Origin of the sequence: Granulicella sibirica (genome assembly GCF_004115155.1) — a bacterium.
GTDB lineage: Bacteria > Acidobacteriota > Terriglobia > Terriglobales > Acidobacteriaceae > Edaphobacter > Edaphobacter sibiricus.
Genome location: NZ_RDSM01000003.1, coordinates 632421 through 746524 on the forward strand (window position 1 = coordinate 632421; position 114104 = coordinate 746524).

A 114104-nucleotide genomic window follows, 5' to 3' on the forward strand; every position below is an offset into this window, starting at 1 on the left:
CGGTGCCGGTGCAGGCGATGGCTCCGCGCCAGAAGGGGGAGACCTCGACGTGGAGGTCGATGGCCTTCAAGTCTTCGACGAGTTCGCGGACGTGCTCATTCTTGATGTTCACGAGCAGGATGTTCTGCATGATGGTCGCGCGAAGGCTTCCGTCGCCGTACTTCTCGGAGAGCTCGGCGAGGCGCTCAAGCTGGTCGCCGGAGAGGCGTCCACGCAGGACACTCGCGCCGACGGCGGAGAGGCCGGGCTGCTTCTGCGGGGTGATGCCGATGTGGTCGCGATAGACGTCGTCAGGGATGATGTCTTCGGTGACGGGTGAAGGGTCGAGCTTGTAGCCGAGTTTCGCTTCAATGGCCTCGAGCATGGTCTCCGCGGTCCAGCCGTGGCGCATAAAGAGGTACTTGATGCGGGCGCGGGTGCGGTTCTCGCGGAGGACGTCCTGCTCGCGGAAGATGCGGACCACGGCTTCGACGACGTCGTAGGCCTTGTCCTGCGGGATGAACGCGGGGATGCGAACGGAGATGTGCGGCTCGGTCGAGAGGCCGCCGCCGACGCGGAGGGTGTAGCCGATCTCTTCGAGGCCGTTCACCTCGCGTTTGATGGCGGTGAGCGCGACATCGTTGATCTCGGGGTAGGCGCACCACAGGGGGCAGCCGGTGACGCAGATCTTGAACTTGCGCGGCAGGTTATAGAACTCGGGGTTCGCGGTGAGCTTGTGGGCGATCTCGAGGGCGAGCGGGCTGCCGTCGAGCAACTCGTGATGGTCGATGCCGGCGATGGGGCAGCCGGTGACGTTGCGGACGACGTCGCCGCAGGCTCCCTTGGGCGAGAGACCGACGGCGGTGAGGGCGTCGGTGACGTCGACGAGCGCGCCGATCGTGAGCCAGTGAAGCTGGATGTTCTGGCGGGTGGTGATGTCGGAGAGGTTGCGGGCGTACTTCTTGGTCAGATGGGCGATGACGCGAAGCTGCTCGCTGGTAAGGATGCCGTTGGGCAGGCCGATGCGCATCATGAAGTACTCGGTCGCCTTGCCCTCGCCGGCTGTGCCGCCGGTGACGCCGAGGCCGTCGCCCTGGGTGTAGACGCCCCACCACTTGAAGTAGAGGCCGGTCCACTCGGGAAGAACGGAGTCACGTCCCTGCTTGGCGAACTCGCGTACCTCGTCCCACGCGTCCCAGGGGTTCTTGGCGAGCTTCAGCCGCTCGGACTTCTGGGCCTTGGTTTCCTTGACGGGGGCTGCGGGGACGGGGGTGGTTGCGTCGGGCATCGGGTGCGAATCCTTTTTGGATATTGCAAGAAAGAAGCCCACTCTGAAGAGTGGGCGCGGAGGCTTTTGCCGTTGGTCGCGAACTCGGTCGCGGAGGGCTCAGGCTTGCGCGAGGCAGCGGCGACAACAGAGCGGCGCGTTTGAGACCTGTGGCATATCTTCAAGGCTAATTTGACGGGCGGGAGGCGTCAAGAATCGGGTAGGCCTTCCGCCCCATGCCCGTCCTGTTTAATCGGCTTCGACGAGCGAGAGCTTGTGGCGAACATCCGATCCCCGGACCCAGAAGATAACGTCTTCGGCGATGTTGGTGGCGTGGTCGGCGGCGCGTTCGAGGTTGCGCGAGATGATGATGGCGCTGAGCGCCTGCTCGGAGCAGGAGGGGGTCTGCTGCATGACGTCAATCAACTCGGTCTGGACGGCGCGGTTCATGCGGTCGATCTCGTCGTCCATGGCGAGGACGGATTCGCCGAGCTTGGCGTCGGCTTCCAGGAGAGCCTGGACGGCGCGGCGGATCATGACGCCGACCTTTTCGCCCATGTCCTTGATGTCGATGGGGAGGTGGATGCGCGGTTTGACGTCGAGGTTGATGGCGCGGCGGGCGATGCCGGTGGCCTGGTCGCCGATGCGTTCGAGGTCTCCGTTGATCTTGATGACGGAGAGGATGAACCGGAGGTCGACCGCCATCGGTTGTTCTTTGGCAAGGAGCTCGTAGGCCATCTCGTCGACCGTGGTCTCGGCGGCGTTGATGGCCTTCTCGATTTCGAGGACGTGGCTCGCAAGTGCAACATCGCGCGTGACATAGGCCTCGACCGAGAGTTCAAGGGCCTGCTGCGAGAGAGCGGCCATGGCGAGGAGCTTGTCTTTCAGTGCGGCGAGTTGCTGGTGGAAATTGATGCGCGGCATACAGGTATTCTGACGGATTTGTGTGTCTGGCGGGTGAAAATCAGTGGATAGCTTGTGGGGCGTTGTCTGGATAGAGCAGGTACGGGGCGCGCTTTTTGCGGAACTCGTCGAGGGAGGGCGTCCAGGAGGCGGCGATGGCCTTCGGATCGTCGCCGCGCTGGAGGGCGGCGAGGGTGTCGGCGTTGGCGATGATGCGCATGCTGCGGTCGAGGTTGAACTGCGTGGGGTAGAGCTTGTGGACGCAGGTCATGATCTCCATCGCCATCTCGGCGACATCGAGGACGGATCGGTCGGTGAGGTTGATGTGGAGGCCGGGGATGGTCTGGCCGTGGTAGGGGTAATGGTCGGGTGTTTCGATGATGGAAAGGGTGGTGGGGGTGAAGGTTATGCCGGGGATGTTGCGCGGGGTGAGGCAGGCGAGGACGTCTTCCGGCTTGAGGTAGGGTGCGCCGAAGTGCTCGAAGGGGGTGTCCGTCCCACGACCAACCGAAAGGTTGGTCGTTTCAAAAAGCCCGACGCCAGGGTAGAGGGTGGCGGCGGTCAGTGAGCGGAGGTTCGGGCTTGGCGGCGTCCACGGGATGCCGGTGGTGTCGAGGTATTGCGGGCGCGTCCAGTTCTCAAGAGGGACGACGGTGAGGTGAGCTCCGAGGCCCTTGCCGGTCGTTTGTGCTGGCTTCGGCGTTGATGTGCTTTCGACGAAGATCCCGGTGGGATGGGCGGTCGCGGTGGCTTCACCGTTGTAGAAGCGGGCGAGTTCGCCGATGGTCATGCCGTGACGCGCCGGGAGAGGCGTGTAGTCGACGTACGACTGGCGACCGGTGTCCGAGATTGGTCCCTGGATGGCGAAGTCGGTGCCGCTGCTTGGGTTTGGATGGTCGAGGACGATGATCTCGAGCTCGTGCTTATAGTCGCGGCGTTCGTCGGCGGAGGCTTCCAGGAAGTAAGCCATCGCGGTGTCGAAGGTCCAGAAGCGATTGCCGACGTCCTGAAGATCGATGAGGACGGCGTCGAGGTCCTTGAGTTGGGCGTGAGTGGGACGGCGGTCGCCGGGTTTGGGGCCGTAGAGGCTGGTGATGGGGAGGTTGGTGGCGGAGTCGAACTCGGCCTTGATGGCGGTCGTCTCCTGCTTGGCGGAGAGGCCGTGCTCGGCGGCGAAGAGCGTCGTGAGGTGAAGCGTGGGAAGGGCTTTCGTGGCTTCCTTGGAGATGACATCGATGGTGCGTTGGCCCATCGAGTCGAGTCCGGCGACGTTGGTGAGGATGCCGAGATTGAGGCGGTTGTTGTGACGCTTCGCGGCTTCGGCGAGAGCTGTGTAGTGGGTCTTTTCGAGGACGTCGATACCGGTGAGGGTGGGCTGTGAAGAGGCATCCGAGAGCGTGCTTCTAAGCTGGCGGCTCTGGTAGAGGCCAACTTTGCTGTTATCCGCGCAGAGCGTGATGATTCCTCGGGATGGGTCGCAAGCGGTGTTCGGGGTGTTGGCCTCCTTAACCATCTCTTCATGCAGACCGAGCGCCAGCGCGGCGGCGGTAGCGACCTGCCCGCGCAGGACGGAGACCGAGCCATGCTGGCGGGGGTGTACGGCGTTCGTGAGCAGGACGACGTAGGTGTCGGAGCCAGGATCCATCCAGAGCGTGGTTCCGGTGAAGCCGGTGTGGCCAAAGCTGCCGATGGGGAAGATCTCACCGCGCGGGCGGGAGAAGGCGGTGTTGATGTCCCAACCGAAGCCTCGCGTCGCGACGCCCTTCGTCGTCTTGAGGTCCTGGGTAAAGATGGTTGCGCCGGAGAGCGCGGTCTTCGGCTGCTGCGGCGTGGTCATCAATTCCAGCGTGGATTGCCTGAGGGGGAAGTTGCTTGGGCGTCCGGCGAGGCGGTCGAGAAGGGCCTGGGCGTAGAGGGCGACGTCCCCGGCGGTTGAGAAGACCCCGGCGTGCCCGGCGACTCCACCCATGCGGCGCGTTGTAGGGTCGTGGACCATGCCGCGGAGGAGGTGGTCGAAGTCGGGATTCTGTTCGGCGTTCCACTCATCGTCATGCGCGGTTGGGGCGGTGGTGGGGTCGAGCGAGTAAGGCGACCATGTGCCCGCGAGGCACTTGACGAGGATGCGGCCGATTGGCTTGGGGCCGACTTCGACGTTGGCACCGACCTTTTTGGCCAGGCCGCAGGTCTTTTCGAAGGGGTGGTAGCCGGTGTGGATCATGCCAAGGGGAAGAAAGATGTGCTCGGTCGCGTACGCGTCGAGGGTCTGGCCGGAGACGGCTTCGACGATGGCGCCTAGCGTGATGAAATTGATGTCGGAGTAGACGAAGGTCTCGCCGGGCGCGGACTTGAGCGGGGTGGCCATGGCGCGGCGGATGCCTTCGGCTTTATCCGGCGCGGAGAGACCCCAGGGGACGTCCTTCAGGTCTACGTCGGGGGCTTCGCCGGAGTAATGCGTGAGCATCATGCGGATGGTCACCTTGGCGCGCTGGGCGTCGCCGTCGGGGTTGAAGGCGGGGAGATACTTCTGGATGGGATCGTCGAGGCCAATCTTGCCCTGCTCGTAGAGCTGCATGATGGAGGTCGCGGTCGAGAGGCACTTCGACAGTGAGGCCATGTCGAAGAGGGTGTCTTCGGTCATGGGCTCACCGGGTGAGGGGAGGCCGTCGAGGCCAGGTTCGTTGTCCAGCTTCCGCTGTCCGTAGGCGTGTTCGAAGACGTTCTTGCCGGAGTGCCCGACGATGACGACCGCTCCGGGAAGCTTCTTCGCCGCCACGGCATCATTGACGAGTGCGGTGATTGGAGTGAAGTCCGGGGTGAAGCTTGGGTCGGGAGCCTTCGCCTGTGCGATGGCCTGTACCGCGACAAGGGCGATCAGGCCGGTGACTGCGGCCTTGGTGAGGGACTGCTTGCGGAAGACGAGGCTGGCGAGGGAGCCGACGGCGAAGGTCACGAGGGCTCCGAGAAAGACAAACCACGTGAAGGCGACATGGGGGACGGTGAGGTAGCGAGTGGCTTGCGGTGTGGTGGCCGTCAAGCCGAACAGAGGCGCTCCCGGGGCGAGCCAGAGGATGAGGTTGAAGGCGAATCCGACGATCATGCCGAGGATGGCTCCTGTCTGCGTTGCGTAGCGAGTGAGGGTGCCGAGAAGGAACACGCCGAGGAGCGCTCCATAAGCGACCGAGGCGATCGAAAGGGCGATCTCGACGACATGGCCCTTGCCTCCGTTAGCAACCGAATAGGCGGCGACGGCAAAGAGGACGACGGCCCAGAAAACGGTCGAGAGCTTGGCGACGAGGTTGCGTTCCTTATCCGACGGGTTGCGCCAGTGGAGATAGAAGTCGACCACGGTGGTGGAGGAGAGGGAGTTGAGCGCGGCGGAGAGGTTCGACATGGCGGCTGCGAGAATGGCGGCGATGAGGAGGCCGGCGACGCCGGTGGGCATCTCGTGGACGATGAAGCTCGGGAAGATGCGGTCGGCTGAGGAGAAGTGCTCGGGGTGGAGGCCGTAGAAGACGTAAAGGCCCGCCCCGATGAGCAGGAAGAAGGCGAACTGGATGAAGATGACGACGCCGGACGACAGAAGCGCGAGGCGCGACTCGCGCAGGCTGCGCGCGGCGAGCATGCGCTGGACCATGAGTTGGTCGGTGCCGTGCGAGGCCATCGTGAGGAAGGTTCCTCCGACGACCCCGGCCCAGAAGGTATAGGACTGCGTGAGGTTGAACGAGAAGTTGAGCCAGTGGAACTTGCCTGCGGCTCCGGCAACCTGGTGGATGGTCGACCAGCCTCCGGGGATGTGGGAGCCGAGCGTGGCTATGGCGACGGCGGTTCCCGCGATGTAGATGGCCATCTGAACGACGTCGGTCCAGATGACGGCGGCCATGCCTCCCTCGAACGTATAGAGCAGCGTGAGCAGGGAGATGATGCCGATGGAGAGGATGTCTCCCGTGCCGATGGCAATGCCGACGACGATCGAGACGGCGAAGACGCGCACGCCTTCAGCGGCAGCCCGCGTGAGGAGGAAGAGTCCGGCGGTGACCTTATGCAGCGTCGACCCGAAGCGCTGATCGATGAGTTGATAAGCCGTCAGCATCTGGCCGCGAAAGTACTTCGGCAGGAAGAGCATGGCGACGACGATGCGCCCGATCATGTAGCCGAGGACGACCTGCAGAAAGCCCATGTCGCCTGCGAAGGCCACGCCGGGGATGGAGATGATGGTGAGGGTGCTGGTCTCGGCCGAGACGATCGACAGCGCGATGGCCCACCAGGGAATCGTGTTGTCGGCGAGGAAGTAGGACTTGAGGCTCTTCGCCGGCGCGCCCGACTTGCCCTTGTCACGGAAGCGCAGGCCGAAGAGCGTGATCCCCAACAGATACGCGACGATGAGGGCGAGATCGAGGGGATGCAGGCGGGCGGGGCTTACGGGCATGTCTGGAAGTTTACAAGGCAGGGAGTAGGGAAGAGAGAGTAGGCAGTACAAGACGCGCCGCTGCTTTGTACACCCCGGTCCCTGCCGGCTACTCCCTGCCCTGTAGCATTGTTGGCTATGAGTCTGTTTCTGGCGATTGATGCGGGTTGGACGAAGACGGTGTGTTGCATTGCGGATGAGACGCGCGAACTTGCGCGGGCGACCACGGGGACGGTGCGGTTGATGGTCGCGACCGAGGACGAGGCGACCGAACGGCTCGTGTCCGTGGTGACCGATGCGGCCAAGGCGGCGGGCATCTCGCTCGAGGACGTGACGCGGACGTGCATGGCAGTCGGTGGCCTGTCGATCGAGCCGGTGCGGCAGTGGGCGACGAACACGCTTGCCTCTCTCGTGAGCGGCGAGGTCATCCTTGCCGGTGAAGAAGAGATCGGAATCGACGCGGCATTTCAGGGCGGCGCGGGCATCCTGGTGATCGCGGGGGCGGGATCGCATGTGGTTGCGCGGGCCGCCGATGGAGAGCTCTACAGCGCTGGCGGCTGGGGACCGGCGCTTGGGGATGAGGGTTCGGCGTACTGGATCGGGCAGGAAGCGGTGAAGACCGCGCTCTGGGGGCTTGACCGGGGGATTTCGAGCAAGCTGCTTGGGGCGATTCAGGAGGCGTGGGGGGCGGATACGGTCGGTGATGTCGTGACGCTCGGCAACGTCAGGCCGGGTCCGGACTTCGCGGCGCTTGCTCCGGTCGTAGCATGGTGTGCGGAGGAAGAGGACGACTTGGCCCTTGCGCTCCTGGTGCGCGCCGGGGAGGAGCTGGCTTCGCTGGTCGGACTGGTTCGGCTGAAGATGGAGGAGTCCGGCGCGGCGGGCGTTGTCGAGGTGGCGATCACCGGGAGCGTGCTGGAGCAGATTCGGATGGTGCGCGAGTCGATGGTCGAGACGCTCGAGGAAGACGGGATCGAGGTAAAGGTGCAGGAGCGCGCGGTGGATTCGCTCGAGGGAGCGCTCTGGAGGGCTCGGGGCGGCGAGAGGGCCTAGGTGGAGCGGAGCGCCAAGCCTCGTGCGACCGAGGTGAACTCGTTGCCGGTGACGACGCGAGCCGGGCTGAAGCGCGTCTCGAAGATGCGGCGGACGGCGGGGACGAAGCTTGTGCCTCCCGTCAGGAAGACGCGGTCGACTTTTTCTTTTGTGGTGTTGGTGGTGGCCAATAGGCCATCGACGCAGTTCTCGATCGATTCGAGATCGGCGGCGATCCATTGCTCGAAGTCGGCGCGGGTGACTTCTTTGGAGAGCTGACCGGCGGGGTCGAGTTCGGGGAAACGGAAGGTCGCGGTCTCGGCGCGGGAGAGGTCGATCTTCAGGCGTTGCACGGCCTGGTGGAGCTGGTAGCCAAGGTCCTCTTCGATCAGCGCGATCAGGGCTTCGACCTTTTCGGGCTCCTCGGCACGGGCGCGGGCGGCGCGTAGGATCTCGGTCACGTTGCGCGTCTTGAGGAACGAGAGATAGTGCCAGCGTTCGAGGTTCGCGTAGATCCACGCGGGAACGGCGGGGATGATCTTGAGTTCGCGCTGCGGTGGCAGGACGGCGGCGCGACCGGGGAAGCGCTTCGGCATGGGTGCGGCGAAGGGATTGGCATAGGTCTTTTCGAGCGTGTCGGCGCCGAGCGCGGGTGAGACGAGCTTGCGGACGATGCGGGCGTCGAAGGCGTCGCCGGCGAGGCCGAGGCCGGAGTTGCCTAGGATCTCGCGCGACGGCTGGCTCGCGTACGACGGGCCGACGTGCAGGAGGGAGAAGTCGCTCGTGCCTCCACCGAAGTCGCCGATCAGGATGAGCTCGTCGTGGTCGAGCGTGGCTTCGTACGCGTAGGCAGCGGCGATGGGTTCGAGCTCGAAGGCGACGTCCGGGTATCCGGCCTGGGTAAAGGCGGAGCGGAGTCGCTCGGTGGCGTAGGCGTCGTCCTCTTCCGTCTCGGCTGAGACGAAGCGGACGGGGCGGCCGACCGTGATCGGCGTCTCGGGGGTGAGGGGTGTGGCGAGAGTCTGCTCGGTGCGCAGGCGCAGGTCGGTGAGGATGCGGCTGATGAGGTCTTCGAGGGTGTAACGGCGGCCGAAGACCTCGGTCCCGGTCAGCGAACGCGAGGGCAGGTACGACTTTAGCGACTGGATGAGGCGTCCCGGGTGCTCAGCTTCGAGGTACTGCTGGATCGCCGAGGGGCCGGTGAAGCTGGCGATGCCGGACTTGCTCTGCTCGAGGTAAAGGACCGAACGAAAGCTTTCGGTCGGCGTCGTCGCAGTGGGGAAGTGAACGAGTTCGACCGCGCCATCCGGACGTGCGAGGGCGACGGAGCTATTGGTCGTGCCGAAGTCGATGCCGATCTTGATGGTGTCAGCCATGGGTTCTGGGGAGGGTTAGCGGGCTACCGTCTGGCCGTGGAGGATCGTCTGCTGCAGTGTTCCATCGGCAGAGAAGAGGTTGAAGTTCGCCGGGCTTCCGGGGAGGATCGCGAGGTCGAGGCCGAGCATGCGGGAGGGGTTGGTCGAGGCGAGGCGCAGGGCGGTGGCGAGGGATGCTCCGGTCATGGCCTGGACGTTGGCGACAGCGCGGTCCATGGTGAGGATCGACCCGGCAAGCGTCTCGCGGCCCTCGTCGAGATCGCACTGGAGAAGGCAGCGTCCGTTGGCGACGCGCACGCCGAGGCCGGCGAGGGTGTAGTCGCCGTCGGGCATTCCGGCGGCGGACATGGAATCGGTGATGAGGATGCCGAGGTCTTCGCCCTTGGCCTTGAGCCACAGGCGCACGATCTCTGGCGCGACATGAACTCCGTCGCAGATGAGTTCGGCGAAGAGTTGCTGCGAATCAAGCACGATAGCTGCGACGCCCGGTTCGCGATGATCGATGGGCCGCATGGCATTGAAGGTGTGGGTGGCGGAGACGGCTCCGGCCGCAATCCCGGCGAGCGCCTCGGCAGTCGTGGCGTTGCTGTGGCCGATGCTGACCTTTACCCCCGCCTTGGTCGCGTGCGCGATCAGGTCGAGCGCACTTGGGTTCCCGACGAAGCCGGGTGTCTCGGGAGCGATGGTGATGAGGGAGATATGCCCCCGCGCGGCTTCCTGGAAACGGTCGAAGAGCTCGATCGACGGCGCGAGGATGTTGGCCACCGGATGAACGCCGCGCTTGGCGTGCGAGATGAATGGCCCTTCGAGATGAATGCCGATGGGTGTTGCCAGGGGGCCGCTATGAGAGGTCTCGATCTCGTCGGCGATGCGCGAGAGCGCCTGCAGGGTGTGGTCGATCGGCGCAGTTACCGTCGTCGCTAGGTACTGGCCGACGCCGCGGCTCGCGAGGAATGTGTTGAGGGCGACAAAGTCGGAGGGCGACGCTGTCATGACGTCGTGCGAGGCCGCGCCATGGGAGTGGACGTCGAGGAATGGAGCGGTGAGCGTCTCGCCCGCGTTCCGGACGTTAGGGTCGGATTCGATCTCGGCGATGAGGCCGTCTGCTGTGAGGGTGATGACCGGGTACTCGATGGAGCCGGTGTGGGTCAGGAGACGGCGGGCGGTCAGCGTTTGCATGGATCTTCAGTTTACCGGTTTAGCCGCCGGAGGTCCTACCTGTAGCAGCCGCCGCTTGTTATCCTCAACCTGCCGCTCCCATAAAGGACTTGCCATGCTCCGCGTTCCGTACGCCGACCTCGAAGCCGCACTCCACCGCGCCGTGCTTCACCTCGGCCTCGAAGACCCGCGCGCTGCCTTCTGTGCGCAACTCTTTGCCGAGACCACGCGCGACGGCGTCTACACGCATGGACTCGCACGCTTTCCTCGCTTCTCCGCCATGGTGAAGAACGGCGCCATCGACCCGCACGCCTTCCCCACGCGCACCGGCGGCTTTGGGGCCATCGAGCGCTGGGACGGCCATCGCGGTCCCGGCAACCTGAACGCCCACGCCGCCATGGCCCGCGCCATCGAACTTGCGCGTGAACACGGCATCGGCGCGGTCGCCCTCGCCAATACCAACCACTGGATGCGAGGTGGGAGCTACGGCTGGCAGGCCGCGACGCAGGGCTGCTTCGGCGTCTGCTGGACGAACACGCTCGCCAACACCCCCGCCTGGGGGACGGCGAAACCGACCGTCGGCAACAACCCGATCATCCTTGCGATCCCACGCGCCTTCGCCTCCCAGCCCGAACCGCACGCCGCGCCGGTCGTGCTCGATATGGCGATGACGCAGTTTTCGATGGGCTCGCTCTCGGCCTACGCGAAGCGCGGAGCGCAGCTTCCGGTGCCCGGCGGCTACGACCGCGACGGTGTGCTCACACGCGATCCCGTGGCCATCGAGCAGTCGCAGCGCACCCTGCCGGTCGGCTACTGGAAGGGCTATGGCCTGTCGCTCACGCTTGACCTATTTGCGGCGATGCTCTCGGGAGGTCTCGCCACGCACCAGCTTCCGCTCGATCCTTTGAAAGAAGCCGGCCTGTCGCAGTTCTTCCTTGCCATTGACCCAACCACCTTCGCCGACCCGGACCAGCTTTCGGCCATCGCCGAAGGCGTCCTCGCCGACCTGAAGCTCGCGCCGCCTGAAGATCCCACGAGCCCAGTTCGTTACCCCGGCGAGGAGACGCTACGTGTGCGCCAGGTCAACATGGAGCAGGGTGTTCCCGTCGATCCGGAGCTATGGGCGAAACTGAGCGACCTGACCATCTAGCGATTTGAAGCGAGGACAACCTCGCCGGGTCGTCCGAACCGCCGCCTCCAGCCCGCCCGGATCTTCCTCGCACCCCACCACGCCACGCCCACACCCGCCGCCAGCATCGCCACCACCGCTCCCGCAGCCGTAAGTGGATGGTGCGTCGCGAACCACATCAGCCCGACCACAAGCCCATCCTCCGCCGTACTCAGCGCTATGTTCGAGACCGGTTCCGGACTTGGCGTCACCGCCACGCGCGCCGCCGTCTTCGTCCCGTGCGAGATCGCCGCGATCACCGCGCCAAGACATGTCACCACCAACTGCATGCCGATCGAAAGGTGCGACGTGGCCGCATAGGCCATCAGCGCCGCCAGCGGAATCCGCACGAACGTATGCAGCGCGTTCCAGATCACGTCGAACCCCGGAATCTTATCCGCGACAAACTCCCCGGCGAAGAGGATGCCGCTTGCAACGACGATCCACGTGTCTCCCAGCGACTCCAGACCGGACGGCAAAACCACCCAGTGCATCCGCGCCATTACTCCAAGCGAGAGTATCGTGGCGTACACGTTAAGCCCCGCCGCGAAGCTGACCGCGACGACCAGGGCAGTGATCGTGCTCGGCGTGACGGCGAGGGCATTCATGCAGCGAAGCCTACCACGGCATCAATCCTGCCCGGCAAGGCAAGCAGGACATGGCATCGAGCGTCCTCGCCATCGACCCTATAATCTTCGCTGATCCAGCCCAGCTTTCGGCATCGCCAGGGCGTCCTCGCCGACCTCAAACCTGCCGCGCACGTTGCGCTCTAATTGCTTACCTCGCGGCCTTCATCTCGGCGACAGCTTCCTGGATAGCCTGCTCTGGAACTCCATGAGCGATGAGTCTCTGGCTGAATTCCTCGACCGTGCTGTCGTTTGCCCGCTGTGCTTCCCTCTCGGCCAGGTGCTTGCGGAGCCCATTCGAGATGTAGGCCCGGATGAGCGCCTGGTACCCACCGAAGCCGAGCGATGGGGCGACCTCCTTGAGATCCTCGATGACGTGATCGGGTAGACGAAGCGAGATCAGGGTCATGGGTTTGTCCGGCTGCATGTTTCGCTTGATGCGGTCAGTCATTTTCATAGCGTCTCCTCTCCGCCGGTTCCGCAAGACGCGCGGAGATGAGGCGGAGCACATCCCGTTCCCTGATCACATGCACGACATACAAAAGCCTGTATTCGGTCGTGAGGCCAATGCATGCCTGTCGAGCCTCTTGCTCTGGGCTGGCGTCCTCGTAACGGGCTAACTGGTCAAGAAATACCTCTCGGGCCTGCTCGAACCGAACGCCGTGCCTTAGGACGTTGCTGGCTGCCTTATCGCTGTCCCAGACGAAGCCCTGCCCATCCAGTGTCGAGTACACGTCCATATAGCCATTGTATATACACTGCTCGTGGAGGAACCACAGACTTCGCGGACCAGTTGGTTAAAATCTTCAGTGTTCGCCTAATCGGCTCCGGCAACGCAAGCCGGACACGGCATCGACCGTCCGATCCACGCCGCCCGGCCCTCGGGCGTCAGCACCCACTCCCGCACCGTCCACGGCGGATCGTGCCGGACATGCCGCTCGTGCCCGCAGGCCAGCCGCATGATCCAGTCACCCGCTTCATCCTGCCGGAAATCGACGACTACGCTCTCCATCCTTCGCTCCCCTACAATCATCTCAGCAGGAAGGTGACCCCGATGCATCCCGACGTAGCCCTCGCGGCGAAATCCGTCCACCTCCACGAGACCCTGCTCGGCCTCGGCTCGGTCCTCGTCGCATATTCCGGCGGAACGGACTCTGCTTTCCTGGCGTACGCCGCGCATCGTGCGCTCGGGCCGAAGATGCTTGCCGTCATCGCCGACTCTGCCTCTCTTCCCCGCGCGGAACTTGCCGCCGCCCTCGCCTTCACCGCCGAGCATGGCATCCCCACGCAGATCCTCCAGACCGACGAGCTTTCGCGCGAGGACTACGCCCGCAACGACAGCCAGCGCTGCTTTCACTGCAAGGACACCCTCTTCGCCGCCATGGAGATCGAGCGCGCCCGCCTCGGCTTCGCGCACCTCGCCTATGGCATGAACCTCGACGACAAGGGCGAGTTCCGCCCCGGCCAGAAGGCCGCCGCAATGCATCACGCCGTCGCCCCGCTCGTGACGGCAGAGTTGACCAAGCCCGAGATCCGCGACCTCGCCCGCGCCACCGGCCTTTCACTCGCCGACAAGCCCGCAAGCGCATGCCTCTCCTCGCGCATCGAGTACGGCCGCCCAGTCACACGCGAGAACCTCGCCCAGGTCGAACAGGCCGAGGCCGCTCTGCACGCCATGGGCTTCCCGCAGGTACGCGTCCGCCACCACGGCGACCTCGCCCGCGTCGAGATCGCCCGCACCGACCTCGCCCGCGTCCTCTCGCTCGACACCCTCGACCGCATCACCGCCGTGCTCAAGCCGCTGGGCTTCACCTACGTCACGCTCGATACGCAGGGCTATCGCTCCGGCTCCATGAACGACATCCTCACCACCATCGCCCCCGCCCGCGCCTAGACCGGCCCCTTGAGGAAGTCATTCGTCGCGCGGATATGTTGCGGCTGCAATCCCATCCCGACAAACCTTCCGACAAGCCCCTGAAAGCCAGGCACACGCGTCAGGATGCGCAGGATCAGCGGAGGCCCGCTTGGCCCGTTGCTCCGCAGCACGCGATCGAGCACGCGATGCGCGAGCATCTGCACCCTCTGCGTATTGCGGATGGCTCGCTCGCGGTAGTGCTGGACCCGCGCCAGATCGTGCTCGGTGAGCGAATCGGTCCGCAGGGCGTCGGTGAGCATATTGGCCGTCGCGACCGCATCCTGCAGCGCGAGATTGATCCCGATGCCTCCCACCGGTGACATCGCATGCGCCGCGTCGCCGATGCACAGAAGCCCCGGCGACGACCAGCGTTCGAGGTGGTTCACCTGGATCGTCAGCAGCTTGATCTTGTCCCAGTTATCCAATTCTCCGGCGCGTCCCGCGAGGAACGGCACAATGCGTTCGAGACTCTGGTGAAAGCGCTCAAGCCCATCCTGCTGGATCGCGCGATAGCTCCCCTTGGCGATGAGGTAGCCGACCTGGAAGTAGTCGTTGCGATTGATGAGGATGACGAACCGCCCAAACCGCATGTAGCCGAGAGCGTTCTCGGGATCGGACGACTGCCGCGCGATGTGGAACCAGAGAACGTCGATGGGCACACCATCCTCGATGAGCGGGAGATGTGCCGCGACGCGCGAGGTGGCGTGTCGCCCGTCGCACCCCACGGTAAGGGTTGCCGCGAGCTCGATCGGCCCATCCGGCGTCTTCACCTGGACGCCGGTCGTGAGGCCGTCGCGCATGATCAACCCGGTCGCCTCCCAGCCCATCTTCAGCTTGAACTGTGGATAGCGTTCAGCCTCTTTGGCTAGAAAGGAAAGGAAGTCCCACTGCGGCATCAGCGCAATGTACTTCGCCGTGGTCGGCAGATGCGAGAAGTCCGCCATCGCCATCTTCCGTTCGCCGATGATCGCGGACATCCGGCTGACCTGCGAATGCGGGACCTTCAGAAAGCGCTCCAGCAAACCAAGCTCGTGCAGCAGTTCGAGCGTCGAGGGGTGGATGGTGTCGCCGCGAAAGTCGCGGAAGAAGTCGGTGTGCTTTTCGAGCACGGTGACGTCGATGCCGGCGCGCGCAAGCAGGTACCCGAGCATGATCCCCGCAGGGCCGCCGCCGATGACGCAGACCGTTTCCACGCGATCAATCTAACAAGCGCCCCGCCACTCGGCAACACGGGCCAGGAGCGTGCGCCGCATGAAAGAATGGCCGCATGCGAATCGCTTACCTCGATTGCTTCGCCGGTATCTCTGGCGACATGTTTCTCGGAGCCCTCCTCGAAGCCGGTGTGGCCCCCAAGGTCCTGCACGATGCGACCTCCGCCATGAAGCTTGGCGCCTCGCTGAAGATCGAGACCGTCGACCGCAGCGGCATCTCCTGCACCAAGGTTCACGTGCTCGAAGGCGAAAAGCTTGCCGAGGCTGTCAGCGGGCTCCCGGAACAAGCCCATCGCGAGCCGCATCAGCACCAGCCGAAGACCCAGCATCTGCATAAGGGTGGCCACGCCCATACGCATGACCATCCTGTTTCCACCACTTTCTCAGACGATTCCCACAACCATGTCCACACTCACGAGCATGCCCACGGACGCTCTCTCGGGGTGATCACAAGGCTCATACAGGAGAGCGGCTTGCACGCCGAAGTGAAGGCGACGGCTTCAGCAATCTTTTCGTTACTCGGGAGTTCGGAGGCCAAAATCCACAACGTACCCGTTGAGGAAATCCATTTCCACGAGGTCGGCGCGGTGGATGCCATCGTCGACATCGTCTGCGCCGCCGCCGGTATCCACGCGCTCGGGGTAGGGAAGTGGTTTGCTTCGCCGGTGAACGTCGGCGGAGGAATGGTCGACTGCGCTCACGGACGCTTCCCCGTTCCCGCGCCCGCGACCGCAGACCTCCTGCGCGGCCTGCCGACCTACTCGGCCCATATCCAGAAGGAACTCGTCACGCCCACCGGCGCGGCCATCCTGCGCTACCTCAACCCCACGTTCGGACCACAGCCGCCTATGCGCGTGGGCTCGATCGGGTATGGCGCCGGCACACGCAATCCCGAAGGCTTTCCCAACGTTCTTCGGCTTTCCGTCGGCGAGCAGGAGGAAGGGGCCAAGCAGACCGATCAGGTCACGGTGCTCGAGACCGCCATCGACGATCTCTCACCCCAGATCCTCGCCTATGTCACCGAAGCGGCGCTCGCCCAGGGTGCGCTCGACGTCATGACAACCGCCGTCCAGATGAAGAAGGGCCGCATGGGCACCCTCATCACCATCCTCGCCGACGAGGCTCACGCTCCCGCGCTCGAACGCCTCCTTCTGCGCGAGACCAGCACTCTCGGCGTCCGTATCCGGCAGGATCGCCGCTCGTGCCTCGACCGCGCCCACACGAGTGTGACCACGGCTTACGGCGACATCCGCATCAAGGTCGGCTCGCGTGACGGCGAGGAGTTCAACGCCGCGCCCGAGTTCGAGGATTGCCGCGCCACCGCCGCCCGCCACAACGTGCCCGTGAAGCAGGTCATGCAGGCTGCAACCGCCGCGTACCTCAACAGCAAGGCCTGAGCAGCATGACGCCTACCTCTATCCTCGATCTTCTCGCCGACGTCCAGCGCGGCGACGTCACCCCGGAGCAGGCGTCCGCGCGCCTCGCAAGCCTGCCCTTCGAAGATATCGGCCACGCCCGCATCGACCACCACCGCGCCCTCCGCACCGGCCTTCCGGAGGTCATCTACGCGGCTGGAAAGACCCCGCAACAGGTCGCCGAGATCTTCTCCCGCATGGCCGCCGCTGGGTCGGATGTCCTCGCCACCCGAGCCGATGCGGATGCCGCCTCCGCTGTCCTCTCGCTGCATCCGGACGCCGCCTACGATCCCCAGGCCCGCACCATCACCCTGCGCCAGACCACGCCGCCCGAGCCGCGCGGCCACGTCGCCGTCCTCTGCGCCGGAACGAGCGACCTTCCTGTTGCCGAAGAAGCCGCCATTACCGCCGAACTCTTCAACGCCCGGGTCACGCGCCTGTATGACGTCGGTGTCGCCGGCCTCCATCGGTTGTTAGCCGTTCGAGATCAGCTCGCCTCCGCGCACGTCGTCATCGTGTGTGCCGGAATGGAAGGCGCGCTACCCTCGGTCGTGGGAGGCCTGGTCGGCGTTCCGGTCATCGCCGTCCCCACGTCGGTCGGTTACGGGGCATCCTTCGCCGGGGCCGCCGCGCTGCTCGGCATGTTGAACTCCTGCTCGCCCAATGTGTCTGTCGTCAACATCGACAACGGCTTTGGTGCGGCCTACACCGCCACCCTCATCGCCCGCGCCTCACATCGCGATCCCGCGTAGCCTCAGCCCCCGCGCCTCGCATCCAACCCTCCATACGGCACGACACCCCACTCCCACACGGGAGCCCATGGAGCCACGATGGAACGCAGAGACTTTCTCAAGACAGCCACCGCCGCCGGAGTTGCCGCGGCCGCCGCTGGATCCAGCCTTCCCGCCGCCGCAGAAACTCCCGCCGTCACACGCCCACAGTCGCCCGACATGATCTACCGCCAGCTCGGCACCACCGGCGAGACCGTCTCCGCCATCGGCATGGGAGGCTTCCACATCGGGCAGCAGCCCGACCCCGCCGAGAGCATCAAGCTCATCCGCACCGCCATCGACGGCGGCATTACCTTCATGGATAACTGCTGGGACTACAACGACGGCATCAGCGAGGTCCGCATGGGACAGGCCCTGCGCGACGGCTACCGCTCCAAGGTCTTCCTCATGACCAAGATGGATGGCCGCACGAAGAGCGAGTACAACAAGCAGCTCGAACAATCGATGGGCCGACTTCAGACCGACGTCATTGACCTCGTACAGTTTCACGAGATCATCCGTATGGAAGACCCTGACCGCGTCTTCGCGTCAGGCGGCGCGCTCGAAGCCGCGATGGCCGCCAAGCAGGCCGGGAAGATCCGCTACATCGGCTTCACCGGCCACAAGGATCCCGCCGTCCACCTGCGCATGTTCGAGACCGCTCAGAAGCACGGCTTCAAGTTCGATACCGTGCAGATGCCCGTCAATGTCATGGACGCGCACTTCCGTTCGTTCACCCACGAGGTGATGCCGGTCGCGCTCAAGCAGGGAACCGGTGTTCTCGCGATGAAGACCTTCGGCGACAAGATCCTGCTGCAGAGCAATACCTTCCAGCCGATGGAAGCGCTGCATTACGGCCTATCGCAGCCCGTCTCGGTCGTGATCACCGGCATAGATCGCATGGAGATTCTGGAACAGGCGCTCACAGCCGCGAAGACCTTCAAGCCCATGTCGCAGACCGAGATGGCAAGCCTTCTTGTACGCACCAAGGACGCAGCCAGCGAAGGCAAGTACGAACTCTTCAAGACGACGCCGCACTTCGACGGGACGGCTGCAAATCCCAAGTGGCTCGGGTAACTCCATCGCAAAAGAAAAGGCGGGCCGACTATCTCAGTCGACCCGCCTCTTTCCATGGAACTTACTGATTCACGCCGCTAGCCAGGAACCCGCCATCGACAACAAGTATCTCGCCCGTAACAAAAGCCGAAGCATCGCTTGCAAGATAGATCGCCGAGCCGACTAACTCGTCCGTCTTACCAAACCGCCCCATCGGCGTACGCATGCGAAGCTCCTTGCCGCGTTCGCTCTTATCGAGAAGCTCCGCGTTCAACGCCGTCCGGAACACACCCGGCGCAATCGCATTCACAGTCACGCCCTTCGCACTCCACTCCACCGCGAGCGACTTTGTCAGCGCGCCAACCGCCGCCTTCGAGCAGGCATACGCGGTAACCTCTTTGAGGCTCACGAAGGTATTCAGCGAAGCGATATTGATGATGCGTCCATAGCCGCGCTCGAGCATGTGACGTCCGAAGATCTGGCATGCGCGCAGCGTACCCGTGACGTTCGTGTCCATGATGTCGTCCCAGAGGTCCTCGGGAAAGTCGACGGTCGGCGCACGCTTGATCTTGCCCGCGCAGTTGATCAGGATATCGACCTGCTTGAACTCCTTGAGCGTGCCTTCGAGCAGAGCCTCCAGCGAAGCCCTGTCGCCCACATCGGAGGTCAAACGCAGTGCCCTGCGCCCCTTCGCCTCGATGGCCGCGGCGGCTTCATCGACCTGTTCCTGCCGCCTCGAGGTCGCGACCACATCCGCGCCCGCATCCGCGAGCCCAAGCGCCATCGCGAGCCCGATGCCTGACGTTCCACCAACCACCACCGCAACCTTACCGTTCAAATCGAACAACGAACTTCCCATCGATCTCTCCCGTCCTTCTTAACTCGTTTGCAGTTGCCCGAGGATGCCGTCCACCACCTCATCCGGCGTCCTGTCGTTTACCGCGTGGATCGCGTCCTTGGGGTTCTCAAGCGTCGCGAACTGGCTATCGAGCAGCTTCGGGTTCATGAACTCGTGGTGCCGGTGCGCCAGCCTCTCCGCGAACAGCTCCTTTGAACCCTCGAGGATGACGAACTTCACCGACCCCTCCGGCATGCCCGCGGCAAGCGTCTTGCGATAGCTTTCCTTGAGAGCCGAGCAAGCCAGCACACCCTTGCCCGCGCCACCAAACCAGCCCTTCAGCACTCCGTTCAGCGTTTCGAGCCAGGGCTGTCGATCTTCGTCCGTCAGGGGCTGTCCCGAGGCCATCTTCTGCTTGTTGGCAGCCGAGTGGTAGTCGTCCCCGTCCGCGAACGCGGCGTCCATCTTCTTGGCGAGCAACGTCCCGATCGTCGACTTTCCCGAACCCTGCACGCCCATCATCACAACGATCATCGCAGCCTCTTTGCCTCTACAGCCCGAGAAACACCGGCTTGATATGCCGCTCGAAGAGGTTCGTCGTCACATTGCGCGCGACGCTCTCCTCGTTCTGTTCGAGCGCCGTCAGATACCGGTCGCCCATCTTCGCCGCGACCTTGAAGCCAACGTGCAGCAACTGCCGGAAGCTCTGGTTGTAAGCCTTGTTCGATTGATCGTGGCGGAGCGCCGACGTGAACTGCTCGCTCGTCCAGCCGTTCACCTCGTCAGGCTTGGGAAGCGCCGCCGAGTCGATGTTGATCACGCTGGCATATGGTGCGCACAGCTCGTCGGCATGTGCGAACGCCTCGGAGTACACCTCTTTGGCGATCTCGAGTCCGGACCCGCCGGCTTCGGCCAGTCCAATCAACTCCTCGAGCCAGGTCGTTCCCGCTGTCTTCAGGTGAACGCCCGCTCCGAACTTCTTCACGCCATCGTGAATCGCCTTATAGATGGAGAACTTATCCGAGCCCGAATGGACACTGAGCTTGAGGTTCGCCGGCAGGCCGTACTGCTTGATCGCATACGCAATCGCCGCCAGGTCCTCTTCGAACTCCTTGGTGAATTGCGCCACATCCCCTACATAGTCGACGCCCTTGTTGAAGCGGCCGGTAAACTTCGGCGCGATCGTCTGGATCGGAATCTTTTCGTCCGCGATCGCCGCGAGGATAATCAGAAGCTCCACGGGAGTCTGCGGGTAGTCGGTCTCATCCATCGAAACCTCAGGCACGAACCGGCCCGCGCCCTTGAACTCCAGCAGATGCCGGTAGATCCTGCCCGCATCCTGCACCGCCGCCAGAAACTTGTTCGCGACGCACCGGACGAACTCCATATCCGTCTTGAACGGCTCGTCGATCCCCGGAATGATGACCTCGCCCACAAGCTCGCGATGCCGGTGGACGAACGCCGTCACCTCCTCCACATCGGCCGCTTCGCCGATCTTGTCCGCGACATCCAGCGTGAAGAAGTCGCACGGCTCCATGAAGCGCTCGACCGTCTTCAGGTTGATGTGGTCGGCGTCGAGGAAGTACGGTTTGGTCCAGCCAAGCTCCTTCACCGCCTCGTCCGCCGCAATTCTGGTGTCCTTTGGCTCCGAGCCGATGATCGTGTGCTCCCGGTTGGACTTGTTCCACACCGGCACCACCTCGACTCCTGCATCCTGCGCCAAAATGCAGGCGGCCAACTGCGCCTTCGCCTGGTGCGCAAACCGGTCGCCGACGCCGACCGAAAACTTGGGAAGCTGCAATGCGTCACTCATGTGCCGTCTCCATGACCCTGGCGCTGTCCGCGCCGCTTAATGGTTCTACCACTTTAGGCCGACCCCAAGCATACCGCTCAAAAGCGCTCCCGGCAAATGTCCTATATTCCTGCCCTAGTCAAGAAACCGTCCCCGGTAGGCCCACAGCCCAAGACCCGGGTTCGAGATGAAGAAGATCTCCTCGCCGTCGACCATGTTCCACCCGTCCACGAGCTTGGTTACGTCATATTTCGCGGAATATTCGGCCAGGTCGCCGTACTCGAAGTGCGCCGCTTCGATCTCCTCGCGCGTCAGGTGACCCGGACAGTAGCGGATGGTGAACCGCCCCTCGCTCGACCCGTGAATCAGGTGCGCCGCCGCGCTCAGGTTCCCCGCGAGTGCCGGATCTTCCTTAACCGCGGCAAGCGTCGCCGGCGTGCCGCAGTAGCCGTACTTGCGGATCAGCGCATCGATCGCCGCATCCTCGCCAAACTCATGCACCCCCAGCGCAAGCACGATCAACTCCGCGTCATCCGCCAACGCCATCCGCGTCCGGTAGACGCTCTTGTTGCCGAGCCACGTCGAGCGGAACTCGTGCGGATCGAGAAAGACGACCGCCTTCTTGATCTCGCGATCCATCATGAGGAAGTTGCATTCGAGGCTCAGCTTCGCGGCAAGCTCGAAGCACTCGTTGTCGTCCCCGATATACATCCCGCGAATGACGAGCTTGCCCTCGGCGTTCTTGTTCACGACAGTCTGCACATAGACAATCTGCGGCAATCCACCCGTGAAGTGTTCGCTGGCATAGTTCAGCACACGCCGCACCGGGGTATCCGCGCGGCCCATCATCCGCTCCATGCCGTACACGGCGCCAAGGAAGTGCGAGCGATGAATTCCCATCACGCCGCCCGTCCCGACGAAGATGTTCTTCGACCCGTTCGCCATACCGACGACTTCGTGCGGAACGACCTGCCCGATCGACAGGATGAGATCATGCCCGCCATCCCGCAGAAGCTTGTTCACCTGCGCCGGCCACGTGTAGTCGAGCTTGCCCTCGCTCACCTCGTGCATGAACTCGCCCGGCACCTCGCCCAGCGTCACGATGTCGTTGCGCCAGTCATGCACGCGAAACAGCCCGCGCGGAGTAGCCCCGAACATTGTGGCGATCTCGACATCCGTCATCGGCTTATGCGTGCCGAGCGCGGGCAGCACGTCGACGAGCCTGTCGCCGAAGTACTCCCACGCATACTCCGTCAGGACGCCGCTCTGCGAGTGCATCCGGGTAAAGTCCGGAGGAACTGCAAGCACGCGTTTGCGATCGCCAAGCTGCTGCAGCGCGCTGAACAGCCCTGCCTTCACCTCGGCGGCAGATAACTCCGTCGTCGCCGAACCGGCGCTGAAAAACAGACTCATACCTTCAAACCTCATGCTTTTTGAAGCTGATAACGATGCTACGCCTGCGCTCAGGCTTCCTTCAGAAACTCCGTCCTGTACTTCGGAGCGAGTTCCTGAGCCTTCTTCCCGAATGCAGCCTGCTCTTCCTTGCTGAGCGGTGGCGGAGGCGTGGTGCGAGTGGGAACCCGCACGCCAACCTCCAGGAAGAATTCCTCCTGGCCTGCTGGAGCGCAGAGACACAGAAGCCGCACAGGCTTGTCCGACGCGTTATGGAACTGGTGCGGAGCATTGGCCGGAATATGGATCGTCTCGCCCGCATGCACCGTCGTCTTCTTCCCCCGGAAGGTCGCAACCATCTCGCCTTCGAGCAGCGTAAAGGTCTCCTCGAAGTCGTGCCGATGCGGCGGTGGCCCACCTCCCGGCGGGATATGCATGTCGATGAGGCAGAAGCTCCCCGCCGTGTCTTTACCCGTCAGCAGAAGCGTGTACGTGTCGCCAACGAGGCCGATATGCGGCAGATCGCCGTCTGCCTGGGCAAGCACGAGAGAACGGCTTAGATCGTCGGGCGGAAGCGGTGTCGTATCCATGGAAGTCTCCTCAGTCGTCTGATGCGAACGCTCGGCCTACAGCTTGTACGCCTTCCGCACCAGCCCAACCGTCAGATCATTCGCCACGGCAAATGCCTCATCCTCATCCAGCCGATGCTCCGCCACCAGCCGCCCAAGGAAAGCGCAATCAATCCGCCGCGCGACGTCATGCCGTGAGGGAATCGACAGCAGTGCACGCGTGTCGTCGTTGAATCCGACCGTGTTGTAGAAGCCGGCAGTCTCCGTCACCTGCTCACGAAAACGCATCATGCCTTCAGGCGAATCATGGAACCACCAGCTCGGCCCAAGTCGCAGCGCAGGATAGTGTCCCGCCAGCGGTGCAAGCTCGCGCGAGTAGCTCGTCTCATCCAGCGTGAACAGGATGAACGTAAAATTCGGCTCGTTGCCGTACTTGCTCAGCAGAGGGCGCAGGCTACGGACGTACTCGGTCGGCGCAGGAATATCCGCGCCTTTATCCCGCCCGAACTTCTCATAGACAAGCGAATTATGGTTCCGCACGCTACCCGGATGAAGCTGCATCACAAGCCCGTCCTCGACGCTCATCCCGGCCATCTCGGTCAGCATCTGCGCCTGGAAAAGCTCGACGTCACGCGCCTCGGGCCTCCCGCTGTAGATCCTTTGGTACAGCCGCGTCGCCTCGTTCAGCGGCAGGTCCGCTGTCATCGCCGTCAGGTGCCCGGAGTCGGTCGCCGTAGCACCCTGCGCGATGAAGTATTCGCGGCGCTTCCGCAAGGCGTTCAGGTATCCCTTCCAGTGCGTCACATCCTCACCCGTCATCTCGCCCAGCGTCTCGATGTTCTCCTTGAATCCCGCAAACTCCGCATCGATGACCGAGTCCGGACGGAACGTCGGCACCACCCGCCCCTTCCACCCCGAAGCCTTGATTGCTTTGTGGGAGTCCAGCGGATCGATCGCAGGATCGGTCGTCGCCAGCACCTCGAGGTTGAACCTCTCGTACAGCGCGCGCGGCAGAAACTCCGGCGTCTGGATCGCCTTCGCGATCACGTCGTAGTAGTGATCGGCATTATCCGGCCCAAGCCTGTCGGTAAACCCGAAGAGCGTTGAAAACGAGTAGTCCAGCCAGAGCCGCGTCGGCGTCCCGCGAAACAGGTAGTAGTGCTTCGCAAAAATCCGCCACACCTCGCGCGGGTCGATGTTGTCGGCGGCATGCGGATCACCCTTCGCTCCCTGCTGCGGGACCCCAAGTGACTCCAGCGGCACGCCCTGCGAGTACAGCATGCGGAAGACATAGTGGTCGGGCTGAATAAACAACGCTGTCGGGTTGGCGAACGGCTTGTTCTCGGCAAACCACTTCGGGTCCGTGTGCCCGTGGGGCGAGATGATCGGCAGGTCCTTCACCGCCTCGTACAGCTTCACCGCAACGGCCCGTGCCGAGCCATCGGCCGGGAACAAACGATTCGCATCCAGCATTTTCTTCACCTCTCCAACTTTTTCAGGCGCGAAGGGCAATCCTCCGCGTCAGCCATAGAAGCCTATCAAAGTTGTCGGACCTCTGGTAGATTCCTCCAACCAATTTCACGGTACCCTCACGCCGGGACGCCCACCTCGATCATGTACCGTTATCTCCATGGTCTTCTCCCGCCTCGGCGCCTGCCTGCTTGCTCTTTCCGCCGCCTCCGCTCTAGCCCAAAGCGCCTCCCTCCATCTCATCCCGATGCCCCGCGAGGCTTCCGCCGCAGCCGTCCAGCCCATCCCCAGCGGCGTCAAGATCACCTGCCCCGGATGCGATGCCAACTCCGAAGACCAGTTCGCCGCTGACGACCTCGCCCAGACCCTCCAGTCGCGTGGCATCCCCACCACCGGCTCCAGCGTCACCATCCAGATCACCCGCAAGGGCTCGTCCGACTTCAGCCCCGCCATGAAGCCCGAAGGCTACACCATCGGCGTCAACGGCCACACCCTCACCGTCACCGGGGCCACCGCATCGGGCGTCTTCTACGGCGTCCAGACGGTCAAGCAGCTCATCGAAGGCAGCGGAGCCTCCGCCGTACTGCATGAGGCGACCATCCGCGACTGGCCCGCCATGAAGTATCGCGGCCTATCCGACGATCTCTCCCGCGGCCCCGTCCCTACACTCGCCTTCCAGAAGAAGCAGATCCGCACTCTCGCCGCCTACAAGGTAAACCTCTTCTCCACCTACTTCGAAAACACCTTCACCTACGCCTCGAACCCCCTGCCCGCCGCACCCAACGGAGCCATGACTGCCGCCGACGCCCGCGAGCTCTCGGCGTACGCGGCGAAGTATCACATCGACGTCGTCCCCGAGCAGGAGGCCTTCGGCCATCTCCACCACACACTCGCGTGGGAGCAGTACCACGAGCTCGCCGAGACCCCCCACGGCGCGCTCCTCGCCCCCGGCCAGCCTGGCTCTCTCGTCCTCATCAAGCAGTGGTTCGCCGAGCTCGCCGCCGCCTTCCCCAGCCCCTTCCTGCATCTTGGTGCTGACGAGACCGTCGACCTAGGGGTCGGACAGACCAAGCCCGATGTCGACGCCCGCGGGCTCGGCGCCGTCTACCTCGACTACATGCAGCAGATCGTGACTGCGCTCAAGCCGCTCAATCGCCGCCTGCTCTTCTGGGGCGACATCGCGCAGGATTCGCCCGCTCTCGTCAAAGCCCTTCCGCAGTCCTTCAAGGACGCCACCATCGCCATCGCCTGGACCTACAACCCCGACCCCCGAGGCTTCGCCCGCTACATCACGCCCTACACCAACGCTGGCATGGAGACCTGGGTCGCCCCCGGCGTCAACAACTGGTCGCGCCCCTACCCCAACTGGAACTATGCCTTCTCGAACATCCAGCAGTTCACCAGGGATGGCCAGAAGCTCGGCGCGGACGGCCAGCTCAACACCATCTGGAACGACGACGGCGAGGGCCTCGAGGACAACGACTGGTACGGCGTCCTCTTCGGAGCCGCCGCCGCCTGGCAGTCCGGCGAATCCTCCATTCCCGCCTTCCAGCAGAGCTATGCGCAGGTCTTCCACGGCGAGGCCGGCGGCCTGCTCAACCAGGCCCAGATCGAACTCATGGCTGTCCACGCCCTCCTCAAGGAGCAGGCCAAGGTCGGCGACGGCTCCAACGGCCTCTACTGGCTCGACCCCTTCTCGAAGGACGGCATGACCTACGCCGCCAAGCTCCGCCCCTACAACCGAGACCTCCGCCTCCACGCCGAAAAGGCCCTCACCCTGATCGCCCAGGCCCGCGCTTCCGCTCCCTGCCCCGACGTCATCCCCTCCTGCCACGCCCGCGCAGTTCGCGCCGAAAGCGGCGTCGACGACAGCCTCGCGCCCAACCCTGCCCAGGCTTACCCCTCGGCCCCGACATCCCTGCGCGAAACCGACGCCATAGATGCCCTCGAACTCGGCGCACGCCGCTTCGACATGATCGGCATGAAGTTCCAGCTCGCCGACGAGATCGCCCAGGGCTACCAGCGCGCGCAAACCGCTCTCGCCAGCACCGACCCCAAGATCCACAAGACCGTCAGCCGCGAACTTGGCGATATTAACGGAGTGGACGGCCGCATCCAGGACATCAAGGACGCCTACGCCCTGCAACGCGATCTCTACGCTCAGACCTGGCTCCGGACCAACCGCCCGTTCGCGTTGCGCCCCGTACTCGCGCACTACGACTCCGCGATCGCCCTCTGGATCAGCCGCATGGACAAGGTTCGCAGCGTCCAGCGCCAGTACGCCGACTCGAAGACGCTCCCACCCGCCTCCGACCTCGGCATCCCACCAGCCACGTTCTAAGCCGGATTCATCTTCCGGTCCACAACAAGCACGCAGTCATTCACCAGCAGAAGCTCCGGCTCAGTGAGCTCTTCCCGAGCAAACGCGCGCACATCCTTCAGCGCGATCAAAAGAACGGCAAGCCCCTCAATACCCGGCTCCTGCATAGGGTAAGCCGGAAGAAGGTACCGCAGCGCGGTCAGTGCGCGGCGATCGCACCATGCTTCGGTAAGCCACTGGAGAGCGGCAAAAAGTTCCTGGTCAGTCTTGGTCGTGTCTTTCGGTGCGGCTGCGGTGGTCGTCATCGGTCGGTCAAAATGCTCGTTTCTAGCCTGGTCGCGGTCACCCGCGATATGTCTCGCTTAAGGGTAAGGGCCAAGCCGAACGGATGCAACCCGCCTTGACGCGAGCCCTACAAGCTTCCCGCATGCATGTCCTTCATGTCGTGGCACATCGGAGCCGCGTCGGCAGTATTCTTTGCCTGACCCTTGCTCGAGTTCGCCGGCGCACCGAGCTTCGCCATGGGCATCGTGCTCACCTGCTTCAGCACGGAGAGCATCTTGGCCAGCGCCTGCTCACGGGCCTTCTTATTCGCATCCGTTGCAGCCGGATCCTCACCCGCCCGCATGAATCCGTGTCCCGCCCCGTCATACGTGGCGACCTCATACTTCTTTCCCGCCGCCTTCATCTCGGTGATCGTGCTCGGCACGGTCGCCCCGATGCGCGCGTCGTTGCCGGCATAGAAGCCATACACCGGCGCCGTGATCGACGTCACATCCGGCGGAGGAGGCCCGTAGAAGACAAACGCCGCCGAAAGATCGTGCCGATGCGTCGCGAAGGCAAAGCTCTTGCCCCCGCCCCAGCAGAACCCCGCCACCGCCGTCTTGCCGTTTGCAGCCGGAAGCTTCTTCCCATAGTCTGCGGCGGCATCAAGATCGGCCGTCACCTGGGCCGGATCGAGCCCGGAAACTGCCTTCACCACCGCATCCTGGTCCGGATAGCTCGGAGTCCCCGAGGCGTTCGGTCCAGAGCCGCCTGAAAGCAGATCCGGCGCGATCACGATGTAGCCTTCGCCCGCGAGTTCGTCCGCCATCTCCTTCGCCCAATCCGAGAGGCCGAAGATCTCGTGAATCAGCACCACCACCGTAGCCTTTTGTTTCACTTCCGGGTACACCACGAACGCCTGAAGCGTCCGGTCGCCATGTTTCAGGGTGGCGTACTCATGATGGCGCGGCGAGGCTTCGAGGCGGGTCTTCGCCCAATCCTGTGCGTGGGCGCTCGCGCACAGCAAAGGCAGGGCAAACGCGGTAGCAAGAAGCTTCAGGACAGAGCGGCGGGCGGGCGTTGACATGGGGGGAGTGTAGCCGACCTGCAAGCTGCTCACAAGATTCTCCCGGTGAACATTTTTGATGGCGTGACGTCTATCCGAATGCTTAGACTCATCTTCATGTCGATCCCGTCGATCCACGTCAAAGTCATCGTCCCCGAAGAGATCCCAGCGGTCGCTCAGCTCATCGGTGCCTCGGTGCGCGGCCTGCAGACCGGCGACTACACCGAGGAGCAGCGCGAGGCAGCACTGGCCACCGTCTTCACCGTCGACAGCCGCCTCGTCCAGGACGGAACTTACTTCGGCGTCGTCACCGACGACGGCACCCTCGTGGGCTGCGGCGGCTGGAGCGCCCGCAAGACGCTGTACGGCGGCGACCACCAGGTGGAAGAGGTCTCCGAAGACTTTCTCGACCCAGCCACCGATCCCGCGAAAATCCGTGCGATCTTCGTCCATCCCGACTATGCCCGGCAGGGAATCGGCGGACTGCTCCTCCGTGTTGCTGAAGACGCCGCGGCAGCCGAGGGCTTCCACCGTTTCGAGATGGCGAGCACCCTCACAGGACTCCAGTTCTACTGCCAGTCGGGCTACCGGCCTCTCGAGCAGATTCGCGTCCCGGTCGCCGACGGACAGGCAATCGAAGTCGTCCGCATGCGCCGCCGCGTCGGCTGAGCCCCGGCATTGAGGGCACCTTTCCGCCATCGCGGGCATCTGATATTGTGTTGCTGCTTTTCAGAGCTCGCGGCAGCCGGAATCGCAACTTTTTGGGGCGATTCGAGTTTCTATAAGCAGGCTGAATGCCACTCCGACAAAGGGTGGGGCGGCGCGGAGCGGGCAGGATGCCACGGCTTCGAAGGGAGATCGAAATGCGTTATTTACGTTACATCGCGTTACTTGGAATTCTTCTGGTCCCGGCGGCTTTTTCGCATGCGCAAATCGGCGTTGGGATCGGAGTCGGTGGACCCGCCTACGGTGGTTACGGCGACTACGGCCCGGCGCCAGCCTGCGAATACGGCTATTACAACTCGGCACCTTACGCCTGCGCACCGTACGGCTATTACGGCCCTGAGTGGTTTAGCGGCGGCCTCTTCATCGGCGTAGGCCCCTGGTATCGCGGCTACGGCTTCCGCGGCGGCTATGGATATCGTGGCGGGTTCGGCTATCGCGGCGGCTACGGTTACCGTGGTGGCTACGGCGGCGGATACCGTGGTGGCTACGTCGCAGGGCGTGGTGGCTACGGCGGAGTTGGCGGACGCGGCTTTGCCGGTGGCGGTGGTGCACGTGGCTTCTCTGGCGGCGGCGGCTTTCATGGCGGTGGTGGTGGCGGATTCCACGGCGGTGGTGGCGGAGGCTTCCACGGTGGTGGCGGTGGCGGACACCGCTAAGCTTTATCGAGAATGCAAATGAGGCCGTCAGCCCCCGCTGGCGGCCTTTCTCTTTCCAGATACGGCATTCCACCTCAGTGCCGATGACACTTGCCCTCGCAGCTCCAAGCCTTTACCCTCAACCAACCATGCCGAATCTTCTGCCGCAGGTCCATCCGAGCGGTTTGACCACCGATCAGATCGACCAATTGCTCGCCCTTGCCGCCGCCGTTGCGCACAAATCGTATTCCCCCTACAGCCGATTTCGCGTCGGAGCCGCTCTGCTCCTGGAAGACGGGACCTACATCACCGGCTGCAACGTAGAAAACGCCTCGTACCGCCTGACCACGTGCGCCGAGCAGTCCGCGATCGCCGCTGCCGTCAGCACCCATGGCCCCGCCATCCGCATCCGCGCCGTTGCCGTGGCGAACCTCAACGGCTCCCCCTGTATGCCTTGCGGAGCCTGCCGCCAGACCATCATGGAGTTCGCCGACCCCGCGACCTACGTCTTCTACCCCGGCCCCGACGGCCAGCCTGCCGAAGCCACTATCGCCGCTCTCCTCCCGGCAGCCTTCCAACTCGAGCACCTGGCCCCACAAAAATGAACGATCTGAATCACCCAGCCCCCCACCCCATCGACATGATCCGTGCCAAGCGCGATGGCAAGGTCCTGACTGACAACGAGATCCAGGCCTTCGTCGACGCCGTGGTCCAGGTTCCGCCGCGCATCACCGACGCCCAGATCGCCAGCTTCCTCATGGCCGTCTTCCAGCGTGGCCTCAACCCCGAAGAACTCGCCGCCCTCACCCGCGCGATGCGCTTCTCCGGCGAGACCTTCCAGCGCACCCGGCCCACGCCCTTCCGTGTCGACAAGCACTCGACTGGCGGTGTCGGCGACAAGACCAGCCTCCTCATCGCCCCCATCGTCGCCGCAGCCGGCCTCGCCGACCCCATGATCAGCGGCCGTTCCCTCGGCCACACCGGCGGAACCCTCGACAAGCTCGAATCCATCCCCAGCTTCAGCACACAGTTCTCCGTCGCCGACTTCACCCGCATCGTCGACCAGTGCGGCTTCGCCATGGCCGGCCAGACTCCCACCCTCGTTCCCGCCGACCGCATCCTCTACGGCCTCCGCGACCATACCGGAACCATCGAGTCTCCCGCCCTCATCACCGCAAGCATCATGAGTAAAAAGCTCGCCGAGGACCTCGACGGCCTCGTCCTCGACGTCAAGACCGGCTCCGGCGCCTTCATGAAGACGGACGAAGACTCCCGCCACCTCGCCCGGCTCATGGTTCAGACCGGCGAAGCCTCTGGAACACGCACCGTCGCCATCCTCTCCACCATGGACCAGCCTCTCGGTCGCTTCGCCGGCAACTGGCTCGAGGTCTGGGAGTGCGTCGACATCCTCAAGGCCGGCACCGGCCCACGCCCGCCCTTCTCCGCCGATCTCATCGACCTGTCGCTCACCCTCGCCGGGTGGATGCTCTTCCTCGGCGGCAAAGCTGACAGCCCCGAAGCCGGATATGAGCTAGCCGACCATCTTCTCGTCTCGAGAGCCGCCTACCAATCCTGGCTCGCGATGGTGCGCGCCCAACACGGCGACACCAACGTCTTCGATCAACCCGCCGACTTCCACCAACCCGTGGCGATGCACACTCTTCGTGCCCCGCACTCCGGCTACTTTGCCGCCATCGACTGCACCGCCGCCGGCTGGGCCGTGCAGCGCCTCGGAGCCGGACGCCTTATTCCCGGCGGCCCCGTCAGCGCCCACGCGGGTATCGAGATGCACGCCAAACTCGGCGACCATCTCACGGCAGATCAGCCCCTCATCACCCTCTACTCCGAAGACGAAGCCTTGCTCAGCGAACCCTTCCACATGCTGCGCGAAGCCATTCACCTCACCCACACCCCACCGACCCTCGCGCCTCTCATTGGAGACGTCATCACCCATACGGAAATCAAATGATGAGCCTCCACCCGATCCACACCCTCCTCTTCAGCGCCTCGCTCCTCGCGCAGACGCCCGCGCCCACCAAACCCGCTCTATCTACAGAAAGCCCGGTAGGCCATTGGGTCGCCGAGCACACCTCAAAGCAGGAACTCGGCCTCTGGTGGGACTTCCGCGCAGACGGGACTGTGACGGCTACGGTCGGCGGGATCGTCAACGGGACCTATAAGCTGGACGGCAAACAACTTTCTATCTCTTCGCCCGACACCGTTCAGACCAGCGCCACCTTCGACGTCCGCTTCGCCGATGGCAAGCTCTTTTCGACCGCCCATGCCGAAGGCCATCCACCGACGATGGAGTTCTCCCGCGTCGGCCCGCTCCGGCGACTGGTTCATCCCTCGTCGGGACCTGGAAGATGACCGGTGCGCCCCCAGCCGAAGATGCCGAACACGAAGCCGTCCGCGCCCGCATGATGAAGATGCTCGTAGCCTACGGAGCCGACGGAAGCTACCACGTCCGCATGCCCGCCCAGTCCATCCAGGGCAAGTGGGATGCTGAATCCCACACCTACAGCATGAAAGACGGCGTTCCCCTCCACTTCGAACGCACCCCGACCGGCCTAACGCTCGCCCTGCCCCCCGACGGCAAGGAATCACACCTCTACCTCAAGGACACGATGATGGAAGCCGCAAAACCCTGACAGTCAGGCTGTTGTGGCTCAGACGTGCTGCGGTGGATTCGCCTTCTCTTCAAGACGAGCCAGACGCTTGTCGATCTCCAACGCGTTGAGGAGCACTGCATGGTTGGCTGCCATCTGCGCGGCAAGAGCGTCGAGCCGAACGCTTCCGGCCTGGATTTTTGTTTCGATCGTGTCGAAGCGCGCATTCATCGTCTTCTCTGATTGCTCGAACTTGACGTCAACACCCTTGAACCTGCTGTCGACACTCTCAAACCGCGCGGTTGCGGTCTTCTCAACCGCATCGAAGCGCGCGTTCACCGTCTTCTCGAGACCGTCAATGCGGGCTGAAAGCGCCTTCAGGTCAGGCGCAACCAGGTCCTGTATCACCTTGCGGACATCATCGATCGTGCCCATGCCCAGCCTCCACCCAAACGCTGCTGACTCGAGTGTAGTCCGTCCCGGTCCGCTGGACCACAACGGACTACCACCTATCCTTTCGGCTTATCCAGATTGAACATCCAGTTGATCCCGAACTGATCCGTCAGCATGCCAAACCGCGCGCCCCAGAAGGTATCCTGCAGCGGCATCGTCACCTTCCCGCCCTCGCCCAGCGCCGCGAAGAACTTATCCTGCTCCTCCACACTCTCGTTCTGGATCGCCAGCGAGAAGTTATTCCCCACCTGCACCGGCATCCCACCCATTGCATCCGACGCCATCAGCAGCCCGCCGCCGCCGCTGAGCTTCGCATGCATGATCCGTTCCTTGCCGTCTTCCGTGAGCTTCGGCTTCCCCTGCTCATCCATCACCGGCATGATCTCAAGCTCGGCCTCTAGGCTCTTCTTGTAAAACTCCATCGCTTCACGACAGTTCCCGTCGAAGGTCAAATACCCGTTGATCCACTGCATCGCACATCCTCCACGCCCTTGATTGGACATCCGGAAAGGTCGGCCTCCAATCCGCGCAGCAATCATACCGTTCCTGTCCGCGTTCTCTCCGTTACACTCCAATGAAACCCAAACTTTTGTAGCGCGAACGACTGTCTAGAAACGGAGCAAACTTTGGCTCGATTCACCGGTCTCCTCGGTCTCATCACCTTTCTCGGAATCGCCTACGCCTGCTCCACGAACCGCCGCGCCATCAAGCTCCGCACCGTCGCCTGGGGACTCGGTCTCCAGATCGTCTTTGCCTTCCTCGTCATCAAGTGGTCCTACGGCCAGGTCATCCTGCACAACATCTCCCAGGTCATCACGGGACTCCTCGCCCACTCCGCCGACGGCTCCGCCATGGTCTTCGGCCCCCTCGGCGCCCCCGGCAACGCCCTCGCCGTCTTCGCCTTCGCCGTCCTGCCCACCATCATCTTCGTCAGCGCCTTCTTCGCGATCCTCTATCACCTCGGCATCATGCAGCAGATCATCAGGGTCGTCGCCTGGATCATGCAGCGCACCATGGGCACAAGCGGAGCCGAGAGCACCAACGTCGCCGCCAGCATCTTCATGGGCCAGACCGAAGCCCCCCTCACCATCCGCCCGTTCCTCGCCGGAGCCACCCGCTCCGAACTCATGACCATCATGACCTCCGGCATGGCGCACGTCTCCGGCGGCATCATGGCCGCCTACATCAGCTTCGGCATCAACGCCCAGGACCTCCTCTCCGCCGTTATCATGACCGCCCCCGGCACCATCCTCGTGGCAAAAATGCTCGTCCCCGAAACCGAAGTCCCCGCCACCGCCGGCACCGTCAAGATGCCTCCCAACGAAGAGCACGCCAACGAAAACTTCATCGCCGCCATCGCCCGAGGCACCATCGACGGAGGCCAGTTAGCCTTCAACGTTGCCATCATGCTCATCAGCTTCCTCGCTCTCGTTGGCCTCCTCAACGCGACGCTACTCGGCATCTCGAACATGGCCTGGGCCCACGGCATCCGCACCCCGCACTCGCTCAATGCCATCCTCGGCTTCTTCTGCGCGCCCGTAGCCTGGCTCATCGGTATCCCCTGGCACGAAGCCCCCGCCATCGGCAACCTCCTCGGAACCCGCGCCGTCCTCAACGAGTTCGTCGCCTACACCTCTCTCGGGCTGCAGAAGTCCACCCTCACCCCGCGTACCTTTTCGATAGCCACCTTCGCCCTCTGCGGCTTCGCGAACCTCGGCTCCATCGGCATGCAGATCGGTGGCATCGGAGCCCTCGTCCCCAACCGCCGCAACGACCTCGCCGCTTTGGGCTTCCGCGCCATGCTTGCCGGGACGATGGCTAACCTCATGTCCGCCAGCATTGTCTCGATGCTGATCAAGTAAGTGCATTGAAACTCTGAGCTACCTTTGCCGATAGAGACGGCCAGCCTTTTTCGCCCGAGGTAGCTCATGTCTCTTTCGATCTCCGCCGCAAACCTCAGCAACGCTTCGTACGACCCGGCCGAGGACGCCGCCAGGAAGGCGCCCGCCATCAAGCCGACAACCACGCAGGAGATCCACACCCTGGCCTCTTCCGGCCAGCCTGCCGCGCTCATCGCCTCCTCTCTCGGAGTCCCCGTCTCCCAGGTCGATGCGGACCTGGGCATCACGACAAGCTCCACCAGTCAGGCCAGCGCCCTGGTAGCTCTCTCCGGCCGCCTCTCCGTCCAAGCCTAGGTTGCCAGCATCTGGGCTCGCTCGCCAGAATATTGCGGCGCCCTTCGCTCGTGCGCATCGTGGCGATTCGGATCAAGTAGAATCGCAACTATGCGAGCCACCGAAGAGCAGGACCAACTCGAGAAAGCCAAGGCTGAGCAACTCATCGCCGAAGCACCCCTGATGGAAGGAGTAGCAAGCATCACCGTCGAACTTGGTGATGACTTCAGCGGTGATCCTGCTATGTGGGTTAACTTCAATCTGATTCCAGGATTCGACGCCAGCCGTGAGTGGATCAGGCGGTTTGTCCGGTACGAAACCGATCTTGCATTACGAATCGTTCATAGCGGAGTGAGCCGTTTTCCTTATACGCGGTTTGGACGCGTTGCTTGAGTCTTCCGGATGATCTGCTCGATCATGCGGCGGAACTTGCGATTCAGGCGGTCGACAAACCTAAGATTCGGGATGTGAACCGTCGTCGGGCGGTCTCCGCTTGCTACTACGCGCTCTTCCATCAGATCAATCGGGATGCCGCCCGGCTCATCGCTCCCAACGTCACTGAAGAGACGAATCACCGCATCCAGCGATGGTTTGACCACGCCGAGATGAAGCGAGTGTGCAGACGTTTTCTGCCGAAACTACTCGATCAACCGTTGCGTGATCTGCTCGGCGAAGCGGCTTCTCAAGACCTCCAGATGGTAGCGCTTCACTTCGTCAAGCTTCAGGACGCCCGTCATAGCGCCGACTACGACCTGAGTTACGAGCTCTCTGAGGACGATACCTGGGAGTTATTCGAAGCAGCATCCGACGCGGTAAAGGCGTGGAAGCGCATCGCCCACACCGCCGAAGCCAACATCTTCATCCTCTCCCTCCTCCTCTGGAAGAACTGGGACCGCGACCGCCTCTAGCCCGCTTCCCACTCACTCCCCGCCTGGCGTACTCTGGCATCCACGCCCGCCCAGTCCAGGAGCACCCTTGATCTTTCAAATCACCCGCCTCCTCCTAGCAGCAACCATCCTCTCCGCCGCCGCCGCTCAGACCGCCCCCGCCCCATACAACGAGCCCTTCCGCCCGCAGGTCCACTTCTCCCCCCGCGAGCGCTGGATGAACGACCCCAACGGCCTCGTCTTCTTCGAGGGCGAGTATCACCTCTTCTTCCAGCACAACCCCCTCGGCGACACCCCCGGCCACATCTCCTGGGGCCACGCCGTCAGCACCGACCTCCTCCACTGGCACGAGCTTCCCGTAGCCATCCCCGCCACCGACAAGGAGCTCGTCTTCACCGGCTCCGTCGTCGTCGACGAGAAGAACTCCAGCCACCAGTGCGAGAACCACCAGCCCTGCCTCGTCGCCATCTACACCGCCCACAACGACACCCCGCACCACGAAGCCCAGGCCCTCGCCGTCAGCCAGGACCGCGGCCGCACCTGGAAGCGCTTCTCCGGCAACCCCGTCCTCGACCGCAACGTCCCCGAGTTCCGCGACCCAGGCGTCACCTGGAACGACGAAACCAAGAGCTGGCTCATGGTCGTCTCCCTCCCCAACGACCACAAGGTCGTCTTCTACACCTCACCTGACCTCATCGAGTGGACCGAACTCAGCACCTTCGGCCCCGCCGCAACCGTGTCTGGCCAGTGGGAGTGCCCGAACCTCCTCAAGATCCCCACCGCCGACGGCAAGCAGTCTCTCTACGCCCTCAAAATCGGCGTCAATCCAGGCAGCCTCCAGGGCGGCTCCGGAGAGCAGTATTTCCTCGGCACCTTCGACGGCCACCACTTCACCCAGAGCTCCGACCCCGGCTCTCACGGCTGGACCGACTACGGCAAGGACAGCTACTGCGCCATCAGCTTCAACCATCTGCCCGCCGGCGAACCACCCACCCTCATCGGCTGGATGGACGACTGGCAATATGCGGACAAGCTCCCCACCGTCCCATGGCGCGGCCAGATGACCATCCCCCGCCATCTCGCCCTCCTCAAAGACGCCGACGGATTAGCTCTCCAGCAAACCCCCGTCACCGCCCCCATCCGCGCCAAATCCACATCTTTGGTGGCGTCCATCACCCAGCCCACCACAACGCTCTTCACCACCGATCAACCCACCGAACTCACCCTGACGATCGACCCCGCCGACGCCCAGACCTTCGGCCTCCGCCTCTACTCCGACCCTGCGCATTGGACTGAAGTAGCCATCGATCGCACCACCATGAAGCTCTCCACCGACCGCACGCACGCGACGAACATCACGGCCCCGGACTTTCCAGCCCGCACCGAAGCCCCGCTATCCCCCAACCGCCCCTTGGACCTCCACCTCATCCTCGACCGCTCCTCCGTCGAAGTCTTCGCCCAGAACGGCACGACAGCCATGACCAACCTGACCATGCCCACCACCCAGAACCTTCGCGTAGAACTCTTCCGCACCCAGGGCACCCACCCCCTCAAAGTGATCGGCCAACGCTGGACCCTCCGGTCCGTCTGGTCCTCAGCGCAAGCCAAATAACGCTGGTGCCCCACCTTCGGCACAGCATCATCGTGCCTAAGGTGGGAGCCACGGAATCCGATCTACCCCTCAAACCCCTTGGGCCTCTCCCCCACCACCCCAAACACCCGCTCCATCGCCAACCCCACCCTGGCCACCGTCCCCTCATCGAACAGCCGCCCGATCAGCGTCACCCCATGCGGCACCCGCCGCGCCGGAGAAAACTTCGGCAAGGGATGCGCCGGATCAGGAGCCCAGTCACTCCGAGCCTCGCTCACCTCCACAAACCCAGCCCGCATCGTCAGCGAAGGATGTCCCGTCGCATTCGAGATCACCAGCATCTCGTCCCGCAGGCTAGGCACCAGCAACACGTCCACCTCCCGCATCACCCGCGCCATCTCCATCGCGGTCTTCCGCCTCAGCCGGTCCGCCTGCACCATATCGACCGCCGAAAGAAACCGCGACTGCCGAAACGTATTTGGCCAAGCATCCGGAACCTGCGCAGCGAGCTGATCCACCCGGTGATCGAGCGTCTCTTCCTCGAACGCCGCCGCAGCCTCGGCGAACAAAATAATCTGCAGAGAGTCATAGGGCCAATCCGGCAGCGACACCGGAACCGCCGTCATCCCGAGCTTCGTCACGACCTCAAGCGCATGTCGATCCACATCGGTCGCGGGAGCCTCCTTCATCCACCCCGGAACGTACCCAACCTTCAGCCCGTGCACCGGGAGGGAAGCATCGAACGCCAGCGAACTCCCCACGTTCGAGAGATCCCCCGCATCCGCTTCCCCACAGAGCGCCGCCAGAACAAGCGCAGCATCCTCCACCGACCGCGTCATCGGTCCCAGCTTGTCGAGCGACCAGCACAGCGTCATCGCTCCCGTCCTCGGCACCCTCCCAAAAGTCGGCCGCAGTCCCGTCACCCCACACCGCATCGACGGGCTCACAATCGACCCACCCGTCTCCGACCCGATCGAGAACCCCACCAGCCCCGCCGCGGTGGCCGCTCCAGGCCCCGCCGACGACCCGCTCGCACCCTCCTCCAGCAGCCACGGATTGACCGTCTGCCCTCCAAACCACACATCGTTCAGCGCCAGCGCTCCAAGCGAGAGCTTCGCAACCATCACCGCTCCAGCCGCCTCCAGCCGTGCGACGACAGCCGCATCCTTCTCCGGCACCCGGTCCTTATAAAACTCGGCTCCCCATGTCGTCCGTACCCCCGCCGTATCCAGCAGGTCCTTCCCGCCCCAGGGAATTCCATGCAGCGGCCCGCGATACCTCCCGGCGCCAATCTCCGCATCCACCGTCCGCGCCTGCCGCATCGCGACCTCGGGCGTAGCCGTGATCACGCACTTCAGCGTCCCGTTGTACTTCGCGATCCGGTCGAGATAAATCCTCGTCAGCCGCTCGGAGGAAATCTTCTTCGTCTCCACCCAGCGCGAGAGCTTCGTCACCGGCGCAAACGCAATCTCCGCATCCGTCTTCGGCAACTCCCCGGCGTCCGCCGCCGACCGCACCACTGCTCCATGCATCGCCCCCACCGGAGCCCCCGGCACCAGCGGATCCCACCGCGAATATGGAGCATCCCCATCCACGATCGCAACCTTCCGCGGCCCTACCCGGCGCTCGTACAGCGCCGCCATCGACTGCCGCCAGTTGCCCGCCGCCTGCGCGCGATCCTTCGGTGTCAGCGGATACTGCACCAGCTTCTCCGCCTCCGCGAACGTCTCAACCGTAACGACGGGCCCCACCGCCGGAGCCGTCCCAAACGCCGGTGGAGCCCCCGGTGTCGCCGCCCCCGGCACCTGCGCCCCGGCACCCACCCCGGCCGCACCAAGCATCATCAACGAAGCTTCCTGCACAAACGTTCTCCGCGTCTTCTTTGTGGACATACGCAGATTCTAGAGCGTAATCCCGCGGAGCGAGACCGCATTCCTCTCGCGCTATCGGCCTCTCGATCTGGCCTTTCGCTATCATTTGCCCCCCCGTAGGAACGAGGCCCCCGGAAACCCTGTCAAGTGCCTTAACCGTAAACAAGCCTCCTTCCGCCCCTTCCTCTTCCCTTGTAAGGTAAAGATTTTGTTAGCTTTAGCAGGCGGGGATAAATTGGAAATATAGTCCGCGAAGGTGACCTTTTAGTTTCGGGTGGTTCGATAGAATAGAAGAAGAGATTAAAGAACAAAGGAAAGCATGGAAGGGGTTGTTCACTCACCCTAAGTCCTTTGTTTGCTAATTTTTGCAGCTAAGTCCTTTCGAATGAGCAGCCTGCGTCGGATTGTCCGTCGTAAACCATTCATTCGATTGAGGTTGCACCCCGCGTATGGGGAGGGGGGTACCCCCCGGAACGGTGAAAAGGGAAGTCCGATGACAGGTATGTACGAGAAGGCACAACTCGCGGTCGCCAGCATTCGGGTCCGCACCCCTCTTGCGCCAACCCTCGGCATTATCCTCGGCTCTGGCCTCGGCAACTTCGCCAGCCAGGTCGAGAACGCTGCCATCATCCCTTACTCTGAAATCCCCCACTTTCCCCAGTCGACTGTCGTAGGCCACTCCGGCAAGCTCGTTCTCGGCCACATCGGCGGAGTCTCGGTAGCGGTCATGCAGGGCCGCGTCCACGCTTACGAGGGATACCCGATGTCCGAGGTGACCTTCCCCACCCGTGTACTCAGTCTCCTCGGCTGCAAGACCCTCATCGTCACCAACGCGGCAGGAGGCATCCGTACCGATCTCCCCCAGGGCGGCCTCGTCGCAATCTCCGACCACATCAACCTCACCGGGACCAATGCCGCTCTCGGCCCGAACGAACCCCGCTTCGCGGTCACGCCAAACGCCGGCCAGCGCTTCTTCGATATGAGCGGAGCCTACTCGCCCAAACTCCGCGCCCTCGCTCACGCCGAAGCCGCGAAGCAGGGAATCGCCCTTCCCGAAGGCGTTTACCTCGCCGTACTAGGACCGTCGTACGAAACCCCCGCCGAGATCCGTGCCTTCCGTACCCTCGGCGCCGATCTCGTCGGCATGTCTACCGTCCACGAGGTCATCATCGCCCGCCACATGGGTCTTGAAGTCCTCGGCATCTCGCTCGTCACCAACATGGCCGCCGGGGTCCTCGACCAGGCGATCAACCACGAAGAGGTCATGGAGACCGGCCAGCGCGTCGAGGCCCAGTTCACCTCGCTCCTCACCGCCCTCATCCCTCAAATCGCGGCGAGCGCATAGCTCATGCCCGACCCCACCCAGCTCTCTCTCCCAACCCGGCCCGTGATTTTAGGAATAGCCGGCTGCTCCGGCTCCGGAAAAACCACCCTCGCCCGCGAGCTCACCAGCCAACTCGACGCCACGCTTCTTCCCCTCGACTTCTATTACCAAGACCTTTCCCACCTTGCCCCCGCCGACCGCGCCGCCTTCAACGTCGATCATCCCGACTCGATCGAGCACGATCTTCTCGTCGAGCACGTCAAAACCCTCGCCAGCGGCAAGCCCATCGACCGCCCCGTCTACGACTTCGCTACCCACACCCGCGTTCCAAATCAATTCGAGCGCATCGAGCCAACCCGCGTCCTCATCGTCGAAGGGATTCTCGCCCTCCACTACGAATCGCTCCGTGCACTCTACGACCTCAGCATCTTCGTCAACGCCCCGCACGATCTCTGCCTCACCCGCCGCATCCACCGCGACCTCCGCGAGCGCGGACGCACTGAGCAGTCCGTCCGCGATCAGTTCGACGCCACCGTCCGCCCCATGGCCGATCTCTTCGTCCTCCCCTCGGGAGCCCACGCCACCCTCACCGTCGAAGGCACGCAGGCGCTGGACTGGTCTGTCGAACAGGCTCTTCGCAGGCTGCATGAGCTCAAGTTGATTCCCTGAACCTTCTACCGGAGTATCAGCCTCTAAGAGGAGAGGCAGCACATGAAGAATCCATTCCAGGGAATCGCAGAAAGCTTCATCCTCACCGTCGGCATTACCCCGCCGACACCCGAAAAAGAACGCGCCGCAACCATCTTCATCTCGGCAATGCTCTTCGGAACAATCCTCTTTGCCCTCGCCGTTGGAGTGTTCATTCTTCGCCGCATCATCTGATCTGCCGATAGCAGGCTGCTCAAGCTTTCACATTCCGCTCCGATAACAAGGATGTGGAATATCTAAGGAAAGAGTTCATCGCGGAGAGCCGGGAAGGACTCGACCGCATGGAAGAGTGCCTGACGAAGCTGGAACAGCGTCACACCGATCCTGAACTCGTCGACGAGCTCTTCCGCATCATCCACACCCTCAAAGGAACCACAGGCTTCCTGGGCTTTACCCGCCTTGAGGCGCTCGCGCACGCTGGAGAGCATCTCTTCGGCGCCCTGCGCGGCGGACATCTCGACGTCACGGCGCAGCTCGTTACGCTCCTGCTGAACCTCCTCGACAGGATCAGAAAGATCGTCCTCCTCATTGAGAAGACCGGCGCGGAAGGCAGCCGCAGCGACGATCGCGACGACTTCCTCATCGAGACCTTTCGCAGGCTCTCTCAGCGCGCCTTGAAGGCGAGCCAGGACGAGCGGGCCAGAGCCGGTCAGTCCAGCGCCCAATCCGCTCCATCCGACAAGGACATCTTCGATCCGTTGAGTGCTTCATCCGATAGGTCGGAGAAGACCATCCGCATCGACGTGGACGTGCTCAACCGCATGATGAACCTCGTCAGCGAGCTTGTCCTGACCCGCAATCAGATCCTCCAAAGTCGTCCCAACGCACGGGACTTCGTCTCCCTCGGACGTCGCCTCGACACCGTCACTTCGGACCTCCGCGAGACGGTCATGCAGGCTCGCATGCAGCCTCTCGGCAACCTCTTCCACATCTACCCCAGAATGGTTCGGGACCTCGCGAAGGCCTGCGAACGCACCGTGCGGATCGAGTTCTCCGGACAGGAAGTCTGCCTCGACAAGAGCCTCCTCGAAGCGATCAAGGATCCCATCACCCACGCCGTCCGCAATGCCGTCGATCACGGCATCGAGCCTCCCGGAACACGCATCCGCATCGGCAAACCCGTCGTCGGCGTCATCCGCCTGCGCGCCTCGCAGCAAGCCGGATCGGTGCTCATCGAGATCTCGGACGACGGAGCCGGAATCCCACTCGACAAGGTCCGGGACAGGGCCGTAGACCAAAAGCTCCTCACCCCGGAGCAGGCGAACGCCATGACCGACCGCGACATTCTGCAGATGGCCTTCCGCCCCGGCTTTTCCACCGCCGAATCCGTCACCCACGTCTCCGGCCGCGGAGTCGGCATGGACGTCGTCCGCTCAAACGTGGAGAAAATCGGTGGCAGCGTCGAACTCGAGTCGCACGCAGGCAAGGGAACCATCCTGCGCCTCCGAGTTCCGCTCACCCTCGCCATTATCCCTGCGCTCGTGGTCCTGAGCGCAGGCCAGACCTTCGCTATCCCGCAGGGATCGCTCGTCGAGCTCGTCTATATCTCCCACGCGGAGGCCTGCGGCACCATCCAAATCATCGACGGCACCGGGCGCTTCCGCATTCGCGAACATCTCGCCCCCATCGTCCGGCTCGACCACCTCCTCGATCTTGAAGCACGCGCATCGACGCAGACCGAAGCCTTCTACCTCGCGCTTCTCGACGTCGACGGCCGCCGCTTCGCCTTGATGCTCGACGACCTCGTCGCCCCGGAAGAGATCGTCGTAAAACCCCTCTCTCCGGTGCTCCGCGAGCTTGGAGTCTTCTCCGGCGCGGCGATCCTCGGAGATGCAACCCTCACCCTGATCCTCGACCCACACGCCATCGCCGCGCGAGCCGGCATCGACGTCAGCGAACCGGAGACTGCCGCGCCTGACCCATTCCACGGTGTCTTGCTCTGGTCACCGCCGGCACTCATCGAAGCAAATCCTGTGGAGGTCGCATGAACGGCGAAGAACCGGAGACCCCCGAAGAGGTATCGCTCTTCTCGATCAGCATCGGAGAAGACCTGTTCGCCATCGAGACCGCGAAGGTACGCGAGGTCGTCGAACATCCACAGATGCGAAGAGTTCCTCTCGCACCGAGCCACATCGTGGGTGTGATGCCCTACCGTGGCGAGATCCTCTCCGCCGTCAGCTTCCGCGCTCTCCTCGGCTACAGCGAGACTCGACCAACCGGATGCATCATCGTGCTCGAAGACGAGCAAACCTGCGAACTGTGGGGCCTCTCGGTGGACGCGGCCCGAGGCGTGCTCACCGCGCAAACCAGCACGCTCCAGCCAAACCGCGACGCCCGCAATGGCCTCTTCGACGGAACGTACGAGACGTCATCCGGCCCGATCATCCGCCTCGATCCCAACCGCCTCAAGCCGGCGAGCCGTGGAGACAGCCCATGCGCGCACTAATCGTCGACGACTCCTCCTTCGTTCGCGACCACCTGAAGCAGCTTCTCGAGACCATGAACGTTGGCTGCGAAGAGGCAGTGGACGGCCGCGACGCGCTCTACGTCCTGGAGCGCGCCGAGCCCTTCGACTTTATGCTCTGCGATGTCAACATGCCCGTGATGAGCGGGCTTGAGTGCGTCAAGGCTCTCCGTGAGGCCGGCCTGCATCCACCGATGCGCGTCATGATGGTGACCACCGAAACCGACTACGCCTTCATCGAACAGGCGCTCGCCTACGGAGCCGACGAGTTCCTCATGAAGCCTTTCACCACCGAGAGCCTCCGCGAGAAGCTTCTCCTGCTTGGAATCCATCAGACTCACTGAGCACGCCCGGCATAGAAAGGACCACCGAAGCGCCGTGACCTCCGACACCGACTACGCCTACCTGCGCAAGCTTGTGCTCTCTGAGTCCTCAAACCAGATTGACCCATCGCGCAACAAGCTCTTCGATACGCGCCTCGCCCCCATCGCCATGATGGCCGGCGTCTCGAACCTCGAAGACCTCGTCGGCGTACTCAAGCGCGAACAGCCCACGCATCTGCATCGCGCCGTGGCCGAGGCCATGACCATCAACGAGACCAGCTTCTTCCGCGATGTGAAGCCCTTCGAAGCGATCCGGAAAACGATCCTCCCAAGGCTGATCGACCTGCGCAGCCAAACGAAAATCCTTCGCATCTGGAGCGCCGCGTCCTCAAGCGGGCAGGAGGCCTACAGCCTCGCCATGATGCTCTGCGAACACTTCCCGGTGCTCGCCGAATGGGACGTCAGGATCATCGGCACCGACCTCTCGCACGAGATGACCCACTACGCCCAACTCGCCCGCTACCGCCGCATCGAGGTCAACCGCGGCCTGCCCGCGCGCATGCTCGTGAAGTATTTCACCCGAGTCGACGACGAGTGGGAACTCAAACCGCACGTCCGCTCCATGTGCCAGTTCCTCCACGCGAACCTCTGCGCTGATCTGCCGGTTCTCCCCACCTTCGACCTCGTCCTCCTGCGCAACGTCCTCCTCTACTTCCCCCGGCAGGAGCGAGCCGCCGTCCTCAAGAAGATCCATCGCCGCCTGGATCCACAGGGATTCTTAGTCCTCGGCAGCGCTGAGCAGGCCGAAGACTCCACTGACCTTTTCCGCGTTGAGTTCGCCGAAGGAAGCTACTTCTATCGTTCAGCCGCCGAACGCTGATTCGACGCAACCTCGTCTCGTCGTGCATCGTATACCTGACGCCGCAAAACACCGCCGCGACCCGGGAACGCGATGGCAGGAAAGAAGTCGGCAGCAAAGAAAATCTCGGCTAAGAAGATCACGGCAGAGGCGTCAGCGCCCGCACTCGTAGCCTCGCCACCTCAAGAGACCTTCTCCGCCGAACAAGCCCTCTGCCTCTTCCACCCCATCACCGCGCAGTGGTTCCGCGCCGTCTTCGACCAACCCACAGCCCCGCAGCGCGAAGGCTGGCCAGCAATCGCGCGTGGTGAATCGACGCTCATCCTCGCCCCCACCGGCACCGGCAAGACCCTCACCGCCTTCCTGTGGTGCCTCGACAAGCTCATGCTCCGCAGCCCCGTCACCGGCCCCGAACCCGGCTGCCGCGTCGTCTACATATCCCCCCTGAAGGCCCTTGCGGTCGACGTAGAACGCAACCTCCGCTCGCCTCTCGCAGGCATCGCCAACATGGCGAAGCGCGAAGGTGTCCCCTTCCACACCCCCGAGATCGCCGTCCGCACCGGCGACACTCCCCAGAAGGAACGCGCCCGCTTCGCCCGCCACCCCGGCGAGATCCTCATCACCACGCCCGAGTCCCTCTACCTCATGCTCACCTCGCAGGCCGGCGAGGCTCTGCGCACCGTCGAGACCGTCATCATCGACGAGATTCACGCCCTCGTCCCCACCAAGCGCGGAGCCCACATGGCGCTCTCGCTCGAACGCCTCGAGGCCCTCGTCGCCCAGACCCCCGGCCGCCGCCTCCAGCGCATCGGCCTCTCCGCCACACAACGCCCTCTCGAAGAGGTAGCCCGCTTCCTCGCTGGAGCCGAAGGTGCCACCACCGAGCCCCTCGCTCTCCCTGTAACCGAATCGATTACAAATACGCCTTTGACCCCGGATTCCGAGGGCGAAGTCTCCGGCGTCCTCATGGAGGTAGCCGGACAAGCCCGCACCGAAGCCGATGACGCCCGTGTCGAAACCGGCGGAGCCCGCTACCGTCCCGTCACCATCGTCAACGCCGGAGCCCGCAAGCTCCTCGACCTCCGCGTCGAGGTCCCCGTCGAAGACATGGCCCGCCTCGGCGAGATCCAGGAGCAGCCCAGCGGCCCAGCCTCGCAGGGCCCAAAGCGCACGAGCATCTGGCAATCCATCCACCCGCGCCTCCTCGAGATCATCCGCGAGCGCACCTCCACCCTTATCTTCGTCAACGCCCGCCGCGTCGCAGAGCGCCTCGCCGGAGCCATCAACGACCTCGCTGGCGAACCCATCGCCCGCGCCCACCATGGCTCTCTCGCAGCCTCGCAACGCACCGAGATCGAAGAACTCCTCAAAGCCGGAAAGATCAAAGCCCTCGTCGCGACGTCCTCGCTCGAGCTCGGCATCGACATGGGAGCCATTGACCTCGTCATCCAGATCGAAGCCCCGCCCTCCGTCGCCAGCGGCATGCAGCGCATCGGACGAGCCGGCCATCAGGTCGGAGCCGCCTCCTCCGGCATCATCTTCCCCAAGTACCGTGCCGACCTCGTCGCCTGCGCCGCCGTCACCCGTGCCATGCACGAGGGCCACGTCGAATCCACCCGCTTCCTCCGCAACCCGCTCGACATCCTCGCCCAGCAGATCGTCGCCATCATCGCCCAGCCCCCGCTCGACGTCGAAGCCGCCGAACGCCGCGAAAAGCCGAAATCAGACGAAGACGCCGCCCCGGGTATCAGCTACGCCGGGCTCTACGGCATCGTCCGCAGTGCAGCCCCCTTCGCCGCCCTCAGCCAGGGAGTCTTCGACGGCGTCCTCGACATGCTCGCAGGCCGCTACCCTTCGGACGAGTTCGCCGAACTCCGCCCCCGCATCACCTGGGACCGCCAGACCAACTGGCTCACCCCGCGCAAGGGCGTCAAGATGATCGCCATCCTCAACGGCGGCACCATCCCCGACCGCGGCCTCTACGGCGTCTTCCTCGCAGGCTCGCACTCGAAGCCCATCCGCGTCGGCGAACTCGACGAGGAGATGGTCTTCGAGTCCCGCACCGGCGACACCTTCATCCTCGGAGCCTCCACCTGGCGCATCGACGAGATCACCCACGATCGCGTCCTCGTCACCCCCGCACCCGGCGACCCTGGCAAGATGCCCTTCTGGCACGGCGACCGCGCCGGACGCCCGCTTGAGTTCGGCCGCCGCATAGGCGCCCTCATGCGCGAACTCCGCGACATGCCCCGCAGCGTCGCCATCACCACCCTCATCCAGGAGCACGACCTCGACACCCTCGCCGCCGAGAACCTGATGCGCTACCTCGCCGATCAGGAACACGCCACCCAGGTCGTTCCCGACGACCGCAACATCGTCATCGAGCGCGTCCGCGACGAACTCGGCGACTGGCGCATGTGCTGCCTCACCCCCTTCGGCTCCCGCATCCACGCCCCCTGGGCCATGGCCGTCACCGCCCGCATCCGCGCCAATGGCGGCCCCGAAGTCGAAACCATGTGGTCTGAAGACGGCTTCGTCGTTCGCTTTCCCGAGACCGACGAAGCCCCCGGCATCGACCAGATGCTTCTAGAGCCCGAAGAAGCCGCCGAACTCGTCCTCCGCCAGCTCGGCTCGACCGCCCTCTTCGCCGCCAAGTTCCGCGAAAGCGCTTCCCGCGCCCTTCTTCTCCCACGTCGCCGTGGCGACGGGCGCACCCCCCTCTGGCAGCAACGCAAGCGTGCCTACGATCTCCTCTCCGTCGCCTCCCGCTACGCGTCCTTCCCGATTCTCCTCGAGGCCTATCGCGAGTGCCTCCGCGACGTATTCGACATGCCCGCCCTCATGGAGACGCTGCGCCTCATCGCCACTCGCACCCTCCGCGTCCACACGGTCGACTCCCGCACTCCGTCCCCCTTCGCCTCCGCCCTTCTCTTCAGCTACGTCGCCAACTACATCTACGACGGCGACGCCCCCCTCGCAGAACGCCGCGCCCAGGCCCTCTCCATCGACCAGGACCAGCTTCGCGAGCTCATGGGCGACGCCGACCTCCGCGAACTCCTCGACCTTAGCGCCATCGAAGAGACCGAAGAGCAGGCCCAGTCCACCGCCAACGGCTACCAGGCAAAGTCCACCGACGGCGTCCACGACCTTCTTCTCCGCCTCGGTGACCTCACCCGCGCCGAACTTCGCGCCCGCACCGTAGACGAAGCCACCGCCGAGAGCGTAGCAAAACTCATTCGCGCCCGCCGCGTCATCGAGGTCACCGTCGCAGGCGAGAAGCGCTTCATCGCGGTCGAAGACGCAGGCCGCTACCGCGATGCCGTTGGCGTCCCCCTGCCGCCCGGCCTGCCAACCGCCTTCCTGCAGGACGTTCCTGACGCCCTCTTCGATCTCATCCGCCGCTATGGCCGCACCCACGGCCCCTTCACCACACCCGAGTGCGCCACGCGCTTCGGCCTTCCGCTCGAAAGCGTCGAAGCCACCATGAACCGACTCGTGCAGGTAGGCCGCGTCGTCGAGGGAGGCTTCCGCCCCGGCGGAGTCCACCGCGAGTGGTGCGATCACGAGATCCTCCGGACGATTCGGCGCAAATCCCTCGCCCGTCTGCGCAAGGAGGTCGAGCCTGTCGAGCAGCAGACGCTCGCCCGCCTCTTCACCCGCTGGCAGGGAGTCGTCCAGCCACGCCGTGGTCTCGACGCCCTCCTCGACGTCATCGAAAACCTTCAGGGCGCACCCATCCCCGCCTCCATCCTCGAAACCGAGATCCTCCCCGCGCGCATCACCGCCTACAAACCCGCCGACCTCGACACCCTCATCGCCGCTGGTGAGGTCACATGGGTCGGACTCGAACCCATCGGCGAGCGCGACGGGCGTATCGGCCTCTACCTCACCGAACGCCTCTCGCAACTCTGGCCCCCAACCTCCACCTCCAAACTCGAAGAAGGCAGTCGCGAATCGCAGATCGTCGCCTACCTGCGCAGCCACGGAGCCTCTTTCTTTCAGCAGGTTCACGAGGGCGTTGGCGGCGGCTACCCCGGCGAGACCCTCGAAGCCCTCTGGAACCTCGTCTGGAAGGGCATGCTCACCAACGACGCGATGCACGCTCTCCGCGCCTACTGCGAGCGCCCCGCCACCACAAAGCAGCCAAAGCGCGTTCACCAGCAAACCGGCTTCCGCTCCCGCCGCACCACACCGCCAACGGCCCAAGGCCGCTGGGCGCTCCAGGAAGCGGCCTTCGCGGAAGCTCGTTCGGGCACGGACCAGAGCGACACAAAATGGAGCCACGCCATCGCCCAGCAACTCCTCACCCGCTACGGCGTCGTCTTCCGTGAGACTGCCCACGCCGAAAACCTCCCTGGCGGCTTCTCCGCCATCTACGACGTCATGAAAGCCCTCGAGGAAAGCGGCAAAGTCCGTCGCGGTTACTTCGCCGCCGACCTCGGAGCAACCCAGTTCGCCATGCCTGCCGCCGTCGACCTCCTCCGCTCCCTCCGCACCACGGGGGACCCGGGCAAGTCCGAGATGGTCCAGCTAGCCGCCACCGACCCCGCAAACCCGTACGGTGCCCTCCTCAAGTGGCCCGCAGCCCCGGACGCAAGCAGTTCGCTCACCCGAAGCGTGGGAGCAAAGGTCATCCTGTGCGACGGAGCGCTGGTCGCCTACCTTCGCCGCACCAATCCAAACATTCAGCTCTTCCTCCCCGAGGAGGAGCCCGCCCGGTCAAACGTAACGAAGAACGTCGCCGAATTCCTCGTCAGCCGAAGCCAGTACGAAGGCGGCATGCTCGTCACCTCGATCAACGGGACCGCCATCGCCGAACACTGGACGGCCAAACCCTTTCTCGAAGCAGGCTTTGTAGCCGGAGCCATGGGCTTCAACGTGCGCCGAACCCTGCCCGCACTGCCCGGTCGCTAAGACGCTCTTGCCTTTGCTTTTCTTGTTGTCATTCCCGAAGGGAATCTGCGTTTGCTTCACCCATTTCGTCCCCCATCCATGATGAGATCATCTCCCCTGAATGCAATACTTTGCGGCTACTGAAGCACGAAGTCCAACCCTAACCCTAATCATTCTAAGACTTTGCATGCCTTTACCCAAGGTGGGGGGGACCACCGGAAAGGAAAATATGCCCGAAGGCGACACAATCTACCGCGCCGCTCGCGCGATGCAACGAGTCCTCGAAGGAAAGATCGTAACCGCCTTCGACACCGGCCTCGCCCTCCTCGCCCGCCAGAACGACGAAGCCCCTCTCGCAGGCCGCACCATCGAGAAGGTCGAAGCAAGAGGGAAGTGGTGCCTCATCCACTTCTCCGGCGACCTCATCCTCATCACCCACATGCTCATGAGTGGAAGCTGGCACCTCTATCGCACCGGCGAGAAGTGGTGGATGGGCAAAGACCGTATGCGCGTTGCGATCTCCGTCGAAGGCTGGCAAGCCATCGGCTTCAACATCCCGGTCGCCGAGTTCCACACCGCCCGCTCCCTTGAGCGCCACTCCCAGATCCCCAAACTAGGCATCGACATCCTCTCGGACGACTACACCGTCGAATCCGGAGTAGCGGCGCTCACCCGCCACGCCACCGAGCACCCCGAAGCCGAGATCGCCGTAGCCCTCCTGAACCAGCGCGTGATGGCCGGCCTCGGCAACGTCTACAAGAGCGAGGTAGCCTTCGCCGCTGGAGTCAACCCCTTCCGTGCCATGCGCACCATCACGCCAAAGGAGATGGAGGTGATGGCCGAAGTCTCCCAGCGCTACATGAAGGCCAACGTGATGGACGGCTCCGGCGACGGCATCGTCACCTACTCCGGCAACCGCCGCACCACCCACGCCATGGACCGCGAGGAGCGCCTCTGGGTCTACGGACGCCATGGCCAGGAGTGCCGCCGCTGCGGCGCCACCATCATGACCCGCAAGCAGGGCGAACAGGCCCGCAGCACCTGGTGGTGCCCCGACTGCCAGCCTTGGATAGGATCGGCCGGCTCGCACGAGCCTCCGCCGGTCGGCAAAGTCGAAAAGCCCTTCGGCGGCAAGCGGCGAAAGAGCAGTTGCTAGTAGCCCTGCGTATGCAGGTAAAAGACAACGCCGGACGCAACCAGGCAGTAGATCCCGAACAGATACCACTTGCCCGACTCCAGCCAGCTTGAAAGCCACTTCAGCGCCACAAGGCCCGCTAGAAACGCGAACACCGCACCAAGCAGGCTCATCATCAGCGTGGCATGCAGATCGATCGGCGTACCCGCCGCTGCCGCTTCCTTCGTAGCCTTCAGCAGCCGATGCACTTCGACGAAGACAACGGGGGGTGTCAGCACAACGGCAAGAGCAAACGAAAAACGTTCGGCCTTCTCGCGCGCGGCACCCGCAAGCATTCCGGTCGAAATCGTCGCACCCGACCGCGAAAACCCGCGAAAGGGAATGCAGATGCCCTGGATCGCCCCGATCCAAAGCGACTGTGGCATGGTCAGCGTCGCACCCTCATCCTCGGCAGCCGCTTCGGAGATCTGCCGCCGCTCCCGCAGACCAGCGATCAGGATAAGCACGCCCGCAGCAAACAGTGCCGGAGCAATGATGTCTAGCCGCTTGAAGAGCTCCTCAATCTCTGCCTTTTCCGCGCCGGGCATAGCCACCTTCGCGACGACCTTCTGCAGCGGATAACCGATGATTACGGTAAGCGCTGTCGCCGCAACCAGAGGAACGAGGAACCCCTTGAACGCCGCCGCGCTCGAAAAGTACGTCTTCTGCCACCGCTTCCAGAAATACACAATCACGGCAAACATCGTGCCGGTATGCAGCATCACCAGCAGGAGCGTCATCTCCGGCGTGCTCGGATCGAGGTGCATCAGCTTCTCGGCGACGACGACGTGGGCGGAGCTCGAAACGGGCAGAAGTTCGGCGAGTCCTTGAACGATCGCAAGGAGGATGACCTGGATAAGCTGAATTGGCATATTACCCATGGTAACGGCTTCGGTCGGAGCGGCGAAGTGTTTTGTGTGGCGCTGGGATTAATCCCAGTCGTTCCCCTAATCGCGGTCGTTGCCGTAAATCGGAATATTCTGGGCCACCCGGTACGCGATGGACTCCGCCCTGGGCGTAAAGTCTGACTGCGGATACTGCGCCTGAAGCTGCTGCGCCAGCGCCTGTGTATGCGCGGCCGCCGCCTCCGACTTCTTATGGTTCTCCTCGACCTCGTACATCGAGACCAGCGTCCCCTGCCGGAACGTCGCCTCGTACAGCGCCTCTGCCGTCCTTGGTCCGCCCTGGAACCTCGCTGCGTACTTCTCGTACAGCCCCGACTCGATCTCCGGACACTTCGGCAAGCCTTGCCAGTCCCCGCACAGCTTGTTATCGAGCATCTCGTAAGCCGCCTTAGCCGCTTGCGGAGAGTTCGGGAACTTCTTGATGACGTACTTCAACTCACCCTCAAAGAGTCCCGGACGCAAACTCGCATCCTGCTCCTTGGCCGAAGGGAGCGACGATTGGTCGCGCTTATCGATCTGCCACCGGATATCCGCCGACCGCCAGGCCGCCTCGGCAGCGAGCGGCGATTGCGGAAAGTAAGTGGCCACACGGCGATACAGCAAATGCGCCGACGTTGCCGCATCGACTGGGGCATGTGGCTCAGCGGCCGCAGCCTCATAGTTGGCCGCCGAGCCGTAGAGGATCGCATCCCCATTTGGCGTCGTCGGTGTGATGATGCCCTTGTCCCGAATCCACCCCGACTGCGGGGTCGGATCGTCATCCGCGAACTCCGGCTTCTCGTCGTCGTTGATGTCGTCCTGGATGTCGGTATTGGCGAACACCCTCACCCATCCACCCGAGTGCTCCGAGATCACGACCTCGTGTCCGGGGTTCACGAGCGCGGACTTCTGCGCGTTCTCATCTGCCGCAACGTAGACGTTAGCCGGATGCAGAAGCGTAGCCCGCGCCGAGCGGTCATAGCCAGAGCGGGCATCCTTCTTCGAAGGCTTCTGCGCCACGAGCGCGCAAGGAATCAGCAGGGCAAGCGTAAGAGTCGAAATGGATGCGAGGCGCATAGCGTTTTAGACGCGGCCTGCGGCTGTTTCGGACTCAAACGACTCGCGAAGCGCCGGATCAAGATTGCCGCCGCTCAGAATCACGACCACGTTCCTCGCTTTCGGAAGCCCGTCGCCCCGATGCATCGCCGCCGCCAGCGTCACCGCGCCCGATGGCTCCGGAACCAGCGTCGTGGTCGCCAGGTAAAACCGCATCGCCTGGAAGATCTGGTCCTCGGACACAGTCACGATCCCATCGACATACTTCAGAATGTGCTCGAAGTTCGTCAGCCCAAGCGATTGCGTCCGCAGCCCGTCAGCGATCGTGCGGGTCGTACTCGCTGCCGGCCACTCGACCAGCGTCCCCGACTGAAACGACTCCGTCGCATCAGCCGCAAGTTCCGGCTCAGCACCCCAAACCTGTGTCGTCGGCGAAAGCAGCTTCACTCCGGTAGCCGTCCCGCTCAGCAATCCTCCCCCACTTACCGGCGACAGAATCAGTAGATCCGATGGATCCTCCCCGGCCTCGGCAACCTGCTCCAGAATCTCGACCCCGCACGTAGCCTGCCCCGCGATGACCGCCGGATCGTCATACGGCGGAACGATCGTATATCCATGCGCTTCGGCGAGTTCCTCCGCCTTCAGCTTCCGCGCCGAACTCGCCGAGCCGACGAAGACGACCTCCGCCCCAAGCTCGCGCGTAGCCTCGATCTTCACCGTAGGAGCATTCTCCGGCATTACGATCACAGCCTTTGTCCCCAGCGCCCGCGCAGCATAAGCCACCCCTTGCGCGTGGTTTCCGCTCGAATACGTAATCACTCCGCGACGAAGCGCATCTGGATCCTCCTCCGCCAGAAGCGCAATCCGGTTGTAAGCTCCGCGCAGCTTGAACGAGCCGATCGGTTGCGCCGACTCATCCTTGACGAAGATGCCGTTCGAAAGCTGAACCAGCGGCGTGCGTACTGCCGCGGGAGCGATGCGTATCTGAGCGGAGCGGATGTCGCCGAGCGTGACAAGAGCCATGCGGATATTGTAGCGAGACGCCAGCCATGGCTCGCGCTATTCTCTTGAAGCCGCGTCGATTTGCGCCACCCGCGCAGCCCGTGCCGCCGCTTGCTCGCGAACCTCCATCCACCCCCGCAGGATCACTACCGCCGCTACCTGATCGATAATGTCTTTGCGATCCCGCTTGTCATGGCCCGCCTCATCCAGGATCTCGTGAGCTGCCACAGAGCTAAGCCGCTCGTCCCACATCTCCACTGGCACCGCCGCCCGCCGCCCAAGCTCGTCCGCGAACTCCTGCACCTTCTTCGCCCACGGGCTTACGTCGCCCGACATGTGCAGTGGATTCCCCACCACAATTCGCACGATCTCATGCTTGCGAACCAGGCGAAGGAGGCTGCGCATATCCTCGCCACGCCCTTTCCGCCACAGTGTTAGCAGAGGCTGCGCCGTATACCCGAGTGGATCGGTCAACGCCACGCCGACTCGCGCCGTTCCCACATCCAACGCCATCACCCGCCCGTCCTTCATGGCAGAAGTGTACGTCCGCCACCCAATCTCGGCCATTCTTGGCACCGCTCTGCCCATCTGCACCCTTTGTGTGATTGTTGATCTCCAATCCAAGCCGATATCGTTTGAAGCAGACAACATCCGGCCCCTGGAGGCGATCGGCACTGACAGGACGGATTTCGCAACCACTCAGGCTCCTCTGTTCTCCTTCCAGGCGCAAGTTGTTGCGAAGAGAGATTCCCTCATGAGCCGTATTCACTCATCACGGGATTGGATTCTCCGGCGGCCCCCTCACTACGATCGAGCCCCACGGCGAGCGGCTGTCTCCTCGAGACTTGCCTTCGCCTTTCTGTCTCTGTTTTTCCTCTCGGTCGGATTTCAAGGACAAAGCTTCGCCGCACCCACCTCCGCGTCTGCGGACACCATCACGAGTGCCGGACGGCTTCACGAACTCCCCGCATCGGAAGCTGTCAACCGCAAGGTCCACCTCATCGGAACGGTGAGCTACTACGACCCCAATGAAGCCGTAATGTTCTTCCAGGACAGCACAGGCGGCGTCTTCGTCAACAGCGATCACATCTATCCCGTCCGGACGGGCGATCTGGTCGAGGTGGATGGTTTTGCGAACCCGAGCTTCCGGTCTGAGGTCGCCAGCGGCGCAACCATTCGTCTGCTCGGTCACGGACAGACCTTTCGAGCACCCGAATCCCAGTACGCCGACCTCGCCATGGGACGCGGCGATTGCAGGCTGGTTACGGTCCACGGGATTGTCCGCGCCCAGGATATCGAACAGCATCAGAACGCACTGTCAGCTCACCTCGATGTCATGATGAGCGGTGGCGAAATCCAGGTCTATCTGGATCCGTCGTTTGGCTATCAGTTTAAGTCGCTCCTGGATGCCACCGTAGAAATCACCGGTGTTGCCGGCGGTACCTTCGATGCCAAGAACCAGCTCACCGGCATTGTCCTCTATGTACCTGGACCCTCATCGCTTCGGGTGCTTCAGAAGCCAGGCGTCAATCTTGAAAATCTTCCGCTCACCGATATCGACGAGGTCTTCCGCTTCCGCAGCGTGGAAGATCGGTCCGTGCGCGTGCGCGTCCGGGGAGCCCTTACCTTCTATAAAAAAGGCGACTCCGCAGTGCTTGAGCAGGGCGGAAAGAGCATCTACATCCAGACCCGCCAGACCGACGACTTCAACCTTGGGGACGTGGTCGACGCCTTCGGCTTCGCGAGCGATCGCGAGTATGCCCCGAGCCTTCGTGAGGGATCGCTCGTCCGGGTCGGGCAGACCGAGGAAATCAAGCCGCGCGCGGTCACGTACGAGCAGGCGGCCAGCGGAGACTACAGCGACAATCTCATCTCGGTGGAAGGAACCGTCATCTCGCAGCTTCGCGGACCATTCTCAGAGACGCTTGTCGTCGATGTGGACGGACATCTCGTCAACGCCAAGGTGGAAGGCAGGGATACACTTCCGGGATTTCAGCAGCAGAGCCGCGTCCGACTGACTGGAATATGCCGCATCCTGCCTCTGGGACCATGGCGGAAGGCCTCGCTCTTTCACCTCGATCTACGCCGTCCCTCGGACGTGGTCCTCATTGCGAGCCCTCCCTGGTGGACCGTCCGGCATCTACTCGAAACCGTCATGGCCCTCCTCGCCCTGGCCGTCATCATCGCCACCTGGGCTATCCTCCTGAGGCGCCGCCTCGTCGTGCAGACCTCCCGCATCAAGCGCTCCATGATCGTAGCCCGTGAGCGAAGCCGCATTCTCGAAAAGATCAGCTCCAATCAGCCACCGGACGCCGTGCTCTCCGCTATCTGTAATTCCATCAAGACACTTCTACCAGGCGTTGAGTGCTCGTATCTCCTCGACGGCATGAACGTTTCGGAAGGCGACCTGCGCCAGACGAGTCGGCAGAGCAATCCGAGCCGGCTCTTCGAGATCGCGCTTACGGGAGACGGAAAGGATACCGTCGGAAACATAACCGTCGAGGCCCGTCCAGGCTACGTCCCTTCCGAGGATCGGCACGAGGTCTACGAGATGCTCTCGGAGACGGCAACGCTCGCCATTCGCCAGTCGCTTCTTCACCAGGCGCTCGTCCATCACTCCACCCACGACGCCCTCACCGAACTTCCCAACCGCCGCCTCTGCGAGATGCGCCTCAGCGCCGCCTTCGACGACGTAGCGCTCCACGGCAGCGGCCTCGCCCTCATCTACATCGACGTCGACGAGTTCAAGGAAGTGAATGATCAATACGGCCACAGGATGGGCGACCTCTACCTGAAGCAGATCAGCCAGCGCCTGCTCGCCGCCAAGCGTTCGAGCGACATGCTCGCCCGCATCGGTGGTGATGAGTTCCTCGTTATCGTGCCGCTCGAAGCCTCCTCCGAGGACGCTGAAGGTGTCTGCGAGAGGCTCAAAACCTGCTTCGAGGAAGCATTCTCCATCGAGGGCAGAATCATCACCGGCTCCGCCAGCTTCGGCCTCGCCAAGTATCCCGAAGACGGTTTCAGCGCCGAGGCCCTGAAACGTAGCGCCGACCACGCGATGTACGGCGCAAAGCGCAGCCGGTCCGGTCCAACCCTCGTCCGAGGTTGACCGGCGGACTCAATGGCTCGTCAGAGCCTTGAGATAGAGATACTCGAACTGGACACCCGTGTAGTAATCAACGACGCGGATCCGCTCGTCGCGTCCATGCGCCCGGTCATCGTCGTGGTCGATCCCCATGCCGGAAAATCCGTAACTGGGAATCCCCGCATTCATCGTGTAGATGCTATCCGAAGCCCCAGTCTCCATGCGCGGGATAATCGGAATCTCCGGCCACATCGCCTTCACCGTAGCCTCGAGTGGCCCAAATACCTCGGGATTCAACGGTGGCGGAGCCATCGACTTGCGATCCGAACCCTGATCCAGGACCTCACCGCCGTCCGTCATGTACTGCACCTTCAGCGACGGATCGGCAAAGATACGAATCAATTCCTTGCGAATCTCTTCCTGTGAATGCCCCGGAAAGATGCGGCAGTTGACATTCGCGATCGCCGACCCCGGAAGCGCATTCGGAGCATGCCCCGCCGTCATCATGGTCGCCACGCAGGTTGTGTGCAGAAGCGAGTTATACGTGATGTCCTTCGAGAGTCGCGCCGCGCCTGCGGGATCCGGCGTGGCCCCCGAGACAGCCTTCAGATCCGCCGCCAACGCCCCTGTCTTTAGTTTCGCTATGCTGGCGAAGTAGGCCCGCGTCACCTCGTTCGTCTCCAGCGGAAACGGCGTATGCTCCAGCCGGATCAGTGCCTCGGCTACGTGGTAGATCGCATTATCCGGCCGTGGCAGCGAGCTATGCCCGCCCGGGTTGGTCGACGTCACGCGATAGTCGGCGTACAGCTTCTCCGTCGCCTCGACGCCCATGCTCGTCGCCTTGCCCGCGTCGAGCTCCGGTCCACCCGCATCAGGATTGATCGCGAACGTAGCGTCCACAAGGTCACGATGATTCTTCAGCAGCCAGTCAACCCCATTCGACTTGCCGCCTTCCTCATCCGCGGTCAGGGCAAGGATCAGGTCACGATCCGGAACGAATCCCTCGCGCTTCAGGCGAAGAAACGCGTCAATCATCGCCGCACCGGAGTCCTTCATATCCTGCGTGCCGCGCCCGTAGAAGTACCCATCCTTCTCGACAAGCTGAAAGGGATCGGTCGTCCAGTCACTGCGCTTCGCCTCGACAACGTCCAAATGCCCGATCAGCAGAATCGGCTTCAGTGCCGACCCCGTACGCCCCCGGTACCGAGCCACCATGTTGTCCTTGCGCCCCTTATTCTCAGCCGGAGTATCCGGGCCAAGGACGACAACATCGGCCGCCGGGAAACCCGCGTCGAGAAGCCTCTTCTGCATTGCCTTCGCCGACGTCGACACGTTCCCCACCGAATCCGTCGTGTTGATCTCGATAAGCTGTTGAAGCAACTCACGCGCCAGCGGCTTCTCCGAGGCAGGAAGCGTAGCCTGCGCACGCAGCACGACAGGGCTCAACAAGGTAGGCAGAAGCAGGGAAGCCAGTCTCAGTCTCATGCGTTCAAAATCCTTTGGTCGGTCGATTCTAGTTATCCTCGCACGAACGCCAAAAGAGAAAGGACGCGCAACTCGTAAGAGTCACGCGTCCTCGATTGCTTCAGTTGGATGGAAGCCTTAGCGCCGGTATCCTCCGCCGCCGCCATGGCCTCCGCCTTCCCCGCCACGAGAGCCTCCACCGCTGGGAGCGCTCTGTGCACTTGGAGCCGAGAAGCTCCGCGTTTGCGGTTGAGCCTGCGGAGCCGGGCTGCTGGCAGGCCGGCTGTAGTTCTGCGCTGGCTGGCTCTGCGTCGGACGGCTATAGTTCTGCTGTCCGCTAGGCTGCGGATACCCGCCCTGCCTCTGACCAAAGCTTTGCTGTCCGCCCTGCTGGCGTCCATTGTTCTGCTCTCCGAAGTTCTGCGGAGTCGCAGGCCTCTGGTAGCCGTTCTGCACAGCAAACCCACGCTGCGTCGAATCGCCACCACCATAAGCAGGCCGGTTTACATTCTGATTCCCGCCTTGATCCCCGCCCTGACCGAACCCGTTCTGCTGGGCTGTCCGGTTCTGGAAGTTGCCTCCGTTGTTGCTCGGCTGCGCCACGCGGTTCTGAAAATTCCCGTTATCGCGATTCGGCTGCGCGACCCGGTTCTGGAAGTTCCCACGATCGAACTCGCGTCCATTCACAGCCGCTCCACGATTCCCGGCAAACCCCCGACCTGCACCCGGATGATCGTCGAACGCCCGTCCACCGGGGTGATCATTCCCACCACGGTACGGCGTGTTGTAGACGTTGTGAATCCGGTTGAAGTCCAGGTGGTTGTAGCCCCGGTTATAGAAGAAGCGGCCGCTATTCCAGTAACCGCCATAGAAACCCGCCCCGAAGTAGCCGAAGCCGTAGTTGATCCCGCCGTAGTAGCCAACGGTTGGTCCCCAGTACCCGGCGTTCCACACGTAGGCGTTGTTGTCATAACCCCAATATCCGGGAGTCCAGAGGGCGTTCTCGTAAGGAGCCTCGACCCACGCGCCATCGACCCAGAAGTAGCCGTCGTCGCCATAGGCCCAGTATCCCGGCGTCCAGATGTACCCGTCGCCAGGGCAAAGCGGCTGTTCGTAGACAGGGATCACCGGGGGCGCGATGCCGACGGAGAGGAAGATGCGGGCATGAGCTGCTGCGGGGGCGATGAGCGCGGCAGCGAGAACTGCGGCGCCGAGTGTTCTTTTGACCAGGTTCGTGATGTTTTTCATGCTTCCCCTAACCGGGCGTTGCGGTAAAACCGCGACTGCGCGCCGAACGGATTTCCGGCCCGGTCTATCGTCTACCGGGTCCAGTGATCCTGTCCATAGAAACACGATGTCGTTCGATATGTTGCGGATAGCCCCGGCGCACTTTGTCCGCGCCTAGAAATCCGCGTCGTCGAAATCTTCCGGCTTGAACGGCTCATACGGCACCACCGATGTGTCCGCCTCCGGAATATCGAGGCTGCTCTCCGAGATCACCACCGTCTTCGCGTTCAAAAACTCTCGCATCCCCGCCGCCGACAACTCCCGCCCATATCCCGACCGCTTGATCCCCCCGAACGGCAGCGCCGGGTCGCTCACCACCATCGAGTTCACGTACACCATCCCGCATTCCAGCTCCGCGATCAGCCTCTGCTGCTCCATCGCCTCTCGCGTCCACACCGAAGCCCCAAGCCCAAACGGCGTATCGTTCGCAAGCGCAATCGCCTCATCCATGTTCTTCACCCGGAAGAGCATCGCCACGGGCCCAAAGATCTCCTCGCGAAACACCGAAGCCGTCCTCGGCACATCCGCCAGAACCGTCGGCTCGAAGTAGTTGCCCTTGCCCAGCATCTTGGCCCCACCCGTCAGCAGCCGCGCTCCCGCGTCCACCGCCGCCTTCACCTGCGACTCGACGCCCGCAAGTATCCCCGCCGTTGCCAGCGGTCCAAGGTCCGTAGCCTCCTGCATCGGATCGCCCACCCGGATCGACTCCATTCCGTCCACGAACCGTGCCGTGAACTCCTCGTACACCTCGTCCACCACGATGAATCGCTTCGCCGCAATGCACGACTGCCCTGAATTGATGCACCGCGCCTGCACCGCCGTCTCGGCCGCCAGCTTGATATCGGCCGATCCCATCACCACAAACGGATCGCTGCCGCCAAGCTCGAGCACAGACTTCTTGATCAGCCAACTCGCCAGCGCGCCCACTGCCTTCCCCGCCTGCGGACTCCCCGTGACGGTCACGGCGACGATGCGCTTGTCGCTCAGGATGCCTTCCACCTGTGGCACCTCTACCAGCATCGCCTGCAGGGTCCCGCGCGGAAAGCCCGCGCGCCGCACCAGCGATTCGATCGCCAGCGCGCACTGCGGGACATTCGGAGCATGCTTCAACACCCCCACATTCCCAGCCATCAGCGCCGGAGCCAGGAAGCGAAACACCTGCCAGAACGGGAAGTTCCATGGCATCACCGCAAGCACTGGCCCAAGCGGCTCCCATCGCACATAGCTGTGGTTCTGCGGAGTAGCGATAACCTCCGGCGCAAGCATCAACGCTGCGTGATCGGCATAGTATCGGCACACTGCCGCGCACTTCGCGATCTCGGCCCGTGCTGCCTTGATCGGCTTGCCCATCTCGGTCGTGATCAGCGCAGCAAGATCATCGACCTCCTGGTCGAGGATTGCCGCCAGCTTGCGCATGCACAGCGTCCGATGAGCCAGCGGCACCCGCCGATAGGCCGCGAACGCCTCCGCTGCGAGCGCAAGCCTCTGCTGAATGGCCTCATCGGTCAGTGCGGGAAAACTGCGAATCAGTGCGCCGGTCGCCGGATTGATCGATTCGATTGCCATAGGTGGTGCGTTTACCCGGTCTTTCTACTCTGTGGCCGGCTAGGTCGATCGCACGTGCGAAGCGCTGCCGGTCACGCTGAAGCTAGCTTAGCAAGCGTAAGCGCCAAAATACGCGTGCCCAGCGCGATGGACTCAGGAGAGGAATACTCATCGGGACGATGGCTCACTCCATTCCGGGAAGGAATGAAGATCATCGCAACCGGAGCAATCCGCGCCATGAACGACGAGTCGTGATAAGCCCGGCTCACCATCTTCTTCGCAACGATCTTCTCCGCCGCGCAAGCCTCTTCAATCGCCTGCACGATCCCCGCACCCGAAGTCGCAGGTGCATCGGCATTCACGAACTCTTCCTTGATCGTCACCGCCCGCCGTTCCGAGATCCCGTCAATATCCGCCCGGACCGACTGCATCACAGACTCCCGCCGCTCGGGATCGGTATCGCGAATATCAAGCTGCAGCGTCACCCGGCTCGGCACGCTGTTCACCGCGCCTGGATGAACATCGCATGTCCCGACAGTTGCAACCGTATCGTTCGTCCCCGACGCCGCATTGGCCGCAAGCGTATGCCGCTCGATTGACAGGATCACCTCCGAGGCCGCGCAAAGCGCATCCCGCCGATCCGGCATCAGCAAAGCCCCCGCATGCCCGCCGACACCCTCAATCGTGAAGCGATAACCAGCCGGAGCCGCGATGCTCGTCACAATCCCCAGCGGCATACCTTCCCGCTCGAGCAGCGGCCCCTGCTCGATATGCAACTCCACCCACCCCGCATAGTGCCCCGCCTCCAGCCGACACGACTCCAGCGGACCACAAAATCCTGCCTCCGCCCGCACCGTGGCGAGCGTCGCTCCAACCTCTGCCTTCGGCATCAGGTCAGGCAGGGAATCGGCCCGCGCCGCATCCAGCACACCCGCGATCAACCGGCTCCCCAGGCATCCAATCCCAAACCGCGTCGGCTCCTCCGACGTCAGCAGCACAAGCTCGATCGACCGCAGCGGCTTGAGCCCCGCAGCCTTCAAAGCCCGCATCGCCTCCAGCCCACCCAGAACCCCGACCGTCCCGTCATACATGCCCGCATGCGGAATCGCATCCACGTGCGATCCGCTAGCAATCGCCGCCAACTTCGGATCCGCACCCTCCCACCGGAAAAACGTATTCCCCACCGCATCCGCCCGAACCGAGAATCCTTCTTCGTCAGCAAGCCCCTTGAGCCACGCCCGGGCCGTGTGGTCGTCAGACGTAAACACAACCCGCGTCACTGCCGTCCCCACTGCGGAAGGCTCGACCGACGTCATCGTCGCCAGTTCCGCGAGCTCCCGCGAGAGCCTCGCTTCATCAATCTCGAATGCCGGCAGCACCGGCGCAGTCGTTGCCATACCGAACTCCCGTTCCTACGCCAGAGGGTGGCGATTGAAATCCTTGTAGATAAGATACTTTGCCGGCGTCTTTCCAAGCGCGCCGAACCACTGCGGACAGTACGGTCCCATCCAGATAAAGTCCCCAGCCGTCACCGGATACCAATGCTCCCCAAGCCGATAGATCCCGCCCCCCGCAAGCATCATCAGCCCATGCTCCATCACATGCACCTCAACCAAGCTGAGCGCCGCCCCCGGCGCATACGTCATCGTGTTCACCGCGAAGTCCTGGGCAAAATCCGCAGGCAACAACGCCCGCACCTCGAGGCCCTCATCCCCCGCAAGAGGAACCCCTGCAACCGCCCTCTCATTCCCCGTAAACAAACGCGGCGGCACGACATCGCCAACCCCGGTAAAAGGCTTTTCGATCACCTGTAATACGGCATCTGCGTTGGCGGTTATTGTGTGAGCGGTATCGGGTGGAATATAAGCAAACCCATCTGCCGTTAGCTGCCGAAACGTAGCGTCGGAGGCAAGATCCACCGCACCATACACAACATAAACAAACCGCTGCACCCCGGCGAGCCCGCTCTCAGCGAGCACCCCACCTGCTTCCAACTCCACCGTGTACTGCGTAAACCCCGCCCCACCCGCCGGAGAAGCATGCACGATCGCCATCCCCTTCTCCAGTCCAGGCAAAGGAGTCCGGATAAACGCATCCGGCGTATGCAGAAGATGGTCCCGATGATGCGCACTGCGCGTATGTCCAAGATGATGCATAGTCCCTCGTTCCCGAAACAGTCCCTCGTTCCCTAATAAGCCGCAGCCACCAGCCTCACAAACTCGACCCCCACCGCAAGCGCCGCGTCAACATCCTCCAGCAGAACATCCTCATCCGGATGATGACTAATCCCCCCCGGACTCCGCACAAACAGCATCACCGAAGCAACATGTGGAGCCACGATCATCGCATCATGGCCCGCCCCACTGGCAAGCAGCACCGGCGCTTCCCCGATGTTGCGCATCGCCTCCTCCAGCATCCCCGTCAACCCCACATCCAAACCAACCGCAGCCTGCTCCATCAGCACCCGATGCGACACCGCAACCCCACGCTTAGCACCCGCCGAAGCAGCCGCATCCATCAACCGCCCAACTGCTTCGCCACGAACCCAATCCTCCGCATGCCGCACATCCAGCAGCGCCGTCACCTTACCCGGAACAACATTCCCAGCCCCCGGAAACGCCTCGATCCGTCCAACGGTCGCCACCAGCCCATCCGTCCCGCGAGCTAACTCTTCCACCGCAACCACCCACGCCGAAGCTGCGGCCAGAGCATCCCGGCGAAGATGCATCGGCGTAGTCCCCGCATGATTGCTGTGTCCGGCGAACGTAAACTCCAGCCGAGTCTGCCCCACCAGGGCCGTCACCACGCCAAGCGCCCGCCCTAGACTCTCGAGCACTGGACCCTGCTCGATATGAAACTCCAGGTAGCCCTTTGTCACCGGAGATAGGCGCGCTTCCCCCATCCGTGACGGGTCAAGCCCGAATCCCCGCACCGCATCCGAAACTGTAACTGCGTTTGTATCTTTTACCCCAAGCGTCATTTCATCCAGAGTCCCCACAAGAGCCATACTCCCCAGGAAAGGCCTCCGAAACCGAACCCCTTCCTCTTCCGAGAACCCAATCACCTCGATCGCAATGGGCAAGCCTGCGCCCGCGAAAGCCTCAACGACAGCAATTCCAAGCATTACCCCAAGAATCCCATCGAACGCCCCCGCATTCGGAACCGTATCGAGATGTGAAGCGATGATCAGCCGAGGCGCCCCAGCACCCCCAAACACCCCACGCACATTCCCAATCGCATCGACGGTCACCGCCATCCCCGCGCTCGTCATCCATCCCGCAACCAGCCTGTGAACCTCACGCATCGGCTCCGACAGAAAAGTCCGCGTAGTCTCCCCAGCAACCTCGGAGTAAGCCGCCAACTCGCGGCACCGCGCCACCACCCGCGCCGCCATCTCCCGCCTATCGCTCAGCTTGATCATCTACTCGCGCCGCAGCCGAGCCTCGATCGTCCCATGCGGCTCATCCGTCGGCACGAAGATCTCGTTCGGATTATCCTGCCCGAACCGGCTCAGGTCGACCAGAAGGCAATGCTTGTTCGGCATCACCATGTGTATCTCCTCGATCGCGTCGAACCCGTTCAGCGCCGCCTCCGCCATGGCAAACAGCGTATGTTGCACCGACAGGCTCTCATGATCCGCGAACGCCTTCAGCATTGTCTCGCGCACATCATGGTGCAGCGCCTTGAAGTCGATGTCGGTGCCACACGTTACCGCCTCGATGTAGTTCCAGTCCGCCGAAACCGCCGTCCCAAACAGCCGGTCGTTCGTCTCCTTCAGCGTCGTCAGCGAGTCCTTGATATACCCCTCGAAGCCCGACTTGGCTGTCTTCATCACCACTAACTCTTCGAAGCCCGAGTTGATCGTGCAGTCCCTCGACCGCTCCAGTCGAAGCCGCGTCACCTGGCGCTCGTTGCTCCCACGCAGGAACGAATCCGGATGCGGCTGACCATCGACGGTAAGCCTCTTCCAAAGCACGCTTTCCACCTTGACGAGCACAGCCGACACCTGCGAATTCCGCTCCAGCAGAAACGAAGCCAACTCCCCCGCGAACTTCTCAATACTCGTCGCCGATGACGACCGCGCCAGCGAGTACACAGTGTTCTTCATCGTGTCCGTCGGCAGCAGGTTGCTGTTATCCCCAACGCGGTGCGCCGAGTCGAAGTCCCCTTCGAGCAGCACCTCGACCGTCCACTCATACAAATCATGGTGCCCGTTATGCCGCGTCACCTTCACCAGCCGAACGCGCGACTTGCCGTAGCGATTCTCAATCAGCTCAATCAAGTTAGGTCCCCCGATAAGTCGTATATCCATTAGCCGTCAGCAGGAGAGGGATATGGTAGTGCGCCTGTCCCGCCTCGACCGTAAACACGATCTGCACATACGGATAAAGTCCCGGCACTTCTTGCGCCTCATAATACGAAGCCGTATCGAAGTGAACGATATACACTCCCGGCGTCAGTGCCTCATCCTCCGGCAGCAAAGACCTGCACCGGCCATCTGCATCGGTCACCATCTGGTTCAACGGAACCCACCGTTTGTTTTCTCCCGCACGCGCCAGCGACACGGGAACATTGGCGGCGGGACGGCCGAGCGAGGTATCGAGGATATGTGTCGAAATGCCCATCGTGGTTCCTTCAGTCCTGTTCCAGCCACTTCCGCAGGCGGAGTTGGGTAATCTGTCGTTGCTGTTCCGCGGCCTCGAGCAGTTCCGTCTCGGGGTCGTTCTTCATGCGTTGGTGCAAAATCGCAAGCATCTCCGTGGCCGACCTGCCGGTAGCACAGACGATAAAGATACGCTGAAACCGATCCTCATAAGCCCTGTTGCCTTCAGCCAGAGCAGCCTTGGCAAGCTCATCCGGGTTAGCCGCACTCTGCTCCCCATCCGACCACGCAAGCGACTGCGCCGTCGCCACGGCATGCTTCTGCCCAATCCGCGGATGGCTCGCAAAAGCCTCCAGCCAAGCCTCGCGCGGTAACTCCCTCCACACCACGTCCGATAACTCGTACAAAGCGTCAGCCGTCTCTACCGGACGAGCAGCAGCTACCCCCGCAGCCCAGGCAGTCGACCCGCAGCAGGGAAGGATCGCCGCAGCGGCAGCATCGGGAGCAAGCGCGTTCCATCGATTGAGCATCGGCGGCATAGGCTCGACTAGGATACGTCAGCTTTCACCGCAAGCGTGATCTCCACTCCACGTGGCGCAGACGGGAAGGCCCCAAATGCGAACACCGGCATCCCTCGCAGCCAGGTCTCAACCACCTTGCCCCGCAGCGTCTCACCCACATAGGGCGAGATCGCATGCCGAAAGTGCAGGTCTTCCGGTGTCACCGCAAAAGCAGCCTCCGGATCGAAGACCGTAAAGTTAGCCTCACGTCCCGCAGCCAACGCACCCGCCCGCTCACTCATCCCCGCAAGCTTCGCTGGCTCATAACTCATCCACCGCACCACGTCCGCAAGCCCGAACCCACGCTGGGAAGCCTCCTTCCAAACCACCGGCAGCGCAACTGACAAACTTGCAATCCCACCCCACGCCCGATCGAACCGCCCTTCGTTCAGCCGCTTCATCTCCGGCGGACAAGGCGAGTGATCCGTGGCAATCAGATCGATCGTCCCATCCCGCAGCCCCTCCCAAAGTGCCTCACGGTTCGCCTCATCCCGAATCGGAGGCGCACACTTCAGCAGCGTATTCCCATCCGCGACATGCTCCGCCGCGAAGTAAAGATAGTGTGGACACGTCTCGACCGTAATCGGCAATCCCTCAGCCTTGGCATCCCGCAGTTCAGCCAGTGCAAGCGCCGTCGAAAGATGTACGATATGCAGCCGAAACCCATACTCCCGGCAAAGCCCGATCAGCATGCGAATAGCCTCAAGCTCCGCATCATCCGGTCTTGATGCTAAGTAAGTCTCATACTTCCGCCAGTCCGCTGCCTCAAGCGAAGCAGCCGCACGATCGATCGGTCCAGCCAGTTCTGCATGCACCAACAGAGGAAGTCCACTTTCCGCAATCGCCGGTAGCGCCGCTTCAAGCTGCTCGCGGTCGATCATCGTGAACCCATCACACCCCGGGTAAATCAGGAAGCACTTGAACCCCGGAACTCCCGCCCGCGCCAAGGGAAGGATATCTCCCTGGTTGTCCGCCACCGCCCCGCCCCACGGAGACCAGTCCACCATGCACTGCCCTTCCGCAGCTTTCCGTTTGATCTCAAGCGCCGCCACGGTCGTCGTCTCCGGCAGGCAGTTCAACGGCATGTCGATAAGCGTCGTAAACCCTCCAGCCGCAGCCGCGCGCGTAGCTGTCCTGAACCCTTCCCACTCCGTCCGCCCCGGCTCATTGATATGTACATGGGTATCGACTAGCCCCGGAAGGATCGCCAGATCCCCAAGCTCCCGCACTGGACATCCCGCCGGAAGCTCCTCCACCGGACCCACCGAAACGATCGTCCCGTCCTCCACCAGCAAGGCCGCCGCTTGGATTCCGCCCGGGGTCACCACCCGTTTCGACACATACGCGTATGCCATAATCGACATGATCCCACGACTCGGCGCACTCCGCGAACTACGAGGTAAGGCACGGATGCAAGGCAACGCGCACTACATGCAGATGGCCATCGACCTGGCGACTGAGAACGTCGTCTCCGGTCGTGGCGGACCCTTCGGAGCCGTCATCGTTCGCGCCGAAGAGATCATCGCCACCGCCGTCAATCGGGTCACTGAAAACAACGACCCAACCGCACACGCCGAGGTCCTCGCGATCCGCGCCGCCTGCCAGAAGCTCGGCGACTTCCAGCTCGAGGGCTGCGCCATCTACACAAGCTGCGAGCCCTGCCCCATGTGCCTCGCCGCTATCTACTGGTCGCGCTGCGAGCAAATCTTCTTCGGTGGCACCAAGACCGACGCCGCCGACGCAGGCTTCGATGACTCCTTCCTCTACGACGAGGTCATCAAGCCCATCGCCGACCGCGCCATCCCCACCCAGCAACTCCTTGGCACCGAAGCCGTGGCAAGCTTCGACGCATGGCGCAGACTCTCCGACAGAATCGATTACTGATGACGACGACGAAACGCCCCGCAAAGATGGTCAACAAAAAGTCTTCTGGCAGGCCAATCAAGGTAGCCATCCTCGGCTTCGGAACAGTAGGCAGCTCGGTCGCCCGCGTATTAGCGGCAGGGAAATACCCCGGCCTCCGACTCACCCATATCTATAATCGCGACGTCGAACGCAAGCGCCTCTCGACCGCCGCAAGGTACGTCCCCGCCGACGCCATCTGGACCGAGAACATCAACGATGTCCTCACCTCCAAGGTCGACATCATCGTCGAGCTCATGGGCGGCCTCAAGCCCACCGAAGCCTGGATCCGCGCCGCCCTCACCTTGGGTAAGTCCGTCGTCACCGCGAACAAGCAGCTCATCGCCTATCGCGGAGCAAGTCTCCTGCGCCTCGCCAAGGCACACTCCGTCCAACTCATCCACGGAGCCGCCGTAGCCGGTGGCGTACCCGTCATTCCCGGCCTCCTGCACGGCCAGTCCGCCGACCACATCACCCGCATCCGCGGCATCCTCAACGGCACATGCAACTACATGCTGACCCGCATGGAAGCAGGAGCCGGCTACGCCGAAGTCCTCTCCGACGCCCAGGCTCTCGGCTACGCCGAAGCCGACCCAAGCGCCGACGTCGACGGCTTCGACGCCCGCGCCAAGCTCTGCATCCTCTCCCGCATCGCCCTCCAGGCCGAGCTCGACCCCGACCAGGTCCCCGCTCAGACCATCTCCACCATCGAAAAAATCGACTTCATGTACGCCAAGGAACTTGGCTGCACCATCCGCCAGGTCTCCACCGCCCAGCTCGACAGCACGCGCGCCGGAGCCATGGTCCAGGCCCGCGTCGGCCCCATGCTCATCCCCCACACCTCGCCCATGGCGTGGTCGCACGGCACCCAGAACATGGTCGTGGCCAGCGGTCGCTTCGGCGGAGACGTCGTCTTCTCGGGCCGAGGAGCAGGCGGCGAACCCACCGCCGTAGCCGTAGTCTCGGACCTCCTCGCCATAGCCCAGGGCGGAGTCTCGGTCGAACTCCCCGTTCACCGCCGCCGAGTCACCGGAGACTTCATCTCCCCCCACTATCTCCGCTTCGTCGTCAACGACCGCCCCGGCATCGTCTCGTCCATCGCCGGAGCCCTCGCCAAGGTCGGAGCCAACATCGACTCCATCCTCCAGCGCCCCGGCCACGACAAGCACGCGCTCCCCTTCGTCGTCACCACCGAGCCCTGCCTCAACTCCACCATCGACAAGGCCGTCGAAGCGATGGCGAAGATGAACTGCATGCTGGAGCGCCCCCTCTGCCTCCAGATGCTCGAACCCGAACCTCCAACCGCCTAAAACGCGGTCCTGCTCTTGTCTCTCTGGTTGTCATTCCCGCAGGGAATCTGCGTCTTGTTTTGCTCTTGCCTCTGCACCCACAAAGGCAAGAGCAACCCTACAGTCCCATATGCATAAACACATCCGCCCGTGAGTAAGGCGCCTCCGGCAGCGTCTTCGGATCCACATGCCGGAACCCCAGCGCCTCATAGAGATGCACCGCGTTCTTCAGCTTCTTGCTGCTGCCGAGATAGAGCGCCGTGGCCCCAATCTCCCTTGCCCGCGCAATCGTGTACTCCAGCAGCTTCCGCCCAATCCCAAGTCCCCGCAGCGTCGGCGAAACCGCCATCTTCGAGACCTCGTACAGCCCATGCCCCTCCTCCGGGATCAGCGCCACGCACCCTACCGCCTCGCCGTCCTTCTCGACCAGGTAGATATGCCCACCCTTGCTCAGGATGTGCGTCTCCGGATCACCCAGGACCTCGCGATCCCGAGCCTCCAGCGTGAACAGCTTCGTGATCCACTCCTCGTTCAAAACCCGAAAAGCCGTCCCATCCTCACCGCGCCCAAGCTCCCGTATCGTGATCCCCATCGTTTCAGTCGTCGCGTCCATTACCTGTTCCTGCTGCATCGCTTGTTCCTCCAACCTGAAACAAGTCTCCTCCGGTCCAAGCGAGACGTCCAATATATTGTTCCTTGCGATTAGTATCGAATAAGTATGGATCAGGATGTAGAACTCCGCCATCTCCGCTACTTCGTCGCCGTCGCCGAAGAGTTGCACTTCGGCCGCGCCGCCCTGCGCCTTCACCTCGCCCAACCCCCGCTCTCCCAGCAGATCCGCAAGCTCGAAGAGATCCTCGGCTACGCCCTCTTCACTCGCACCTCCCGCTCCGTCGCACTGACGACCGCAGGCGAAGCCTTCCTGCAATCCGCCCGCCGCACCCTCCGCAACGTCCAGCGTGACCTCGAAGAAGCCCGCAGCATCGGTCGCGGCGAGGTCGGATCGCTCCACGTAGGCTTCATCGGCTCGGGCATGCTCGCCACCCTCCCCGCCATCTTCCGCGCCTATATCGAGGCATATCCGCTCGTGACCCTCCGCCTCCACGAGTCCTTCACCGCGAAAGTCATCGACGGCCTCAAAGAAGGAACCCTCGACGCCGGCATCCTCCGCGACGGCGACCCCGTTGACGCCTTCGACGTCATCACCCTCTTCTCCGAGCCCTTCGTCGCCGTCCTTCCCGCCAACCATCCCCGCGCCCGCCAGAAGACCATCTCCCCCGCCCACCTCCGCGACGAGCCCTTCGTCTACTACCCTCGCAGCGCCGGCACCCGGGCCTTCGAGAAGCCCCTCACCATCTTCGAAGCCCACGGCTTCCGCCCCCACATCGTCCAGGAAGCCTCGCACTGGCTGACGATTCTCCGCCTCGTCGGGGCCGGCCTCGGCGTCACCGTGGCCCCTGCCTGCGTCGCAGGGATATCATCTCCCGACGTCGTCTGCCTGCCTTTACGCGACGTCAAGGTCGTCAGCAACATCGAACTGGCATGTCTCGCCGGAGAGTCGCGCCCGATCGTCCAGCGCTTCGCTCAGATCGCTCGCAGCGCCCGGAACATCGCCGAGCTTGTGATCTCTTGAGTCATCTCCACCGAAAGTTGGTGAATGATGATTCATTTGTAATAGTTTTGTATCCTGATTGAGTCGTGTGAGGTGAAGCATTGAAGTTGACGTTGAAGCCCAGGGTGCAGGTCAGAGCCAAAATCAGCGCAGTCGGAGCCTACGTTCCACCCAAATTACTGACCAACGCAGACCTGGAAAAGATGGTCGCGACCAACGACCAGTGGATCACCGAGCGCACCGGCATCCGTGAGCGTCACCTCGTCGAACCCGGCGTCGCCACCAGCGATCTCGCCGTCGAAGCCGCCAGATGCTGCCTCGCCCGGCGCGGAATCCCCGCCACCGACCTCGAAGTCATCATCGTCGCCACCGTCACGCCCGACATGCTCTTTCCCGCCACCGCCTGCCTCGTGCAGGACAAGCTCGGCGCCAAGGGAGCCTGGGGCTTCGACCTCTCCGCAGCCTGCTCCGGCTTCCCCTACGCCCTCCAGGTGGGCGCCAAGCTCATCGAAAGCGGCGTCCACAAGAAGGTCATGGTCATCGGCGCCGACGTCATGAGCTCCATCATCGACTACACCGACCGCTCCACCTGCGTCATCTTCGGCGACGGAGCCGGTGCCGTCCTCCTCGAGCCCTGCGCTGACGATGAAGTAGGCCTCATCGACTTCTTCCACGAGATCGACGGCTCTGGAGCCGCTTCGCTGAATATGCCCGGCGGCGGCAGCCTCCACCCCGCCACGCAGGAAACCGTCGCCCACAAGATGCACTTCGTCCACCAGGACGGCCAGGCCGTCTACAAGTTCGCCGTCCGCAAGATGGCCGAAGCCGCCGAAACCGTCCTCACCCGCAACGGCGTCACCGGAGCTGACCTCGGCTGCTTCATCCCTCACCAGGCCAACAAGCGCATCATCCTCTCGACCGCCGAGCGTCTCGGCATGCCCGAGTCCTCCGTCGTCATCAACATCGACCGCTTCGGCAACACCACCGCTGCCACCATCCCTCTCGCCATGAACACCGCCATCGGCGAGGGCCGTATCAAGAAAGGCGACTTGGTTCTCCTAGCCAGCGTAGGCGCCGGCTTCACCGTAGGAGCCACCCTGCTCCAGTGGGAGATCTAGTCTAGAACTTGATCCCATGCTCGCCCACCCGGGCGAACACCGACCAGATATTTGTCAGCTCCAGAAGATCCTGAATTCGCTTTCCGATGTTGATTAGCTCGAGCGAACACCCATGCGCCCGTGCCGAAACATACAGCCGCATGAGCGTCCCGAGACCCATGCTGTCCATGTATGAGAGATCGGTCAGATCAAGAATGATCCGCTTCGACTCCGGAATGAACTTCGAGACGTTCGCGTAAAGCCCCTCGTTCACGCCTGATACAAGCCTGCCGTGGCACTTAACGATTGTTGTAGTGCCCCTGTGTTCGAAGTCCAGCGTAAGGAACGGTGCAGCGGTCGAAGTCGGCATTGGGCATCTCCAGTTCGGGTCAACCCATTGTCCCCACGGATCAGCGGAATTGCAATCGAAAGGACCCGCTCCGTTCATCAGAGCTTCAGCGTCACCATGGCACTATCTACGAGATTCGACCATTTCCTGTCTTCCTTGCCGTAAACGTCATGCCACCGCCACCACTTATACCGCGGCGTCTTCGGATACCCCTCCGGCGAGTCCTCCCAATCTTCCTGCCGTCCAAGCGCGGTGATGTCCAGGTAACTCCACAAGCTGCCCATGGCCTCGTCGCCGCGATTGTTGATGAAGTAAGTGCGGAAGATCCTGTCGTTCTCATCCCGGAAGAACACATTATGCCCGTGCCACTCGTCGACACCGAAGTCCTTATCGAACTCATCCGTGATCGTGTACCACGGAATCTTGTCCCATCCCATCCGCCGTTTCAGACTCGCAATGTTCTCCTGTGATCCCCGCGAAGCATAAGCCAGCGTGGTATCGCGCGCATGCAGATGCGAGAGATGCGACACCTGGTCTGCGCCCAGTGAGCAGCCAACGCACGCGTGATCGGGCCATCCATAAACATTCGAGTCATAGAACGCCCGATAGAGCACAAGCTGCCGCCGTCCTTCGAACAGATCCAGCAGCAAGACCTTACCCTGCGGCCCCTCGAAGACATAATCCTTCTCGACTTCCAGCCACGGCATGCGCCGCCTCGCCGCCGCCAGGGCATCCCGCGCCCGGGTATGCTCCTTCTCCTTGACCAGCATCTGCTGCCAGGCCGTCTGCCATTCCTCCGGCGATACCACCGCAGGCTTCGTCATCTGTGCGATCTGCTCATTGCTCGTCATCGCGTGCTCCTTCTTCGCGCTCCCGCGCTCTCCTCTTTCTGAAGTTCTCGACTGCGAACAGGGAAACGCCGCCGGTCGAAACAGCACCGACGGCGATCCACACGGAAGTCGCTATGCAAAAGGGACACATAACTTACGCCTTCGGCCCTTGCGTCAGGGCGAAGTGCCCGCCTTGGTCGTCGATGCCCTGCAGAATGCGTGAGCCGCCCGGAACATCCATCGGAGGCACCGTGACTGTTCCGCCCGCATCAATGACTCGCTTCTGCGCCGCCTCGATATCGTCGACGTTGAAGTAGAACTGCCAGTGCGGAGGGATGCCTTCGGGCATGCCCGGCCCCTTGCGGTTCATCATGCCACCCGAGGGGAACGGCTGTTCCATGCGGAACGTCTGGTAGGCGCCCATCGCACCCATGTCGTGCGCAAAGTCCTTCTCCCATCCGTAGTGCTTGGAGTAGTACTCGAAAGCCTTCGCCGCATCATCGGTTAGCATTTCGTGCCAGCCCACATTCCCCGCGTCCCCTTGACCCAGGCGTGATGGAGGCGCCCCGGCCCCGCCAGGCTCAAAGAGCAGGTACTTCACCTCCTGCGGGTCCGAGACGACAGCGAAGCGACCGACACCCGGAATATCCTGCGCCGGCTTGACGATGGTCCCACCGTCCGCTGTGACACTTTTCAGCTCTTCGTCGAGCTTCGCGGTATGAATGTGGCCCATCCACACAGGCGGCATCCCGGTCTCACCGGCGCCCGCCCACGTCATCATGCCGCCAACATCCTTCGAGTCTTTGCCGAAGAGCATATAAGTCATGCCGGGCATGCCCGAATCGCGGACATCCCACTCGACAACCTTCTTGTAGAAATCCACTGCCTTGTCCATATCGTTGGTAATGAGCTCGTACCAGATAAAACCATCCGCCATCATGCACCTTCCTTGTCCGTGATTTTTCTGCGGCAAATCGAGTCAGAGGAAACTCTGTGCACACAAGCTACTACCGTATGTAAACACTGTCCACAATTCTTTTTTCTCGAGCTACACTTCAAGAACAGACGATGAAAAAGAACGACTCAAGCCAGGGACGCGAGACCTTTCGCCACGGCGATCTGCGAAACGCGCTGGTAGCGGCCGGGCTCGAAATGGCCAGAGTCGGCGGACCCAACGCGGTCATTCTGCGCGAAGCGACCCGTCAGGCGGGAGTCTCACCAAACGCAGCCTATCGACACTTTTCCGGCCAGGCCGCTCTGCTCGACGCCGTGCGTTCCGCATGCATCGCCCAACTCGCATCTGCGATTGAGACGGAACTAGGCAGCATCGCGAAGTGGAGAAATCCACAGGCATTTGCCCGAAAAAGCCTGAGGGCCGTGGGCGTCGGATACTTGGGATTTGCGATGAGAGAGCCAGGCATGTTTCGCACCGCCTTTTCGGTCTCCCCGCTCGTCCACGAGCAGAATCCGGCCAACACGGCATCGATGGGCCTGAACCCCTTTCAACTCCTCTCCCTCGCGCTCGATCGCATGCTGGAGAGTGGCTTGCTCACGAAGAAGCAGCGCAAAGACGCCGAGTACCTCGCCTGGTCGTCCGTCCACGGCCTTGCGCTTCTGGCCCTCGAAGGACCCCTCCACGTAATGCCCCCCGCCATGGTGCTCACTCTCGGCGAGCGGCTCGTGGCCATGGTGGAGCGGGGCCTGACCTAAGCCACGAAGCATTCCACAGATTTTCCTCTTTCTTTATATCTAAAAGATATGTATCTTGCAGACATGAAGAAGGCGCTTTCAAACTCGACGGTCAACGCCCTTCTCGGCCTCCTCAGCATCAAGCCCATGTCCGGCTATGATCTTCGCCAGTTCATCCCCGAGTCCATCGGTCACTTCTGGAGCGAAAGTTACGGCCAGATCTACCCCACTCTCCGCCGCATGGCCGAAGAGGGACTGGTCGCGAAGCGCACCGAGACCCAGCGGGGAAAGCCTGACCGCCACGTCTACTCCCTCACCGGCGCGGGCCGCGAGCGCCTTCAACAATGGCTCGAGCTCCCCTTCGCCGTCGAGGTCCCCCGCAACGAGCTTCTCCTCAAGATGTTCTTCGGAGCCCACGCAACCTCAGCCGTGAACCGCAAGCACATCCACACCTTCCTCGAAAAAGAAGAACGCGATCTCCAGATGTTCACGAGCATTGCGGAGTTTCTCAGAATGCGAGCAGGGGACGACCCGCAGCTGCCGTACTGGCTGATCACGCTGAGCCGGGGTCGCCACGAAGCATCCGGCAACATCGCCTGGGCTCACGAAACGTTAGAGGAGCTCGACAGACTCGAACAAACTGCCCCATCGAAGTCAGACCACAACGCACCTAAACCCGGAATCGAGGCACACCATGGCGCATGACCCGCTTTGGATGAAGCTCTTTCTCGCGATCCACATCACCGCAGGCGCAACCTCTTTCCTGCTTGCACCCGTCGCTCTCGCCACTGCCAAAGGCGGCAAGCAGCACAAGCGCTGGGGCATGGTCTACCTCTGGGCCATGGGAGTCGTCGCCGCCACCGCGCTCCCCATGGCCCTCTACCGCCCCGTCCTCTTCCTCGCCCTCGTAGCCGTCTTTAGCTTCTACTCCGCCTTCTCCGGATATCGCGTCCTCAAGCTCAAAGAACTTGCACGCGGTGGTTCCGCAAAACCCATCGACTGGATCGCCGGCGTCATCACCTTGGCCTCCAGCTTCTGCCTCGCCGCCTTCGGAGCCTTCCGCCCGCAGTGGGTCCAGAACTTCGGCATCGTGGCCATCGTCTTCGGCTTCCTCGGCATGCGTCTCGCGTCCACCCAGCTCTTCACCTTCGTCCGCAAACCGAAAGAGAAGATGTTCTGGTGGTACACCCACCTCGGCAACTTCATCGGAAGCTACATCGCCGCCTGGACCGCCTTCAGCGCGGTCACGCTCTCGCAGTGGTTCGGCAACGCCTGGTACGTGTGGCTCTGGCCCACAATCATAGGTGTTCCTGCCATCGTCCTGACGAGCGCCTACTATCACCGCAAGTTCACGCCAAAGAGCAGAACCCCCGCCCAGGTCATCGCCTGATGCAAGCAGAATTGCCTTGGCCTGGTTGGTTGTCATTCCCGAAGGGAATCTGCGTTTCGTTCAGTCACTTGGGTGCGCCGCATCTTGCATTTGAGATGTGGGATCCGCAAATGCCCGTCCTGACGGGAAAACCCTAGGAAGCCGCCTGCCGCACCGGTCCATGGATCGACTTCGACGTAGCGTAAATCTTGTAGAACGCAAACCCGCAGCTCAGCAGAATTCCCGACCAGAGCACGATTAGAATCGGCTCGGCCCACTTCTGCGAGAACTTCGCCCAAAGCCCAAGCACGGCCGACCCATAGCGAACCCCGAGCCAAAGCGCGATCGCATGCCGTCCAAGCCGGCTCAGCGTAAACGTCGTCATGAACGTCCTGCGCCGCATATTCAATGCGCCTGCCGCCAGCACAAACGCGCTCAATGGCATAGGCGGAGGAAGGATCGCCGGCAGCGCGACTGCCAGGATCGCATGATCCTCCATCCACTGCGTCACCCGCTTGAAGATCCGCGGCGGAACCCGCTTCTCCAGGAACGCCATCCCTCCCGACTGTCCAACCTGGTAGCTGACGAATCCACCAATTGCCGACCCAAGCGTCGCCAGCCCAAGCAGAAGCGTCAGGTGCGGCCATCCCCCACGCTGCGCCGCGATGACAACGACCATCACGTCCGTTAACCCAGGCAGAGGCAGTGGAACAAAGGATGAGTCGACAATCGAGACCAGAAAGACTCCAAACAGCCCAAGCGAAAAGAACAACTTCAGCAGAGCGCTCGAGTGCTGACCGAGCAGCGCAAGTGCCGCCGGAACGACAGCCTGCGAGGCAGCGGAAGGTAGCGTACTCACCGCCCCCAAGGCTATGTCGTTAAGAAGCGTCATGGCTCATCAGACGCCGGAGCCTCGGCTTAAGTCGCTAAATCAACCGGCTTTCTATCGTCGGAGCGAAGAAACCCCGCATCAGCGTTGAGAAAGCGAATCTCCGCAAGTGGAGGCAGTGCTCCAATCTCCGCTGCGTAAGCCCGAAATAACTCGATCGCCCGCACGCACTCCGGTGTCAGCACATAGTGGATATTGTGCCGAAGGTAGTGACGAATCGTCTCCGCCGGAACAGCGATTCGTGGAGTCCACTCGGCCACAAGCCCCTCCCGGTGCGCCAGCCCCGCATCCCGCGAAGCCGTGAGATCCCCGACCAGCCTCGCCGCCGTCTCCCCATTCAAAGCCTCTGGCCTCACCGCCCAAACCGCCGCCACCCAGGGCAATCCCGTCCGCCCTACCCACTCCTCCGCCAGGTCGATCCAGGTACAAGCCCCCAGCGCCCCATCGATCTCCGCCTTACGCTCGAGCGCCAGCAGCGCCGGATCTCCGATCAGCAACGCCGCGTCCGCCTGCCCCAGCATCGCCAGAGGATCAGCCGGAGCCGGTGCCAGAAACTCTGGATCCGTCCCCACAAACTTCCGAAACAGGATCTGCGTGTAAGCCAGCGAACTCCGTGAAGCCGTATCCGTCGCCACGGTCTCTACCGTCTCCAGCCGCACCCCCGGCCGCAGCAGCAGAAGAATCGACCGCACCTTTCCAAGCGAAGCGATCGTGCATCCCGGCACCACCGCCAGATCCTCCGTAAGCGCCGCGACTGGAATGAGCCCAAGATCAGCCCGTCCTGCATGCAGATCCGCCGCGCAAAGCGAGGGTAGCGTATACCGCGTGTCATAGCGCGCGGCAAGTTCTTCGGCCCAGGGAGAGTGCTCAAAGTGATACAGCAGCGGAGCAGGATTCAGGAAATTGATCGCGGAAATACGGAGTCGAGCCACACCATCCAGTTTATCGCCTCCCGAGTCAGCCGTTCTTGCTTTCAGCGGCCTTCGCGGGAGTCGAGATGACTCGACTCTCGCGAAACAGGATTTACGAAACTCGCCCTCTCAAAAAGACTGGAAGCTTTCTTCCATGGGGAACTCGTTCGCGCTGACGCTGCTCTTTTGCGGTGGCAAGGAAGGTGACAAGGGGATGGCAGACATCATCGGCTTGCGCGCAACCGGCCTTTTCTGGATCGGCCGGGTCGCAGGCCCTTTGCTGGTCAGCGTCGTCCGGGGAGCCTGGCGGGCGGAGCCACCATCCACAAGCGCTTCAAGGCGCCGGACGATAGACTGCACCGATTCCGCCTGCGCAGACAGTTCCTCTGCGGCGGAAGCACTCTCTTCGGAGGAAGCAGCGGTATTCTGCGTCACCTTCTCCATCTCCTGGATCGAGTTCGTGATCTGGTCGAGACCTTTCGCCTGCTCGGAACTGCCCAGGTGGATCTCGTCTACCAGCACCTTCATCTTCGAGGAGTCCGAAGTCAGCGTGCGGATGGCGGTAGCCACTTCCTCGACACTCAGCTTGCCGCGACTGGATTTCAGAATGGACTCTTCGATCATGAGCGCGGTGTCCTTGGACGCGGAGGCCGAGCGCTGCGCGAGGCTGCGCACCTCGTCCGCAACCACTGCAAAACCCATCCCGGCCTCACCGGCCCGAGCTGCCTCAACCGCGGCGTTGAGCGCCAGGATATTGGTTTGGAAGGCGATATCGTCAATCACCTTGATCACCTTGGAGATCTTCTGGCTCGACGCATCAATGTCACTCATCGCCTCGAGCAGGCCATCGAGCAGCACGTTTGTCTCCGCAAAGCTCCGTTGAGAGGAGTCGACCATGGTGGCGATCGACAGAGAGTTCGTCGTGTTGCGCTGTGCCATCGAGTTGATCTCGTGTGCCGCCGCCGAGGTTTCCTCAATGGTGGCCGCCTGCTCGGACGATCCCTGAGCAAGCGACTGGCTCGAGGAGTTCACCTGCGCGGACGCGCTGACAACCTGGCTCGCTCCCTCGCCCAGTTCCTGGGTAGCCGCGCGCAGAGTCGTGTTCACCGCACGCACCATGAACCACGAGACAGCAGTGCCGCCCAGCAACGCGGTAAGTCCGATCAACACCGCCAGCCAGAGTGAGTGGGAGGAGGTGGAGACGCTCGCTGCGGTATTCCCGTCGGCGGTCCTCTTGTTGTACTCCACCATCTTGCTCACGACCGCCTCGGCCTGCTCATACTTGGGAAACGCGATCTTCAGAAACAGGTCTACCGATTCGTCTCCCTTTCCAGTGTCGTCAACCACGGCAACTTGTTGCCAGGCGGTATCGACTTCATTCACAAGGGCAGTAAACTCTTCATAGTTGCCGCGATCTTCCGCGTCACCGATCCCAGGTTCGTAAGCCTTTAGATCCTTCGCGAGCAGGGCCCGGTCGGCTCGAATCTCCAGATCTTCGGATGCCCTCCGGTCCGGTGCCTCGACCGCCATGCGCTTCCAGTAGTCACCCCGGAGCTGATGCAGATCCGAGGCGAGTGCCATGGAGGTGCGGGTTGAGGGAATCTCGCTGTTTCCCAGCTCATCGGTTGCTTGTCCGGCCTGATAAAGTCCGTTGATCGTAATGCCTGCGAGAAGAGTCATCAGGAGCAGGCAAACTCCGGAGGTCACGATAAAGCGTTTTCCGATTGTCATATCCATAGCAAACTGTTCTCCGAGTTCGTGCCGCGGCTTATAAAAGTCTTCAAATCTTGTTGTATGAGTCGACCCGATAAATCTTCGAGGGCGTGAAGGCTTGACGTATCGGGGAGCACATCGAAGGGCTTCTGTCTCTTCACTTAGAAGTCCACGTGCATTCTCACGCTGAAAACAACGAAGGGCCCGCGATCCTTGTTGTAGCCGGGGTTTTCTACAGCCTGGGTATCGAAGGAGTAGTAGGCTCCACGCCACGCATGCAGGTTGTAATAGGCTTCCGCAATATTCTCGCGGCCGTAGTTCAAGTTGCCATCCCCGAGCAGAAAACCAAGGCCGCCCAGCTTGAGATACTCCATGTGCTCATGGCTGATCGCGTTGGAGACCACGGCCGCCCCGATCTTGTCCAGCGGCCTCTTCCATGCGCTTCCCGCGTAGTCCATTCCAGCCGCTGCCGTCTGATCGACCTCGGTGTAAGCCCACGTTTCGTGTTGTCCTTCGTTCCAGCCGAACCTCACAAAGCCGCGCACATTCTCGCTAAGGCTCTGCTCGGCATTGAGCCCGAAACCATACTTGACGCTTCCAAGCCGCTCATGGAGCAAAATATTCGGAGTCTTGTCTGCTCCGCTCTCGTAGGCTTTGATCGCGTCGGCATAGAGACCCATGTTGGCATGGTTGACGAAGCTCAAAGCGCGGATGACTCCACCTCTACTCTTCTTCAGCAGCAAGCCGAGAGGTGCCTTCCGCAGTTCGAATTCCACGTTCTGACCGCTCGCGCGCCGAACATTCCAGTCAAGATCGAGACCGTTTGCTACCGTCGGCATCAGCGCCAGCATGTAGCGGACCGACCAGACCTTGTCGTCGTACTCGCCGAAGGCTCCATAGGTATAACCACGGGTGTCGGCCGCATAGTCATAGCTCCCGTTGTTATCAACGGTCCAGTTCATAAACTGTAAGTGGCTGTCGGTGCCGACTCCGTTGTTATCGAAGAGATCTGCGGTGCTCAGTTTGCCTGCCCGCAGCTCGATCCGCCGCTCGGGCACCAGGGTGGAAAGAGAAGTTGTGGTGCGCTGCGCTTCTACCATCTTGTCGGTAAGTCCGATGGTCTGATGAATCTCTGCGCGGGCGATATATGGGGAAGACCCGAGACTCGGGTTACGGACGACATCGAGATTGGTAAACCCGGCGACGCCGAGCGCATTCCCCAGACCCCGCCCGCCAGCCGATTCAATATCAAGCAGAAGCTCGGTCGAGCTGTGCGGATTGCTGCGAACCTGGAAGCCCGTGTAAATCGTTCCAACCAGCGAGGTCTTATACTCCCCACGGTTGATGAAGCTGTTTGGCCCGGAGTAGAGGGAATGAAAGCCCGGGTCGGCTTGGAAGATGATGTTCGCCTGGCCGCTGATCATCCAACGGGCCGAATTCGTGTGACGGAAGATGTTCGTGAGAGATGATACGGAATCCGAGTCCTCGGTCGTGGGCGTATCCGCCGTGAGATCCGCGGAGCCATCGTCTGCGGAGGGACGGGATCCTTTCAGGTCAAGCGGGAGGTCCAGCCTCGGATGCCAGAATGAGATCGCCGCGGTGCCGGAAGAATATGGCCGGACCAGGAAAGATGTCAGGGGCAAAGACTCGTTCGACGGCGAGCTCGGTGCCGGCTGTTCCGCGGGGCAGAGAAGCGGCGCGATTGCCAGAAGGGCAACAGAAAGGAGTCTCGAATAAGGCATGGGAATCTTTTGTCTTTCGGGGACAGCAAGGGGATGTATGTTTTCTCAGCTTCCTATCGGCACCCGGGAACCATCGTTTCAATCCCATTGAAAATAATGGCGCTAGCATTTGAACACGGCATCTCGGAGGCGACCGCTTTGCAGGTTGGTCCTCCACCGAAATCCGCGCTTTCCCCTCAACCCGCACTGGAGTATGGTGGTCGCTAAGCACCGAACCTCTTCGCCAAAGAAGCACTCCCACCAGAGCAGCACACGGAGGCAGCTTGGTCCAAGCAACGCAAGCAGGCAGCGAGACCCGCCGTCTCGCCTGGATGGCCCTCACCCTCACCCCCGGCATGGGGCCAACCCGCATCGCACGAGCCGTCCAGCGCCTTGGCCAGGCCGAGCTCCTCTTCGAAGCCTCGCTCACCGAACTCGAATCCCTCAACCTACCCTCCAAGTCCGCCCAGTTCATCGCCGACGGCCGTGCCCGCACCCTCGCCGAGGATGAGGTCCGCCGCCTCATCGATACCGGCGGCTCTTTCCTCACCTTCGACGATCCCGCCTACCCCGAGCGTCTCCGCGAGATCTTCGATCCACCCGCCGTCCTATGGATCCGAGGGAATCCCGGCATCCTGGGGCTTCCCGGCATCGCCGTGGTCGGCACCCGCCAGCCCACACCCTACGGAGCCGGCATGGCCGAGCGTCTCTCCCGCGACCTCGCCCTCCGCAAACTCATCATCCTCAGTGGCATGGCCCGAGGCGTCGATACCGCCGCCCACAAAGGCGCGATCGACGCCCGCGGAGCCACCGTCGCCGTCTGGGGAACCGGTATCGACGTCATTTATCCCAAGGAAAACAAACGCCTCGCCGAGCAGATCGTCGAGACCGGCGGTGCCATCGTCAGCGAGTACCCCCTCGGTACCTTTCCCGCTCCGCAGAACTTCCCCATCCGCAACCGCATCCTGTCCGGCATGAGCGTCGGCGTCCTCGTCATCGAGGCTGGCGAACACTCCGGGACCCGCATCACCGCACGCTGCGCCATGGAGCAGAACCGGGACGTCTACGCCGTCCCCGGCAACGTCACCAACCGCAACGCCTGGGGGCCTAACACGTTGATAAAGCAGGGTGCCAAGCTCACCGCCACTTGGGAAGATATATGGGAAGACCTGCCCTCCCACATCCGCCTCGCACTCGAGGACGCCCTGCACGCCACCGGCGCCGATGAATCCAAACTCCCCGCCTCTGCATCCCTATTTACCGACGCCGAGCAAGGGGCGAAACTGCCCGAACACGAACGTCTCGTCTTCGAAAGGCTCCGGCACGACGAGGCATTGCAGCTCGACGAGCTCATGGAAGGGCTCGAAGGAACCCTCGCTTCCCCCGAAATCTTTACGGCGCTCTTCGAACTGGAGCTCGCCGGCCGGGTCCGGCAACTCCCCGGAAAGCACTACGTCCGTGCCTTTTAGCAGGACGGATGTGAACTTTTTTGCGCACGGGGCGTTCTTATAGGGGACAGACCGGCGCGGGGGGACTGTAACGGATCCGGATCCCGGCGGTCCAAGGTGTGGAAAGGGTGCGGCGAAAGGCGTGGAAAGCAGATCGAAATGCGCAGCAGAAACACGGTAAATTGCAGGTATTTCGCCTATCGTCAGCGGGAGGCACGAACCCCGGACGTGGTATCGTCAACCCTCCTATTTAAGGTGGAGCTGTTTTAACGCGATTGGATTGTTTTCGGCAACTCGTGTTAGGTTCGCAATGAAACGAACGGGAACGGGGCGCGCGGCAATAGGGTTTCGCGTCCATCGTGGTAGAAGGTGAAGGGAACAAATGGCTAAGTCTCTCGTGATCGTCGAATCGCCGGCAAAGGCAAAGACGATCAACAAATATCTCGGGAACGATTACATCGTGGAGGCCTCGCTCGGCCACATCATGGATCTCCCAAAGAACGACATCGGCGTCGAGCTCCTCAAGCGGACCTTCGAGCCGACCCTGATCGTGTCGCCAGGCAAGGAAAAGATCGTAGAACGTCTCCAGAAGCTCGCCGCCAAGGCCGACATGGTCTACCTTGCGCCCGATCCTGATCGCGAAGGCGAGGCCATCGCCGCCCACCTCGCGATCCAGCTTCTCCCCATGGTCAAGGACAAGTCGAAGCTCCGCCGCGTCACCTTCAACGAGATCACCCAGAAGGCCGTCAAGGCCGCCTTCCTCCAGGCTCGCGACGTAGACGAAAACCTCGTCGACGCCCAGCAGACCCGCCGCGTCCTCGACCGCCTCGTCGGCTATCAGATCTCCCCGCTCCTCTGGGACAAGGTCCGCCGCGGCCTCAGCGCCGGCCGCGTCCAGACCGTAGCCCTCCGCCTCATCGTCGAGCGCGAAAGCGAGATCAACGCCTTTGTTCCCGTCGAGTACTGGACCATCTCGGCAAACCTCGAGCCCGCCCCCGGCCAGACCTTCACCGCAAAGTTCACCGGCATCGACGGCGAACCCGCCCGCGTCTCAAACGGGTTGGATAAGGATGGAAAGGAGCAGTTCCTCTCCGGGGCTCTTCCCAACGGCGACATCACAGCTTCCGTCGTCGCCCAACTCAACCAGGCCCGCTGGAGCGTCGCCTCCGTCGAGCGCAAGGAGCGCAAGCGCAACCCCACCGGCCCATACACCACTAGCAAGCTCCAGCAGGATGCTTCCGGTCGGCTTGGCTTCAACGTGCGCCGCACCATGGGCGTCGCCCAGCGCCTTTACGAGGGCGTCGAGATCGGCGCCGACGGCACCGTGGGTCTCATCACCTACATGCGTACCGATTCCACCCGCGTCTCCGAAGACGCCATTACGGAAGCTCGCGACTACGTTCAGAAAGAGCTTGGCAATCCGTACCTTCCCGCCAAGCCGATCGATTACAAAGGTAAGAAAGACGCCCAGGACGCCCACGAAGCAATCCGTCCCACTCACGTCGAGTACACCCCCGACTCCATCAAGCAGTACCTGAGCGAAGAGCAGTATCGCCTCTACGACATGATCTGGCGCAAGTTCGTCTCCTCCCAGATGATGCCTGCCGTCTTCGATCAGACCGTCGTCGAGGTCGCGGCAAAGGCTGATCGCTCCTACGAGTTCCGGATCACCGGCTCCATCCAGAAGTTCGACGGCTTCCTCGCTATCTGGCAAACGGCCTCGGAGGACACCATCCTTCCCGAGATGACCAACGGCCAGTCCCTCAGCATCCTCGGCATCGACTCCGAGCAAAAGGCCACCGAACCGCCCCCGCGCTACAACGAAGCATCCCTCGTCAAGGTGCTCGAAGAGCAGGGAATCGGCCGCCCCTCCACCTACGCCTCCATCATCAACACCATCCAGGATCGCGACTACGTCAAGAAGATCCAGGGCAAGTTCGTCCCCACCGAGATCGGCACGGTGGTCACAGGCCTCCTCGTCAAGAACTTCCCCTACATCTTCAACCCCCAGTACACCGCCCGCCTTGAAGGAGAACTCGACTCCGTAGAAGAGGGCACCGAGCGCTGGACCGACCTCCTCAACGGTTTCTACGACCACTTCGAAAAAGAGCTAGTCGTCGCCTCCGACGAGATGGAAGACGTCAAGCGCAGGGAAGAGCGGACCGACGAGATCTGCGACAAGTGCGGAAGCCCGCTCATCCTCAAGTGGGGTAAGTTCGGCAGCTTCTACGCCTGCAGCTCCTTCTCAAAGGCCAAGCCCGTCTCCGTGGCCGCATCCTCCTGGAAGAAAGACCCGAAGGCGATCGTCAAGAAGATCACGAACTCCTTCTCGTACCCCATGACGGTCAAGCCCTTCGTCTCCGACATCCACGAGCACGCCATCCGCGTTGAGTCCGCGAAAGAACTCTCCGTCGCCGTCACCGACGCTGCCAAGCGCAGCAAGAAGATCATCGTAGAGCCCGTAAGCTGCGACTTCACCAAGGAAAACTTCGCCGCCAAGCCCGACCTCACCGCTCCCGGCCACGACGCCGAGGCCGAGGAAGAGTTCTGCGACAACTGCGGCCGCGTCATGGTCCTCAAGAACGGCCCCTGGGGCCCGTTCATGAGCTGCCCCGGCTACTCCGACGACCCACCCTGCAAGACCATCCGCAAGCTCACCCAGAAGGTCCAGCAGAAGCCCCCCGTCGAGCTCGAAGAGGCCTGCCCCAAGTGCGGCAAGCCCCTCCTCCTCCGCAACGGCTCCTACGGCGAGTTCATCTCCTGCTCTGGCTACCCGAAGTGCAAGTACGTGAAGCAGGAACTCCTCGAAGTCCCGTGCCCCAAGTGCGGCGGAGATATCGCCGTCCGCAAGACCAAGCGCGGCGACACCTTCTACGGCTGCACCAAGTACCCAAAGTGCGACTTCGCCTCGAACATCAAGCTCGTCAACGAGCCTTGCCCTCGCGGCAACAGCACTTACCTTCTCGAACTCGTCAACGCCGAAGGCACCTTCCTCGTCTGCCCTCACAACCACGAGGGTCTGCCGAAGAAACGCGTCAAAAAGGGAGCCCCCGAGGAGCCCGCCCCGGAGATCACCTGTGATTACAAGAAGAAGATCGCCGGCCCTCCGCCCATCCCCATCCCGATGGTCGAAGCCCCCGGCCAGGCCGTAGGCAGCGTAGCCTAAGCTTTAGTCAAGCCGTGTCCTGCGAATCAGCAGGACACGGCTTCCATTGTCTCTGACCTACCCTCGTGGCATAAACCCAACTTCAGCCACAGCGCCAGAATGGCCTCACGCATACCGTTGTGCTTGGCCACGCACCATGGCGTGCAAACCGGATACGATTCCCTGCGTCATGGCCGACTGTGCGTTCAGCTCTTCCGCCGCCGCCGCGCTCTGCTGTGCCATTGCCGCATTGGTCTGCGTTACCCGCTCCATCTCGGCCACCGCCCTGCTGATCTGGTCGATGCCGCGGGACTGCTCCTCGCTCCCGGAGCTGATCTCATCGACCATTGTCTTCACGCGCAGCGTCTCTTCAGTCAAAGCACTGATCGCGAGAGCCACCTCGTCCACCCTGCTCTTTCCTCCGCTCGAGTTAGCGATCGATTCTTCGATGAGCGAAGCCGTATCCTTGGCCGCCTGTGCGCTCCGTTGCGCAAGGCCGCGCACCTCATCCGCCACCACCGCAAACCCCATCCCGGCCTCACCGGCCCGTGCAGCCTCCACAGCGGCATTGAGCGCAAGAATGTTGGTCTGGAACGCGATATCGTCAATGACCTTGATGATCTTCGAGATCTTCCCGCTCGACTCGGTGATCTGATTCATCGACGTCACCATCTGCCCCAACTGCCTGTTAGCGGAGGCAACTTTCTCCTCCGATTGGGCCAGCAACGCGACCGTGGAACGGCAACTATCCGTGTTCTGCCGCGCCCGTGCATTGATCTCCGCCGCGGAAGCCGATGTCTCCTCCAGGGAGGAAGCTTGCTTCGACGAGTCTCCCGCCAGCGTCTGGCTCGACTGCGCAACCTGGTTCGCCGCGCTGACGATCTGCTCCGCGCCTCGTTGCAGTTCGTCGACGGCGTTCGAGATTGTCTTGCCTAAGCCCTGTCCGACCAGGATGAACCCCGCCGTCAAAATCGAAATTCCAACCGGCAGGACCACCATATCGGCTTTGATCGATGTTGGTCCGCCGACGAGCATCCACACGCAGATGTCCAGGCAAAGGCAGGCGGTGGCAGGCAGCAGCCGGACCATGATGTAAAAGGTGAGCCCCTTACCCAGGACCAGGTAGGTGCATCCTGCAACTCCCGCCGACCCGACAACAATAATCAAGGTTGCAAATAAGAGTGTGGTGAACATAGTTTTCTTCCTGCTTCCAGCCGATCAAGTGAGAGAGAAAGCGATCTCCGTACGGACAGCGACGGGATCGCAACGGACGGCAGCCGGGGCTGATTTCATGTCGACGCGGGCCCGGGACAACGCCGCCGAGGTTCCAGTCTGCGGAGTCCGAAAGATGCCAGTACACTATCGGCCTGCCGGGGCGTAATGTTCAGCCGCCCGCCAGATGTCGCCGGAGTTAGGGCCTCAGCACAGCAAGATGCTTCGCCCTGCGTGCGTCGACCCATCGCGTAGCCAGGGCATCGACCCTGGATTCGTCGCTGCTCTGGAGATAGATGTGGCACAGTTCGTGCGCGACAATATGCTCCGGCTGCGCCCGATAGTCATCGCTGTAGGGATGCAGCATCGCCGGGCCACGCACGATCGTCGCGTGCGACTCTCTGTTCGTCACCGCAAGGATGCCGCTGCCAGCCCGGTATCCCATGCGGCTCTGGATCTGTGCCCAGGCCGACTCGTCGCACGCAACGAACCACGTCCACCCGGTTGGATGGGGGTACGCCTGGATAAAGGGCAGCAGCACGGCCAGAACCTGCTGACAGCTCTTCGCGGTACGGCCATCCTTTTTGTCGTCCGAGGTAACCAGCCGGATGAACGTTTGGGACGCCGCTGGTTCGCTCGGTGGCCGCACAGCCTTCTCCACCTGCGCCGGAATGCTCTGGCAAACCCCCGGAAAGGTGCAATAGAATAGGGCGACTCCAACCGCCCACCCAGCGAATCGTTTGGATTTCATGGATTCCTCCTCGTGTTGAGGAGGAACTTAGGACGGCGGCACGTACGCGGTACTCACGGCACGCAGATGTTTTCCCGCTGAAGTTCCAATGGAATCCTGAGGTCGCTCTGTGGCCCGTCAATACCGCTTCGGTGACATCATCATCGATCAGCAAAGCTTCCGTCTCCTGCAGGCCGGCAAGCCCCTCGCCATCGAGCCGAAGTCGTTGCATGTGCTCATCTTTCTCGTACAGAACAAAGACCGCTTGATCGAACGGCGGGAGCTTCTCTCTGCGGTCTGGGGCGACGCTTTCGTCACCGATCACGTCCTGAACCGCGCTATCGGCCAGCTTCGCAAGGTCCTTCAGGATGATCCAAAGCAGCCTCGCTACATCGAAACCGTTCCCACCCTCGGCTACCGCTTCATCGCCGATGTCGAAATCTTCGAGGAGACGGCCAGCACTCCGGCGCTTCCGCAAGTGGGGAAGCTCCCCAACCCACGGCAAATAGGAGAGCAACGAGAGCCTGAGTCGATCGGCGTAGCCGGGACCGAACCACCGGTCGCACCACCCAGGCACCGGTCCACGTTTGTCATCGCATCCGCGTGCCTGGTTCTGATCGTCTTGCTGGCCGCCTTCGGCATAATCCGAAACCACACCGCGAGCCGGACCCGTTCGCTCGCCGTTCTTCCCCTCAAGAACATCTCAGGCGACCCCGCGCAGGACTACCTCGCCGACGGAATGACCGAGGAACTCATCACCGACCTCGGCCAGATCGGCGCGTTGAGCGTCATCTCGCCCACGACCGCCATGCAGTACAAGAACCCGCACAAATCCCTCCCCCGTATCGCTCAGGAACTCCACGTCGATGCGGTCGTGGAGGGTTCCGTGACCCGTTCCGGCGACCGCCTCCGCATCGATGCGCAACTGACCGACGCCCACGCCGACAAGCAAATCTGGGCTCGCAGCTTCGAAGGCGATCTGCACGATGCCTTCGCGCTTCAAAACCAGGTCGCCGGTGCGGTCGCGGAAGAGATCCGCATCAAGATGACCACGCAGGAAAAGACAGAGCTCTCGAGCAGCCGCCAAACCAACCCGCTCGCGTATCAGGCACTCCTCAAGGGCTACTACTTCGAGAATGGGAATAATAGCCCTGATTCGCTTCGCAAGTCGCAACAGTACTTTAGGCAGGCAGCGGACCTGGACCCGCACTTCGCGCGGGCCTATGTCGGCATAGCGCGCAGTTACAACTTCCTCGCAAACGTGGATGCCATCGCGCCGGGTGAGGCAACGGCCGCCGCGGATGCCGCGCTCGTGAGGGCGCTCGAACTCGATCCCAATCTCGGCGAAGCTTACGCCGAGCGTGGCTGGATGCAGTTGTTCTACCACTGGGATCTGCCCGACGCAGGGAGAGACTTTCGCCATGCCATCGAACTGAATCCCGGCGACGCCAGCTTTCACGAAGGGCTGGCACACTATCTGGTACGCATCGGGAAGTTCGACGAGGGTTTTCAGGAGTTCGAGCGCGCCGAAACTCTCGACCCGCTGTCCCTCCGTAACAAATCCGACTACTGCATGATATTGATGTTCGCGAAGCGTTACGACGACGCTATTCGCCGGTGCCGGGAGGCTCTCGAGATGGATCCGAACTACGATATGGCCCTCGGAACGCTCGGTGATATCTACGAGAGGACAGGCCACTACGCCGAGGCACACGAAATCCTCAAAAGGACATCATGGTGTGCCTCCGCGCAATGTCAGTTGGCCTTCGATGAAATGCACGGTGCGCCGGGATCGGCCGGAGCCTTCGAGGCATGGATGAAGGGCCCGCATGAAACTCTGAACTCAAATGATCTCGCCAGAATCTACGCCGCGATCGGTAAGAAGGATCTCGCCTTCGAAAACATGGAAAGGGCATACGAGGAGCGGCGGGGTATGCAGGACATGACCTTCTGGAGCATCGACCCAATGTTTGAGCCGCTCTACTCCGACCCCCGCTTCGACGCCTTTCTCAAGCACGCCGGCCTTCCGCCGAGACCCACTCCCGCAACGGCCGGATCAAACTGACCTCGGCGTACATGGGTCCTTCCGGGCGCGCCCGGGTGGCGTTTCCGCGCGGATTCTGTTACAAAGGCGGAATGATACGGTTTTGGAACGGGTCTTCTCCGCAGCCAAATCACCGTAGGGATGAAGGGACAGGAATCGCATGATGGCGAAGGCAGTGTGGAATGGGCAGACGATCGCCGAGAGTGAAACATTTGAGATGGTCGAAGGAAACGTCTATTTTCCTGAAGAATCAGTGAAGCGTGAGTTCCTGAGGGCGAGTTCCACCACGTCGAGCTGCCCCTGGAAGGGCCAGGCCCGCTACTACACCCTTATCGTCGACGGTCAGGACAATCCGGACGCAGCTTGGTACTACCCCGACCCCAAGCCCTCGGCCCGCAACGTGAAACATCACGTTGCCTTCTGGCGCGGCGTAGAGGTTACAAAATAGACGATTTCCGATCTGTGGAAAACTTGTCAAGCCCTTAATCGCGTAAACGCTTTGCAATAAAGGACATATCAATGTCCTTTTAGTTATGGTGAGTCTGCTAGTCTCTAAGCACAGCATGAAAAAAGGTCTGGGGCCAAAGCCCGGACCTTTTTTCGTTGACTGTGCTTTTCAACCGTAACCCTTTTCTCTACTAATATTTAGCCGCAAGTCCTTTGTTTGGAGCATTTTACGGCGCATCCATTGCCGCAACTCCAACAAAGGAAAAGGGTTAGACGAAGGCAATGGGGAGGGGGGGTACCCGGGGTACCCGGCAGTTAATAAGCTTCAGCCTGCTCGAGCGGCAGCCGAACCTGGAAGCAGGTCGCCTCGGCCTTCGTCTCGACGCTGATAAAGCCCGAATGCTTACTGACGATCCGCTGCACCGTATCCAACCCAAGCCCGAGCCCAAGCCCGGGAGCTTTGGTCGTGAAGAAAGGCTCGAAAATCCGTGACTTCAACTCAGGAGGAATTCCAGGACCGGAGTCCCAAATCTCCACCAACGCGAACTCACCAGAAAGCTTGGTCGTCAGACGCAGTGTTCCGCGCGGAGCATCCGGCGAATTCACCGCTGTCGTATCGATCGCATCGAGAGCATTCTCGATCAGAGCCGTCCAGACCTGGTTCAACTCCGATCCGTAAGCCCGAATCGGCGTGAGCGTGGGATCGAAATCGATCTCGACCGCGATGCCACGCAGCCGCGAGTTGAACATCGCGAGCGTATTCTCAAGGCTCTGTGCAATATCGACCTCCTGCATCGGAGCCTGGTCCATGTACGAGTAGTCCTTGATCGCCGAGATCAGATCGAAGATCCGAACCGTCGAATCGAGCACTGTCTCGGACATCCGCTCCGCCCGCAGAGAGCTCGTAAACGCCGCGATGCCGATCGGAAACACCTCAGGTGTTGAAAGCGCGAACAACGCCTCGAGCTGCGGAATCGTAATATTGCTCTCCGCAAGCGTAGGCGCCAGATCCCACGGATTTGCGACTTGGTGAGAAGCAAGCCAGGCCTGAAACGCCTCTTCACGGTCCGTCTGCGCTAGGTTGTCCTTCGCGCCGCGTCGCTGCAACGCTTCCGCATCCAACTGCGTCCGCGTCTCCGAAACCCAGTGCCTGATTCCCGCGATCTGATCGCTCGGAAGATTTAGTGCCCCAAGCCGAAACGTCTGTTCGCCATATTGGCGCAACTGCCCAACCAGCGTCGCTGCGGAACGCTGCGCTGCCGAAGCCGGATTATTCAGCTCATGTGCGAGATTCGCCGCAAGCTTCCCAAGCGCGGAAAGCTTTTCTGCCTGCTGCTCAATCCTAGTGACCTCACGAACGCGATCCAGAAGCACCGAAACGCATCGCTGCGCCATCGACGGAATTGCCGCCAGCATCTCGGCAAACATCTCCTCCGGAATGTCGATCGCCCAGAGGTCTCCAACCGAAGATCCGTCTCCGCCATAAGTCTTCATCCGCGAGAACGGAAGCTTTCCAGTCAACTGTCCAGCACGTCCGATGAACAGCGCAATCGGTCCTGAATGACGTCTCCGAACCTGCACTTCGCCCTTGAGCATGATGTGCAAAGTCTTCGCAGGCTCATTCTCGAGGAAAAGCACTGTTCCAGCCTCGCCGAAGCGCTCCGTCCCGTGCGTCGCGAGCCAGGCGTATTCCTCGTCCGAAAGCCCTTCCAAAGGCCCAACATTCCGCAGCGCTGTCACGATCTCGCACACCGAGGTCGGCATCGCAGGACAGTTCGGCCGACGAACTGGTTCGTTCGTCGTAGGATCCTGCATATCGAGTTGGGGAGTCGTCGTGGCCATTGTGTCCCTGATCTAGATGGTAGACGATCTGGCTTGGTTACGCAGTCATCGTACCTTTTGTTCCGCTCCGTAACGTCGCGCTTCTTGCTGCCGCATCGGCATCGCGTCGATCGTATCCAGCAGCTTCTGGGCAGGAATCGGATCTGACGATCGAAGCTTCTCGCCGCCATCCTTACCGATCAGGATCACGGTAAACGCATCTGGCCCGATATGGAACCGCTTCCGGGCATCCGTTGCCTCGGCAGGCGGCATCGCAGCCGAACGGCTCGGATCGAACCCCGAGCAAGGCTCCGTTTCGCCATGCTGCGGGAGAAGCGCCACGACAACGTCTCGCACTGCCAACGGAGCATCCGTCAACAGCGCGCACTGCGCTCGAAGCCGAGGATCATCCGCACCCGGCGCGAAGACAAGCAGAGGCCTCAACTGATGCCTCGCCTGGGCGAGAACGAGAGGACGCGGAGCAATAGCAGGAGTCATCATGGAGAAGCAGGAACCGATCTTGGAAGCCTGAAAGATGTGATTGAGACGAGCGTGAGAGCGATATGGATGCATGCCCCCGCCGAATCCGGGAGAATCTTCGATGATATTCGCCCAATGGAAGCTGAAATAGAAAACGTCCGGGCGGAAGCACAAACCTCCGCGCCGGACGTCGGGTAAATCGGACCTACTGCTGCGCCGGAGGAGGTCCGTCACCGCCAGGTCCACCAGGTCCGCGGCCATTGCGCATACGCTCCCGCATCCGCGCTTCCATCGCGTCGAACTTCGTCTTCTGGTCATCGTTGAGCAGCGCTCGCACCTTTGCCTGGCTCGCCTCGCGGATCGCCATCATCTTCTCGCGCTTCTGGTCCTGCGCAACCGACGTGTCCTCGCGCAGCGCCATCGACTGTTTGCGCGAATCCGCTTCGATGCCTTTGATCGACGTGACCTGGTCCGGAGTAAGGCTCAACTCCTTGGTCATCATCTCCATCCGCCGCTCATCCATGTGTCCGCGTCCGCCGGGTCCACCATGCGGCGGCCCCGAGTCCTGTGAGGAGGGCGTGTCCTGGGCAAATGTCGGCAGAGCGCCGATAGCGAGGGTACAAAGCGCCAATGTGGCGATTCGCAGTCCGTTTCTCGTGAAACCATTGATATGCATTACCAACCTCTTTCGCTCAGTGCGTAATTTCGGTCCCGCGCTTTCGGCCTGACGCGCCGTCCCGTTGCTCTCTACGAGCTACAGACGAGCTTCACGGAGCAAAGTTCCTCGCGCCCGCGGCGATCTGCGGACTTCTTTCTGCCCACGTCCCCTCCGCTCAAACCCCTCCGACTCCACGCTCCGCAACAAAGCAGAATGGGTCACCCCGCCGCTCCGCGTAAGCCTCGACCACTTCGAGGAAAGATCGCGCAGCATGAGAAAGACTCGCCTGTTTTCGGTAAGCCAGTCGAAGCTTCCGCTCGAACTGAAGCTCCTGCACGCGAACTCTGACCAGCGCCCCGCTCTCCAACTCCGACTTCACTGTCAATCCCGGAACAAGCGCCACGCCGTTGCCCATCTCGACGAACCGTTTGATCGCCTCGATCGTCGGTAGTTCAACCCCCATCTGGAGTGGTGTCTTATGCCGTTTGAAAGCTTGAATGACCTTCTGTCGCTGCGGCGAAGCTACGTTATGCGCAATAAAGTTCTGGCTCCCAAGCTCCCGGATCGAAACCTCATCGCGCCCCGCAAGCGCATGCGACGGGCTCACCACGAACTGAAGCTCATCCCGATACACCACGACGGAGCGAATCTGTGAATCGTCCGGTCGGAACGAGACGACCCCAATCTCGACCGCATGCGAAAGCACGTCATCTGGAATACGACTAGCCAGTTCCCTCCGAACTGCGAGCTTGATCCGAGGATTCTGCCGCCGGTATTCATCGAGCACGGGAAGCAAATACAAGCACGTGTACTCATTCGCCGCGAGCGAGAGTTTTCCCCGATGGAGCTCGCGCAGTTCGGTGAGCGCCGTCTCGGCATCACCCCGCAGGTTTAGTAACTTGGCCGCATACTCTCGCAGTACCGCCCCGGCGTCCGTAAGCGTTCCATCGCGCGACGAGCGCTCGAACAGCACCTCGCCCAGCTCGCTTTCGAGCTTGGCAATCGCCTGGCTCACGGCCGGTTGCGTACGATGCAGCCGTGCAGCCGCTCGCGAGAAGCTACGCTCCTCCGCGACAGCCAAGAAAGTCTCCAACACAAACAGATCCACTGAGTCCACTCCGTTCCGCAGTTCGTCTGCTTTAGATTTAGAGTTTGGTGCCGTGCCCGCATCATCTAGATCAATGCGGATGAGGTGACACAGTCACGAATCTTGCAATAGCATCATTAGAAAGCATGATACTCATGCTTGGGCACATAAGGGTGCGTTATGATCTTCAAAGTCGAGAGTGAGTCGGAAATGCCAGTAGAGAATCAGCAGGAACAGATCGTCTTTTTCGATACCACGCTGCGGGATGGCGAGCAGTCGCCGGGCTGCACCATGCATTCGGCGGAGAAGCTGCGACTTGCGCATCAACTGGCGGCGCTCGGTGTCGACATTCTTGAAGCAGGCTTCGCCATTGCCTCCAGCGGCGACGCTGAATCGATCCGCACAATCGCACACGAGGTACGTGGGCCCCGCATCACCTCGCTCGCCCGCTGCAGACGCGAGGACATCGAAGCGGCAGCCTACTCCATCGAACCCGCTGCATCGAACCGCATCCACGTCTTCCTCGCCTCGTCCGACCTCCATCTCGAAGCCAAGCTCCGGATCACACGCGAGCAGGCACTCGAGCAGGTCGGCGAATCAGTTCGCCTCGCCCACACTTACACCGGCGACGTCGAGTTCTCCGCCGAAGACGCCACCCGTTCCGACCTTGAGTTCCTCGCCAGGATGGTCACCGTCGCCATCCAGGCCGGCGCCACGACCATCAACCTTCCGGACACCGTTGGCTACACCACACCCGCCGAGTACACCGCGCTCTTCCGCACCATGCGCGCCACTGTACCGGGCATCGAGAATGTCATTCTCTCTACGCACTGCCACGACGATCTCGGCATGGCTGTCGCCAACTCGATCGCCGGCATCGAAGGCGGAGCCCGCCAGGTTGAGTGCACCATTAATGGAATCGGCGAGCGCGCGGGCAACGCAGCCCTAGAAGAGATCGCCGCCGCCCTGATGGTTCGGCACGACAAGCTCCCCTACCGCAACAACATCGTGATGAACCAGCTTTACCCGACCAGCCAGATGCTCGGTCAGACCATCAGTTTCGGTGCCTCGCCCAACAAGGCCATTGTCGGTGCGAACGCCTTCGCCCACGAGTCAGGCATTCATCAGCACGGAATGCTGGCTAACCCCCTTACCTACGAGATCATGACCCCTGCATCTGTTGGCGTGGCGAACACCAACCTCGTCCTCGGCAAACACAGTGGCCGCCGTGCTCTCGCCGACCGTCTCGCAACCCTCGGACACACCCTTTCCCGCACCCAACTCGACGACGTGTACAGCCGCTTTACTGCCCTCGCAGACCGAAAGAAGTCGATCTACGATCAGGATCTCCTTGGCCTCCTTCGCGAAGAGCCGGTAGCTTCTTCCGTCAACGTCGCCTGACAAGACTCCCTGCCTGAGAAGGCTCTCTTCCAAGATGTCGAACGCGGGGTTCGAACCCCATGAAGGAATCGAGTATGAAGCTCAATATTGCTGTTCTCGCCGGAGATGGAATCGGCCCCGAAGTAACCCGTGAAGCCACCACTATCCTCCGCGCGGTTGCCGAATTTGGCGGACACGACTTTGTCTTCACTCCCGCGCTCATCGGCGGCGTAGCCATTACCGGAACCGGTGGCCCGCTCCCGCAAGCCACCCTTGACATAGCCCTGGCCTCCGACGCTGTCGTCCTCGGCGCGGTCGGCGATAACAAGTTCAACGCGCTCTCGCCCGACAAGCGCCCCGAGGCTGGCCTCCTGCAGATTCGCCAGGCCCTCGGCGGTTTTGCGAACCTTCGTCCCTCGGTTGCCTATTCCGCGCTCGCGGGAAATTCGCCTCTCCGCCCCGAAGTGACCGCCGGAGCTGACATCCTCTTCGTTCGCGAGCTTCTCGGTGGCCTCTATTTTGGCGCACCGCGCTGGTGGAATCGCGATGAGAACGAAGCCATCAACACCATGCGTTACACGAAGAATGAAATCGTCCGCGTAGCACGCATCGCTTTCGAATTAGCCACCCGCCGCAAGAAGAAGGTCACGAGCGTCGACAAGGCCAACGTCCTTGAGGTCTCGCAACTCTGGCGCGCCACCGTCACCGAAATCGCGGCCGAATATCCCGAAGTCACCCTTGAGCACCAGCTCGTCGACTCCATGGCGATGCACCTCATGAACACGCCTCGCAGCTTCGACGTCGTGCTCACCGAGAACCTCTTCGGCGACATCCTCTCTGACGAATCCGGCGTCATTACCGGCTCGCTCGGCATGCTTCCCTCTGCGACCATCGGTGGAACCGTCAACCTCTACGAGCCTGTCCATGGCTCGGCCCCCGACATCGCCGGAACCGGCAAGGCCAACCCACTCGGCGCTATCCTCACTGCGGCCATGGTCCTTCGCCACTCGGCCGGCCTCGAAGCCGATGCGGCAGCCATCGAAGCCGCCGTTGCGCAGGTCCTCGCCACCGGAGCCCGCACGGCCGACATCGCACGCGGCGGCGACGCCAACCAGCAACTCGTCTCCACGCAGGAGATGGGCAAGCTCGTCCACCAGGCACTCGCGCAGTCGCTCGATCGTACGCAGTCCATGCACGCTGTTTAGCACAACCCGTTTGCAGCCATGACGACCTTCTCCAATTCGATCTCGCCGCGACGTTTCATCGTCTTCACTGCCGGACTTCTCTTTGCCATCGCCCCATGTCTCGCGTCCGCCCAGTTACTTGGACCCGAAGGCATCCCGGCGAAGGAGAAGAAGTCCAAGCAGCGTCGCGAGAGCGTCGAGTGGTTGTGGCAATACTCGCCTCCTCCCGCAGATGGCCGCGAGAACGAGCTTCTGCAGGACCCGCGTTTTCAGCCCTTGTTGAAGAAGTACCTCACTGCGCCGCAGGCGTTCTGGGGGCCGCAGGCCGGCGTTCGCCGCAGTCTCGCGGACACTGCATTCGACTTCCTCGCTGTTCCAGGGACGGTCTCAGCCGAGAATGATCGCTATCTCACCATCACTGGATGTGTCTTTCATTTCTGCTCGAATCGCGGTCTGCTCTGGGTTGATTTGAATGCACCGCAGCCGCTGATGGCCTTCGCTGCCATCGACTGGACGACCGAGAATCAACCCCCCGATGATCCGGCTTCGACTTACACACTGTGGATCTTCACCGACCAGGCGCTTAGCCCGCAACGAGAGGACTCCAACCGCATCCCGTCGGCCCTATTGAAGAGCCTTCAGCAGTGGGCCGCAAAGCCACCCGCAGGTTCGAAGCATCGGCAAAACATTACCACCGCTGTCCTCGTCGATCCCGACGGAACGCCTCACGAACTCTCGTCGGACGTCCTCGGCATCAACGGCACAGATACGAAGAAGAAGGACTAACTCATGACGAACCCGGCAAACGCATCAAAGACATTATTCGAGAAGGTCTGGCAGCAGCACCTCGTCGCAGCACCCGCAGGTGAGCCGTCCCTGCTCTACATCGATCTTCACCTCGTCCACGAGGTAACGAGCCCTCAGGCGTTTGACGGTCTCCGTATGACGGGACGCAAGCTACGCCGTCCGGATCGCACCGTTGCCACGGTGGACCATAACGTCCCGACGAGCAGCGTGCAGGACCGCCTCATCATCGCCGACCAGATCGCCTCCCGCCAGATCGATGCCCTGCGCAAAAACTGCACGGAATTCGGTGTTGAGCTTTATGACGTGCAGTCTGCCGAGCAGGGAATCGTCCACATCATCGGACCCGAACTCGGCATCACTAAGCCCGGTATGACCATCGTCTGCGGTGACTCGCACACCAGCACCCACGGAGCCTTCGGGGCACTCGCCTTCGGCATTGGCACGAGTGAAGTCGAGCACGTCATGGCGACCCAGACGCTTCCACAGGACAAGCCGAAGACCTTCCGCATAACCGTCGATGGCGATCTGCCTTACGGCGTCACCGCGAAGGACATCGTGCTCGACATCATCGGTCGCATCGGCACCGCCGGAGCCACAGGCTATGTCGTCGAGTACGCCGGTTCGGCGATTCGCGCGCTTTCGATGGAAGGCCGCATGACCATATGCAACATGAGCATCGAGGCCGGTGCCCGCGCCGGCATGATCGCTCCCGACCAGGCCACCTTCGCCTATCTCATGGGCAAGCGCTTCTCGCCCGTCGGCGCAGAGTGGGATGAGGCCGTCGCGCACTGGTCCACACTTGTGACGGATGAAGGCGCTACCTTCGATCGCGAACTTCACATCGATGCCACCACGCTTGCACCACGCGTCACCTGGGGAACTTCACCCGGCATGGTTACCAGCATCGACTCCACCGTACCCCTCGCCGACCCCAACGCCACCGAGGCTGATCAGAAGGGCTTCGAGCGCGCCCTCGAATATATGGACCTCAAGCCCGGCACGCCCATGCAGGAGATCGCCATCGACCGCGTCTTCATCGGAAGCTGCACCAACGCCCGCATCGAAGATCTACGCGCCGCCGCCTCGCTGATCCGTGGATATCATGTTGCCACTACGGTTAGCGCGATGGTCGTTCCCGGCTCACAGTCCGTCAAGGCACAAGCCGAACGCGAAGGCCTGGACGAGATCTTCAAGGACGCGGGCTTTGACTGGCGCGAGCCCGGCTGCAGCATGTGCCTCGGCATGAACCCTGACATCCTCACCCCCGGCGAACGCTGCGCCAGCACCTCCAACCGTAACTTCGAAGGCCGCCAGGGACGCGGGGGGCGCACGCACCTCGTCAGTCCAGCGATGGCCGCTGCGGCAGCGATCACCGGCCACTTCACCGACATTCGCAACTGGAAGTTCAACGTCGCTGCATCGTCGGCAGCGCTCGATACGCGGCAGATGCTCGCTGAAGGAGGTTCCCTCTAATGATCGCCATCAACGTCCTTACCTCCAACGCCGCGCCGCTCGATATCTCGAATATCGATACCGACCAGATTATTCCCAAGCAGTTCCTCAAACGCATCGAGCGCACAGGCTATGGCGAGTTCCTCTTTTTCGACTGGCGTCGCATCCAGGAAGGCCCCGACACCGGCAAGGAAGATCCCGGCTTCGTCCTCAACAGCCCTGCCTACAAGGGCGCGAAGATCCTCATTGCCGGTAAAAACTTCGGCTGCGGAAGCTCGCGCGAGCACGCAGCGTGGGCTCTCAGCGATTTCGGCTTTCTCGCGGTTATTGCTCCTACCTTCGCCGACATCTTCTTCTCGAACGCCGGTAAGAACGGCATGATCCTCGTCCGTCTCTCCGAAGACGACGTCAACCTGCTCACGCATCGCAGCACCACGAACCCGAACCACACGATCACCATCAACCTCGAAGCCCAGACCGTCACGGACGACGAAGGCTTCGCGGCCACCTTCGAGATCGATCCATTCCGCAAGTACTGCCTCCTGAACGGCCTCGACGATATCGGCCTCACCCTACGTCACGAGTCCGAACTCGACGCCTTCGAAGCGAAGCATGACGCGGACTTTTGGTCGAAGCCCCGCCCGAACGTCGCCGCCTAAGCGACATCAGCCGCAACACCGAACGAGGGAATTTTGAGCAACGAGATCAATCCGAAAAAGTACAGCGCTCCTCTTACCGAAGGCCCGTCCCGCGCCGCCGCGCGCTCCTATCTCCGTGGCGTCGGCTTCACCAAGGAAGACCTGCACAAGCCCATCATCGGGGTCGCCAACACCTGGACCGAGATCGGCCCATGCAACTTCCATCTGCGCGACGTCGCTGCAGCCGTGAAGCAGGGAATCCGCGAAGCAGGCGGTACCCCCATGGAGTTCAACACCGTCACCATCTCCGACGGCATCACCATGGGCACCGAGGGCATGAAGGCCTCGCTCATCTCCCGCGAAGTCATCGCCGACTCGATCGAACTCGTCGCCCGCGGCAATCTCTTCGACGGCATAGTATGTATCGGCGGCTGTGACAAAAACATGCCCGGCACCATCATGGCCATGGCCCGCCTCGATATCCCCGGCATCATGCTCTACGGCGGCTCCATCGCGCCCGGGCAATTGAAGCAGCCCGATGGATCGAGCAAGGACATCACGATCCTCAATGTGTTCGAGGCCATCGGATCGCATGCCGCCGGCAAGATCAACGACGACGAGCTTGAGGCCGTCGAAGCTGCGGCCTGTCCCGGTCCTGGAGCCTGCGGTGGCCAGTTCACCGCCAACACCATGGCAATGGCAGGTGAGTTCCTCGGCATCTCGCCCATGCTGCTCTCAGGCGTTCCCGCCATGGCAGCAGGCAAGGCAGACGCCTCACGCGAAGCCGGCCGCATGATCATGGACCTCGCTCGCCGCGACATCCGTCCTTCAAAAATCCTCACCAAGACCGCGCTCGAAAACGCCATCGTAGCCGTATGCGCCTCCGGCGGTTCGACCAACGCCGTCCTTCATCTCATTGCAATCGCCAGCGAACTTGGCCTCGAACTCACGATGGACGACTTCGACCGCATCTCCGAGCACACGCCCTTCATCTGCGATCTCTCCCCCGGCGGCAAGTATGTCGCTCGGGATTATCAGGATGCAGGAGGGTCGCGACTCCTCGCAAAGCGTCTCCTCGAAGCCGGCCTCATCAAGGGTGACCAGATCACCGTCTCCGGCAAGACTCTCGCCGAAGAGGCCGCGCTCGCCGTCGAAACCCCCGGCCAGCCCGTCATCCATACCTTCGACAAGCCTCTGAAAGCTACCGGCGGTCTCGTCATCCTCAAGGGCAACCTCGCCCCTGAAGGGTGCGTGATCAAGGTCGCCGGACACGAGCGCCTCTACCATCAGGGCCCGGCGCGCGTCTTCGACTCCGAAGACCTCTGCTTCCATGCTATCCAGGAAGGCAAGATCAACCCATCGGATGTTCTCGTGATCCGCTACGAGGGACCACGCGGCGGCCCTGGCATGCGCGAGATGCTCGCCGTGACGGCAGCCATCAAGGGCATCCCCGAGTTATCCGAGACCGTAGCCCTCCTCACCGATGGACGCTTCTCCGGAGCCACCCGCGGCCTGATGGCAGGTCACGTCGCCCCCGAGGCGCAGCTCGGAGGCCCCATCGCCGCTGTCCACGAGGGAGATACCGTAACCTTCGATATCCCGAATCGCGAACTCCGCCTCGAAGTACCCGCCGAGGAGATCGCGAAACGCCTCGCAACCTGGAAGGCACCCGAACCGAGATACAAACGCGGAGTCTTCGCCAAGTATGCCAACAGCGTCAGCAGCGCCAGCCTAGGCGCAGTCACCACTTAGTAACAAGCCGCAGTAAGTCGTAGATCGTAGCAGCAGAAGTTACAAGGAGACCTTATGGCAGACACGAATATACCCACTCTCACTGGAGCCGAGATCCTCTGGGCCACTCTGGCCGGTGAGGGCGTGAGCACTGTATTTGGATATCCGGGCGGGGCAATCCTGCCGATCTACGACGCGCTACGTAAGTTCCCCATTCACCACGTCCTTGTGCGCCACGAGCAGGGTGCCTCGCACATGGCCGATGGCTATGCGCGCGCTTCGGGCAAGGTCGGTGTCTGCATGGCGACCTCGGGCCCCGGTGCGACCAACCTCGTCACCGGCATTGCCACCGCTATGCTCGACTCCATCCCGATCGTCTGCATCACCGGTCAAGTCTCGTCGAAGGTTCTCGGTTCGGATGCCTTCCAGGAAGTCGACATCACCGGCATTACGCTTCCCATCACGAAGCATAACTTCCTCGTCACGCGCGCTGAAGACATCGCACCGACGGTTCGCCTCGCTTTCCAGATCGCGAAGTCCGGCCGCCCCGGCCCTGTCCTCGTCGACATCACCAAGGACGCCCAGCAGGCCACCGCGCCTTACTCCTTCGATGCCGCCGCACCCATCGCGGCAAGGCCGCACCCCATGCTGCGTGCGACCTCCAACTCCATCGAGGAGGCCATCCAGCTTATCGCTGCCTCAAGCCGCCCGGTCATCCTCGCCGGTCACGGCATTACGCAGTCCGGCGCCGAAGCGGAGGTGCTCGCACTTGCTGAGCGTCAGCAGATTCCTGTTGCCTCCACGCTTCTTGGTCTTGGTGCCTTCCCCACGTGGCATCCTCTCTCGCTCGGCATGATGGGTATGCACGGCGAGTCGTGGGTCAACCATGCGATTCAGCAGGCTGACCTTCTGATCGCTCTCGGCATGCGCTTCGACGATCGCGTTACAGGGAACCTCGCCCACTACGCCCCGAACGCGAAGAAGATCCACGTCGACATCGATCCCTCGGAGATCAACAAGAACGTCCGCGTCGATGTCTCACTCATAGGCGACCTCAAAGCTGTCCTCAACGAGATCCTTCCGCAGACGCCGAAGCGCGTCTCAAGCGGTCCATCGTGGATCGGCGAAGTCAATGCCCTCAAGGGCGACGCCGCCGTTCGCGATATCATCAATCTGCCGGACAACGGCCATCTCTACGCCGCGCACGTCATCCACGACATCTGGCGCGAAGCGGTAGCCGCGGGCCGACAGAATGAAACCATCATCGTTACAGACGTAGGCCAGCACCAGATGTGGGAGGCGCAGTACTTCAAGCATGATGCCCCCCGCTCGCTCGTCACGTCCGGAGGCCTCGGCACCATGGGCTTCGCCCTCCCGGCCGCCATCGGAGCCAAGACAGCCTGCCCGGAGAAGGACGTGTGGGTCATCGCCGGCGACGGCGGCTTCCAGATGACCGCCTCCGAGCTTTCGACCATCGTGCAGGAAGGCCTCGCCATCAACATCGCCGTCATCAACAACGGCTTCCTCGGCATGGTCCGCCAGTGGCAGGAGGCCTTCTACGACAAGAACTACTCCGCCTCCCCCATCCTCTCACCCGACTTCGTGATGCTCGCCGGAGCCCACGGTATCGCAGGCGCAAGCGTCTCGCAGCGCAAGGATGTAACTTCAACCGTTACGAAAGCCCGCACCAGCGGCAAAGCCTTCCTCATCAACTTCCAGGTAGAGAAAGAAGACGGAGTTTACCCGATGATCGCTCCCGGTGCCGCCCTCCACGAGATGGTCCGCCGGCCAAAGCAGGATCCGCTGTTAGAGACTGCGGAGGATGAATAGAGTTCCAATATTAAGGAGAGTTCTTTGGGGCTTGATGTAGCGGTACAAGACGAAGGCGGTAAGCAACTACACATCGTCCTTGATGAGCGGAATCTTGTAAGCCCACTCATAGGGTTCCCTAGCTTCTCCGTCTCACCGATGCTGGCTTCGGTAGACCGCTACGGAGATACGGTCTTCAACCGGGTTCAGATACGGCAATTTATCGTGGAATGGTCCGAGCTGGCGCGGAACAACTCCATGGAAGGCGAACAAAAGATAGCGAACGAGATCTTAGCTTTGGCAGAGCTTGTCCGTGATTCAGTGCATTTGTACTTAGTCTTCATTGGAGACTAGCAGGAAAGAGAGTTTATGCTCCACACCTTCGTAGCCCTAGTCTCAGACAAGCCCGGCGTCCTCACCCGCGTCGCCTCGCTCTTCCGTCGTCTCAACATCAACATCGTCTCCCTCACGGTCGGCGAGTCGGAGCGCCCCGACGTTTCTCGCATGACCATCGTCTGCGAGGCTCCCGAGACCGCCGCCCACCGCATCCGTGCCTCGCTCTACAAGCTCGAGATCACGGTAGACGTTGACGAGGTCGGCCGCTCCGAAGCCGTCATCCGCGAGCTCTGCCTTATCAAGGTCGCCGCCGGCCCCAAGACGCGCTCGCAGATCTTCGAGCTGTCGGACGTCTTCCGCGCCCGCGTCGTCGACCTCGCGCCCGAGTCCATCATGCTCGAGATGACCGGAGCCGCCTCGAAGATCGAGGGCCTTATCCAGGTCCTCAAGGAGTCGGACTACGAGATCCTCGAGGTCTCCCGCACCGGACGCATGGCCATGCGACGGGGGCATCACACGAGCCGGGTCCTCAAGGCTCTTGGCACGCCGTCCTCGCGCAAACCCGAGACCTCGGACTTCGCCGCCAAGCCCGAGCCCGACGAGATCCTCCCCAACGAGTTTCCCCACGTACACGAAGAGGAAGAGTACGACCTGACCGAGGCCGTGGACGATCACGGAGAAGAGGCGTAGCCCAACACCGCGCCCCCGCTCGGGACACATTTCAACGAAGCCCAAACCAAGGAAGAGAATCGAACATCATGGCAAAGACCTACCACGACGCAGACGCTGACCTCACCCTTATCCAGGCGAAGAAGGTCGCCATCATTGGCTACGGCTCGCAGGGCCACGCCCACGCCCTCAACCTGAAGGACTCTGGAGTCCAGGTGCGCGTCGGCCTGCGCGAGGGAAGCCCCTCCGCCGCCAAGGCGAAGCTCGCCGGCCTCGAGGTCTCAAGCGTCGCCGAAGCCACCAAGTGGGCTGACGTCATCATGAACCTCACCCCCGACCAGACCGCTTCGAAGGTCTACCACGCCGACATCGAGCCGAACCTCACTCCGGGCAAGACGCTCATGTTCGCGCACGGGTTCAACATCCGCTTCCGGACGATTACCCCGCCCGCCGGCGTCGATGTCTCGCTCGTCGCCCCCAAGGCGCCCGGCCACCGCGTCCGTGAGGTCTTTACCGAAGGCGGCGGCGTCCCCGGCCTCGTCGCGGTTGAGCAGGATGCCAGCGGTCACGCCCTCGCCCAGGCCCTCTCCTACGCTAAGGGAATCGGCTGCACTCGCGCCGGCGTCCTCGAAACCACCTTCACCGAAGAGACCGAAACCGACCTCTTCGGCGAGCAGGCCGTCCTCTGCGGAGGCACCGCCGCCCTCGTCAAGGCTGGCTTCGAAACCCTCACCGAGGCCGGCTACCAGCCCGAACTCGCCTATTTCGAGGTTCTCCACGAACTCAAGCTCATCGTTGACCTCATGTATCGCGGTGGACTCGAGTACATGCGTCATTCCATCTCGGACACCGCCGAGTGGGGCGATTACGTCGCCGGACCGCGCATCGTCACCGCCGAGGTTAAGAAGGCCATGCGTGGTCTCCTCGACGACATCCAGGACGGAACCTTCGCCAAGAAGTTCATCGAGGAGAACGAGACCGGACGTCACGAGTTTGCCCGCATCCGCAAAGAAGAGGCGGCTCACCCGATCGAGACGGTCGGCGCCGAACTCCGCAAGTCGATGCCGTTCCTTGATCCAGTCGTTGTCCGCGACGGATCGGTCCACAAAGCCTAACACCTTCCTTCACTCCGGTCCGGCGTCCTCAGACGCTGGACCGGTTATCCTCCGTCGTTCTTAAGAGTTGCTGTACCGGCAGATTGTCAGGGCGGGTTACAATCAGGGAAGCGGTTTGGGTGCCACGTGCGTCCAACGATTGACGCTGTACAGGTCGTCTCGACGGACGGTCGGACCGAGCGTCACACCGCGCGATCTTAAGGGGTTTTGAACGAAATGAAGAAGATGATGGTGATGTGTGCGCTCCTGCTGTCGGCTGCGGCCGGGTATGGGCAGGAGAGCCGGCAGGACGCGAGTATCAGTGCGACCGGATTGTTCAGCCCCCAGATCAACGGCAACGCCGTCCAACTCAACACAACGACCACGCTCGGCGTCCTCGCCAGCTACCGGTACATGCTCACGCCGCACAGCGCGCTCGAGCTGAACTACAGCTTCGGCCAGAACTCGACCAAGTACATCATCAGCTCGCTCCCCAACGGCCGCGTCCACACCCGCATCCAGGAGCTGACCGGCGCCTACGTGTACAGCCTCAACTTCCGCAACTTCAATCCTTTCGCCGAGGTCGGCGTTGGCGGCATGCTCTTTTCGCCTATTAAGGACTACGGTACCACCCTGCTCGACACCAAGCAGAACACGAACATCGGAGCCCTCTTCGGCGTAGGACTCGCCTACGAGGTTAGCCCCAGCTTTGACGTCCGAGCCGAGTATCGCGGCTTCGTCGTGAAGTCCCCGGACTTCGGCCTCGCCGACTTCAAGACAAACCGCTACGAAGTCATCTCGATCCCCGCGATCGGTGTTGCCTACCACTTCTAAGCCGCATCGAGCACCCGCAGCAAAAAGGCCCCGGATCCGGGGCCTTTTCTATTTGTCAACGAGCACTCCTAGAAATGGTAAGCGGCACCGATGCTGATGAGTGACGGCGAAAGGCTGCTTCCCTGGAAGCTCATCCAGTGCTGATACTCGAACTCCGCACGAGCGTTCACATGGCGCATGACGCGATAGTCCACCCCGACCCCGCCCGCAAACATGTTGTAAGCCAGGTTAGCCAGGTTCTGCTGAAAATTGAAGACGCCTCGTCCGTACATGAGCTTTCCGTACGGAGTGAACCGCCCATAGTGCCGGTAATACCTTCCACCGATCTCATATGTCCGTTCCCGCACATCGTCGCTGTACGGACTGTAGATCTGGTGAATCTCGAACTCCGCTCCAAGGTGATTCGTGACATCGAAGTCCACATAGCCGAAGACGCCCTTGTAGCGGTTGTCGGCATAGTCCGAGTCGGCGCTGACGAACCCCGCCCCAACCTGTAGATCGCCGAGACGGCTGGCTGTAGGCGACGCTTGTGCGTGCAGGCTAATGGATGCACCGCCAAGGACGCAGAGAAGAGTCATGAGCCGTCTGACCACTTGCAATTCCCCCTTGTTTCAGCGTGGATCGAGGATCCACTGTTTGCGGCCAAGCCCACCAACACTCAATGTATGAGGGGAGGTCATGGCCTGGTTGAGACCCACGCCCTTCACGATATGGCCTTAAATGGTGAAACGGGCCCGTAAGCCCGTCTCACCCGTGAGAACTACTGGTTTGGAGTGGCGTTCTGTGCCGTCCCAGTCGGTGCCGCCGGAGCGGGAGCCGTGTTATCCGTCGGTGGAGGCCCTGTCTGAACGCCTGCCGGAGCAGCGTCCGCAGCCGGAGCCTTGTAGTACGACAGCTTCAGATAAACCGGGGCGACCTCGAACGGCATCTTATCCGGCGCGCCCAGGATCGGCTCGATTGCCGTGTGCATCGAAATCACCTTATCCGTCCACGGATCGAACCGTAGGAAGCTCGAAAGCGGCATCGCCGCAAGCTGCTTCGTGTCGTTCATATCCAGCTTGCCGCCCTTTGCAATCATGCCCTGCAGCCAGAAAGCATTCGGATCATCGCTGCGCACGAGGCTGTCGCCGATAACTGGCTCAGTCAGTGCCTTCAGACCCTTCACCCGCTCCTGCAACTGTGCCAGATAAAGCCCGAAGTACCTCTGCCCATCCACCAGTTCTTTGGCGTTCAGAAGCTCCATGGCCTTCTTCGCCGCAGCCGTATTGTCGGCTAGCGTGTGATGCATCGGAATGCGCTGGAACACCGATGTCGAAGGGAAGAGCAGACGATCGTTGAATGCATACTTCGTATCCAGCCTGTGCCCAAGAATAATATGTGCAAGCTGGAACGCCAGGATCGCATTCAGGTTGGCGGTCTGCTGCGCACCATCCGCGGTGATGACGGCGGTGGTATCCAGCAGGCTCTTCGAAATCACGATCGTGTTTCCGATCGCGAGGCTCTCGAGCGGTTCCGTCAACAAGGTGCGGACGCGAATCGGGGTGCTGACCGTAATGTTGTTGTAGACGAGGATGTTGTTCGCCAGTGCCTCGAGCGTCTTATCGAAGTCGCTTGGCGCATCTAACAGTCCTGCCTGGTAAAGCCGTTCGATGACGTTATCCTCGGCCTGCTGCACCCAGGCACGTTGGGCTCCAAGCGGGCTCACATCCTGCGCATCATTCGAAACGTCAGTCGCTCCCACTACATCCAGCGAGGTGTTCTCCGCGTTCGCCGCCGGAACCTTTAGCGAGTAACCCCAGATATGGTTGATCGCTTTGAACCTCAAAGCGTTCGTGTGGCTCTTCGGATCGCTCTCCTCGATGTAAACCGAAGTCGGCATCCAGAGATCCGGCTGCACGTTCGTCCGCCAGCTGTCGAAGTGGTAAAACTCCCGGCGAGCCTCTTCCGTCCCGCCGAAGTCACCGTTAAACCGAACTACGTTGCCGTTCCGGTTTTCAATCCAAATGCGTCCGAAGAAGCGTCCGTAAGCGTTCTTCCCTCCAACCGGAGTCACATCGAACACTGACGTCGGGACATTCCCAAGAAAATCATTCCGGACAAAAGCAAACGTATAGTGCTGGCGATCGAAGTCGTTCGAATCCATCAGAATCATCTGAACGAACCCCGATTCATGGAAAGTCAGGCGCAGGCTCGAAGAGACGCCCGACATGAAGTTCATCGAATGGATGAAGCCAAGCTTCTTACCCGTGTCCTTCGAGTTACCCGGGTTCTTATCGTAAGCCGCGTCACCGATGATCCTGCCGAACTCGACACGCCCGAGGAAGTGCTGGTCCGACTCCGGTTCCTGCAACAGAAGTGGATCCGGCTTCATGTTCTGGATATACGTTTCGACCAGTGGCGTGCGGTCCTTCAGGATCTTGGTAACAACCTTCTCCCGCGCAATTGCCTTATCGATCAGTGCGTTTTGACTAGCGGTCGGCCTCAATCCCGGCGACTCGACGTCTTTTTTCTTCTTCCCCAAGATCCCCGCCGAAGCAGGGAGAGCTGTTGCGGCGAGTGCCGTGAGAAGAAAACCGGCGGCGAGGTTTCTGCGAAAATTCATTGAGCGACTCCCAGTATCGGAGGGCGGACCACCCTCGTATCTCTTGATGCTAGTCCATGGCTGTTGAATGAGGGAAATTACTCGGCCATCTGGAAGATGACGTTGACCACGCCTTCCCAATCGGTCGGCTGGCCCGAGGCATCGACCGCAGGCTGAAAGCGTGTGGCCCGGACGGCACGCTCCGCGGATTCGTCAAGTCCATGACCAAGGCCGTTGCCGACGCCGATCACCGTTACGGCTCCGGACGCGGCAACACGTAGACGAACAGACACAGTTCCTTCCAGGTGAAGCGCGCGAGCCTCAGCCGTGTAATCCGGCTTTGGCTTGTAAAGCACCTTCGGTCCGCTGCGCACGGCCGCTGTCGAAAGTGCTGCCGGCTTCGGCATGCTGGGCTGCTGAACCATTCCGAGATTGACCTGCCCGGCAGTCGCGGCATTGCGCCCGGTCGAGTTCATAGGACCTGTACCGCCGTTGCGTCCAAGTGAAACTCCCTGGACCGCCCGCGCGCCGTTGCCGGACATCGCTTGACTTCCCGGAGAACCGCTTCCGAGGCTCACCGTCGTGGGACCCGTACCGTTGTTGCTCGCAGGCATTCCAGCAGCGCCCCGCTGACCAAGATTGATCGCCGCCGTGGCAGGACGGTTGGAAGGCGCGATCGGGTTATCGGCCTGACCAAGGGCAACTGCCGTGGGACGAGGATTGTTGCTCGCAACCGAAGCTGCTTCAGGGCGCGCAAGGTTCACAACCTTAGGAGCGGCTGGAGGAGTTACGACCTTCGGCGGGGCAGGAGCGTTGATCGGAACAGGCTCGTTCATATGCACGACCGGAACCTTGGGAGGCTCAGGAAGCTTTACCTCGGGGACGACAATCTTAGGGGGATCGACCTTCACCACCGGCGTCGGCGGAAGCTTCGGCGGGACGACCTTCGGATGCACCGGCTCGACCTCTTTGATCATCACCGGCGCGACAAGGTTCGCAATGCGCCGATTATTCTCAACAACCTTGGTCGTCGCTGCCGTAATGATCAGGATGACGGCGGCAAGAATCAGATTGATTGTAAGCGAGGTAAAGAAGGATGCCTTACTCTGGGATCCGGCGTTCAAGACCCCGAAGTGCGCAAATTGTAAGTCCGTGGACGGCGCGGTCGCTTCGGAACGGAGCGGCTTAGTCATCATCTAGAAACCTCGGAAAACGGCCAGTTTGTGGCTCTGCATGTGAGCCGTTTAGGTGCGACAATAGCAGGTTCACGCGGCGCAAACGATGCAACTTTTGGGGGTCTGCACGGTCTGGAGCCATGCTCAGGGGAGTAGGAAGCGGACCATTGATGCATGGATTGAGATCTTTTCTCTTCATGCACTCGTTACGACGACGGAACCATCACTCTAGTTTACCTGTCTTCTCGTTTGATCGCGCCCGCATGGCAGACACTGATACCTTAGCTGTATATCGGTAAGACGCGTCACAGGGTCCTACCGGGTGCCTGAACTGCTGCAAAGCAAACTCGAGGGTAAAGATTTTGAACGTTCTTGTTACTGGTGGTGCAGGATATATCGGCGGAACAGTCGTGCGACTTCTGCTCGCGAGCGGTCATTCCGTCACAATCTTCGATAATTTGAGCCACAGCAAACGATCTGCCGTCGCGGAAGCCGCAACCTTCGTTGAAGGCGACTTGGCCGATCGCGACCTGATCCAGACCACGCTCCGCAACGGTAGCTTCGACGGGGTCATGCACTTCGCTGCGTTGATCGAAGCGGGCGAGAGCATGGTGAAGCCGGAGATCTTCTTTCGGAACAACACCGCTTCCACCCTCACACTGCTTGAGGCGATGCTCGCAACCGGACAGAAAAGGCTCGTCTTTTCCTCGACCGCAGCCTGCTACGGCGAGCCCGAAAAGACCCCCATCCTCGAGGATGCGAAGCTCGAACCGACCAATGCCTATGGCGAGAGCAAGCTCCTGGTCGAGCACATCCTCCGCTGGATGAACAAAATCCATGGCATGCGCTACGCCAGCCTGCGCTACTTCAACGTCGCCGGCGCGATCGAAGGCTACGGCGAAGCTCACGAACCCGAGTCGCACATTATCCCGCTCATCTTGGATGTCGCCCTCGGACGCCGCAAGAACATCAAGATCTTCGGCCAGGATTATCCCACCAAGGACGGCACCTGCGTTCGGGACTACGTCCACATCCGCGATCTTGCCGACGCCCATCTCCTTGCCCTCAAAGCACTTACCGATGAAGCCAAACCCAGCCGCATGATTTATAACATCGGCACAGGCACGGGCTTCACGGTCCGCGAAGTGATCGAGGCGGCGCGGAGGGTGACGGGGAAAGCGATCGAGGTGGAGGAATGTGACCGGCGGCCGGGTGATCCGGCGGTTCTGGTGGCAGGTTCCGACAGGATTCGTGCCGAATTGGGCTGGAATCCGCAACATGGAGCGCTGGACGAGATCATCACGAGCGCCTGGGAATGGCATCAGAAGCGCTATTCCTAGCCGTTTTCGTGGTGCAGAAGCTGGGCCAATGTGCGGCTGACGCGGTCAGCGGACGGGAGATCGCATGATCGAAAGTATGTTTCACCTCCACATGCCGATCCTCGAGAAGATCCTCCGGCCGATGATCGTGTATGTCTGCCTCATCCTATTCCTGAGGCTCTTCGGCAAGAGGGAACTGGCCCAGCTCAACCCCTTCGACCTCGTCGTCCTGCTCAGCCTTTCGAACACCGTTCAGAACGCCATCATCGGAGACGACAATTCGGTTACGGGAGGCATAATCGGAGCCTTCTCCCTCCTGACTGTGAACTGGTTTCTCTCTTGGTTTCTCTATCGCATGCCAAAACTGAACCAGGCTCTCGAGGGCTCTGAGACCGTCCTCATCCGTCACGGTGTGATCGACACGGTAGCGCTCGACAAAGAGAAGATGACGGAGCTTGAGCTTCGTGAGGTTTTACACAAGCAGGGTTTAAGCGACCCTTCCGAGGTCGAGAAGTGCGTCCTCGAACCAAGTGGCAACTTCTATGTCGAACATATGACCCCCTCCAGGGATGATGCCGAACGCTCAGAGTTGATGCGTGCCGTCGAGTCGCTTACCCGCGAGGTCAAAGAGATGCGCGCCGAACTCGCGAGCAGGGGTGCGGTAGCCTAAAGCCCCGGACCTGACGTTCGTAGCCGTTCCAGCGTCTTGGTCAACCGCTCCGGCGGAATCGGCAGCGTGGAATCCTTCACCGCAGCCCTGTACCCTCCGGCATAGATCGAGTACATCACCGCCAGGGCACACCCCACCCCGAAGACGAAGCCCAGGAAGAACCCGATCAGCGCGGCGGAGGAGAAGCTCACCCAGCAAGTCTAGCAGCGGGCGTCAGGCTGCCCTGCGGGGTCCGCGGGACCGGGGAAAATCAAGCGACGGATGCGTCTCCGGCAGAGGACTATTCGGTCCCCCGCCCCGCGCATCCCGCGCATAGCCCTCACGAATCGTGGCAGCCAGGTGGGCGGCGTCTTCCATCTCACGTGCCGCAATCTCCGCCAGCTCGGCCGCCGCGTCGGCCTTCGCCGCGGCAGCCCGGGCAAGCGCCATCAAGGCCACCGCGTCCGCCCTCGCCGCGTCAGCCTGGGCGAGCAGAGCTTCAATCTGGGCCCACTCCGCCCGTCTCTGCAGAAAGGTGTCCGTGCGGGTCTGACTTGCCGCGACCGAGAGTGATTCCGGCGCAGCCTCCACTTCGATTTCGATCGGCGCAGCTTCCGTAGCTTCAACCAAGGCCGTTACGACAATTTCCGGCTGGGTGACCGTCTCCCCGCTCAACTCAACCGCAACGGCTCCTTCTTCTGCCGCCACCGGCTCGACGACAAGGGACTCCAGCCGTTTGGGCACCGCCAACGCTTCCTCGAGTTCCCGTTCCTGTCGCCGCCCCGCAGCGACAGCGAAGGCGCACGGAGCAATCAACATCAGCACAAACACGGAAGCGAGTACGGCGTCGGGCATGATCTCCTGATTTAGCTGCCAGGGATTCGACAGCGCCGCCTCAACTTCGGCAGACGCCCTTCATTGTAAGGCCCACACCAGGGGCTCACAACGGCCGGTTCGCGTCAGGCAGCTTACTCTTCGGCTACTCGCAGCGCCCTTACGATGGCGTCAATGTGCAGCCGTCCGGCGTCGAGCACAGGAAAGCCCCTCTCCCGCGCCGGATCGAAGGCCAGCGATAACTCAGTCCCTGCCAGGACGACAGCCTCGGCCCCGCAATCATGAAGCCCCAGCGCGATTTCTTCCAGTTCATTCACGACTGAAGCTGGAGCAGCCTCATCCCGCACAATCCCGAAATAAAGTTCATGAAGGCGTTCGATGACCGAAGCATGTGGCATGACGACCTCGAAGCGATCCAGCCGCCCGAACAGCGCCGTCTCCACTACCTTCTTCGGCCCAAGCAGTGCAATCCTCCGCACACCCAGCTCCTCGATCGCAGCGAGCATCGTCTCGATCAGGTCTATTCGCCGCGCCTTCGAAGGTGACAGATACTGAGCTGCGATGTGTGGACCGACAGCCGTGATGGCCGTGATGCCCGCTCCCGCAACCTCAAGGGAAGCGAGTAGACCGCCCAGGTAACCCGCCACTTCTTCGAGCCGATCTCCAGCGATAGCCTCAAGCACATAGCTAACATTGGCATGCGCGATAAAGATCGCAGGAGCGAGCTTCGCAGCCTTGAGCATGCGAAGAAGCTCCCGGTAGTAGAAAACAGTGGCAGCCGGGCCCAGCCCGCCCACAAGCCCTATGGCTGCCAACCTCCGATCATCTCGCATACTCTACCGATCCCTACGCCGCCCGCGGCCCTTGTAGTAGGTCCCGCCACCGCTGAAGGCAAGCACAAGCGCGAGCAGATGCAGGAAGAACCACCCGCTCGTTCCCTGATCGAGATAGATGATGTACAGCACCAGCACACGCGGCAGGATGAGCCACATGATCGGTG

108 protein-coding genes (2 of these 108 cut by a window edge) are annotated in these 114104 nt (G+C 62.1%); 52 read left to right on the forward strand and 56 right to left on the reverse strand.

Going from position 1 to position 114104, the window contains the following annotated elements:
• The 3 genes from GRAN_RS19205 to GRAN_RS19215 all read right to left on the reverse strand — a co-directional run.
• Window positions 1-1267: the 5' portion of a nitrite/sulfite reductase gene (locus GRAN_RS19205; protein ID WP_128914651.1), read on the reverse strand. The gene continues 467 nt to the left of window position 1, outside the view; only the first 1267 of its 1734 coding nucleotides appear in the window; its start codon is at window positions 1265-1267; its stop codon lies off the left edge, out of view.
• 228 nt (window positions 1268-1495) lie between these two features.
• The gene (gene phoU, locus GRAN_RS19210; protein WP_128914652.1) at window positions 1496-2170 is read right to left on the reverse strand and encodes a phosphate signaling complex protein PhoU; all 675 of its coding nucleotides are present in this window, start codon (window positions 2168-2170) and stop codon (window positions 1496-1498) included.
• Between the two features lie 40 nt (window positions 2171-2210).
• The gene (locus GRAN_RS19215; RefSeq protein WP_128914653.1) at window positions 2211-6575 is read right to left on the reverse strand and encodes a sodium:solute symporter family transporter; all 4365 of its coding nucleotides are present in this window, start codon (window positions 6573-6575) and stop codon (window positions 2211-2213) included.
• 117 nt (window positions 6576-6692) lie between these two features.
• Here GRAN_RS19215 and GRAN_RS19220 point away from each other — a divergent pair, with 117 nt between their 5' ends.
• A complete protein-coding gene (locus GRAN_RS19220) occupies window positions 6693-7607 on the forward strand; it encodes a BadF/BadG/BcrA/BcrD ATPase family protein (protein ID WP_128914654.1) in 915 nt (304 codons plus the stop codon).
• On the opposite strand, the gene GRAN_RS19225 is transcribed toward GRAN_RS19220, so the two are convergent.
• Complete coding sequence (locus tag GRAN_RS19225; protein ID WP_128914655.1) at window positions 7604-8962, reverse strand: Hsp70 family protein; 1359 nt, start codon at window positions 8960-8962, stop codon at window positions 7604-7606. The genes GRAN_RS19220 and GRAN_RS19225 overlap by 4 nt on opposite strands.
• 15 nt (window positions 8963-8977) lie before the next feature.
• Complete coding sequence (gene nagA, locus GRAN_RS19230) at window positions 8978-10141, reverse strand: N-acetylglucosamine-6-phosphate deacetylase (protein ID WP_128914656.1); 1164 nt, start codon at window positions 10139-10141, stop codon at window positions 8978-8980.
• Between the two features lie 94 nt (window positions 10142-10235).
• Between nagA and yiaK the strand changes: the two genes are divergently transcribed.
• A complete protein-coding gene (gene yiaK, locus GRAN_RS19235) occupies window positions 10236-11270 on the forward strand; it encodes a 3-dehydro-L-gulonate 2-dehydrogenase (protein ID WP_128914657.1) in 1035 nt (344 codons plus the stop codon).
• Here yiaK and GRAN_RS19240 read toward each other — a convergent pair.
• The 4 genes from GRAN_RS19240 to GRAN_RS19255 all read right to left on the reverse strand — a co-directional run bounded on the left by GRAN_RS19240 (window position 11267) and on the right by GRAN_RS19255 (window position 12974).
• Complete coding sequence (locus tag GRAN_RS19240) at window positions 11267-11896, reverse strand: DUF4126 domain-containing protein (RefSeq protein ID WP_128914658.1); 630 nt, start codon at window positions 11894-11896, stop codon at window positions 11267-11269. The genes yiaK and GRAN_RS19240 overlap by 4 nt on opposite strands.
• Window positions 11897-12065: 169 nt before the next feature.
• Window positions 12066-12371, reverse strand: coding sequence for a hypothetical protein (locus GRAN_RS19245; protein WP_128914659.1), 306 nt, complete (start codon window positions 12369-12371; stop codon window positions 12066-12068).
• A complete protein-coding gene (locus GRAN_RS19250) occupies window positions 12358-12654 on the reverse strand; it encodes a BrnT family toxin (protein ID WP_128914660.1) in 297 nt (98 codons plus the stop codon). Before GRAN_RS19250 ends, GRAN_RS19245 begins: the two co-directional genes overlap by 14 nt.
• Window positions 12655-12731: 77 nt before the next feature.
• A complete protein-coding gene (locus tag GRAN_RS19255) occupies window positions 12732-12974 on the reverse strand; it encodes a DUF3565 domain-containing protein (RefSeq protein WP_421800861.1) in 243 nt (80 codons plus the stop codon).
• On the opposite strand from GRAN_RS19255, the gene larE reads away from it, so the two are divergent.
• A complete protein-coding gene (gene larE, locus GRAN_RS19260; protein ID WP_128914661.1) occupies window positions 12969-13808 on the forward strand; it encodes an ATP-dependent sacrificial sulfur transferase LarE in 840 nt (279 codons plus the stop codon). The two genes, GRAN_RS19255 and larE, sit on opposite strands and share 6 nt — an antisense overlap.
• Here the strand turns inward: larE and GRAN_RS19265 are convergent.
• Window positions 13805-15022 (reverse strand): FAD-dependent oxidoreductase, encoded by a 1218-nt coding sequence (locus GRAN_RS19265; RefSeq protein WP_241655020.1) that lies wholly within the window; start codon window positions 15020-15022, stop codon window positions 13805-13807. The genes larE and GRAN_RS19265 overlap by 4 nt on opposite strands.
• 74 nt (window positions 15023-15096) lie before the next feature.
• Here GRAN_RS19265 and larC point away from each other — a divergent pair, with 74 nt between their 5' ends.
• The 3 genes from larC to GRAN_RS19280 all read left to right on the forward strand — a co-directional run bounded on the left by larC (window position 15097) and on the right by GRAN_RS19280 (window position 18302).
• Window positions 15097-16437 carry a nickel pincer cofactor biosynthesis protein LarC gene (gene larC / locus GRAN_RS19270; protein ID WP_128914662.1) on the forward strand — a complete coding sequence of 447 codons (1341 nt, stop codon included), beginning with the start codon at window positions 15097-15099 and terminating at the stop codon, window positions 16435-16437.
• Window positions 16438-16442: 5 nt separating this feature from the next.
• The gene (larB, locus tag GRAN_RS19275; protein ID WP_128914663.1) at window positions 16443-17207 is read left to right on the forward strand and encodes a nickel pincer cofactor biosynthesis protein LarB; all 765 of its coding nucleotides are present in this window, start codon (window positions 16443-16445) and stop codon (window positions 17205-17207) included.
• Between the two features lie 78 nt (window positions 17208-17285).
• Window positions 17286-18302 carry an aldo/keto reductase gene (locus GRAN_RS19280; protein ID WP_128914664.1) on the forward strand — a complete coding sequence of 339 codons (1017 nt, stop codon included), beginning with the start codon at window positions 17286-17288 and terminating at the stop codon, window positions 18300-18302.
• Window positions 18303-18363: 61 nt separating this feature from the next.
• On the opposite strand, the gene GRAN_RS19285 is transcribed toward GRAN_RS19280, so the two are convergent.
• From GRAN_RS19285 to uxaC, 6 genes are all read right to left on the reverse strand, one after another.
• On the reverse strand, window positions 18364-19140 hold the full coding sequence (locus GRAN_RS19285) for an SDR family NAD(P)-dependent oxidoreductase (protein WP_128914665.1): 777 nt from the start codon (window positions 19138-19140) through the stop codon (window positions 18364-18366).
• An 18-nt stretch (window positions 19141-19158) separates the two neighbouring features.
• Window positions 19159-19653, reverse strand: coding sequence for a gluconokinase (locus GRAN_RS19290; RefSeq protein WP_128914666.1), 495 nt, complete (start codon window positions 19651-19653; stop codon window positions 19159-19161).
• A 16-nt stretch (window positions 19654-19669) separates the two neighbouring features.
• The gene (locus GRAN_RS19295; protein ID WP_128914667.1) at window positions 19670-20932 is read right to left on the reverse strand and encodes a tagaturonate epimerase family protein; all 1263 of its coding nucleotides are present in this window, start codon (window positions 20930-20932) and stop codon (window positions 19670-19672) included.
• A gap of 114 nt (window positions 20933-21046) precedes the next feature.
• Window positions 21047-22324, reverse strand: a complete 1278-nt coding sequence (locus GRAN_RS19300; protein ID WP_128914668.1) for a nickel-dependent putative hexonate epimerase — start codon at window positions 22322-22324, stop codon at window positions 21047-21049.
• Between the two features lie 50 nt (window positions 22325-22374).
• Window positions 22375-22893, reverse strand: coding sequence for a cupin domain-containing protein (locus GRAN_RS19305; RefSeq protein WP_128914669.1), 519 nt, complete (start codon window positions 22891-22893; stop codon window positions 22375-22377).
• A 36-nt stretch (window positions 22894-22929) separates the two neighbouring features.
• A complete protein-coding gene (gene uxaC / locus GRAN_RS19310) occupies window positions 22930-24345 on the reverse strand; it encodes a glucuronate isomerase (RefSeq protein WP_128915111.1) in 1416 nt (471 codons plus the stop codon).
• A 157-nt stretch (window positions 24346-24502) separates the two neighbouring features.
• On the opposite strand from uxaC, the gene GRAN_RS19315 reads away from it, so the two are divergent.
• On the forward strand, window positions 24503-26683 hold the full coding sequence (locus GRAN_RS19315) for a beta-N-acetylhexosaminidase (protein ID WP_128914670.1): 2181 nt from the start codon (window positions 24503-24505) through the stop codon (window positions 26681-26683).
• On the opposite strand, the gene GRAN_RS19320 is transcribed toward GRAN_RS19315, so the two are convergent.
• Complete coding sequence (locus tag GRAN_RS19320) at window positions 26680-26967, reverse strand: hypothetical protein (RefSeq protein ID WP_128914671.1); 288 nt, start codon at window positions 26965-26967, stop codon at window positions 26680-26682. The two genes, GRAN_RS19315 and GRAN_RS19320, sit on opposite strands and share 4 nt — an antisense overlap.
• Before the next feature lie 107 nt (window positions 26968-27074).
• Window positions 27075-28046 carry a dienelactone hydrolase family protein gene (locus tag GRAN_RS19325; protein ID WP_241655021.1) on the reverse strand — a complete coding sequence of 324 codons (972 nt, stop codon included), beginning with the start codon at window positions 28044-28046 and terminating at the stop codon, window positions 27075-27077.
• 45 nt (window positions 28047-28091) lie between these two features.
• Between GRAN_RS19325 and GRAN_RS19330 the strand changes: the two genes are divergently transcribed.
• From GRAN_RS19330 to GRAN_RS19355, 6 genes are all read left to right on the forward strand, one after another.
• Window positions 28092-28661, forward strand: coding sequence for a GNAT family N-acetyltransferase (locus GRAN_RS19330; RefSeq protein ID WP_241655022.1), 570 nt, complete (start codon window positions 28092-28094; stop codon window positions 28659-28661).
• A 194-nt stretch (window positions 28662-28855) separates the two neighbouring features.
• A complete protein-coding gene (locus tag GRAN_RS19335) occupies window positions 28856-29374 on the forward strand; it encodes a hypothetical protein (RefSeq protein WP_241655024.1) in 519 nt (172 codons plus the stop codon).
• 83 nt (window positions 29375-29457) lie between these two features.
• On the forward strand, window positions 29458-29958 hold the full coding sequence (cdd, locus tag GRAN_RS19340; RefSeq protein ID WP_241655025.1) for a cytidine deaminase: 501 nt from the start codon (window positions 29458-29460) through the stop codon (window positions 29956-29958).
• Entirely contained in the window at window positions 29955-31322 is a 1368-nt protein-coding gene (locus tag GRAN_RS19345; protein ID WP_128914672.1) for a thymidine phosphorylase, read from the forward strand. The genes cdd and GRAN_RS19345 overlap by 4 nt, the downstream gene beginning before the upstream one ends.
• Window positions 31319-31723, forward strand: coding sequence for a hypothetical protein (locus GRAN_RS19350; protein WP_128914673.1), 405 nt, complete (start codon window positions 31319-31321; stop codon window positions 31721-31723). Before GRAN_RS19345 ends, GRAN_RS19350 begins: the two co-directional genes overlap by 4 nt.
• Window positions 31720-32004, forward strand: a complete 285-nt coding sequence (locus tag GRAN_RS19355; protein ID WP_128914674.1) for a hypothetical protein — start codon at window positions 31720-31722, stop codon at window positions 32002-32004. The genes GRAN_RS19350 and GRAN_RS19355 overlap by 4 nt, the downstream gene beginning before the upstream one ends.
• An 18-nt stretch (window positions 32005-32022) precedes the next feature.
• On the opposite strand, the gene GRAN_RS19360 is transcribed toward GRAN_RS19355, so the two are convergent.
• Together GRAN_RS19360 and GRAN_RS19365 are read right to left on the reverse strand one after the other, a co-directional pair.
• Complete coding sequence (locus tag GRAN_RS19360) at window positions 32023-32397, reverse strand: hypothetical protein (protein ID WP_128914675.1); 375 nt, start codon at window positions 32395-32397, stop codon at window positions 32023-32025.
• 74 nt (window positions 32398-32471) lie between these two features.
• Window positions 32472-32888, reverse strand: a complete 417-nt coding sequence (locus GRAN_RS19365; RefSeq protein WP_128914676.1) for a VOC family protein — start codon at window positions 32886-32888, stop codon at window positions 32472-32474.
• Window positions 32889-33041: 153 nt separating this feature from the next.
• Here GRAN_RS19365 and GRAN_RS19370 point away from each other — a divergent pair, with 153 nt between their 5' ends.
• The 5 genes from GRAN_RS19370 (at window position 33042) to GRAN_RS19390 (ending at window position 37088) form a co-directional block, all read left to right on the forward strand.
• Window positions 33042-34277, forward strand: coding sequence for a NupC/NupG family nucleoside CNT transporter (locus tag GRAN_RS19370; protein WP_128914677.1), 1236 nt, complete (start codon window positions 33042-33044; stop codon window positions 34275-34277).
• Window positions 34278-34343: 66 nt separating this feature from the next.
• Window positions 34344-34610, forward strand: a complete 267-nt coding sequence (locus tag GRAN_RS19375) for a hypothetical protein (protein WP_128914678.1) — start codon at window positions 34344-34346, stop codon at window positions 34608-34610.
• Window positions 34611-34700: 90 nt separating this feature from the next.
• Window positions 34701-34982 (forward strand): hypothetical protein, encoded by a 282-nt coding sequence (locus GRAN_RS19380; RefSeq protein WP_128914679.1) that lies wholly within the window; start codon window positions 34701-34703, stop codon window positions 34980-34982.
• A complete protein-coding gene (locus GRAN_RS19385; protein ID WP_128914680.1) occupies window positions 34979-35497 on the forward strand; it encodes a hypothetical protein in 519 nt (172 codons plus the stop codon). Before GRAN_RS19380 ends, GRAN_RS19385 begins: the two co-directional genes overlap by 4 nt.
• Window positions 35498-35564: 67 nt before the next feature.
• Window positions 35565-37088, forward strand: coding sequence for a glycoside hydrolase family 32 protein (locus GRAN_RS19390; RefSeq protein WP_241655026.1), 1524 nt, complete (start codon window positions 35565-35567; stop codon window positions 37086-37088).
• 62 nt (window positions 37089-37150) lie between these two features.
• Here GRAN_RS19390 and GRAN_RS19395 read toward each other — a convergent pair whose 3' ends face one another.
• Window positions 37151-38959: an amidase gene (locus tag GRAN_RS19395; protein ID WP_128914681.1), complete on the reverse strand. Its 1809-nt coding sequence runs from the start codon at window positions 38957-38959 to the stop codon at window positions 37151-37153.
• Window positions 38960-39431: 472 nt separating this feature from the next.
• On the opposite strand from GRAN_RS19395, the gene GRAN_RS19400 reads away from it, so the two are divergent.
• The 9 genes from GRAN_RS19400 to GRAN_RS19435 all read left to right on the forward strand — a co-directional run bounded on the left by GRAN_RS19400 (window position 39432) and on the right by GRAN_RS19435 (window position 50665).
• Window positions 39432-40283: a purine-nucleoside phosphorylase gene (locus tag GRAN_RS19400; protein WP_128914682.1), complete on the forward strand. Its 852-nt coding sequence runs from the start codon at window positions 39432-39434 to the stop codon at window positions 40281-40283.
• Between the two features lie 3 nt (window positions 40284-40286).
• Window positions 40287-40931, forward strand: coding sequence for a uridine kinase (udk, locus tag GRAN_RS19405; RefSeq protein ID WP_128914683.1), 645 nt, complete (start codon window positions 40287-40289; stop codon window positions 40929-40931).
• Window positions 40932-40973: 42 nt separating this feature from the next.
• The gene (locus GRAN_RS25590; protein WP_161571065.1) at window positions 40974-41144 is read left to right on the forward strand and encodes a hypothetical protein; all 171 of its coding nucleotides are present in this window, start codon (window positions 40974-40976) and stop codon (window positions 41142-41144) included.
• Between the two features lie 53 nt (window positions 41145-41197).
• Window positions 41198-42958: a chemotaxis protein CheA gene (locus GRAN_RS19410; protein ID WP_128914684.1), complete on the forward strand. Its 1761-nt coding sequence runs from the start codon at window positions 41198-41200 to the stop codon at window positions 42956-42958.
• Window positions 42955-43416 carry a chemotaxis protein CheW gene (locus GRAN_RS19415; protein WP_128914685.1) on the forward strand — a complete coding sequence of 154 codons (462 nt, stop codon included), beginning with the start codon at window positions 42955-42957 and terminating at the stop codon, window positions 43414-43416. The genes GRAN_RS19410 and GRAN_RS19415 overlap by 4 nt, the downstream gene beginning before the upstream one ends.
• The gene (locus tag GRAN_RS19420) at window positions 43404-43778 is read left to right on the forward strand and encodes a response regulator (RefSeq protein WP_128914686.1); all 375 of its coding nucleotides are present in this window, start codon (window positions 43404-43406) and stop codon (window positions 43776-43778) included. Before GRAN_RS19415 ends, GRAN_RS19420 begins: the two co-directional genes overlap by 13 nt.
• A gap of 34 nt (window positions 43779-43812) precedes the next feature.
• Window positions 43813-44637 carry a CheR family methyltransferase gene (locus GRAN_RS19425; RefSeq protein WP_128914687.1) on the forward strand — a complete coding sequence of 275 codons (825 nt, stop codon included), beginning with the start codon at window positions 43813-43815 and terminating at the stop codon, window positions 44635-44637.
• Between the two features lie 72 nt (window positions 44638-44709).
• Window positions 44710-49530: a DNA glycosylase AlkZ-like family protein gene (locus GRAN_RS19430; protein ID WP_128914688.1), complete on the forward strand. Its 4821-nt coding sequence runs from the start codon at window positions 44710-44712 to the stop codon at window positions 49528-49530.
• Between the two features lie 166 nt (window positions 49531-49696).
• Window positions 49697-50665 carry an Fpg/Nei family DNA glycosylase gene (locus GRAN_RS19435; protein ID WP_338323458.1) on the forward strand — a complete coding sequence of 323 codons (969 nt, stop codon included), beginning with the start codon at window positions 49697-49699 and terminating at the stop codon, window positions 50663-50665.
• Here GRAN_RS19435 and GRAN_RS19440 read toward each other — a convergent pair.
• From GRAN_RS19440 to ruvX, 4 genes are all read right to left on the reverse strand, one after another.
• Window positions 50662-51564, reverse strand: a complete 903-nt coding sequence (locus tag GRAN_RS19440) for an undecaprenyl-diphosphate phosphatase (RefSeq protein WP_241655027.1) — start codon at window positions 51562-51564, stop codon at window positions 50662-50664. The genes GRAN_RS19435 and GRAN_RS19440 overlap by 4 nt on opposite strands.
• Window positions 51565-51630: 66 nt before the next feature.
• Entirely contained in the window at window positions 51631-52644 is a 1014-nt protein-coding gene (locus tag GRAN_RS19445) for a tetratricopeptide repeat protein (protein ID WP_128914689.1), read from the reverse strand.
• 6 nt (window positions 52645-52650) lie between these two features.
• Window positions 52651-53646: a threonine ammonia-lyase gene (locus GRAN_RS19450; RefSeq protein ID WP_128914690.1), complete on the reverse strand. Its 996-nt coding sequence runs from the start codon at window positions 53644-53646 to the stop codon at window positions 52651-52653.
• Window positions 53647-53682: 36 nt separating this feature from the next.
• Complete coding sequence (gene ruvX, locus GRAN_RS19455; RefSeq protein WP_241655028.1) at window positions 53683-54192, reverse strand: Holliday junction resolvase RuvX; 510 nt, start codon at window positions 54190-54192, stop codon at window positions 53683-53685.
• A 187-nt stretch (window positions 54193-54379) separates the two neighbouring features.
• Here ruvX and GRAN_RS19460 point away from each other — a divergent pair, with 187 nt between their 5' ends.
• Window positions 54380-56734, forward strand: a complete 2355-nt coding sequence (locus tag GRAN_RS19460) for a GGDEF domain-containing protein (RefSeq protein ID WP_161571066.1) — start codon at window positions 54380-54382, stop codon at window positions 56732-56734.
• Window positions 56735-56743: 9 nt separating this feature from the next.
• Here the strand turns inward: GRAN_RS19460 and GRAN_RS19465 are convergent, their stop codons facing one another.
• The 10 genes from GRAN_RS19465 to allB form a co-directional block, all read right to left on the reverse strand.
• Window positions 56744-58195 (reverse strand): M20/M25/M40 family metallo-hydrolase, encoded by a 1452-nt coding sequence (locus GRAN_RS19465; RefSeq protein ID WP_128914692.1) that lies wholly within the window; start codon window positions 58193-58195, stop codon window positions 56744-56746.
• A gap of 117 nt (window positions 58196-58312) precedes the next feature.
• Window positions 58313-59422 carry a YXWGXW repeat-containing protein gene (locus tag GRAN_RS19470; RefSeq protein ID WP_128914693.1) on the reverse strand — a complete coding sequence of 370 codons (1110 nt, stop codon included), beginning with the start codon at window positions 59420-59422 and terminating at the stop codon, window positions 58313-58315.
• 153 nt (window positions 59423-59575) lie between these two features.
• Window positions 59576-61027: an NAD-dependent succinate-semialdehyde dehydrogenase gene (locus GRAN_RS19475; protein WP_128914694.1), complete on the reverse strand. Its 1452-nt coding sequence runs from the start codon at window positions 61025-61027 to the stop codon at window positions 59576-59578.
• A gap of 71 nt (window positions 61028-61098) precedes the next feature.
• A complete protein-coding gene (locus GRAN_RS19480; RefSeq protein WP_128914695.1) occupies window positions 61099-62403 on the reverse strand; it encodes a M20 family metallo-hydrolase in 1305 nt (434 codons plus the stop codon).
• A 15-nt stretch (window positions 62404-62418) separates the two neighbouring features.
• Window positions 62419-63162 (reverse strand): (S)-ureidoglycine aminohydrolase, encoded by a 744-nt coding sequence (gene allE / locus GRAN_RS19485; RefSeq protein ID WP_128914696.1) that lies wholly within the window; start codon window positions 63160-63162, stop codon window positions 62419-62421.
• 32 nt (window positions 63163-63194) lie between these two features.
• Window positions 63195-64427 (reverse strand): allantoate amidohydrolase, encoded by a 1233-nt coding sequence (locus GRAN_RS19490; protein WP_192898040.1) that lies wholly within the window; start codon window positions 64425-64427, stop codon window positions 63195-63197.
• Window positions 64428-65288, reverse strand: coding sequence for a factor-independent urate hydroxylase (gene pucL, locus GRAN_RS19495; protein ID WP_128914697.1), 861 nt, complete (start codon window positions 65286-65288; stop codon window positions 64428-64430). It abuts the gene before it with no gap.
• Between the two features lies 1 nt (window position 65289).
• A complete protein-coding gene (uraH, locus tag GRAN_RS19500) occupies window positions 65290-65631 on the reverse strand; it encodes a hydroxyisourate hydrolase (RefSeq protein WP_128914698.1) in 342 nt (113 codons plus the stop codon).
• Window positions 65632-65641: 10 nt separating this feature from the next.
• Window positions 65642-66148: a 2-oxo-4-hydroxy-4-carboxy-5-ureidoimidazoline decarboxylase gene (gene uraD, locus GRAN_RS19505; protein WP_128914699.1), complete on the reverse strand. Its 507-nt coding sequence runs from the start codon at window positions 66146-66148 to the stop codon at window positions 65642-65644.
• Window positions 66149-66156: 8 nt separating this feature from the next.
• Window positions 66157-67533, reverse strand: coding sequence for an allantoinase AllB (gene allB, locus GRAN_RS19510; protein WP_241655029.1), 1377 nt, complete (start codon window positions 67531-67533; stop codon window positions 66157-66159).
• A 46-nt stretch (window positions 67534-67579) separates the two neighbouring features.
• On the opposite strand from allB, the gene GRAN_RS19515 reads away from it, so the two are divergent.
• Window positions 67580-68053, forward strand: a complete 474-nt coding sequence (locus tag GRAN_RS19515) for a nucleoside deaminase (protein WP_128914700.1) — start codon at window positions 67580-67582, stop codon at window positions 68051-68053.
• Window positions 68053-69381, forward strand: coding sequence for a homoserine dehydrogenase (locus tag GRAN_RS19520; RefSeq protein ID WP_128914701.1), 1329 nt, complete (start codon window positions 68053-68055; stop codon window positions 69379-69381). Before GRAN_RS19515 ends, GRAN_RS19520 begins: the two co-directional genes overlap by 1 nt.
• Before the next feature lie 97 nt (window positions 69382-69478).
• Here the strand turns inward: GRAN_RS19520 and GRAN_RS19525 are convergent, their stop codons facing one another.
• Window positions 69479-69991, reverse strand: a complete 513-nt coding sequence (locus GRAN_RS19525; protein WP_241655030.1) for a GNAT family N-acetyltransferase — start codon at window positions 69989-69991, stop codon at window positions 69479-69481.
• A gap of 87 nt (window positions 69992-70078) precedes the next feature.
• On the opposite strand from GRAN_RS19525, the gene GRAN_RS19530 reads away from it, so the two are divergent.
• The gene (locus GRAN_RS19530; RefSeq protein WP_128914702.1) at window positions 70079-70993 is read left to right on the forward strand and encodes a LysR substrate-binding domain-containing protein; all 915 of its coding nucleotides are present in this window, start codon (window positions 70079-70081) and stop codon (window positions 70991-70993) included.
• Between the two features lie 80 nt (window positions 70994-71073).
• Complete coding sequence (locus tag GRAN_RS19535; protein ID WP_128914703.1) at window positions 71074-72090, forward strand: beta-ketoacyl-ACP synthase III; 1017 nt, start codon at window positions 71074-71076, stop codon at window positions 72088-72090.
• A 1-nt stretch (window position 72091) separates the two neighbouring features.
• Here GRAN_RS19535 and GRAN_RS19540 read toward each other — a convergent pair whose 3' ends face one another.
• From GRAN_RS19540 to GRAN_RS19550, 3 genes are all read right to left on the reverse strand, one after another.
• Window positions 72092-72439 (reverse strand): STAS domain-containing protein, encoded by a 348-nt coding sequence (locus GRAN_RS19540; RefSeq protein WP_128914704.1) that lies wholly within the window; start codon window positions 72437-72439, stop codon window positions 72092-72094.
• A gap of 77 nt (window positions 72440-72516) precedes the next feature.
• Entirely contained in the window at window positions 72517-73269 is a 753-nt protein-coding gene (locus GRAN_RS19545) for a DUF899 domain-containing protein (protein ID WP_128914705.1), read from the reverse strand.
• 133 nt (window positions 73270-73402) lie between these two features.
• Window positions 73403-74188, reverse strand: coding sequence for a VOC family protein (locus tag GRAN_RS19550; protein ID WP_241655031.1), 786 nt, complete (start codon window positions 74186-74188; stop codon window positions 73403-73405).
• 128 nt (window positions 74189-74316) lie between these two features.
• Here GRAN_RS19550 and GRAN_RS19555 point away from each other — a divergent pair, with 128 nt between their 5' ends.
• From GRAN_RS19555 to GRAN_RS19565, 3 genes are read left to right on the forward strand one after another with little or no spacing between them, the layout of a single operon-like run.
• Entirely contained in the window at window positions 74317-74958 is a 642-nt protein-coding gene (locus tag GRAN_RS19555; RefSeq protein ID WP_128914707.1) for a TetR/AcrR family transcriptional regulator, read from the forward strand.
• 48 nt (window positions 74959-75006) lie between these two features.
• Window positions 75007-75642, forward strand: coding sequence for a PadR family transcriptional regulator (locus GRAN_RS19560; protein WP_241655032.1), 636 nt, complete (start codon window positions 75007-75009; stop codon window positions 75640-75642).
• 10 nt (window positions 75643-75652) lie between these two features.
• Window positions 75653-76327, forward strand: coding sequence for a DUF2306 domain-containing protein (locus GRAN_RS19565; protein ID WP_241655033.1), 675 nt, complete (start codon window positions 75653-75655; stop codon window positions 76325-76327).
• A gap of 133 nt (window positions 76328-76460) precedes the next feature.
• On the opposite strand, the gene GRAN_RS19570 is transcribed toward GRAN_RS19565, so the two are convergent.
• From GRAN_RS19570 to GRAN_RS19585, 4 genes are all read right to left on the reverse strand, one after another.
• A complete protein-coding gene (locus tag GRAN_RS19570; RefSeq protein ID WP_128914709.1) occupies window positions 76461-77198 on the reverse strand; it encodes a YqaA family protein in 738 nt (245 codons plus the stop codon).
• A gap of 26 nt (window positions 77199-77224) precedes the next feature.
• On the reverse strand, window positions 77225-78127 hold the full coding sequence (locus GRAN_RS19575) for a menaquinone biosynthetic enzyme MqnA/MqnD family protein (RefSeq protein ID WP_128914710.1): 903 nt from the start codon (window positions 78125-78127) through the stop codon (window positions 77225-77227).
• Window positions 78128-78235: 108 nt separating this feature from the next.
• Entirely contained in the window at window positions 78236-79843 is a 1608-nt protein-coding gene (locus GRAN_RS19580) for a HAMP domain-containing methyl-accepting chemotaxis protein (RefSeq protein WP_128914711.1), read from the reverse strand.
• Between the two features lie 137 nt (window positions 79844-79980).
• A complete protein-coding gene (locus GRAN_RS19585; RefSeq protein WP_241655034.1) occupies window positions 79981-81462 on the reverse strand; it encodes a carbohydrate porin in 1482 nt (493 codons plus the stop codon).
• Window positions 81463-81872: 410 nt separating this feature from the next.
• Between GRAN_RS19585 and dprA the strand changes: the two genes are divergently transcribed.
• Entirely contained in the window at window positions 81873-83009 is a 1137-nt protein-coding gene (dprA, locus tag GRAN_RS19590; RefSeq protein WP_128915123.1) for a DNA-processing protein DprA, read from the forward strand.
• A 361-nt stretch (window positions 83010-83370) separates the two neighbouring features.
• On the forward strand, window positions 83371-86154 hold the full coding sequence (topA, locus tag GRAN_RS19595; protein ID WP_128914713.1) for a type I DNA topoisomerase: 2784 nt from the start codon (window positions 83371-83373) through the stop codon (window positions 86152-86154).
• Window positions 86155-86259: 105 nt separating this feature from the next.
• Here topA and GRAN_RS19600 read toward each other — a convergent pair whose 3' ends face one another.
• Together GRAN_RS19600 and GRAN_RS19605 are read right to left on the reverse strand one after the other, a co-directional pair.
• The gene (locus tag GRAN_RS19600) at window positions 86260-87327 is read right to left on the reverse strand and encodes a methyl-accepting chemotaxis protein (RefSeq protein ID WP_128914714.1); all 1068 of its coding nucleotides are present in this window, start codon (window positions 87325-87327) and stop codon (window positions 86260-86262) included.
• Between the two features lie 217 nt (window positions 87328-87544).
• Window positions 87545-88096, reverse strand: a complete 552-nt coding sequence (locus tag GRAN_RS19605; RefSeq protein WP_128914715.1) for a hypothetical protein — start codon at window positions 88094-88096, stop codon at window positions 87545-87547.
• Window positions 88097-88205: 109 nt separating this feature from the next.
• Here GRAN_RS19605 and GRAN_RS19610 point away from each other — a divergent pair, with 109 nt between their 5' ends.
• Window positions 88206-90140 (forward strand): winged helix-turn-helix domain-containing protein, encoded by a 1935-nt coding sequence (locus tag GRAN_RS19610; RefSeq protein ID WP_128914716.1) that lies wholly within the window; start codon window positions 88206-88208, stop codon window positions 90138-90140.
• 142 nt (window positions 90141-90282) lie between these two features.
• Window positions 90283-90567: a DUF427 domain-containing protein gene (locus GRAN_RS19615; protein WP_089842551.1), complete on the forward strand. Its 285-nt coding sequence runs from the start codon at window positions 90283-90285 to the stop codon at window positions 90565-90567.
• Between the two features lie 314 nt (window positions 90568-90881).
• Here the strand turns inward: GRAN_RS19615 and GRAN_RS19620 are convergent, their stop codons facing one another.
• The 4 genes from GRAN_RS19620 to GRAN_RS19635 form a co-directional block, all read right to left on the reverse strand.
• A complete protein-coding gene (locus GRAN_RS19620; protein WP_241655035.1) occupies window positions 90882-92408 on the reverse strand; it encodes a sensor histidine kinase in 1527 nt (508 codons plus the stop codon).
• A 45-nt stretch (window positions 92409-92453) separates the two neighbouring features.
• Window positions 92454-92888, reverse strand: coding sequence for a DUF4174 domain-containing protein (locus GRAN_RS25595; RefSeq protein WP_161571067.1), 435 nt, complete (start codon window positions 92886-92888; stop codon window positions 92454-92456).
• Window positions 92889-93072: 184 nt separating this feature from the next.
• Complete coding sequence (locus tag GRAN_RS19630) at window positions 93073-93543, reverse strand: hypothetical protein (protein WP_128914718.1); 471 nt, start codon at window positions 93541-93543, stop codon at window positions 93073-93075.
• Between the two features lie 157 nt (window positions 93544-93700).
• On the reverse strand, window positions 93701-94633 hold the full coding sequence (locus GRAN_RS19635; protein ID WP_128914719.1) for a LysR family transcriptional regulator: 933 nt from the start codon (window positions 94631-94633) through the stop codon (window positions 93701-93703).
• 189 nt (window positions 94634-94822) lie between these two features.
• Between GRAN_RS19635 and GRAN_RS19640 the strand changes: the two genes are divergently transcribed.
• The 11 genes from GRAN_RS19640 to GRAN_RS19690 all read left to right on the forward strand — a co-directional run bounded on the left by GRAN_RS19640 (window position 94823) and on the right by GRAN_RS19690 (window position 106546).
• Entirely contained in the window at window positions 94823-96013 is a 1191-nt protein-coding gene (locus GRAN_RS19640) for a 2-isopropylmalate synthase (RefSeq protein ID WP_128914720.1), read from the forward strand.
• A 74-nt stretch (window positions 96014-96087) separates the two neighbouring features.
• The gene (leuB, locus tag GRAN_RS19645; protein WP_128914721.1) at window positions 96088-97197 is read left to right on the forward strand and encodes a 3-isopropylmalate dehydrogenase; all 1110 of its coding nucleotides are present in this window, start codon (window positions 96088-96090) and stop codon (window positions 97195-97197) included.
• 18 nt (window positions 97198-97215) lie between these two features.
• Window positions 97216-97962, forward strand: a complete 747-nt coding sequence (locus GRAN_RS19650; RefSeq protein WP_128914722.1) for a hypothetical protein — start codon at window positions 97216-97218, stop codon at window positions 97960-97962.
• Between the two features lie 3 nt (window positions 97963-97965).
• A complete protein-coding gene (gene leuC / locus GRAN_RS19655) occupies window positions 97966-99456 on the forward strand; it encodes a 3-isopropylmalate dehydratase large subunit (protein WP_128914723.1) in 1491 nt (496 codons plus the stop codon).
• Window positions 99456-100094, forward strand: coding sequence for a 3-isopropylmalate dehydratase small subunit (gene leuD, locus GRAN_RS19660; RefSeq protein WP_128914724.1), 639 nt, complete (start codon window positions 99456-99458; stop codon window positions 100092-100094). Before leuC ends, leuD begins: the two co-directional genes overlap by 1 nt.
• Before the next feature lie 33 nt (window positions 100095-100127).
• Complete coding sequence (ilvD, locus tag GRAN_RS19665) at window positions 100128-101825, forward strand: dihydroxy-acid dehydratase (protein WP_128914725.1); 1698 nt, start codon at window positions 100128-100130, stop codon at window positions 101823-101825.
• A gap of 54 nt (window positions 101826-101879) precedes the next feature.
• Complete coding sequence (gene ilvB / locus GRAN_RS19670; protein WP_128914726.1) at window positions 101880-103634, forward strand: biosynthetic-type acetolactate synthase large subunit; 1755 nt, start codon at window positions 101880-101882, stop codon at window positions 103632-103634.
• Window positions 103635-103658: 24 nt separating this feature from the next.
• On the forward strand, window positions 103659-103967 hold the full coding sequence (locus tag GRAN_RS19675; protein WP_128914727.1) for a hypothetical protein: 309 nt from the start codon (window positions 103659-103661) through the stop codon (window positions 103965-103967).
• Between the two features lie 15 nt (window positions 103968-103982).
• On the forward strand, window positions 103983-104639 hold the full coding sequence (gene ilvN, locus GRAN_RS19680; protein ID WP_128914728.1) for an acetolactate synthase small subunit: 657 nt from the start codon (window positions 103983-103985) through the stop codon (window positions 104637-104639).
• 68 nt (window positions 104640-104707) lie between these two features.
• Entirely contained in the window at window positions 104708-105733 is a 1026-nt protein-coding gene (gene ilvC, locus GRAN_RS19685) for a ketol-acid reductoisomerase (protein ID WP_128914729.1), read from the forward strand.
• 216 nt (window positions 105734-105949) lie between these two features.
• Complete coding sequence (locus GRAN_RS19690; RefSeq protein ID WP_128914730.1) at window positions 105950-106546, forward strand: outer membrane protein; 597 nt, start codon at window positions 105950-105952, stop codon at window positions 106544-106546.
• A 68-nt stretch (window positions 106547-106614) separates the two neighbouring features.
• On the opposite strand, the gene GRAN_RS19695 is transcribed toward GRAN_RS19690, so the two are convergent.
• The 3 genes from GRAN_RS19695 to GRAN_RS19705 form a co-directional block, all read right to left on the reverse strand.
• Window positions 106615-107124 (reverse strand): outer membrane beta-barrel protein, encoded by a 510-nt coding sequence (locus GRAN_RS19695; RefSeq protein ID WP_128914731.1) that lies wholly within the window; start codon window positions 107122-107124, stop codon window positions 106615-106617.
• A gap of 182 nt (window positions 107125-107306) precedes the next feature.
• Window positions 107307-109148, reverse strand: a complete 1842-nt coding sequence (locus tag GRAN_RS19700; protein WP_128914732.1) for a hypothetical protein — start codon at window positions 109146-109148, stop codon at window positions 107307-107309.
• A gap of 77 nt (window positions 109149-109225) precedes the next feature.
• Window positions 109226-110323, reverse strand: coding sequence for an energy transducer TonB (locus GRAN_RS19705; protein ID WP_128914733.1), 1098 nt, complete (start codon window positions 110321-110323; stop codon window positions 109226-109228).
• 341 nt (window positions 110324-110664) lie between these two features.
• On the opposite strand from GRAN_RS19705, the gene galE reads away from it, so the two are divergent.
• Window positions 110665-111642, forward strand: coding sequence for a UDP-glucose 4-epimerase GalE (galE, locus tag GRAN_RS19710; protein WP_128914734.1), 978 nt, complete (start codon window positions 110665-110667; stop codon window positions 111640-111642).
• 64 nt (window positions 111643-111706) lie between these two features.
• On the forward strand, window positions 111707-112291 hold the full coding sequence (locus GRAN_RS19715; protein ID WP_128914735.1) for a DUF421 domain-containing protein: 585 nt from the start codon (window positions 111707-111709) through the stop codon (window positions 112289-112291).
• On the opposite strand, the gene GRAN_RS19720 is transcribed toward GRAN_RS19715, so the two are convergent.
• The 4 genes from GRAN_RS19720 to GRAN_RS19735 form a co-directional block, all read right to left on the reverse strand.
• Entirely contained in the window at window positions 112288-112482 is a 195-nt protein-coding gene (locus GRAN_RS19720) for a hypothetical protein (protein ID WP_128914736.1), read from the reverse strand. The two genes, GRAN_RS19715 and GRAN_RS19720, sit on opposite strands and share 4 nt — an antisense overlap.
• A gap of 22 nt (window positions 112483-112504) precedes the next feature.
• On the reverse strand, window positions 112505-113125 hold the full coding sequence (locus tag GRAN_RS19725; RefSeq protein WP_128914737.1) for a hypothetical protein: 621 nt from the start codon (window positions 113123-113125) through the stop codon (window positions 112505-112507).
• A 113-nt stretch (window positions 113126-113238) separates the two neighbouring features.
• Window positions 113239-113919 (reverse strand): aspartate/glutamate racemase family protein, encoded by a 681-nt coding sequence (locus GRAN_RS19730; RefSeq protein ID WP_161571068.1) that lies wholly within the window; start codon window positions 113917-113919, stop codon window positions 113239-113241.
• Window positions 113920-113940: 21 nt separating this feature from the next.
• On the reverse strand, window positions 113941-114104 hold the 3' portion of the coding sequence (locus GRAN_RS19735; RefSeq protein ID WP_128914739.1) for a hypothetical protein. 127 nt of this gene lie beyond the right edge of the window; the window shows 164 of its 291 coding nt (coding positions 128-291); its start codon lies off the right edge, out of view — the gene reads right to left on this strand; its stop codon occupies window positions 113941-113943.

Excerpts from the sequence above, each read along its gene's own strand:
- phoU (WP_128914652.1), bottom strand. The coding sequence starts at position 2,170 with ATGCCGCGCATCAATTTCCACCAGCAACTCGCCGCACTGAAAGACAAG.
- GRAN_RS19215 (WP_128914653.1), bottom strand. The coding sequence starts at position 6,575 with ATGCCCGTAAGCCCCGCCCGCCTGCATCCCCTCGATCTCGCCCTCATC.
- GRAN_RS19220 (WP_128914654.1), top strand. The coding sequence starts at position 6,693 with ATGAGTCTGTTTCTGGCGATTGATGCGGGTTGGACGAAGACGGTGTGT.
- GRAN_RS19225 (WP_128914655.1), bottom strand. The coding sequence starts at position 8,962 with ATGGCTGACACCATCAAGATCGGCATCGACTTCGGCACGACCAATAGC.
- nagA (WP_128914656.1), bottom strand. The coding sequence starts at position 10,141 with ATGCAAACGCTGACCGCCCGCCGTCTCCTGACCCACACCGGCTCCATC.
- yiaK (WP_128914657.1), top strand. The coding sequence starts at position 10,236 with ATGCTCCGCGTTCCGTACGCCGACCTCGAAGCCGCACTCCACCGCGCC.
- GRAN_RS19240 (WP_128914658.1), bottom strand. The coding sequence starts at position 11,896 with ATGAATGCCCTCGCCGTCACGCCGAGCACGATCACTGCCCTGGTCGTC.
- GRAN_RS19245 (WP_128914659.1), bottom strand. The coding sequence starts at position 12,371 with ATGAAAATGACTGACCGCATCAAGCGAAACATGCAGCCGGACAAACCC.
- GRAN_RS19250 (WP_128914660.1), bottom strand. The coding sequence starts at position 12,654 with ATGGACGTGTACTCGACACTGGATGGGCAGGGCTTCGTCTGGGACAGC.
- larE (WP_128914661.1), top strand. The coding sequence starts at position 12,969 with ATGCATCCCGACGTAGCCCTCGCGGCGAAATCCGTCCACCTCCACGAG.
- GRAN_RS19255 (WP_421800861.1), bottom strand. The coding sequence starts at position 12,974 with ATGCATCGGGGTCACCTTCCTGCTGAGATGATTGTAGGGGAGCGAAGG.
- larC (WP_128914662.1), top strand. The coding sequence starts at position 15,097 with ATGCGAATCGCTTACCTCGATTGCTTCGCCGGTATCTCTGGCGACATG.
- larB (WP_128914663.1), top strand. The coding sequence starts at position 16,443 with ATGACGCCTACCTCTATCCTCGATCTTCTCGCCGACGTCCAGCGCGGC.
- GRAN_RS19280 (WP_128914664.1), top strand. The coding sequence starts at position 17,286 with ATGGAACGCAGAGACTTTCTCAAGACAGCCACCGCCGCCGGAGTTGCC.
- GRAN_RS19285 (WP_128914665.1), bottom strand. The coding sequence starts at position 19,140 with ATGGGAAGTTCGTTGTTCGATTTGAACGGTAAGGTTGCGGTGGTGGTT.
- GRAN_RS19290 (WP_128914666.1), bottom strand. The coding sequence starts at position 19,653 with ATGATCGTTGTGATGATGGGCGTGCAGGGTTCGGGAAAGTCGACGATC.
- GRAN_RS19295 (WP_128914667.1), bottom strand. The coding sequence starts at position 20,932 with ATGAGTGACGCATTGCAGCTTCCCAAGTTTTCGGTCGGCGTCGGCGAC.
- GRAN_RS19300 (WP_128914668.1), bottom strand. The coding sequence starts at position 22,324 with ATGAGTCTGTTTTTCAGCGCCGGTTCGGCGACGACGGAGTTATCTGCC.
- GRAN_RS19305 (WP_128914669.1), bottom strand. The coding sequence starts at position 22,893 with ATGGATACGACACCGCTTCCGCCCGACGATCTAAGCCGTTCTCTCGTG.
- uxaC (WP_128915111.1), bottom strand. The coding sequence starts at position 24,345 with ATGCTGGATGCGAATCGTTTGTTCCCGGCCGATGGCTCGGCACGGGCC.
- GRAN_RS19315 (WP_128914670.1), top strand. The coding sequence starts at position 24,503 with ATGGTCTTCTCCCGCCTCGGCGCCTGCCTGCTTGCTCTTTCCGCCGCC.
- GRAN_RS19320 (WP_128914671.1), bottom strand. The coding sequence starts at position 26,967 with ATGACGACCACCGCAGCCGCACCGAAAGACACGACCAAGACTGACCAG.
- GRAN_RS19330 (WP_241655022.1), top strand. The coding sequence starts at position 28,092 with ATGCTTAGACTCATCTTCATGTCGATCCCGTCGATCCACGTCAAAGTC.
- GRAN_RS19335 (WP_241655024.1), top strand. The coding sequence starts at position 28,856 with ATGCGTTATTTACGTTACATCGCGTTACTTGGAATTCTTCTGGTCCCG.
- cdd (WP_241655025.1), top strand. The coding sequence starts at position 29,458 with ATGACACTTGCCCTCGCAGCTCCAAGCCTTTACCCTCAACCAACCATG.
- GRAN_RS19345 (WP_128914672.1), top strand. The coding sequence starts at position 29,955 with ATGAACGATCTGAATCACCCAGCCCCCCACCCCATCGACATGATCCGT.
- GRAN_RS19350 (WP_128914673.1), top strand. The coding sequence starts at position 31,319 with ATGATGAGCCTCCACCCGATCCACACCCTCCTCTTCAGCGCCTCGCTC.
- GRAN_RS19355 (WP_128914674.1), top strand. The coding sequence starts at position 31,720 with ATGACCGGTGCGCCCCCAGCCGAAGATGCCGAACACGAAGCCGTCCGC.
- GRAN_RS19360 (WP_128914675.1), bottom strand. The coding sequence starts at position 32,397 with ATGGGCACGATCGATGATGTCCGCAAGGTGATACAGGACCTGGTTGCG.
- GRAN_RS19365 (WP_128914676.1), bottom strand. The coding sequence starts at position 32,888 with ATGCAGTGGATCAACGGGTATTTGACCTTCGACGGGAACTGTCGTGAA.
- GRAN_RS19375 (WP_128914678.1), top strand. The coding sequence starts at position 34,344 with ATGTCTCTTTCGATCTCCGCCGCAAACCTCAGCAACGCTTCGTACGAC.
- GRAN_RS19380 (WP_128914679.1), top strand. The coding sequence starts at position 34,701 with ATGCGAGCCACCGAAGAGCAGGACCAACTCGAGAAAGCCAAGGCTGAG.
- GRAN_RS19395 (WP_128914681.1), bottom strand. The coding sequence starts at position 38,959 with ATGTCCACAAAGAAGACGCGGAGAACGTTTGTGCAGGAAGCTTCGTTG.
- GRAN_RS19400 (WP_128914682.1), top strand. The coding sequence starts at position 39,432 with ATGACAGGTATGTACGAGAAGGCACAACTCGCGGTCGCCAGCATTCGG.
- udk (WP_128914683.1), top strand. The coding sequence starts at position 40,287 with ATGCCCGACCCCACCCAGCTCTCTCTCCCAACCCGGCCCGTGATTTTA.
- GRAN_RS25590 (WP_161571065.1), top strand. The coding sequence starts at position 40,974 with ATGAAGAATCCATTCCAGGGAATCGCAGAAAGCTTCATCCTCACCGTC.
- GRAN_RS19415 (WP_128914685.1), top strand. The coding sequence starts at position 42,955 with ATGAACGGCGAAGAACCGGAGACCCCCGAAGAGGTATCGCTCTTCTCG.
- GRAN_RS19420 (WP_128914686.1), top strand. The coding sequence starts at position 43,404 with ATGCGCGCACTAATCGTCGACGACTCCTCCTTCGTTCGCGACCACCTG.
- GRAN_RS19430 (WP_128914688.1), top strand. The coding sequence starts at position 44,710 with ATGGCAGGAAAGAAGTCGGCAGCAAAGAAAATCTCGGCTAAGAAGATC.
- GRAN_RS19435 (WP_338323458.1), top strand. The coding sequence starts at position 49,697 with ATGCCTTTACCCAAGGTGGGGGGGACCACCGGAAAGGAAAATATGCCC.
- GRAN_RS19440 (WP_241655027.1), bottom strand. The coding sequence starts at position 51,564 with ATGGGTAATATGCCAATTCAGCTTATCCAGGTCATCCTCCTTGCGATC.
- GRAN_RS19445 (WP_128914689.1), bottom strand. The coding sequence starts at position 52,644 with ATGCGCCTCGCATCCATTTCGACTCTTACGCTTGCCCTGCTGATTCCT.
- GRAN_RS19450 (WP_128914690.1), bottom strand. The coding sequence starts at position 53,646 with ATGGCTCTTGTCACGCTCGGCGACATCCGCTCCGCTCAGATACGCATC.
- ruvX (WP_241655028.1), bottom strand. The coding sequence starts at position 54,192 with ATGGCCGAGATTGGGTGGCGGACGTACACTTCTGCCATGAAGGACGGG.
- GRAN_RS19460 (WP_161571066.1), top strand. The coding sequence starts at position 54,380 with ATGAGCCGTATTCACTCATCACGGGATTGGATTCTCCGGCGGCCCCCT.
- GRAN_RS19465 (WP_128914692.1), bottom strand. The coding sequence starts at position 58,195 with ATGAGACTGAGACTGGCTTCCCTGCTTCTGCCTACCTTGTTGAGCCCT.
- GRAN_RS19470 (WP_128914693.1), bottom strand. The coding sequence starts at position 59,422 with ATGAAAAACATCACGAACCTGGTCAAAAGAACACTCGGCGCCGCAGTT.
- GRAN_RS19475 (WP_128914694.1), bottom strand. The coding sequence starts at position 61,027 with ATGGCAATCGAATCGATCAATCCGGCGACCGGCGCACTGATTCGCAGT.
- GRAN_RS19480 (WP_128914695.1), bottom strand. The coding sequence starts at position 62,403 with ATGGCAACGACTGCGCCGGTGCTGCCGGCATTCGAGATTGATGAAGCG.
- allE (WP_128914696.1), bottom strand. The coding sequence starts at position 63,162 with ATGCATCATCTTGGACATACGCGCAGTGCGCATCATCGGGACCATCTT.
- GRAN_RS19490 (WP_192898040.1), bottom strand. The coding sequence starts at position 64,427 with ATGATCAAGCTGAGCGATAGGCGGGAGATGGCGGCGCGGGTGGTGGCG.
- uraH (WP_128914698.1), bottom strand. The coding sequence starts at position 65,631 with ATGGGCATTTCGACACATATCCTCGATACCTCGCTCGGCCGTCCCGCC.
- uraD (WP_128914699.1), bottom strand. The coding sequence starts at position 66,148 with ATGCCGCCGATGCTCAATCGATGGAACGCGCTTGCTCCCGATGCTGCC.
- allB (WP_241655029.1), bottom strand. The coding sequence starts at position 67,533 with ATGTCGATTATGGCATACGCGTATGTGTCGAAACGGGTGGTGACCCCG.
- GRAN_RS19515 (WP_128914700.1), top strand. The coding sequence starts at position 67,580 with ATGCAAGGCAACGCGCACTACATGCAGATGGCCATCGACCTGGCGACT.
- GRAN_RS19520 (WP_128914701.1), top strand. The coding sequence starts at position 68,053 with ATGACGACGACGAAACGCCCCGCAAAGATGGTCAACAAAAAGTCTTCT.
- GRAN_RS19525 (WP_241655030.1), bottom strand. The coding sequence starts at position 69,991 with ATGCAGCAGGAACAGGTAATGGACGCGACGACTGAAACGATGGGGATC.
- GRAN_RS19530 (WP_128914702.1), top strand. The coding sequence starts at position 70,079 with ATGGATCAGGATGTAGAACTCCGCCATCTCCGCTACTTCGTCGCCGTC.
- GRAN_RS19540 (WP_128914704.1), bottom strand. The coding sequence starts at position 72,439 with ATGCCGACTTCGACCGCTGCACCGTTCCTTACGCTGGACTTCGAACAC.
- GRAN_RS19545 (WP_128914705.1), bottom strand. The coding sequence starts at position 73,269 with ATGACGAGCAATGAGCAGATCGCACAGATGACGAAGCCTGCGGTGGTA.
- GRAN_RS19550 (WP_241655031.1), bottom strand. The coding sequence starts at position 74,188 with ATGATGGCGGATGGTTTTATCTGGTACGAGCTCATTACCAACGATATG.
- GRAN_RS19555 (WP_128914707.1), top strand. The coding sequence starts at position 74,317 with ATGAAAAAGAACGACTCAAGCCAGGGACGCGAGACCTTTCGCCACGGC.
- GRAN_RS19560 (WP_241655032.1), top strand. The coding sequence starts at position 75,007 with ATGTATCTTGCAGACATGAAGAAGGCGCTTTCAAACTCGACGGTCAAC.
- GRAN_RS19565 (WP_241655033.1), top strand. The coding sequence starts at position 75,653 with ATGAAGCTCTTTCTCGCGATCCACATCACCGCAGGCGCAACCTCTTTC.
- GRAN_RS19570 (WP_128914709.1), bottom strand. The coding sequence starts at position 77,198 with ATGACGCTTCTTAACGACATAGCCTTGGGGGCGGTGAGTACGCTACCT.
- GRAN_RS19580 (WP_128914711.1), bottom strand. The coding sequence starts at position 79,843 with ATGGATATGACAATCGGAAAACGCTTTATCGTGACCTCCGGAGTTTGC.
- dprA (WP_128915123.1), top strand. The coding sequence starts at position 81,873 with ATGGCCCTCACCCTCACCCCCGGCATGGGGCCAACCCGCATCGCACGA.
- topA (WP_128914713.1), top strand. The coding sequence starts at position 83,371 with ATGGCTAAGTCTCTCGTGATCGTCGAATCGCCGGCAAAGGCAAAGACG.
- GRAN_RS19600 (WP_128914714.1), bottom strand. The coding sequence starts at position 87,327 with ATGTTCACCACACTCTTATTTGCAACCTTGATTATTGTTGTCGGGTCG.
- GRAN_RS19605 (WP_128914715.1), bottom strand. The coding sequence starts at position 88,096 with ATGAAATCCAAACGATTCGCTGGGTGGGCGGTTGGAGTCGCCCTATTC.
- GRAN_RS19615 (WP_089842551.1), top strand. The coding sequence starts at position 90,283 with ATGGCGAAGGCAGTGTGGAATGGGCAGACGATCGCCGAGAGTGAAACA.
- GRAN_RS19620 (WP_241655035.1), bottom strand. The coding sequence starts at position 92,408 with ATGGCCACGACGACTCCCCAACTCGATATGCAGGATCCTACGACGAAC.
- GRAN_RS25595 (WP_161571067.1), bottom strand. The coding sequence starts at position 92,888 with ATGATGACTCCTGCTATTGCTCCGCGTCCTCTCGTTCTCGCCCAGGCG.
- GRAN_RS19630 (WP_128914718.1), bottom strand. The coding sequence starts at position 93,543 with ATGCATATCAATGGTTTCACGAGAAACGGACTGCGAATCGCCACATTG.
- GRAN_RS19640 (WP_128914720.1), top strand. The coding sequence starts at position 94,823 with ATGCCAGTAGAGAATCAGCAGGAACAGATCGTCTTTTTCGATACCACG.
- leuB (WP_128914721.1), top strand. The coding sequence starts at position 96,088 with ATGAAGCTCAATATTGCTGTTCTCGCCGGAGATGGAATCGGCCCCGAA.
- GRAN_RS19650 (WP_128914722.1), top strand. The coding sequence starts at position 97,216 with ATGACGACCTTCTCCAATTCGATCTCGCCGCGACGTTTCATCGTCTTC.
- leuC (WP_128914723.1), top strand. The coding sequence starts at position 97,966 with ATGACGAACCCGGCAAACGCATCAAAGACATTATTCGAGAAGGTCTGG.
- leuD (WP_128914724.1), top strand. The coding sequence starts at position 99,456 with ATGATCGCCATCAACGTCCTTACCTCCAACGCCGCGCCGCTCGATATC.
- ilvB (WP_128914726.1), top strand. The coding sequence starts at position 101,880 with ATGGCAGACACGAATATACCCACTCTCACTGGAGCCGAGATCCTCTGG.
- ilvN (WP_128914728.1), top strand. The coding sequence starts at position 103,983 with ATGCTCCACACCTTCGTAGCCCTAGTCTCAGACAAGCCCGGCGTCCTC.
- ilvC (WP_128914729.1), top strand. The coding sequence starts at position 104,708 with ATGGCAAAGACCTACCACGACGCAGACGCTGACCTCACCCTTATCCAG.
- GRAN_RS19690 (WP_128914730.1), top strand. The coding sequence starts at position 105,950 with ATGAAGAAGATGATGGTGATGTGTGCGCTCCTGCTGTCGGCTGCGGCC.
- GRAN_RS19695 (WP_128914731.1), bottom strand. The coding sequence starts at position 107,124 with ATGACTCTTCTCTGCGTCCTTGGCGGTGCATCCATTAGCCTGCACGCA.
- GRAN_RS19700 (WP_128914732.1), bottom strand. The coding sequence starts at position 109,148 with ATGAATTTTCGCAGAAACCTCGCCGCCGGTTTTCTTCTCACGGCACTC.
- GRAN_RS19705 (WP_128914733.1), bottom strand. The coding sequence starts at position 110,323 with ATGATGACTAAGCCGCTCCGTTCCGAAGCGACCGCGCCGTCCACGGAC.
- GRAN_RS19715 (WP_128914735.1), top strand. The coding sequence starts at position 111,707 with ATGATCGAAAGTATGTTTCACCTCCACATGCCGATCCTCGAGAAGATC.
- GRAN_RS19725 (WP_128914737.1), bottom strand. The coding sequence starts at position 113,125 with ATGCCCGACGCCGTACTCGCTTCCGTGTTTGTGCTGATGTTGATTGCT.